Source organism: Pseudomonas sp. Pseusp49, assembly GCF_059491875.1.
Genome location: NZ_CP168514.1, coordinates 4,768,226 through 4,883,568, shown reverse-complemented (window position 1 = coordinate 4,883,568; position 115,343 = coordinate 4,768,226). Strand labels below are relative to the sequence as shown.

Below are 115,343 nucleotides of genomic sequence, written 5' to 3'. Positions count from 1 at the left end.
GCTCGCCGCGCATTTCCCAGATGCCGACGTCCTTTTGCTCCCAGGTTTCGCAGACCTGGTCGATGACTTCCACCGTGTGTTTCCAGCCTTCATGGGAGATGGCTTCGCCGTACTTGTTGACCAGGTAAATCGCGTCCATCAGCTCGCCAAAGATGTCGAGCTGGACCTGTTGGTACGCCTGGTTGCCGATGCGCACCGGTTGTGCGCCACCGTGACCGGACAGGTGCGTCAGCTCGATTTCCGGCAACTCCTGGCGACCGTCGATGGCATACAGGATGTTGAGTTTCATCGGCTTGCCCCGGCAGTCGCTGACCCGCCCGCGCAACCAGCGCATGTAGGCGTTGGCTTCTTCGACGAAGCCCAGGCGCATGAACGCATAGACCGTGAACGAAGCGTCGCGGATCCAGGTGAAGCGATAGTCCCAGTTGCGCTCGCCACCGGGGCTTTCCGGCAGGCCGAAAGTAGCCGCGGCGAGAATGGCGCCGTGCTTGCGCGAGGTCAGCAGCTTCATGGCCAGGGCCGAGCGGTTGACCATTTCACGCCAGCGCCCGCGGTAGTTGGACTGGCCGATCCAGTCGCGCCAGAACTTCAGGGTGCGTTCCAGGCACAGATCGGCGGCACCCTCCTTGAAGCGTGGGTCGCCAGGCGCACCGAGCAGGAACTGGGCGGTCTGGTCTTGCTCAAGGGTGAACCGCGCGACCGCCCCATTGGCATCAATGTGCATGGCTTGATCGGCGCACAGTCGCAGGGACGGCTGGTCGGCAGCCTCGAAGATCACGTCATCCTTATCCATACTCGCGCGGGTGCTGGCGCGGGCGTAGTCATGGCGCACCGCGCAACGCATGTGAAAGGTGGCGCGGCCGCTGACCACGCGGATCCGCCGCATCAGCAGTGGCAGGTCGTCTTCGGTGTCGCCGACGGGCAGCAGGTCGGTGACCTCGACCACCGCCCGGTCACTGAGCCAGCGGGTTTGCAGCACGTTGGTGTCGGGCAGGTAAATCTGTTCGCGGCGGGCGTCGGGCAAATCCGGCGACAATTGGAAAATCCCCGCCTCGGGGGTGTCCAGCAGCGAGCAGAAGATCGACGGACTGTCGAACTCCGGCCAGCAGAAAAAATCCACGCTGCCCTTGTCGTTGACCAGCGCCGCGCTGCGCATGTCGCCGATGATGCCGTGGGCGTCGATGGGGCTTTGGCGTTCGGGGTGATCAGCCATTGTCGCGCAACTCCGGGGAATCTGGGGCCTATTTAGCTGACTGGTCCGGTTGGTCGAGAGTTCATTTGGCGGGGAATGTGAGTTGTCTGTGAGGGCCTCTTCGCGGGCAAGCCCGCTCCCACATTGGACGGCGTACACAAATCAACTGTGGGAGCGGGCTTGCTCGCGAAGGGGCCTTCACATTCAACCAACAATTCCACGCTTCCCCCGCAATCAGCCGTTATGGCAACGTGCAGTCCCCTGATGAGACCCGACCCATGGCAAACCCCTATCGCGAGTTATTCAAAGCCCCTGGCAGCGGCGCATTCGTGCTGGCCGGCATGGTCGCGCGCATGCCGATTTCCATGACCGGCATCGGCCTGATTACCATGCTCTCGCAGTTGCAGGGTGGCTACGGTCTGGCGGGCGCGGTGGCGGCGACGTTCGCCCTGGCCACGGCCTTTTGTGCGCCGCAGGTCTCGCGGCTGGTGGATCGGTATGGCCAGGGGCGGATTCTGCCGGTGGCGGCGCTGCTCGGCGGTGGGGCGCTGCTGCTGTTGTTGCTGTGCACGCGGTTGCGGGCGCCGCACTGGACACTGTTTGTCTTCGCCGCGCTGGCCGGTTGCATGCCGAGCATGTCGGCGATGGTGCGGGCTCGCTGGACCGAGGTGTATCGCGGGCGCCCCGAGCTGCAGACTGCCTACGCCCTGGAATCGGTACTGGATGAAGTCTGCTTCATCGTCGGGCCGCCGCTTTCCGTTGGCCTGTGTGTGGTGGCGTTTCCCGAGGCCGGGCCATTGGCAGCCTTGCTGGCACTGGCCGTCGGCGTCACCGCGTTCGTGTTGCAGCGCAGCACGGAGCCGCCGGTACATCCCCACGAAGATCACCATCAAGGCTCGATCATTCGCTCGCGCGACATTCAATTGCTGATGCTGTTGATGGTCGCCATGGGCACCATCGTCGGCGTGGTGGACGTGGTCAGCGTCGCCTTCGCCCAGCAGCAGGGCCAACCGGCGGCGGCGAGCATCGTGCTGTCGGTGTACGCCATCGGCTCGTGCCTGGCCGGGCTGGCCTTCGGTGCGCTGCGTTCGAAAGTACCGCTGGCGCGCCTGTTCCTGTACGGCGGCGTGGCAACGGCGGTGACCACCTTGCCGTTGTTGCTGGCGGCGAACATTCTCGGCTTGTCGCTGGCGGTGTTTGTCGCGGGGCTGTTTTTTGCTCCGACGCTGATCGTCGCCATGGCCCTGGTGGAGCAGATCGTGCCGCCGGCCAAACTCACCGAAGGCCTGACCTGGCTAGTCACCGGGCTGAGCATCGGCGTCGCGATCGGCGCCGCCGGCTCCGGCTGGCTGGTGGACGCCTTCGGCGCGCGCAGCGGGTTCTGGCTGGCGATTGCGGCGGGGGCGCTGGTGCTCGGCTCCGCGATCCCGAGCTATCGCCATCTGAAATGAAGATCGACCTGTGGGAGCAACTGTCTTCCCCCTGCCACTCGTCACCGCCATTCGGTGCCGTCCCGCAACATGGCATTCAGCCTAATCAGTAAGACCCGCATGCAGGCGATGAGCGCGACTTTCGCGCTCTTGCCTCGCTCCCGAAGAGCGTCATAACGTGCCTTGAAGTCTGGCTGATGACGGATCACGACCCAGCAAGACATGTAAAGCGCACGTCTGACACGGGCTCTGCCTCCATAGATTTGACGTTTTCCGCTGTGATTGCCGCTGTCGTCGTTGTACGGCGCAATTCCCGCCAAGGCCGCCACTTCACGACGATCAAGCTCTCCCAATTCAGGCAGGTAAACCAGCAAGCTGGCTGTGGCCACCGTACCGATACCTTTAACGGAAATGAGTCGCTCGGCTTTTTCGGCATCCAGTTCATGCATGCTCTGATGGATGGTTTTATCGAGCTGCTTGATCTGCACTTGCAGGTAGTGAACAAGACCTTTGATCGCCTCGATAACAACGGGTAGCTGGACTTGCTGAAGCCGGCGCTTGTTGTCGTCTCGTTGCTGAACAAACTGCTCGCGCAACTGGATCAGCTCGCGCAGCGCTTCACGTTCCGGCGAAATGATCTTGTCGCGGGATGCATGCAGCACTTCAGCGAAGTCCGCCAGCACGGCCGCGTCGATGGGGTCGGTCTTGGCATTCTTGCCCATCGCCACGGCGAAGGCTCTGGCCCGGCGGGGATTGATTCTGAGCACGTTGAAGTCGGCGCCCTGCAGTGCCGCCATGACCTTGCTCTCGTAACCACCGGTGGCCTCCAGCAGAACCCGGCCAACCTCGTACCGGCTCAGGCGCTCAATCAGCTCAACAAAGCCTTCTGACGTATTGGGAAGGTCAAAACCTTCACCCTGAGGTTGAACCCATACAACCAGGTTTGATTTGGAGATATCGATGCCGACCCAGGAAATCATGGCAAAACCCTCTTACACTCAGGAGTGAGAGTGCTCTGGCTTTGCCCACGCTTGTGATTCGAGTGGCGCTCGTCCAACTGTTCGGGCTTATGGGCCAGAGTGGAAAGGTGGATGGCAGCTTGGCTCCCACACGTGCTTTTAGCACCGCGGACTCACAGCTTGCCATCCACCCCTCTCACCTCGAAGTCTATTCCTGGATCTAGACACAAGCGGGCTTGCTCGCGAAGGCGGTGTGTCAGTCGACATCAATGTTACATGACACACCGCCTTCGCGAGCAAGCCCGCTCCCACATTTGGATCTGCGACTAATTCCGGCTACACCTCATCCGTTCTCCAAGCAGACAACCTTCGAGGAAATCCCGGTGACCCCGCTGACATTGCTGTGCCTGCCCTATTCGGGCGCGAGTGCCATGGTCTATAGCCGCTGGCGGCGCAAACTGCCGGAATGGCTCAAGCTGCAACCGGTGGAACTGCCGGGGCGGGGCGCGCGCTATGGCGAGCCCCTGCACACCGACATGCGCCGCCTGGCGCTGCAACTGGCCCACGAACAGAAGGCCACGCTCAAGGCACCGTATGCGTTGTTCGGCCACAGCATGGGGGCGTTGCTGGCCTGCGAGATGGCCCACGCGTTCCGCTCGCTGGGTTGCCCGGAACCGGTCGCGCTGTTCGCCTCGGGCACTGCCGCGCCGACCTTGCGCGCCGACTACGACCGCGGCTTTGCCCAGCCGAAAACCGATGCCGAACTGATCGAGCAATTGCGCACCCTCAACGGCACCAGCGAAGAGATCCTGGCCAATGAAGAGTTGATGAGCCTGACCCTGCCGGTGTTGCGCGCGGACTTCCTGTTGTGCGGGCGATTCACACCGATCCAGCGCCCCTTGCTCAAGTGCCCGGTGCACGTGCTCGGCGGCAAGGCCGACCGCGCCACCACCGAGCAATTGATCGGCTGGAGCCAGGAAACCCGCGGCAGTTTCTCGGTGGACATGCTGGCCGGCGGGCACTTCTTCATCCATGAGCAGGAGGCCAAGGTGCTGCGGGTGATCAAGGACCAGCTTGAGGGGCATCATCGGCGGCATGGGTTGATGGCTGTGGGCTGATCCTATTCTGAATTCACCACAAAACCTGTGGGAGCGGGCTTGCTCGCGAAAGCGGTGTATCAGACGTTATGCATGTGACTGACACACCGCCTTCGCGAGCAAGCCCGCTCCCACATTTTGAACTGCAGCAACCACGGTTTTTCGTGTTTTACCCTTCCTCCTGATACTTGTTCCCCTGCGCTAATTTTTCCCGCCTGCATTCGTTTTATAGGGACGACGCGCCCTTGCGCCTGCTGCCTACTGATGCGGATGCCGATAGATGAATGCTGAAGACTCCTTGAAACTTGCTCGCCGGTTTATCGGGTTGCCCCTGGAAAAGCGTCAGATGTTCCTGGCGGCCTTGCACAAGGAGGGCGTGGATTTCGCTCGTTTCCCGATCCCGGCCGGCATCGAGGCCGAGGATCGCCAGGCGTTGTCGTACGCCCAGCAACGCATGTGGTTCCTCTGGCAACTGGACCCGCACAGCGGCGCCTACAACCTGCCGGGCGCGGTGCGGTTGACCGGGCACTTGAATCTGTCGGCGTTGGAGCAGGCGTTCGCCAGCCTGGTGGCGCGGCATGAAACCCTGCGTACGGTGTTCCAGCGTCAGGTCGACGACAGCTTGCAGCAAGTGCCGGCCACGGCGCCGCTGCTGATCGAACAGGTGGATTTCAGCGCACTGCCCGCCGAGGAACGCGAACGGGCCGTGGCGCAAACCGCCGAGCAGCAATCGATGCTGCCGTTCGATCTGGCGACCGGTCCGCTGCTGCGGGTCACCTTGCTCAAGCTCGCAGAACTTGAGCACGTGCTGTTGCTGACCCTGCACCACATCGTCTCCGACGGCTGGTCGATGAACGTGCTGATCGACGAATTCATCCGCTGCTACGACGCCTTTGATGCGGGCACGCAGCCGCACCTGGCAGCGTTGCCGATCCAGTACAGCGACTACGCCCTGTGGCAGCGCCGCTGGCTGGAGGCGGGCGAGCAGGCGCGGCAACTGGCGTACTGGCAGGCGCAACTGGGCAATGAGCATCCGGTGCTGGAATTGCCCCTGGATCATTCGCGCCCGGCGATGCCGAGCTATCGCGGCACCCGCTACGAATTCGCGGTCGAAGTGCAACTGGCCGAACAACTGCGCAGCACCGCGCAGAAGCACAACATCACCCTGTTCATGCTGTTGCTCGGCGCCTTCAACGCGCTGCTGCATCGCTACACCGGGCAAACCGACATCCGCGTCGGCGTGCCGATCGCCAACCGCAACCGCGCGGAAATCGAAGGCCTGATCGGTTTCTTCGTCAACACACAGGTGCTGCGTACCCAACTGGACGGCCAGACCCGGGTCGACGACCTGCTGCGCGCCGTCAAGGAAACCGCCCTCGGCGCCCAGGCCCATCAGGACCTGCCGTTCGAGCGCCTGGTCGAAGCGTTGAAACTGGAGCGCAGCCTCAGTCACACGCCGTTGTTCCAGGTGATGTACAACCACCAGCCGCACGTGGCCGACATGGCCTCGGTCAGCACCGCCTCCGGCCTGGTGCTGGGCAGCCTCGACTGGCAAAGCCGCACCACCCAGTTCGACCTCACCCTCGACACATGGGAGAGGGGCGGCAAGCTGCACGCCGCGCTGACCTACGCCAACGACCTGTTCGAAGCCGACACCATCGCGCGCATGGCCCGGCACTGGACGCGCCTGTTGCAGGCGTTAGTCGACGACTCGACGCAAAAAATCGGTGAGTTGCCGATGCTGAGCGCCGATGAGCAACAGGTGCTGGTGCAGGACTGGAACCGCACCGCCGAGGTCTATCCCGTCGAGCAGTGCATGCATCAGCTGATTCAGGCCCAGGCCCGACGCACGCCCGAGGCAACGGCACTGGTGTTTGGCGAGCGCCAGTTGAGCTACGCGCAACTCGATGCCCGCACCAATCGCCTGGCCAATTACCTGCGCGGGCAGGGCGTTGGCCCGGATGTACTGGTGGGGATCTGCGTCGAGCGTTCGCTGGAAATGGTCATAGGCCTGTTGGCCATTCACAAGGCCGGGGGTGCCTACGTACCGCTGGACCCGGAGTACCCGGCCGAACGTCTGGCCTACATGATCGACGACAGCGCGATTGGTCTACTGCTCACGCAAGGCAACCTGCTCGGCGCGCTGCCCACCGACGGCGTCAAGGTCATCGCCCTGGATCAGCCGCGAGACTGGCTCGACGGCTACAGCGATGCCTGCCCGCAGGTCGAGGTGCATCCGTTGAACCTGGCCTATGTGATCTACACCTCCGGCTCCACCGGTAAGCCCAAAGGCGCCGGCAACAGTCACGCGGCGCTGGTCAACCGCTTGTGCTGGATGCAGCAGGCCTACGGGCTCGATGGCAGCGATTCGGTACTGCAGAAAACCCCGTTCAGTTTCGACGTGTCGGTCTGGGAGTTCTTCTGGCCGCTGATGACCGGCGCGCGTCTGGTGGTGGCGCCACCGGGCGCACATCGGGAACCGGCGCAGTTGATCCGCCTCATCGCTGACCACGGCATCAGCACGCTGCACTTTGTGCCGTCGATGCTCCAGGCGTTCATCCACGAACCGGGTGTCGAGGCCTGCACCGGCCTCAAGCGCATTGCTTGCAGTGGCGAAGCCTTGCCGCTGGATGCGCAATTGCAGGTGTTCAAAAAGCTCCCGGGCGCCGGGTTGTACAACCTGTACGGCCCGACGGAGGCGGCCATCGACGTGACCCACTGGACCTGCGTCGACGAAGGTGCCGACAGCGTGCCCATCGGCCGGCCCATCGCCAACCTGCGCACCCATGTGCTGGATGCGCAATTGCTCCCGGTTCCGGCTGGCGTGGCGGGGGAGCTGTACCTCGGCGGCGCCGGGCTGGCGCGCAGTTATCACCGGCGTCCGGCGCTCACCGCCGAGCGCTTCGTGCCGTGTCCGTTCCACGACGGCGCGCGCTTGTACCGCACCGGTGACCGTGTGCGGCAGCGTGCCGATGGCGTGATCGAATACCTCGGGCGCCTCGACCATCAAGTCAAATTGCGCGGCCTGCGCATCGAACTGGGGGAGATCGAAACCCGCCTGATGCAGCACGACTTGGTGCGCGAGGCCGTGGTGCTGGTGCAGGGCGGCAAGCATCTGGTGGCATACCTGGTGCTGGAAAACGCCGACGCCGATGCGCAGTGGCCGCAAACCCTCAAGGCCTGGCTGCTCGGCAGCCTGCCGGAATACATGGTGCCCACCTACCTGATGCCGCTGGATGCCTTGCCGGTGACCGCCAACGGCAAGCTCGACCGCAAGGCCTTGCCGCCACCGGACGCCGCGCCGCAACAGGCGTTCGTCGCACCGCAGGATGCCATGCAGACCATGCTGGCGCAGATCTGGCAGGACGTATTGGGCACGCACCCTGTGGGTCTCGAAGACAATTTCTTCGAACTCGGCGGCGATTCGATCATTTCCATCCAGGTGGTCAGCCGCGCCCGTCAGGCCGGGATTCGCCTCAGTCCGCGGGATCTGTTCCAGTACCAGACCGTGCGCAGCCTGGCATTGGTCGCGACGTTCGATAGCCGCAGCAACATCGATCAAGGCCCGGTCAGCGGCGAGGTGATCCTGACCCCGGCGCAGCATTACTTCTTCGAACAGGCCATCGCCCAGCGTCAGCACTGGAACCAGTCGCTGCTGCTGACGCCCCGGGAAGCGCTGGATCCGAAAGCGTTGGAGCGGGCCTTGGTGGCCGTCGTCAATCATCACGACGCCTTGCGCCTGCGCTTCATCGACGGTGCCCAAGGCTGGCAGCAACACCATGGGCCGCAGGTCGAATCCGCTGGGTTGTGGCTGCGGCGGGCGTCTTCGGCCGAAGCCCTGACTGTGCTGTGCGATGAAGCGCAACGCAGCCTCGATCTGGCCAACGGGCCGCTGCTGCGCGCCTTGCTGGTCAACCTCGACGATGGCAGCCAGCGCCTGTTGCTGGTGGTCCATCACCTGGCGGTGGACGGCGTGTCGTGGCGGGTGTTGCTCGAAGACTTGCAACAGGCTTACCGGCAAGTGGCGCTGCCCGAGAAAACCAGCGCCTATCAAGCCTGGGCCGCGCACCTGCAACAGCATGCCGGCACCTTGTCTGGGCAACTGCCGTACTGGCAGGCGCAACTGGCGGATGCCCGGGACCTGCCGTGTGAGCAGCCGCAGGGCAGCTTGCAGCAGCGCCACGGGCACAAGATCGAATCGAAACTGGATGCCGAGCTGACCCGTCAATTGCTGCAACAGGCACCGGCGGCCTATCGCACCCAGGTCAACGACCTGTTGCTCACGGCGTTGGCGCGGGTCATCTGCCGCTGGAGCGGGCAGGGCTCGACGCTGATCCAGCTTGAAGGCCACGGCCGCGAAGACCTGTCCGACGACCTCGACCTGAGCCGCACCGTCGGCTGGTTCACCAGCCTGTTTCCCGTGCGCCTGCAACCCGAGGCCGGGGTGGCAAATTCGATCAAGTCGATCAAGGAACAACTGCGCGCCATTCCGGGCAAAGGCCTGGGCTATGGGCTGCTGCGCTATCTCGGCGAACCGGCGCAGCGCCAGCTTCTGCAAGACCTGCCGGCGCCTCGCATCACCTTCAACTACCTGGGGCAGTTCGACCGTCAGTTCGATGAGGCTGCGCTGTTCGTCCCGGCCCCGGAAAGCGCTGGTCAGGCCCAGGGCGATGATGCGCCGCTGGCCAACTGGCTGACCGTGGAAGGCCAGGTGTATGGCGGGCAGCTCTCGCTGCAATGGGGTTTCAGCCGCGACATGTTCGCCGAATCCACGGTGCAACAACTGGCCGATGCCTACACCGAAGAACTCAAGGCACTGATCGAACATTGCTGCGCGACAACGCCAGGCCAGGTCACACCGTCGGACTTCCCGCTGGCGCGCATCACCCGGGCACAACTCGATGCCTTGCCTGTCCCGGCACCGGCCATCGAGGACGTTTACCCACTGACGCCGATGCAGCAGGGCATGCTGTTCCACACCTTGTACGAACCCCAGGCCGAGGCCTACATCAATCAATTGCGCCTGGACATCCAGGGGTTGGAGCTGGCGGCATTCGGCCGGGCCTGGCAGGCGGCGATCAACCGACACGACATCTTGCGCAGCAGCTTCCACTGGTTGGGGCTTGAGTGCGCGCATCAGGTGATTCATCGCCAGATCGACCTGCAACTGCAAGTGATCGAAGCGGCCGATGTCGACCTCGAGGCACTGGCCGCCGAGGAGCGCAGTCGCGGCTTCGAACTCGGCGCCGCGCCGTTGTTCCGCCTGGTGCTGGTGCGCCGAAGCCCTGAAGACTGGCACCTGATCTACACCAGCCATCACATCCTCATGGACGGCTGGAGCAACGCGCAGTTGCTCGGCGAAGTGATCCAGCAGTATGCCGGCCAGACGCTGGCCAGGCCGTTGGGGCAATACCGCGATTATCTGGGCTGGATTCAACAGCAGCCTCTGCTGGCTGCCGAGCAGTTCTGGAAGCAAGCGCTGGCGCCACTGGAAACGCCGACGCTGCTGGCGCAAGCCTTGCCGACACCGGTCGAAGGGCGCGGCATGAGTGAGCATCAATTGACCCTTGAAAGCGCCGCGCTACAGCGCCTGGGCGATTTCGCCCGCCAGCAGAAAATCACCCTCAACACCTTGCTGCAAGGAGCCTGGGGCCTGCTGTTGCAGCGCTACACCGGCCAATCCTGCGTGGCGTTCGGCGCCACCATGGCCGGACGCTCCGCGCCGCTGCCGGGCATCGAACAGCAATTGGGGCTGTTCATCAACACCTTGCCGATCATTGCCGCACCGCCGGCAGGGCAGTCGGTGGCCCAGTGGCTCGACCACCTGCAAGCACTGAACCTGAGCCTGCGCGAGTTCGAACACGTGCCGCTGTACGACATCCAGGGCTGGGCCGGGCAACAGGGGGCGCTGTTCGACAGCCTGCTGGTGTTCGAGAACTTCCCGGTGGCCGAAGCCCTCAAGCAAGGGGCGCCGGCGGGCCTGACCTTCGGTGCGCTGCGCAATCACGAAATCACCAGCTACCCGCTGACCCTCGGCATCGAAGTCGGCGCCACCCTGCGTCTGGATTTCAGCTTCGACCGCAGCCGGTTCAGCGCGGCGCAGATCAGCCAGTTGGGCGCCAGCCTGTTGCAGGTGCTGGAGCAGTTCGTCGCACAGCCACAACAGGCATTGGGCGCGATCAGCTTGCTCGATGCACAGGCTCAAGCAAAGGTGTTGGCCGGTTCGCGTCCACCCGCGCCGCCATTCGACAGCCCGTTGCTGGCCCATCAGCGTTTCGAGCAACAGGCGGCACGCACGCCCGATGCACTGGCGGTGATGGTCGGCGACGAGTGCCTGACCTACGCCCAGCTCAATGCGCAAGCCAACCAGCTCGCCCATCGCCTGCGCGCCCTGGGTGTGGCACCGGGGCAGCGGGTCGGCCTGTCGGTGCGGCGCAATGCGCAGATGATCGTCAGCCTGATGGCCATCCTCAAGTCCGGCGCCGGTTATGTACCGCTCGATCCGGATTACCCGGCCGAGCGACTGGCCTACATGATCGAAGACAGCGGCAGTGACCTGCTGCTGGCGCAACCGGGCTTGCTCGCCGATGTAGCGCTGCCGCAAGGTTTGCCGCGCCTGGCGCTGGAGGCGAGCGTTGACGGTTACTCCACCGAAAACCCGGAAAACCTCGCCAGCGCCGAAGACCTCGCCTACCTGATCTACACCTCCGGCTCCACCGGACGCCCGAAAGGCGTGTGCCTGGCCCACGCCGCGCTGCGCGAGTTTTGCGTGATCGCGGCGGACTATTCACAACTCACAGCGCAAGACCGTGTGCTGCAATTCGCCACCTTCAGCTTCGACGGCTTTGTCGAGCAGTGCTACCCGCCGCTGTGCGTGGGCGCGGCGCTGGTGATGCGCGGCGATGAGTTGTGGGACACCGACACGCTTTATCGGCAGATCATCGCGCACGGCGTGACCCTGGCCGACCTGCCGGCCGCCTACTGGTTCTTGCTGGCTCAAGAGTGGGCTGCGCAACCGCAGCGCGAGAAAGGGCGCTTGCGTCAGGTCCACGTCGGGGGCGAGGCCATGTCGCTGGAAGGCCTGAAGTTGTGGCATGCCGCCGGTCTGGGCGATGTGCGCCTGCTCAATACCTATGGGCCGACCGAAGCCACGGTCGTTTCCAGTACCCACGAATGCACCCTGGCCGATACCCGCAATCCCCTTGGCGTGCCGATTGGCCGCGCGCTGCCGGGGCGTGCGTTGTATGTGCTGGACAGCGAAGGCCACCTGCTGCCGACCGGTTGCGTCGGCGAGTTGTGCATCGGCGGTGACGCCGGCCTCGCCCAGCGCTATCACCAGCGTCCGGGTTTGAGCGCCGAGCGTTTCATTGCCGATCCATTCTCCGCCACGCCCGGGGCGCGGCTGTACCGCAGCGGCGACCTGGCGCGCTATCGCGAGGACGGCGCACTGGAATACCTGGGGCGTATCGATCACCAGGTGAAAATTCGCGGATTCCGCGTCGAACTGGGTGAGCTGGAGGCGCACCTGCAAGGCCTGCCGATGATCAGCGAAGCCGCAGTGCTGGTGCACGAAGGCGTCGGCGGCAAGCAGTTGATCGGCTACGTGGTGCCGGCCCTGGATGAACAGCTGGACGCGGATGCGCGACAACTCACCGACACCGTACGCCGCGCCTTGGGCGAGCGCCTGCCGGACTACATGCTGCCGACGCAACTGGTGGTGCTGGCCGCGTTGCCCCTCAACCGCAACGGCAAGCTCGACCGCGCCGCGTTGCCGGCCCCGCCAGTCTGGGAGGTTGCAACCGGTAGCGCACCGCAGGGGGCACTGGAAATCCAGCTGGCGCAGATCTGGCAGCAGGTGTTGCAGGTCAGTCGCGTCGACCGCGAGAACAGCTTCTTCGAATTGGGCGGGCACTCGTTGCTGGCGACGCAAATCGTCTCGCAGATCCGCCAGCGCATGGGCCTGTCGGTGAGCCTGCGCAGCCTGTTCGAACACCCGCGCCTTGAGGATTTCGCCGCTCAGGTACAGACGCTGCAACACCGCTGTGAACGCCCGGCGCTGGTGGCGGACACCTCTGGCGAACGCCAGCCGCTGTCCTTTGCCCAGCAGCGCTTGTGGTTCCTGTGGAACCTGGAGCCGGACAGCTCGATGTACAACATGCCGGGTGCCTTGCGCCTGCGCGGCGAGCTGAACCTCGACGCCTTGCGCCAGACCTTCGAAACCCTGGTGCAGCGCCACGCGGTGTTGCGCACCACCTTCTACGAGGAAGACGGCCAGACCTGGCAACGGGTACACCGGCAATTGCCGTTGAGCTTCGAGGCCGGCGACCTGCGGCATCTGCCGGCGCCGGACGTCGAGGCGCAACACCTGGCCCGCGAGGAAGTCGCGCGGCCATTCGACCTGCGCCACGGCCCGTTGCTGCGGGTGCGGGTGCTGCGGGTCGCGGATGACCAGCATGTGCTGTTGCTGACGGTGCATCACATCGTCGCCGATGACTGGTCGTTCCGCGTGCTGATCAATGAATTCGTCACGCTCTATCCAACCCTCAACCGTGGCCAGACCCCGCAACTGCCGGCGCACAGCGTGCAGTACGCCGACTTCGCCAAATGGCAGCGCCAGTGGCTGGAGCAGGGCGGCGAGTTGCAACGCCAGCTCGACTACTGGCAGCAGCGCCTTGCCGAGCCGCAAGCGGTGCTGGAGTTGCCCGCCGATGGCGACCGGCGCACGGCGCAAGAGGGTGCCAGCGCGCATTTCACCTTCAGCGCCGAACTCAGCCAGCAGTTGCGCGACTTTGCCCAACAGCGCGACCTGTCGTTGTTCATGCTGCTGCTGGCCGGTTTCACCCTGGTGTTGCGCCAGCGTACCGAGGTCGCTCGGGTGCGCATCGGCACCGATATCGCCAACCGAAATCAAGCCGAGCTTGAAGAAATGGTCGGCTTCTTCGTTAACCAACTAGTACTGCAAGTGGAAGTCGATGCCGGGCAGCCGGCCGCGCAATTGCTGGAGGCCTGTCGCCGGGCGGTGCTGGAGGCTTCGGACCATCAGGATCTGCCGTTCGAGCGCCTGGTGGAGGCCTTGCGCTTGCCGCGCCGGGCCGGCCGTTCGCCGCTGTTCGACATCAAGTTGATTTACCAGGAAGGCGTCGGTCGCTTGCCCTCGATGGATGGGTTGCACGTGGAGGATTTCCCGTCCGGGCGTCAGGCCGCCGAGATCGGCATTGTCGCTGCGTTCTACAACGACGCGCAGCACATCCACCTGAGCTTCGAGACACCGGCCGGCCAGTACCTGCCGAGCACGCTGGAATGTCTGTTCGAACAGATCCGCGCGGTGCTCGAGGCGTTGGTAGGCGCTGAGCCATTGCAGGTCAGTGAGTTGCTGAACCTGGCCAGCGAGGTCCAGCGCCGTGCCGAGGCGCGCTTGAACGAGCAACGCAAGGCCTTGCTCGGTGGCGCCATGGCGATCAAGCGCCGCTCGGCGAACCGGGGTGCGTCGACAGCGCATACCGCAGCGGACTGATACAGGCGACGGCGTCCTTTTAGCGCCGCCGTCAACATTTTCTGGAGGGGTTTATGACCGTTTCAACGACCAAGTCCATTCCCAAGATGGGTCGTGGTGCCCGCAAAAGCCTGTCCACCGATCCGACGCGGCTGGTGATTTTTGCGCCGATGTTCGAAGGCCACAGCATGCCGCTGGTGTGCCGTCCGGCCGTGTCCGGCGTGAACCTGGTGGAATGGGCGAGCCAGAATCGCGCGCTGATCGAAAGCAAGCTGCTGGAGCACGCGGTGATCCTGTTCCGTGGCTTCCAGGTGGCCGATATCGGCGAGTTCAACCGCTGCGTCGATGCGATTTCCGGCGGCGCCCTGGAGTACCTGTTCCGCGCCTCGCCACGCACCCAGATCACCGGTCAGTTCAAGATCTACAGCTCCACCGATTACCCGGCGCCGGAGAAAATCTTCCCGCACAACGAACACTCGTATTCGCCGGTGTTCCCGCGTCACCTGTATTTCTACTGCGACACCCCGTCGGCCACCGGCGGCGAAACGCCGTTCGGCGATACCCGCCAGATCCTCGCGCGGATCGACCCGGCGGTGCGCGAAGAATTCGCCCGTAAACGCATCATGTACGTGCGCAACTACGGTGACGGCATGGGGCTGCCGTGGCAGACCGTGTTCCAGAGCGAGGACCGCGCCGAGGTCGAAGCCTACTGCGCCAAGATCGGTATCCAGGCCGAGTGGAAGTCCGGCAACCGCCTGCGCACCCGGCAGAACGGTCCGGCCATCGTGCGCCACCCGCTGACCGGCGAGCGCATCTGGTTCAACCACGGCACCTTCTTCAACGCGCTGACCCTGCCTGACAGCATCCGCGACAACCTGCTGCGTGAATTCGGCCCGCAAGACCTGCCGCAGAACACCTTCTTCGGCGACGGCTCGCCGATTCCCGACGACGTGATTCGCCACCTGCAAGGCATCTACCGCGAGGTGATGGTCGAGTTCGCCTGGGAGAAGGGCGACGTGGTCCTGCTCGACAACATCCTCAGCGTGCATGCGCGCAACGAATTCACCGGCTACAGAAAAATCCTCACGGCCATGGCCATCGCGCAGAAAAGCGCCGACCTGGATCAGGAATAAGGACACCCGACATGAACACCACCGCCCTCGAACCTTCGGTAGACGTCTTCCAGACTTCGGCCCAGCAGGCCTTTTATTTGCGCGTCCAGGAACTGGGCGCCCAGCCGCTGTTCGCCGCCCTGACATTGCCGGTCGCCAGGCCGGTGGATGCCCGGGCGTTGCGGGCGGCGCTGGAGACACTGGGCCGGCGTCACGAAACCCTGCGCACGGTGTACCGCCGCTTGCCGGGCATGAAGTGGCCGGTGCAGAGCCTGTGCGAAGCGCTGCCACTGACAGTGCTGGGCGACCAGTCTTCGGTGGCCGAGGCCTTGAGCCGCAGCCGTGAAGTCCTGGTTGAAGATTCGAATCAAGTGCTGGTGGTGGCACAGGTCGAGGGCGAAACAGGGCAATCCATCGTCACTCTGCTGACCCCGGCGTGCAGCTTCGACCAGGCCTCGCTGCGGGTGCTGTCGGCTGAAATCGCCAGTCTGTTGCGCGGCGAAACCCTGGTCGAAGACGAGGACGCGCTGCAATACCTGGACTACAGCGCGTGGCAGCAAGCGCTGCGCGAAGAAGACATCGGCCACCAGGGCGCTGCGTTCTGGCACAACCTGCAACAGCAGTTCGCCTTGGCCCATCGCTTGCCCTTCGAAAAAGCGCTCGATGTCACCTTGGTTCGTCGTCAGGCCACCTTGATTGACGGCCCATGGTTGGCTGGGGTGCAACGGGCCGCTGTCGAAGCGGGCGTTGAGCCGGAGCAATTGGCGCTGTTGCTGTGGACCGCGTTCGTTGCACGCATCGGCCAACAGGAAAAACTGCTGATGGGCTGGCAGGTGGACGGTCGCAACGAGCAGACCGCCGCCACCCTCGGCCGATTCGCCCGGCGTCTGCCGGTGGCCTTCGAGCACCGTAGCCAGCAGACACTGACGCAAGCCTTGGCCACCTTTGCGGCCAGCGTTGAGCAGTCGCTGTCCTGGCTCGACTGCCTCAACGAGTTCGAACTGAGCGCCGAAGGCACCGCGCCGCTGCGTTACGGCTTCGTCTATCAAGCCGCCATTGATGCCGACATCGAGGTGGACGACGCCAACCCCGAAGTCCTGCGCCTGCTTATCCAGGGCGAGCAGTTGCAGCTGTCATGTCTCGACGGTGCGCTGCCGGAGTCGATGCTGGCCGAATGGCTGGAGCAGTTTGTCGAGTTCAGTCGTCAATTGCTGGCATCGCCCGAGCTGACCCTGGCTCAGGCGAGTCTGGTCAATGCGGCACAACTGACCCGCCTGATCGAGGGCTTCAACCCGAACGCCACCGGCCAGGCATTGCCGTGCCGCTTCCTGCAGGAGTTGTTCGGCGAACAGGCGCGCCTGCATCCACAACGCATCGCCCTGAGCATCAACGGTCAGCGCCTGACCTATGCCGAGCTGGATGCGCGCGCCAACCAGGTGGCCAATACCTTGCGCGCCCAAGGCGTGGCGGCGGATGAAATCGTGGCGGTCTACGGCCAGCGCTCGCTGGAAATCGTCATCGCCTTGTTGGGTACGCTCAAGGCCGGCGCTGCGTACTTGCCGCTGGACCCGAACTACCCGATCGAGCGCCTGGCGTTCATGCTCGCCGATACCGGCGCGCGCCAGGTGCTGGCCTGCCAACCGCTGCCGGACGCATTGGGTCATGAGCGGATAATTTCCCTGATGCCGGGGGCCGAGGTCTGGGCCGCTGCGCAAACCGAACCTGCGCCTCAGGGCGACAGCGCCAACCTGGCCTACGTCATCTACACCTCCGGCTCCACCGGCAAACCCAAGGGCGTGATGATCAGCCATGCCAACGCCGTGGCCTCGACCCTGGCGCGCACTGGGTTCTATCGCCAGCCGCTGCGCGCGTTCCTGATGCTCTCGTCGTTCTCCTTCGACAGCTCGGTGGCTGGGGTGTTCTGGGCGCTGGGGCAGGGCGCGACCCTGTGCCTGCCGGACGAGGACAGCTACAAGGATCCGGCGCAACTCGCGGCGCTGATCCAACGCGAAGAGATTTCCCACTACCTGACCTTGCCGTCGTACCACGCACAGATTCTCGAACACCTCGATCAGCAGGCCCTGGCCTGCGTCATCGTTGCCGGCGAAGCCTGCAGCAACGCCCTGGTGCAGCGACATCGCGAAGCATTGCCGGGGGTGGCACTGGTCAACGAATACGGCCCGACCGAAGGCACCGTGTGGTGCTCGGCCTGGGAATTGCCGCTCGGCCAGGACGCCGATAGCATTCCGATCGGCCAGCCGATAGCCGGCATGCGCATTCACGTGCTCGGCCCGGACCTGCAACCGGTGGCCGTGGGCGCCGAGGGTGAACTCTACGTCGGCGGTGCCGGTATTGCCCGGGGTTACCTGCAGCGTGCCACGCTGACGGCCGAACGTTTTGTCCCCGACCTGTTCGCGAACGCGGAGGGCCAACGCCTGTACCGCACCGGTGACCTGGCGCGCTATCGCGCCGATGGCGTGCTGGAGTATCTGGGCCGGGTCGATCACCAGGTGAAAATCCGCGGCTTCCGCATTGAGCTGGGCGAAATCGCAGCGGCCATGCGCAGCGCACCGGGCATCGAGGACGCCGCCGTCATCGCCCGGGAAACCCCGACCGGTCCGCAACTGCTGGGCTTCGTGGTGTCCCCGGCGGACACCGCCGACATCCGCCTCAACGAATTGCGCAGCCATCTGGCCGAGGCGCTGCCCGAGCACATGCAGCCGGCGCGCTTGCAGGTGCTGGAAGGTTTCCCGCTGATGCCCAACGGCAAGCTCAATCGCCAGGCCTTGCTTGATCTCGATGTGCGCCGCAGCGCCTTCGTCGCGCCGCGCAACGACCTGGAAAAAACCCTGGCGGCGATCTGGGCCGAAGCGCTGCATGTCGAGCGCGTCGGCGTGCACGACAGCTTCTTCGAACTGGGCGGGCACTCGCTGCTGGCCACGCGCATTCGCGCGCGGATTCAGGACGAACTGAACCTGGCGATCCCGCTCAAGCTGTTTTTCGACGGTGACACCCTGGAACGCCTGGCGGCGCAGATCGAGCAGTTCCGCCAGCAAAGTGAACACCAGGAAAACGATGTAGACGCCCTCGAAGCGTTGTTCGACGAAGTGGATGAGGAACACGCGCAATGAGTGCTGCACCGGACAGAATGATGACCCTGGCCCAGCGTTTCTGCGGCTTGAGCGCGGACGCCCGGCGTGCGTTGCAACAAAAGATGCACGCTCAGGGGCTGACCCTGGAATTACTGCCGATCCCGCCACGGGACCGCGCCGTCGACACGCTGCCGGCGTCCTACGCGCAGCAGCGCTTGTGGTTCCTCTGGCAGATGCAGCCCCAGGCCACGGCCTACAACCTGACCGGTGCCTTCCGCCTCAATGGCGAGCTGAACCGCGATGCATTGGCGCAGACCCTGGTAACACTGGTGCAACGTCATGAGGTGTTGCGTACCACGTTCGTCTTCGACGAACAGCAAGTGCTGCAGCGCATCCACCCGCAGATGGACACCCCGCTGGTCGAGGTCACTGCCGCCGACGACATCGAACTGCAACGCCAGATCGCCCTCAACGCCGAGCAGCCGTTCGACCTGCAGCACGGCCCGTTGATGCGCTGCCGCTTGATCCGCCTCGATGCCCGGCAACATGTGCTGGTGCTGACCTTGCACCACATCGTCACCGATGGCGGCTCGCTGCCGATCCTGTTGCAGGAATTCACCCAACTCTATGGACAACTCAGTGCAGGGCAGGCCGCGCAGCTAGCGGAGCCGGGCATTCAATACGCCGACTTCGCCCGCTGGCAGCGCCTGTGGCTGGAGGCCGGCGAGGCCGAGCGCCAGCTCGATTACTGGCGCGAACAGCTGGGCAATGAACACCCGCCACTGAACCTGCCGACCGACCGTCGTCGCCCGGCGATCCCGAGCCAGCAGGGCGCCAGCGTCGAGCTGAAAATTCCCGCTGCGTTGACCGCTCAACTGCGCGAGCTGGCCCGCCGCGAAGGCTGCACCCTGTTCATGCTGCTGATGGCTGCGTTGCAGACGCTGTTGCATCGCTACAGCGGCGAGCAGGACATTCGCGTCGGTGTGCCAATTGCCAACCGTACCCGACAGGACGTGGAAAACCTGCTGGGCTTTTTCGTCAACACCCAGGTGCTGCGCAGCCAGCCCCGGGCCGACCAGCCGTTCGTGCAATTGCTGGCCGAGGTCAAGGCCGCAGCGCTCGGCGCACAGGCCCATCAGGACCTGCCGTTCGAGCAACTGGTCGATGGCCTGGGCGTGGAGCGCAGCCTGAGCCACACGCCGCTGTTCCAGGTGATGTTCAACCACCAGCGCGACAGTGGCGACCCGCAACGCTGGGACTTGCCGGGCTTGAGCGTCGAACCGCTGATCTGGGACGAAAAGACCACCAAGTTCGACCTGATGCTCGACACCGTCGAAAGCGACGAGGGCATCCACGCGTCGTTCGTCTACGCCACCGAACTGTTCGACGCCGCGGCCATCGAGCGTCTCGGCCGCCACTGGGTGAACCTGTTGCAGGCCATCTGCAGCGACCCAGGTGTGGCCTTGGCCGACCTGTGCATGCTCGACGCCTCCGAGAAGCAAGCCACGTTGCTGGACTGGAATCGCAGCGCCGAAATCAACGCGCCAGAAGCTGCGAATGCCCTGTGTGCCCATCAACTGATCGAAGCCCAGGCCGCCGCGCACCCGCACAACATTGCCGTGACCTGCGAAGGCATCACCCTCACTTACGCCGAACTGAACAGTCGCGCCAACCGCATCGCCCATCGTCTGCGCGAACGCGGTGTGGGCCCGGACGTGTTGGTGGGCATCGCCCTGGAGCGTTCGCTGGAGATGATCGTCAGCCTGCTGGCGATCCTCAAGGCCGGTGGCGCCTATGTGCCGCTGGACCCGGATTACCCGCAGGATCGCCTGGCCTACATGCTCGCCGACAGCGGCACACGCCTGTTGTTGACTGACTCGGCCCTGATGCCGCGCCTGCCATTGAACGAAGGCATTGAAGTGATCTGCCTCGATCACGCCAGCGACTGGCTCGATGAGGCCAGCGCCGACAACCTGCCGAACCTGACTGCTGCAGCGAACCTGGCCTACGTCATCTACACCTCCGGTTCCACCGGCAAACCCAAGGGCACGCTGCTGCCCCACAGCAACCTGACCCGCCTGTTCAGCGCCACCGGGCACTGGTTCGGTTTCAATGCGGACGACGTCTGGAGCCTGTTCCATTCCTACGCCTTCGACTTTTCCGTATGGGAAATCTTTGGCGCGCTGTTCTACGGCGGCAAGCTGGTGGTCGTGCCGCACGCGGTCAGCCGCTCCCCGGAAGACTTCGCCCGCTTGCTCAGTGATGAAGGTGTCACGGTACTCAACCAGACCCCCTCGGCCTTCCGCCAGCTGATGCCGTTCGCTTGCGCCAACGCGCCAGGCATGGCCCTGCGTTATGTGGTGTTCGGTGGCGAGGCGCTGGACGTGGCCAGCCTGCGGCCCTGGTACGACGCTTTCGACGACCGGCAGCCATTGCTGATCAACATGTACGGCATCACCGAAACCACGGTGCACGTGACCTACCGCCCGCTGTCCCACGCCGACCTCGATGGCGCCAACAGCTCGCCGCTGGGCGAGCCGATTGCCGACCTGCGCTGGTACGTGCTCGACCCGCGCCTGAACCCGGTGGCCAAGGGTTGCGTTGGTGAGCTGTACGTCGGCGGTGCCGGTCTGGCCCGGGGTTATCACCAGCGTGCCGACCTGACCGCCACGCGCTTTGTGCCGGACCTGTTCGCCACTGAGCCGGGCGCACGCCTGTATCGCACCGGCGACCTGGCGCGTTATTGCGCCGATGGCAGCATCGAGTACGCCGGGCGTATCGACCATCAGGTGAAGATCCGTGGCTTTCGCATCGAACTGGGGGAAATCCAGGACCGCCTGCAAAGCCACCCGGCCATCGAGCAAGCGCTGGTCCTGGCACCGCAGGTCAACGGCAGCCAGCAACTGGTGGCGTGGTTCACCGCGACCCACGACGACAAGGATTTGCGCCAGTCCCTGCGCGAACATTTGCAGGGCGGTCTGCCGGACTACATGGTGCCGGCGCACCTGATCAGACTCGAGCACTGGCCGCTGACCAGCAACGGCAAGCTGGATCGCAACGCATTGCCCAAGCCTGACGCAGCCTTGGCGCAACTGGCGTACACCGCGCCAATGGATGACATGCAAACCGAGCTGGCGGCGATCTGGCAAGACGTGCTCAAGCTTGAGCGCGTAGGCATCGACGACAACTTCTTCGAGCTGGGCGGTGACTCGATCATCTCCATCCAGGTGGTCAGCCGCGCGCGTCAGGCCGGGATTCGCATCACCCCGCGCGACCTGTTCCAGCACCAGACCGTGCAGAGCCTGGCGAAGGTCGCTGTGCGCAGCGCCGGGCTGGTCATCGATCAGGGGCCGGTGCGCGGTGACGTGTTGCTGACGCCGATCCAGCACTGGTTCTTCGAACAAACCATCGAAGCCCGTCATCACTGGAACCAGTCGGTATTGTTGGAACTGCGCGAGCCGCTGGACAGCGGCTGCCTGCAACAGGCGCTGGCGGCGTTGCTGGAACATCACGACGCATTGCGCCTGCGTTTGCATCGGGTCGATGGTGTCTGGCAACAGGCACAAGCCGAGCAATGGAGCAGCGCCGATGTACTGTGGCAGCGCCAAGCCGCCGATGCCGATGAACTGCTTGAACTGTGCAACGTTTCACAGGCGAGCTTGAATTTGCAGGACGGCCCGTTGTTGCGTGCCTTGCTGGTGGACATGGGCGCGGCAGGCCAGCGCCTGTTGCTGGTGGTGCATCACCTGGCGGTGGACGGCGTTTCCTGGCGCCTGCTGCTCGAAGACCTGCAAGCCGCCTACGCTCAGGCACGTCGGGCCGAGCCGCTGCGCCTGCCGGCCAAGACCAGCGCCTATCAGGCCTGGGCCGCACGTTTGCAAGGCCATGCGCAAAGCCCGGCGCTGGCGCAGCAAGCCGCTTACTGGCAAGCCCAATATCACGATGTCGCGGTGCAACTGCCGGCGGACAACCCGCAAGGCAGCCTGGCCAGCCGGCACGCCGTCAGCGTGGAAACCGTGCTCGACAGCACCTTGACCCGCCAACTGCTGCAAGACGCCCCGGCGGCTTACCGCACCCAGGTCAACGACCTGTTGCTGACGGCACTGGTGCGGGTGCTGGGCCAGTGGACCGGTCAATCGTCGACCCTGGTCAAACTGGAAGGCCACGGCCGTGAGGACCTGTTCGACGACATCGACCTGACCCGCACCCTGGGCTGGTTCACCTCGATTTTCCCGGTCAAGCTCACCCCAGCCGACGACCTGGCCGCGAGCATCAAGGCGGTCAAGGAACAGCTGCGTGCCGTGCCCGACAAAGGCATCGGCTTCGGCATCCTGCGCTATCTGGCCGAGGCTGGCCTTGAGGCGCTGCCGTCACCCCAGGTCACCTTCAACTACATGGGCCAGTTCGACGCCAGCTTCGACGAGCAGGCGCCGTGGCGTCCGGCGAAGGAAAGCGGCGGTGCCGAGCAGGGCGCCTCGGCCGAGCTGGACCGGGGCCTGAGCATCAACGGCCAGGTCTACGCTGGCCAACTGCGCCTGAGCTGGACCTTCAGTAGCGACCTGTTCAAAGCGCAAACCGTACAGCACCTGGCGGATGCCTATGCCATGGAGTTGCAACGGCTGATCGAGCATTGCCTGAGCGGTGCCGGTGGCCTGACCCCGAGCGACGTACCGCTGGTGCGCGTCGATCAGGCGCAGCTCGATGCCTTGCCGCTGGCGGCCAGCCGCATCGAAGACATCCTGCCGCTGTCGCCGATGCAGCAAGGCATGTTGTTCCACAGCCTGTTCGCCCCGGATGCCGGTGCCTACGTGCCGCAGATGCGCGTGGATGTGCAGGGGCTGGACGTCGAGGCGTTCGGCAATGCCTGGCAGCAGACGCTGGCGCGCCATGAAGTGCTGCGCGCGGCGTTCTTCAGCGAAAGCAACGGCTCGCGGCCGCTGCAAGTGATCCTCGCCGACGCCACGTTGCCGATGAGCCTGCTCGACTGGCGCGACCGGCCTGATCTGCCGCACGCGCTGGAGCGACTGGCCGAGGACGATCGCCTGCGCGGTTTCGACCTGACGGCGGCACCGCTGCTGCGCCTGACCCTGGTGCAGACCGCCGATGACAGCCATCACTTGATCTTCACCAACCACCACATCCTGCTGGACGGCTGGAGCACCTCGCAGTTGTTCGGCGAAGTGCTGCAACGGTATTGCGGAATCATGCCCGCGCCGAGCGCCGGTCGTTATCGCGATTACATGGGCTGGCTGGGCACCCGTGACCGCGCTGCGTGCGAAGCGTTCTGGCTGGAGCAATTGCAGGCGTTCACCGAGCCGACCCGTCTGGCCGGCGCCTTGCCGGGGCCGGTCGCAGGACAGTGCAGCGGACATCGCACCCTGCACCTCAGCCTGGACCGCGCCGCCACCGAACGTCTCAGCGGGTTCGCCCGCCAGGCCCGCGTCACGCCCAACACCCTGCTGCAAGCCGCATGGCTGTTGATATTGCAGCGTTACACCGGCCAGTCGACGGTGGCGTTCGGCGCCACGGTGTCGGGGCGTCCGAGTGAACTGCAAGGCATCGAGCAGCAGATCGGGTTGTTCATCAACACCTTGCCAGTGATCGCCACGCCGCACCCCGAGCGTACGGTCAGCCAATGGATCGATGAAGTCCAGGCGCTCAACCTCAGGTTGCGCGAAGTCGAGTACACGCCGCTGGCGGACGTGCAGCGCTGGGCCGGTCATTCCGGCGAGACGCTGTTCGACACCCTGCTGGTGTTCGAAAACTACCCGGTGGCGCAAGCGTTGGAGGAGGGCAACAGCAGCGTGCTGAAATTCTCCGGCCTCGGTCACCACGACCAGACCAGTTTCCCGCTGGCCATTGCCGCCGAGCTGGGCGAATGCCTGGACCTGCGTTTCAACTACGACGTGGCACTGTTCAGTGCCGAAGCCATCGAAGGTTTGAGCACTCGGCTGGTGGCGTTGCTCGATGCCATGGTCTGCGCGCCGCAACAGCCCTTGGGGCGCTTGAGCCTGCTCGATGCCGTGCAAACGGCGCAGCAGGTCGAAGGCTTCAACCGCACGGTGCAGGACTGGGCGGATGTGCGCCCGGTCTACCAGTGCTTCGAAGCCCAGGTGCTGCAAACCCCGGAGGCCCCGGCCCTGGTGTTTGCCGGCCGGACCCTGAGTTATCGCGAGCTCAATCAACAGGCCAACCGCCTGGCGCACCTGTTGCGCCGTCAGGGTGTGGGCGCCGAAGTGTTGGTGGGCATCGCTGCCGAGCGCTCGCTGGAACTGGTGATCGGCTTGCTGGCGATCATGAAGGCCGGCGGCGCCTACGTGCCGCTGGACCCGGACTACCCGCGCGAACGCCTGGAGCACATGTTCGACGACAGTGGCGTGCACCTGCTGCTGACCCAGCGTCATCTGCTTGAGCAGTTGCCGATCCCGGCCGCCATCACGGCGATCTGCCTGGACGACATGGCGCCGTTGCTCGAAGGGCTGAGCGAGGAAAACCTGCCCTGCGTGGTCGAGCTGCAATCGCTGGCCTACATGATCTACACCTCCGGCTCCACCGGCAAACCCAAGGGCGCGGCCAACCGTCACGATGCCTTGTACAACCGCCTGGCGTGGATGCAGGGCGCCTATCCGCTGGACGGGCGCGACACCGTCTTGCAGAAAACCCCGTTCAGTTTCGACGTGTCGGTCTGGGAGTTCTTCTGGCCACTGATGACCGGCGCACGGCTGGCCGTGGCCGAACCGGGGGCCCATCGCGATCCGGCGCAACTGGTCAGCCTGATCGAGCAGTACCGGGTCAGCACCCTGCATTTCGTACCGTCGATGTTGCAGGCGTTTGTCCAGGGCGAAGGCTTCGAGCGTTGCGCCAGCCTGCGGCAGATCATGTGCAGCGGCGAAGCCTTGTCGGCAGACTTGCAGCACAGCCTGTTCCGCGTCCTGCCGGACGTCGCCCTGTACAACCTGTACGGCCCCACCGAAGCAGCGATCGACGTGACCCACTGGACCTGTGTCGATGACGGCGGGTTCAGCGTGCCGATCGGTTATCCGATTGCCAACCTGGTGACCTACATCCTCGACGACAGCCTGCAACCGCAGGTGCAGGGGTGTGTGGGCGAGCTGTACCTGGGCGGCATCGGCCTGGCCCGTGGTTACCACAACCGTCCGGACCTGACCGCCGAGCGTTTCGTCGCCAGCCCGTTCGGTGAGCAGGGCGAGCGCCTGTACCGCACCGGCGATCTGGCGCGTTACCGCGAAGACGGCGTGATCGAATACGTCGGCCGCATCGACCATCAAGTGAAGATCCGCGGCTTGCGCATAGAGCTGGGGGAAATCGAAGCCTGCCTGCTTGAGCATCCACAGGTGCGCGAAGCCGTGGTGATCGCCCTGGACGTTGGCAAGTCCAAGCAATTGGTGGCTTACGTCGTAGGTGATGCCGCTGTTGATCGTCTCAAGCAACACCTGCGCAACGCGCTGCCAGAGCACATGCAGCCGAGCCACGTGTTGTTGCTCGATCAGTTGCCGGTGACACCCAACGGTAAGCTCGACCGTCGCGCATTGCCACAGCCGGACCAGCAAGTACGCGAATACGTTGCGCCGCGCACTGCCGTGGAAGCGACGCTGCAAGCCGTATGGCAGGCGTTGTTCGAAGTGCCGCAAGTGGGCATGCACGACAACTTCTTCGAACTGGGCGGCGATTCCATCGTCTCGATCCAGGCCGTCAGCCGCGCACGCAAGGCCGGCTTGAGCATTTCGCCCAAGCATGTGTTCAGCCATCCGACCCTCGCCGAACTGGCCACGGTCGCCCAACCGGTCGCGGCGGATCAAGCCGTGCCGACTGTGGTTGCACCGGCAGCAAAAATCGAACTGAGTGAAGCGCAATATCAGGCGCTGGAACTGACAGCGGACGACGTCGAGGACGTTTATCCGCTGTCGCCGATGCAGCAAGGCATGCTCTTCCACTCGGTGCAGGACGGCGATTCGGGGCTGTACGTTAACCAGATCGAAGTGGGCGTGCGCGGCGTGGATGGCGCGCGTTTCCGTGAAGCCTGGGCCGATGCCGCCCAACGTCACGGGATTCTTCGCACTGCCTTCCTCTGGGAAGGCGACAAGGAGCCGCTGCAAGTGGTGCGGCGCCATGCACCTGCGCTGCTGACCGAGCTGGACTGGCGCGGGCTGGATGATCAGCCTGAACGCGTCCGCCAACTGGCCCTGGAGGAGCGCGAACGCGGCTTCTCGCTCAATCGCGCGCCCTTGTTGCGCCTGTTGCTGGTGCGTCTGGAAGACGACCGCTATCGCCTGATCTGGACGTACCACCACATCCTCATGGACGGCTGGAGCGTGTCGCGCCTGATCGGTGAAGTGCTGCGCCATTACAGCGGCGATGAACACGAGCCGGTGGCCGCCTACCGCGACTACATCGACTGGCTCGGCCAGCAAGTCGCCGAGGCCAGCGAGGCGTTCTGGAAAGGCAAACTCGCCAACCTCGAAGGCGCCACGCACCTGGCCCGCGCCTTGCCGGTCAAGGCGCCGCAAGCGGGTTACCACGCGATCTATACGCACCTGAGCGCCGGGCAGACCGCGCGTTTGCAGGCCTTTGCCCAGCAACAGCAGGTGACGCTCAACACCCTGGTGCAAGCCGCGTGGTTGCTGCTGTTGCAGCGCTACACCGTCCAGCGCACGGTGACGTTCGGCGCCACCGTGTCTGGGCGCCCGGAAACCCTCAACGGCTCGGAGAACATGCTCGGGCTGTTCATCAACACCTTGCCGGTGGTCAACAGCGTGCCGACCGAGGCCCGCGTCGGTGACTGGCTGCGCGAGATCCAGGCCTGCAACCTCGACATCCGCGACTTCCAGCAAACCCCGCTGAGCGATATCCAGCGCTGGGCCGGGCAGGGCGGGCAGTCGTTGTTCGACAGCATCATCGTCTTCGAAAACCAGCCGGTGGACCGCACCCTGCGCGAATGGAACGGCGACTCGCTGCGCTTCGAAGACGTGTCCGACTTCGGCCTGACCAGCTTCGCCATGGACCTGATGGTCAGCCTCGACGAGGGGCTGCGCATCGAGTACATGCACCAGCGCGACCAGTTCGATCTGGCGACCGTCGAAACCCTGCGCGGCCACATGGAAAGCCTGATGCAGCGCCTGTGCGACGACGCCGGGCGTGCTGTCGGTGAGCTGGGCCTGCTGACCCTGGACGAAGGCCGGGCGCTGGACGGCGAACGGCCGGTGGTGGCGGGCGGTGACGAGACACCGGTGCACGAGCTGATCCGTCAGCGTGCGCGACTGCAACCGGATCACAGGGCGTTGGTGCTCAGCTATGCCGAGCGCGATGCCGAGCACCTGAGCTACGCCGAGCTAGACCGACGCTCCGATGCGTTGGCGGTGCATCTGCTGGAACAGGGCGTGCAGGCCGAAGACGTGATCGGCGTGTTCATGGAGCGTTCGCTGGAGCTGGTGGTGTCGCTGCTGGCAGTGATGAAGTGTGGCGCCGCCTACGTGCCGCTGGACCCGCAATACCCCCAGGAACGCCTGCGCTACATGATGGCCGACAGCGACATGCGCCTGCTGCTGACCCAGGAACGGCTGCGCGACACAGCGCAGTTGAATCCGGGCACGGCGATGGTCGCGGTGGACCGATTGAACCTCGACGTCGAGGTGCCGGCACCGCAACGTGCTGTGCACGCCGAGCAACTGGCCTACCTGATCTACACTTCCGGCTCGACTGGCAAACCGAAGAGCGTCGCCGTCGCCCACGGCCCCCTGAGCATGCATGTACAGGCCATCGCCGAGCTGTACGAAATGGACCCGGGCAATCGCGAACTGCACTTCATGTCGTTCGCCTTCGATGGCGCCCATGAACGCTGGATCACCGCGCTGATCAGCGGCTCGACCCTGGTCATTCGTGACAATACGTTGTGGACCGCCGAGCAGACCCTGGCTGTGCTGCACCGCCAGCGCATCAGCGTCGCCTGCTTCCCGCCGGCGTACCTGCTGCAACTGGCCGAGCACGCCGAACTGCAGGGCGGTGATCCGCCGCCGGTGCGCATCTACTGCTTCGGTGGCGATGCGGTGCCGGACGCCACGTTCGAGCGGGTCAAACACACACTCAAGCCGCAATACCTGGTCAACGGCTACGGCCCGACGGAAACCGTGGTCACGCCGCTGCTGTGGAAGATCGCCGCCGACGGCCATTGCCAGGCAATGTACGCGCCGATTGGCCAACGCGTCGGCAGCCGCAGCCTGCACGTGCTGGACATGGACCTCAACCCGCTGCCGATAGGCATGGTCGGTGAGCTGTACATCGGCGGACGGGGTGTCGCGCGCGGTTACCATCGTCATCCGTGGCAGAGCGCCGAGCGCTTCGTCGCCGATCCGTTCAGTACTGAAGGCGGGCGCCTGTATCGCACCGGTGACCTTGTGCGCCGTCGCGAGGATGGTGTGTTCGACTACGTCGGGCGCATCGACCATCAGGTCAAGGTGCGCGGCTTCCGCATCGAACTGGGCGAAATCGAAGCCCGCTTGCGCGAGCAGGTCGGGGTCAACGATGCGCTGGTGGTCGTGCGGGACAACGGCCAGGGGCCGCAACTGGTGGGCTATGTGGTGGCGGCACAAGACGATGGCCTCGGCCCGCGTTGCCAGGCGGCATTGCGCGAAAGCCTGCCCGACTACATGGTGCCGACGCAGGTCGTGGTGCTGCCGCGCTTCCCGCTGACACCCAACGGCAAGCTCGACCGCAAGGCTCTGCCGGATCCGGCCTTCACCGGCCGCGACTACGTGGCCCCGCGCACGCCGCTGGAATGGGCGCTGGCGGACATCTGGCAACAGGTGCTGGGCATCGAGAAGGTCGGCATCACCGACAATTTTTTCGAACTGGGCGGTGATTCGCTGCGCACCCTCAAGGTGATCTCGAAAGTGCGTGCGCTGAACGCGCCGGATTTCCAGATCAAGCTGCGCGACATGATGGCCAAGCCGACGATTGCCGGGTTGTCCGGTGTCGATGAGCAGCCCGTGCGCCAGAGTCCGCAACCGCTGTTGCTGCTCAATCAGCTGGTGGCGGATCAGCCGGCATTGTTCTGCCTGCACGCCGGTTTCGGCACGGTGTTCGATTACGAGCCGTTGGCCCGGCGCCTGGACGGTGAGCGCACGGTGTACGGCGTGCAATGCCGAATGCTGCTCGACCGGCAGTGGCAGGACATTTCGCTTTCACAGATGGCCGCCGACTACGTCGAGGCGATCCGCGCCAGACAACCCCAGGGACCGTACCACGTGCTGGGCTGGTCGCTGGGCGGGGCGTTGGCGTTGCTGGTGAGTGAGCTGTTCGAACAGCAGGGCCAGCGTGTGGCGTTCGTCGGTCTGGTGGACAGCTTTGTACCGACCCAGGCCAATGCCGTTGCCAGTGCAGATGAGTGGCGAGTGGATCTGGCCGAGTTCCTCGGTGCAACCCTGGGCATGGATGGCGAGGTGATCGCCCGGGCGTTGAGTACCGAGTCGGCGGGGGACCACGATGCTGTGGCGCGGATCATTCGCGCGGTGATCGACAGCCAAAGCGATCAGGCCAGCGGTTATGCGCTGCTCGGTGCCGATGAGCTGGCCCAGACGTTCATGGTCAGCACGCGCTTGAAGGCGCTGTCGCGGCAGGTTGAAACCCTGCCGATTCCGCAAGCCGGGCTGCATTGCTGGTGGGCCGATGGCAACCCGACGGCCGAACGCGCCACGCTCGAACGCCAGCAACCGCGGCTGCGCGAGGTGCAAACGGTGACGGCCGGGCACTTCGATATCCTGCAGCAGGATGAGTGTCTGGATGCCGTGGTGGCGCTGCTTGGCCGGGAGGTGGTGCCGCAGATCTAAGCTGTTCATTCTTGGTCAGGACCACAGGCAAGTGGTCCTGGCCACAGATTGTCATTTGGTTTGAGCAGTTCTTGAGCTCGCCCTAATGAACGACCCTCACCGTTCGTTTATTGGGCGAGCTTTTTTTATTTTTGGAGACTACCGCCCATGGCACTGCACCCGGACATCGAAGGTTTTCTGGAACTGGCCGAGTTCGGCCGCCTCAGCGGCAAAAGCCAACCCATGCATGAGCTGTCGCCTGGCGAAGCCCGGCAGCAATTCGAACAGACATCGCAGTTGCTCGATGCCACCCCGATGGGCGCATTGACGGTGACGGCGGTCAGCCTTCCAGCGCGGGACGGGCATGTGCTCAATGCGCGGCTGTACGCCAAACCGCAACCGCACAACGAGCCGCGCCCGGTGTTGTTGTACTTCCATGGCGGCGGCTACGTGGTGGGCAGCCTCGATTCCCACGACACCCTGTGCCGGCGTCTGGCGCTGGCGGGGGAATTTGCCGTGTTGTCGGCGGATTATCGACTGGCGCCGGAACACCGTTTCCCCACCGCTTACAACGATGCCGAAGACGTGACGCGCTGGCTGGCTATTACCGGCGCTCAAGCCTTGGGACTGGACGCGAGGCGCATAGCGCTGGCAGGGGACAGCGTCGGCGGCAGCCTGGTGGCATCGCTGTGCATCGCCATGGCCCAGGACCCGCTGGGATGGCCGCTGGTGCCGCGCCTGCAAGTGTTGCTGTACCCGGTGATCGACGCGGTAAAAAAACGCCCGTCCCTGGAGCGATTCGCCGAAGGCTATCTGCTGGAAGCCACCACGCTGGAATGGTTCTACCAGCAATACCAACGCAGCGAAGCGGATCGTGCCGACTGGCGTTTTTCACCGCTGTACGCCGAAGGCCTGGAACGCCTGACGCTGACGGTGCTGTGGCTGGCCGAGTACGATCCATTGCTCGATGAAGGCCTGGCCTGGGCCGAAAAACTGCGGGCCGCGGGGCAACCCCTGGTGCTGGAGGTGAAGGCCGGCATGACCCACGACTTTGCGCGCATGGGCGAGATGGTCCAGGAAGTGCCGGGGATGCTGGTGCAACTGGCGGCGCAGATCAGCGAGAGCCTAGGCTGACTTGCGACGACGGGGCTTACCCTGATGAAACCTATGGCGAGAGGGCTTTTGTGGCGAGGGGGCTTGCCCCCGTTCGGCTGCGCAGCAGCCGTAAACCCGAACAACGCGGTATGCCTGAAGAACCGCGATCGCTGGTTTTGGGGCCGCTACGCGACCCAACGGGGGCAAGCCCCCTCGCCACAGAAAGCCCAGTCACTGCAACGACGGCGGCGACTAAGGCGGATCCAGCCGATCCAGCGCCCGATTCACCGCCAGTTCCCCCAGCATGATCACCTGCGCAATCCCCAACAGCGCATGGCGACTCGTCCCCTGCAAATGATCCACCAGATCGTTGGCCATGACATTGGCCGACGCCAGCGACTCACAGGCGTGCACCAGCAGGGTTTCGGTACTGAGTTCGGGATTGACGATGAACAAGGTGCTGGGTGCGCGCGGGGTGGCCATGATGCCGGGGCCTGGATCGAAGGCGCGCTCGGCGGCTTCATGGGATTGTTTTGATTCGGGACTTTCGTGTGGGGAGGTCGGGTCGGTGTCCGGCGGATTCGGAGTAACTTTGAACATAGATACTTACCTTCAAAGAGGGCCGCACCAGTTCGCTACTAAACGAAGGGGTGGCAGCTGTGCGCAAGTTAGTAGACCGGTGAGGTAAGCAAAAACCGGCGCGCCCGAGGACGCCATGCGCACAGCCACCATCAAGCACAGGCGAATACCTGACTGATGATACTCATGCGACCGCTCTTACCTTGGCCGGGCTACTAAACCCGATCACTGGAAATCAGTGACCCGAATCAAGTTACCGACGACTCCCAAGGCGCACAAGCCGGCGGATTCTGGCGTACATGTAGGCAACGACGCAAGGCGTTGTGGCTTTCATGAAGTAACCTGTAGGCCGCTTAAACAGGCGCTATCGAGTGGGTCTTAATCTGCTGTTATGCCTTATCAAAGAGCGTTGAATTCCCCGGAGTCGGCAGGAAGCGTCCTACGAAAGTTTGCGGTTGGCCGTGGGAAGTACAGCCCTTACGATCTGAAAAAAACTGCTAAATTCACCGCCCGATTTGCACGACAAGGATTGTTCTTACATGAAACCTGTTGCCCGGTTGATGGCTGCATCCAGCCCATCAGCGTGCTGAAAAAAACCAAGGACGATTCAATGTCGGATCTTAGAAAAAACCTCATCAGTTGCCTGATATTCCCCATCGCCCCAGTCGCTGTCATTTATCTCACCGCAGCCCTGTGCAAGGACATCTGGATGGAAGGTTTCTACACGCCCGGCGAGGATGGCGGAGAAGTCGAACTCACGTTGACGCTCTACATCTTTCCGCTGCTGCTGATTATTTTTGCCCCTTTGCTGGCGGGGCTGACCGTGTTGACTCGTTGGGGGGCGCGGCGCTTTGTACCCGGAGCCTGGTGGCGGTGGGTAATGGCGATTCCACGCGTCATCCTGGCGGCCATTTCATTGTTTATGTTTTTGCTTTCGACCGGTTTCCTGATGGGGGATGTAATCGGCCCTTTCAGGCATTGGCAGGTGGCGTGTGCGTGGGTAGCCTGCGCGGTCACCGTGGGGGCGTTTGTGGTTCAGCAATTTTCACGCTTGAGGGAGTAGTTCTCAAGCCACGGACGGGGTTGCCGAGCTATCTTCCGCATCGTGTATCGGCTATGTAATATCGACATCGGCCCGATGCTACCCGCCGTTCACGCCCGCCGGGAAAGAGAAAAACGGCTCCTCCTTATTGATCAGCCGTTGCGATCCGCTGCGACCTGACCCGCTTTGAACCATCTGCTACTTAGGATGAACACGCCATGACCACGCAGGACATTTCGCTTCAAGACATCGCCGCGCCTGAAGGCGTTTGTTATGGCTGCGGCAGCCAGAACCCGCACGGGCTGCACATCAAGAGCTTCTGGCATGAAGACGGGGTGCATGTCATGGCCGAGCATATGCCCGATGACAAGTATTGCGGCTGGCCGGGTCTGGTTTACGGCGGTTTGATCGCGATGCTGGTCGATTGCCACTCCAACTGGGCCGCGATGGCTTATCACTACCGCGCCGAACAGCGCGAAGTGGGCAGTTTGCCCCACGTCACCTGCGTCACCGGTAACCTGGGCATCAAGTACAGCAAGCCTACCCCCATGGGCGTACGTCTGACATTGCGGGCAAGAGTCGAGGGTGAGGTCGGGCGCAAAAGTCGCGTCATCTGTGAGGTGTTCGCCGGGGACGTGCTGACCGCTGTCGGGGACTCCACGTTTGTCCGCGTCGATACCGAGCAACTCCGGACCGCCGCGCACGACAACAAGGTCGGCTCCTGACCCCGGCGCCTCACCGTTCGTCAGCGAGCCAGCACCTTTCCCGATATCGGGTCTTCCAAGGTTTATACCTCACCGGGGAGACCCAAATAATGAACAGGAAAATGCTCGCACTCATGGCTGCGGGTCTGCTGTCGACGGGCTCTTTTTTTGCGCTGGTCGCCGAGAACGCGACGGCGGGTTCCGCTGTTCCGCCTGCTGCCGTGCCTGGCATCAACCAGCCGCAGGTTGCTGAAGCCAAAGACGAGAAGGCCGACAAGAAGGGCGAGGAGGCTGCGGGCTCAAACTCCGGCGCCGATTCGCAAGCGACGGAAAAGGATGCCGCGACCTCAAGTGGTTCGACGGACGAAGAAAACGAACCCACGCGGTGACGGCCTGAATCGACCGGTTTGTCCCGGCCATTACGCGACGTCTACGCCATCACCCGGTTGCGCCCGCTCTGCTTGGCCAGATAGAGACGTTCATCGGCCAGTTTCAGTACGCTTTCGGGCATTGGGGTGTCCGCACTCCGGCAAGCCACGCCGATGGACATCGTCAGCTTTCCAACCTGCGGCACCTCGGTCTGTGCGATGTGCTCGCGTATCCGCTCGGCAATGACCCTGGCGGTATCCAGCGGCGTATCCGGAAGGATCAGCGCGAACTCTTCACCACCGGCGCGGCAGGCGAGGTCGCCGGTCCGGGAGTTCTGCTTGAGTATGCCGGCGACCTCTTTCAGGGCCACGTCACCGGCGTCATGCCCGAAGGTGTCGTTGACCTTTTTGAAGTGATCGATATCCAGCGCCAGCACCGAATAGGCTTGCCCGGTTTTTGCCAGCAGATCCAGTACGCCGCCCATGGCCCTTCGATTGGCCAGGCCGGTCAGGGGATCGCTTTGCGCTTCGTGGCTGAGCTGGCCAAGCTTTTGCTGGAGCAACTGCACACCGGTCAGCATGGCCTGGCGAATGGCCGATGCGTCGCGGTACCAGGCATGGACTTGCCGCAGTTGCTCGGTCGTTTGCGGGGCGGCCAACTGGTCGGCGGCGGCCGATAACTGGCGCAACGGGCGGGCGATCAGGGTGGTCCCGAGCAAAATCAGCCCCAGCCCCAACAGCCCGGCAGGGATCATGTCCAGGACCATGTCGCGCATGAGTTGTCCCAGCGGCGCCAGGCTGAGGTCCCGGGGTTGTTGCGCGACAACCGCCCAGTTGGCGTCCGGCACCTGGGCAAAACCGGCGAGCATGGGCACACCTTTGTAGTTCGGGCCTTCCAGGGAGCCACGTTCGCCGCGCAAGGCCGCATCGACCGTCAGGCTCCAGCCCAGGACCTCACCGATGCGCTTCTGGTCCGGGTGATACAGCAGCCGCCGATTGCCATCGGCGATGAACGCAAAGGTCCCTTCGTGATGGAAGTGACGGCTGATGATCGTATGAAAGGTGCTTTGCTTGAGCAGGTAGACCGAGCCGCCGACGACGCCGAGGAACGCCCCTGAGGGGTTGAAAACCGGTTGTGAAATGAACACCACCAGGTTGCCCGCCGCGGAAACGTAAGCGGCGCTGACCGCTGGACGACGTTCCTTGAGCGCCTGCTGGATGCCCTCCGACGTCAATGTGGCGCCGACAATCTGCGAGGTATCCGGATAGGCCTGCAGGACTTTGCCTGCCGCATCCACAATGGCAATGGAGTTGAAGTCGGCATCCTGGGCTTGCAGGCGGATGGCTTCTTTGCGCAGCACTTCGGGGTCGTTCCAGTGCTGGCCGAGGGCCGTGGCGCTGTAGTTCAAGCGACTGTGCGCCGAATTCAGGAACTCACCGATGCTGGAAGCGACTTTTGCGGCATAGGCTGCGTTGGCCTCAAGCGTCGTATGGATCAGGGACTGACGCTGCACCCGGTAAGCGACGTAGAGGCTGTTGCACAATGTCGCGAGGACTGACAGCAGGACGAAGAAAAGAATCAGCCCTCGCAGGTCGATGGGCAGGGGCCTGGACAGCCTCGCGCGGCTACCTTGCTGGTTGATGGCGCTGTTGGGGTCATCCGCTGGCGTCGTCATTTTCGATCCGTGAATGGTGTGCTGTGAGGGGGGGCAAAGACTGCCTTGCAGGATAGGCAGAGAGCGCCGAGTTGTCACATGCACGCCACAGAAAACAGAATCGGGTCCTTGCGGCTGATGCCGATCAGTCGAGTCCAGACCCTGATCTTGACCCTGATCCTGTGGCGAGGGAGCTTGCTTGTGGCGAGGGAGCTTGCTCCCGCTGGACTGCGCAGCAGGCCCATTTTTTGGGGCCGCTTCGCGACCCAGCGGGAGCAAGCTCCCTCGCCACAGGTGATCGGCGCTGGTCAATCCCTTAAGGGACCCGGCAATCAGTACTGCGCGCGCAGGCTCAGGGTCACGGTGCGCGGGTCGCCGTAGAAGTTGGTGCCCCAGGACGCATCGACGCGGTCGTAGTACTTGCGGTCGAACAGGTTGTTGGCGGTGAGTGTCGACGACAGGTTTTCGTTGAACTTGTAGCCGACCTGCGCCGTGGTGATCGCAAAGCCGCCTTGCTGGAACTTCACGTCTCGCTGGTAGTAGGTGTCGCTGACCGCCCGCACGCCACCGCCGACGCTGAAGTCCTTGAGCGGACCGTCGGTGAACTCGTACTTGGTCCACAGGTTGAAGTTGTGCTTGGGCGTGATGGTGCTGAATGTCTTGCCTTTGTTGGCCGCGTCGCCGTCCAGGAACTTGGTGGAGGTGTAGGCGTAACCGGTGACGATGCTCCAGTTTTCGGTCAGGTTGCCGCTCAGTTCGGTTTCCCAACCCTCGCTGCGTGCCTTGCCTTCGGTCATGTAGGCACCGGAGTTGTTGTCGTATTCGGCGCGGTTTTCATCGTAGATGCGAAAGGCCGCGAGGCTGGCGTTCAGGCGACCGTCGTAGAACTCGCGCTTGAGGCCGATCTCGTACTGCTTGCCTTCGCGCGGGCCGACCGGCTCGCCGTCCGTACCGATTTCGCTCTGCGGTTTGAACACGCCGGTGTAGCTGAAGTAGGTCGACAGTTCCGGGGTAATCTTGCCGATGATGGCACCGTACGGCACGACCTTGCGGTTGATGCTGGTGTGGGCTTCGCCGAAGTTGTTGAAGAAGGCGTTGGCGTTCTTCGCGTCGGCTTCGTACCAGGTCACACGGCTGCCGCCGATGACATCGAGCCAGTCGGTGACGTTGAACTTGGCACGGGTATAGACCCCGTACTGGTCGGACTTGGACCAGTTGCCGTTGACGTGCGCATAGTCGTTGCGGGGAATGTCGATGCTGCCCGGATCCCACACGTTGATCGGGAAGTACTCGCCGCCGCCGTAGGTGAAGTCCTTGTCCAGGTGCTGGTACTCGGCGCCCAGGGTGAACTCGTGGCGGCGATCGGCGAACTCGAAGGGCGTGGTGACGAAGCTGTCGACACCGATGGTCTTGATGTGGGTGTAGTAGTCGTAGGCCACGGCCCAGCTGTCACCGGTGGCCGGGTCGACCGCGCCGTCGGCCCAGGTGAAGTTACGCTCCGGGGTTTCGGCATCGCGGTAGGTCAGGGTGGTCTTGAATTGACCGCCGTTGTCCAGTTCGTGATCAACTTCGGCAAAGGATTCCCAGACCTTCTCGTTCAGGGTGTTCCACTTGGCGTCGACGAAGGTCGAGCGCGGAACGTCCAGCAACGAGCCATCGGCGTAGGCCGGCAAGCCGAACGCCGGGGTGGAGTTGTTCTTCTGGTAAGCGCCGCCGACCGACAGGGTGGTGGCCGGGTCGAGGTCGAATTCCAGGCGACCGTAGACCATCGGGCGTTCGTTCTGCGCGTAGTCGACGAAGGACTGGTTGTTCTCGTAGGCGGTGATGAAGCGGCCGCGCACGGTGCCCTGGTCGTTCAGTGGGCCGGTGACGTCGACCATGGAGCGGTAGTGATCGTAGGAGCCAGCGGCCAGTTCGCCACCGAGGGCGAATTTGCCCAGGGCGCGCTTGCGCACCACGTTGATCGTACCGCCGGGTTCACCCGCGCCCTGGTACAGGCCCGACGGACCGCGCAGCACTTCGATGCGGTCGTACATCGCCAGGTCGAAACTGGTGGCCATGTCGCCCTGGCCGGTGGGTTGCGAGACGCCGTCGACCTGCACCTGGTCGACGAGGAAGCCGCGCATGTAGACGTCGTTGAGGCTGGAACCGGAGTTGTAGGTCTTGATGGTCACGCCGGTGACCTGGCGCATGGCGTCCTGCAGGCTGTTCATGTTCTGGTCGTCCATGCGCTGGCGCGTGACGACGGACACCGACTGCGGGATGTCCTTGACCTTGATATTGCCTTTGCCGATGGTCACTTCATCGCTGGTGTAGGAGTGCGTGCCTTCGGTGGTCGGCCCCAACGCCACGCCGGTGATGGACGTCGCACCCAGCTGCAATGCACTGGAGTCACCGACCGCCGGCACCAGCGACACGGTGTTGCCATTCAACTGAAAATTGATGCCGCTCCCCAGCAGCAAGGTTTTCAGTGCCTGTTCCGGTTCCATGTTGCCGGACACCGCCGTGGACTTGATGCCGTTGACCATGTCCTGGCTGTAGAGAATCTGCAGGTTGGTCTGCTGGCCCAGTTCGCGCAATGCACTGGCCAGCGACTGGGCCGGCACGTTGACGTTTACCGGGGCCGCTTCGACCTGGGAAGTACCCAGCAGCAACAGGGTCAACAGCGCGCCCGGTACGACAGTTCGGAATTTCTTTTGCCGATCGATGGCTAATGCCAAGGGTGCGCGGGACAGAGTAAGGCTTTGCATTGCTCGAATCGCTCCAGAAGGGGGTGTGCAGTTTTTTTTAGTTAATGATAATTATTATTAGACGTACCGCTTTGCCTAAACCGGAAAACAAACTTCAAAAAAACAACAACCTGCGTGCAACCACCGCTGTCAGGCGGTCGCGCGCTCGGTGACGACCCGGCCCGATTCCATGCGCACCAGTTGATCGGCCATGTCGAAATAACGGTCGTCGTGGGAGATGACGATGATGGTCTTGCCCAGGCGTTTGAGGTCCGGTAGCAGCTCGGTGTAGAAGATGCGGCGGAAGGTCGGGTCCTGGTCGGCGGCCCATTCGTCGAACACCAGCACCGGGCGTTCTTCCAGCCAGGCATTGACCAGGGCCAGGCGCTTGCGCTGGCCGGTGGACAGGTCGGTGGTGGTGAAACTGCCGTCCCTGACGCTGACCTTGTGCGCAATTTCCAGGCGTTGCAGGTAGGCATTGGCATCTTCGGGGATGTGCTGGTCACCCTGCACCACGTCATCGAACAGGTAGTAGTCGGCAAAGATCGTGGTGAACAACTGGCGGTAGTCGTCTCGATTGTGCGCATCGATGCCTTGGCCGTTGAGCAGGATTTCGCCGTGTTGCGGGGCGTAGAGGCCCAGCAGCAACTTGATCAGCGTGGTCTTGCCGCAGCCGTTTTCGCCGACGATGAAAATGATGTCGCCTTGCGCGATGCTCAGGTTCACCGGGCCGAGGCGAAACGCGTCGCTGCCCGGCGCGGCGGGGAAGGCGTAGCTGACGTTGTTCAGTTGCAGGCTGTCGACCACGGCCGGCGGGGTGCCTGGGTCGTTGAGCAGCAGGTGCGGTTCCGGCGAGGAAAACCGGCTCGACAGTTCGGCGATGCGGCGAAAGGCGATGCGCGCCCGACTCACGATCGGCAAGGTGCTGACCAGGTGCTCGATCGGGCCTTTCATGTACAGCAGCACCAGCACGAATCCGCTCATCACCGCTTGGTCGGCGCTGGGCCAGAAGGATTGCAGGGCCAGCGCCAGGCCGATGACCACGAAGAACAGCATCGAGCCGAGGGTCTTGGCGATCACGAAGGTGTTGATCGAACGTACCTGGGTGTCGCAGATGAAATCGGCGGTGCCCTGGATGCCCTTGACGAACATGCGCTGGCGGCGCGGACGGTGGATGCGCAATTCCTTGGCGCCGCCGGCAATGGCGTTGTAGTGCTTCTGCAATTCGTCTTCGGCGTCGCGGGCGGCCATGAACCCCTGGATACCCTTGCCTTGCGCGTAGAACTGGATACCGGTGCCGATGGCAATCGCCAGCACCATCATCAGGAACATCGGCCACGACAGCATCGCCAGGTAACCCATGCAGCCGAGGGTCACGGTCAGGGAAATGGCGAGCGGCGCGAAGGCGAAGGCGAAGTCGCTGATGGTATCGACGTCGTGGGTCAGCACCGGGATCAGTCGGTGGCTGCGGTAGCGCTCGATCTGCTCGATGGGCGCCGACAGCACTTTTTCCCCCAGCTCTTTGCGCAGTTTGGCAATGATGTGCTGGCCGACGTAGTTGGTGCCGATGTCCGAGCAGATCGAACTGCCCAGGGCCAGCAGGCACAGGCCGCCGAACAGCGCGACCACGCCCTGGGTCAGGCCGTCCGGCGAATGCAGTGCGTTGTTGATGGTGGCCAGCAGCACCGTCACGCTCAGGCCGCCGACCATGCCCAGGAGGATCGACAGACTGACGACGAGCCGGAACGGTTTCAGGAGGCTGAACAATTCATGAATTGCACCGCGCGTTGGCTGGGTCATGAGCAGAGGGTTCCTTGGGTCTTGAGGCAGATACCCAGTAGAACGTCTGATGGGGGGCTTAATTTATATGGTGGGCGACACAAAACCTGTGGGAGCGGGCTTGCTCGCGAAGGCGGTGGCTCAGAAAAGTTGATGTTGGCTGACACGACGCCTTCGCGAGCAAGCCCGCTCCCACAAGGTGTGGGGGGAGGTTAGAGACTGCGTACTACACGGAATCCGATCCAGTCACCACGGGTCTGCGGGTCGATGTCGTTGCGGTTGCCCGAACGGGAAAACACCGGTGCTTCGCCCCAGTCGTTGCCACGGATGCGCAGGGTGTCGCAGTCGGGCTCGGTCCAGGCGCTGCCGTCGGTGGGCGCGCCGACGTAGTCCGGGTGATAGCAGTCGGCGATCCACTCGTAGACGTTGCCGTGCATGTCGTACAGGCCAAAGGCATTCGCTGGGTAGCTGCCGACCGGCGAACTGTAGCTGTAGCCGTCGGTCGGGCCGTAGGTGTTGGCGTGGGTGGCGATGCTGTACTCGGTGCCGGGGTCGAACGGGAAGGGGAACGAGCCCGTCGATCCGCCACGGGCTGCGTACTCGCGCTGGGCTTCGCTGACGATGTGGTAGTGCTGGCCGGTTTTCATCGACAACCAGGCGACGTAGGCGCTGACCTCGGCGAAGTTCATGCACACCGCCGGCTGGCGCGGGCCCTGGGGGTAGCTCGGCTTGCCGTTGCTGCACGCGCGGCCGGGGCGGGTGTCGCCGTCGGGCAGGGTGATGCCGGTTTCCTTCATGTATTGGTTCCATTCGCCGGCGGTGATCTGGTAACGGCTCATGGCGAACGGTTTGTCGAACGTCACCTCATGCATCGGGCCTTCATCAGGCTCGCGGCCGACTTCGTCGTCCGGGGTGCCCATGGTGAAGGTGCCGGCGGGCAGCACCACCATTTCCGGGCAGTCACGACAATCCTTGAAGACTTTACCCGGTAATGGCGCCGTATACGCCTGGGCCAGGCCTGGCACGGTACTGCCGAGCAATCCCAGCAGCATCAGGGCGCCGAGGTTTTTGAGGGGGCTTTTCATAGAGGTTCTCGCTGCTTGAAATCGGTGGGTCAGAGCCGGCTGGCCAGCAGTTCCATCAATCTGTCGATGTGCGCCTGGGTATTGAGCAACCCCGGCGACACTCGAATGATCGGCCCGACATCACGGTCCACGGCATCGCACACCACGCGCTGATCCATCAGGTAATTGGCGACTTCTTCGCAGTCGCGGTTCTTGATGCGGAAGAAGGTGAAACCGGCGGAATATTCCGGTGACAGGGGCGTGACCAGTTCCACCGACGGGTGCTGCTGCAAGCGTTTTTTCAGGTAGCTGTTGATGTCATGGATGCGTGCCGCGACCTCGGCCTTGCCCAGGTCCAGGTGCAACTTGAAGGCTTCGGTCAATGCCCAGCGGTGTTCGAACGAGTGATAGCCGCCGTAGGTCATCACCGTGGAAAACTGCGTGGCTTCGGAGAAGGTCGGGATGGTCGGGGTCACGTCCTTGAGCTCGTCGGAACGGGCGCAGATGATCCCGGTGCCCCGTGGGCCGAACATCCATTTGTGGGTGCCGGCGATGAAGAAATCGCAGTGCATGTCCGGGAAGTCGAGGTTCTCCACGCCGAAGCCGTGGACGCCATCGATTACGTAGAGAATGCGGTCCTTGTCCTCGCGGCCACGGTTTTTCTCTTCCACCAGTTTGCCGATCTCGCCGATGGGCAGCTTCACGCCGCTGCCGGAGTGCACCCAGGTCATGCCCAGTACGCGGGTCTCGGGGCGAATGTTGCGCTCAATCGCGGCCAGCACTTCGGCGGTCGAGACCTTGTACGGATCTTCGAACAATTTGATCTTGCGAACCTGGGTGCCGTCCTTCTGGGTACGGTATTCGAACACGCTGTTGGCGGCGTAGTGCTCGTGTTCGCTGGTGAGGATTTCCTGGTCCGGGCGCACGTGGATGCCGGCGTAGATCATCGCCAGGCCTTCGGTGGTGCTGCCGGTCAGGGCGATCTGCGACGGTTTGGCTTTCAAATAGCGCCCGGCCCAGACGCGCACCTCTTCTTCGCGGCGTTCGGTTTCACCGCGATGCCAGTCCATGGCCAGGCCTGGGTTGCGATCGAGGTTGGCGCGGTGCATCTCGATGGCTTCACGCACCGGACGCGGGTGCGAGGTCACCAGGAAGTTGGCGAAGTGCAGGTAGTTCGGGTCCTGCGTGAACAGTTGACGCAACTGGTCCCATTTGTCCTTGGGCAAGGGTGCCGGGGCAGCGGCCAGTGCCGGCAGGTTCACGGCCGAGGCCAGGGGAATGCCGGCCGCCAGAATGCCGGCCTGCTTGAGGAATGAACGACGGTTGGTCATGGATTCGGTTCGCTTTGGCAAAAGGAAATAATCAGTTCTGGACCACGGGCCGGGAGGACTTTTGCACCTGGTCCCAGACCCGCAGGAAATTGCCGCCCCAGAGCTTGGCGATGTCGGCCTCGCTGTAGCCGCGGCTGATCAGTTCGGCGGTCACGTTGCGGGCTTCGCTGACGTCTTTCCAGCCGTCGAGGCCGCCGCCATCGTTGAAGTCGGAACTGATGCCGACGTGGTCGATGCCGATTTTTTTCACGGCGTAATCGATCGCGTCGCCGTAATCCTTGAGGCTGGCCTTGGGTTCTTCGTCAAGGATCGAATAGAGCTGGCTGGCGTACTCGCCGAAACGCTGCTCGGGCCAGACGGTGATCACCGGGTCACCCGGCATCAGCGCCATCTCCAGGCCTTGCAGCGGTTGCAGGTCGAAGCGCGCGCGCAGGTCGTTGAGCTTGTCCTGGGTGGCCTGGCTCAACGGGCGGATGTAGGTCGGGAAACCGACAATCTGCACCACGCCGCCGCTGTTCTTGATCAACTGCATTTCCCCATCGCTGAGGTTGCGCGGGATGTCCACCAGGGCGCGCGGCGCCGAGTGCGAGGCGACCATCGGCGTGCGGCTCAGGTGCGCGACCTGCTCCAGGGCCTTGGTCGACATCTGCGACACATCGATGATCACGCCCAGGTCGTTGAGACGCTGCACCGCTAGCTTGCCGATGTCCGACAGCCCGCCGAGGGCGTCCCGCGAGTCATTGAAGAACGGCAGCGGCCGCGACGAGTCGGCCCAGGCGTTGTTGCCCACGTAGCTGAAGCCGAACATGCGCATGCCGCGCGCCGCCCACTTGTCCAGGGCGTTGAGGTCATTGCCCAGCGGGTAGGCGTTGAGCATGCTGATGAAGATCGCGAACTTGCCTTCGCCGTGCAGGCGACGGAAGTCGTCGGGGGTGTAGGCGATGGCGACTTGATGGGGGAAGTCACGCACCATCGCGCTGATGATCTTGTAGCGGGTTTCCTGTTCGTGTCGGGCCTCGTCGACGAAGCCGGCGGTCGGGCGATGGGGCGCGTTGGGGCCGTTCCAGATTTCCGGCCAGCCGAAAATCGTCAGCGCCGCCCCGGACAGGCGCCCGCGTCCGGTCTTGACCAGGTCGAACTGGCCTTCGCCGTCCTTGTCGACTTCGTTGCCGGCGGTGCCGAAGTCCATCGGTACGGTGATGTGGCTGTCGAACGAGAGGATACGCTCCTGCAGTTGATCGGCCTGTTTCATCACCTTCACCGGGTAGCCGGGATTGTCCCTGAACCAGTAGTCCCAAGCCCCGAAGCCTGCCCCCGCGCTGATCGCCAGGGCCAGCGGCAAGCCGATGAAAAGAGCCTTTTTCGAACGTGGTTTTGTCATTGCCGTCTCAGTCAGGTTCGCCGTCGGGGGGCAGGCGCGGGGGCCTTTGCTATCTGGGGGGAACGAGTGGCTGGCCATGGAATTTAGGTTGCTCCCAAAAGATCGCAGCCTTCGGCAGCTCCTACAGGTGGGTCCCATGTAGGAGCTGCCGAAGGCTGCGATCTTTTGGGCGCGCCATAAATTTCCGGATGCAACAATCGTTCTAGCTTGGATAAAGCCTGCTCCATGGCTGACACAGGTAGGGCAATGACGATTTCTCGACGATGGTTCCTCGCGGGTCTGGCGCTGACCGGTGCCGCCGTGCCTGCGGTCTACTACGGGCATCGCGAACTGACCAAACCGGACCCGACGATTACCCCGGACGAAGCCTCGTTCGACGTGGCGGACGTGGCCGGCCAACGGTTGGCGGACGCCTTGCGCGGGGTCTGGCAGATTCGGTTCGAAGGTCGTGACGCCGGTCTCGAAGGCTTGCCCCTGGAGGGACTGGAGGTCTTTCTCGACATCGCTCACAAAGGTCGTGGCGTCGTCGGTTTCCTCGACACCGCCGAGCGTTTGCGCTCTGCCGAGGAGCCCCGTTACCGGGTGCTCGGCGATCTGTCCGGGGCCAACCCGAAGCAGCTCGGTTGGCGGCTGCTGGGTGCCAGCGGCTGTTGCGAGTACGAATTCGACATGACCCTGGATGAGGTCTGGGCCGGTTTCGCTAACGCCGGCAGCGGCAGTCTCAGCGGGCGTGTGCTGGACCTCAAGCGCCCGCTGATGCTGACGGCCCAGGACAATCGCTTCATTGCCGTCAAGCGGGTGTTCCCTGAAGCGCGCGAACGCAGCGGCCTCAATCCGACCCTGCTGGCCTGGCTGGTATCGCCGCAGCACCGTTTGTTCCACCAGCTCTGGCATGCCTCCCGGGACAAATGGCACAAGCTGTCCGAAGACCAGCGCGGCGCCCTGCGCGGGCTCGGCTGGCAACCCGGTCCGCGAGACAGGGAGCGCGATGGCCGAGGTGTGCGCAAGGATCGCAACGGTTCGGGGGTGGACTTTTTCTTCATGCACCGGCACATGCTCGGCACGGCGCGTTCGATGCAGGACTTGCCGTCCTGGACGCACTTCCCGTTGCCGCAGCCGGAGCTGGCGCGGGACCGGCCCGGCTTCGCCCGGTACTTCGACAACCACGATGGCACCGCGTTGCCGCCGACCTGGCTGGCCGAGGACGATGACGAGTACACGCAATGGGTCAGTGACATCAAGACCGGCGAGACGTACCACAGCAATTTCCAGGTCTGGGAATCGCGCTACCGTGATCCGCGTTACCTGTCGACGCTGACCCTCGGCCAGTTCGGCTCGGAGGTTGAACTGGGCCTGCACGACTGGCTGCACATGCGCTGGGCTTCGGTGCCGCGCGATCCGTCCAACGGTCAGCCGGTTCCGTTTGCCCGTGATCCGGCAGACTTTTCCGCGCGCTGGTTCGCCGCGGAAAACGACTTCCTCGGCGACCCGTTTTCCTCCCATGTGAACCCGGTGTTCTGGCATTTCCACGGCTGGATCGACGATCGTCTGGAGGACTGGTTCCGCGCCCATGAGCGCTTCCACCCGGGACAGATCAGTCGGCTGCAGGTCAATGGCGTGCCCTGGTTTGCACCGGGACGTTGGGTCGAAATCGATGACCCGTGGCTCGGCCCGGTCACCCATGGCTGCAGCACCACGCCGGGGTTGCAGGCGGGCAAGTCAGTGGAAATGGACCCGGAAACCATGAAGCTGGCGTTGCGCATTACCTTTGGCGAGGACGAGAAGAAGCTGAAGGATTTGTTCCGCAAGGTGCCGCAGCGGCCGTGGTATGCGCGCAATCTGAAGGCTAAGCAATCTCAGGCTTGATACCGCGTTATCGTTCAATCGCTGGCAAGCCAGCTCCCACAAGGTTTTGTGTTTGCCGCATGATCCGGGCACGACGCATAACCTGTGGGAGCTGGCTTGCCAGCGATGGCGTACGCAGCGGCCGTGAAAGCAGAAGATCGCAGCCTTCGGCAGCTCCTACATGGGAATGCGTACCCTGTAGGAGCTGCCGAAGGCTGCGATCTTTTGATCCTTAGAGCGCCTGCCACCCCCCACCCAACGCCTTGTACAACGCAATACTCGCCTGCATCCGCGACAAGCGCAGTTGCACATTCAAATCCTGCGCCGCATACAGCGTGCGTTGGGTTTCCAGGACCGTCAGCAAATCCTCGGCCCCGGCCTGGTAACGGCTTTGCGCGATGTTGAACGCGGTCTGCGCCTGGCTCAGTTCTTCACTCTGCCAGCCGCGCTGTTCATCCAGCCCGCGAATGCTGTTGAGGGCTTTTTCGACGTCGGCGAAGCCGTTGATGATCGCGCCGCGATAGGTTTCCAGCAGTTCTTGCTGGCGCGCCGTGGCCTTGTCGCGCTGGGCGCCGAGGCGGCCGTTGTTGAATACCGGCGCAAGCAGCCCGGCGCTGAGGTTGTAGAAGGGGCTGCGCAGAATATCGTCGGCCCGGTCGGCCCCGGAGCCGATTTCGGCGGTGAGGGTCACGGTCGGTAGCATCGCAGCCCGGGCGACGGTGACGTCGGCCTGGGCGGCGGCCAGTTGCGCCTCGGCCTGGGCAATGTCGGGACGGCGGCTGAGCAACTGGCTGGGCACCCCGGCATCGATGGCGGGCCAGGTCAGTTGATCGAAGCGTTCCTGACCCAGCGACAGTGCCTGCACCGGGCGGCCGAGCAGGGCGGCGAGGCTGATTCGTGCCTCTTCGGCCTGTTGCCGCACCAGCGGCAGCTGGCGTTGCTGCGCCGCCACCAGGCTTTTTTGCTGCGCCAGTTCCAGGGCCGTGGCCGAGCCCGAATCGAAGCGGGTCTGCACCAGCTTCAGCACGCTTTGCGCGTTGGCCAGGTTCAACTCGGCGATGCGGCTCTGCTCCTGCAACGACAAGGCTTGCGCGTAACTGTTGGCCACGCTGCTGAGCAAGGTCAATTCCACGGTGGCCTGATCGAACTCGCTGGCGTCCAGACTGAATTGCGCACTGTCGCGGCTGGCGCGCTGGCCGCCCCAGAAATCGATTTCGTAGCTGGCCACCAGGTTCGCATTGAAGTAGTCGACGGCGTCGTTATCGCTGTCGGCATCGAGCTGACTGTAGCCGTTGCCCCGCATCAGCTTCTGGCGATTGGCATTGGCCGCGGCCTTGACCTCCGGCAGTTGCGAGCCGCCGGCGATGACCGTGTCGGCCTGGGCCTGGCGCACTCTGGCGATGGCGGCGGCCAAATCGTAACTGCCGAGCCGCGCCTGTTCGATCAGGCGACCCAGCTGCGGACTGCCGAAGCGGTTCCACCATTGCCGGTTGTCATGGACAGCGCCTGCGGTGTGCGGCGATTGCCAGGCGGCCGGCGGCTGGATGCCGCTGTCGGGGCGCTGGGCGGGGGTGCCGCAGGCACTGAGCAACAGGCACAGGGTTAACACACTGAGTGGCGGCTTCATCAATCGATCATTCACTGGTAAGGGCCGTGACCGGGTCGAGTCGGGCAGCTTTGCGGGCCGGCATAAAGCCGAAAACAACACCGGTGACCAGGGCGCAGCCGAAGGCGCCCAGCACCGCTATCAGGGAGAATGCGACAGCCACTTCGCTGAAAATCAGCACGCCACCGACGATCAGCGCCAGGGCGATGCCGGTGAGGCCGCCCACCACCGAGAGCATCACCGCCTCGGTGAGGAACTGGCGCAGGATGTCGCGCTGGCGTGCGCCGGTAGCCATGCGGATGCCGATTTCGCGGGTACGTTCGCGCACGGTCATGAGCATGATGTTCATCACGCCGATCCCGCCCACCAGCAGCGAAATGGCGGCGATCGAACCGAGCATCAGCGACAGGGTGTTTTGCGTGCGTGCCTCGGCCTGGATCATCGCGGCGTTGTTGGTCAGTTCGAAATCGTGCTTGCCGTCGTGCAGGCGCAGCATCAATTGCTCGATGGCTTTTTCGGTTTCCTTGACCTTGCGCGCGTCGGCGGCGGCGATGGCGATGTACTCGGGATTGTGCGTGCCGAACAGGCGCACACTGGCGGCGGAGTAGGGGATGGCAATGCGGTCGTCGCTGTCGGAGTCGCCGGAGCTGGCGCCTTTTTCGGCGAGCACGCCGACCACCTGGAAGGGTACGTTTTCGATCAGGATGTACTGGCCGATCGGGTTGGCCACGTCCTTGAGCAACTTGGTCCGCACCTTGTGCCCGATCACCGCGACCGCCGCAGCGTTCTGTTCATCGGCGTGGGTGAAGTAGCTGCCTTCGACCACCGGCCAGTTGAAGATCGCCGGGAAATTGGTGTCGTTGCCACCGACATAGCTCATGTGATCAAGGTTGCCGAAACGCACCCCGGCCTCCTGGCCGTTGACCGGCATGATCCGCGTGACCTGGGGCAAGCTGGCGATCGCCGCGACCTCGTCGAGGGTGATGATGCCCATCGGCGTGCGCGGATTGGGCGCCGAGCCGCTGAGGTAAATGATGTTGGAACCGAACGCGCCCATCTGCGCCATCACCTGGCGCTTGCTGCCTTCACCCACGGCTAGCATGACCACCACCGAGGCGACGCCGATGATGATCCCGAGCAAGGTCAGCGCGGTGCGGAACTTGTTGATCCACATCACTCGCCACGCCGCGTGCACGGCATCGACCAATTCGCCCTTCCAGGCGCCGGTGGCTTCGGCGCCTTCACTCAAGCGCTTGCGCAGGTCGACGGCTTGTAGCGCAGCGGGGTTGGCCGAGTTTTGCGCGGTCGGGTTTTCACTGGCGCTGTCACTGATGATCAGGCCGTCGCGGATCTCGATGATGCGTTTGGCCCGGGCCGCCACTTCGCGGTCGTGGGTGATGAGGATCACCACGTGGCCCTGGCTCGCCAGCTCGTCAAGCAGAGCCATGACCTCGGCGCCGCTGTGGCTGTCGAGGGCGCCGGTGGGTTCGTCGGCGAGAATGATGTGGCCGCCGTTCATCAGCGCACGGGCGATCGACACCCGTTGCTGCTGGCCGCCGGAGAGCTGATGGGGGCGGTTGCCGGTGCGCGAAGCCAGGCCGAGGCGGTCGAGCAGGGCGGCGGCGCGGGCGTGGCGTTCGGCGGCCGGGGTACCGGCATAGATCGCCGGCATCTCGACGTTCTCCTGGGCCGAACCGGATGGAATCAGGTGGTAGCCCTGGAACACAAACCCGAAGGCTTCGCGCCGCAGCCAGGCCAGTTCGTCGCTGTCGAGGGCGGCGACGTTTTCCCCGGCGAAGCGGTATTCGCCCGAGGTCGGGCGGTCGAGACAGCCGAGGATGTTCATCAGCGTCGACTTGCCGGAACCGGAGGCGCCGACAATCGCCACGAACTCCCCGGCATGGATCGACAGGTCGATGCCGCGCAATACGTGAACTTCAGGCGCGTCGCCACCGCCGTAGGCTTTGCGGATGTCCGAAAGGTCGATCAGGGGCGTCTGCATTCAGCCGCCACTCCCGTCGACCGGGCCGATCAACAGGTGATCGCCTTCTTGCAGGCCGTCGAGGATCTGCACCCGCAGGCGATCACTGATGCCGGTGCGCACGTTGCGCTGTTCGATGCTGCCGTTTTTGGCGACCACTTGTGCGGTCTGCAGGTCTGGCTGTGCGCCGGTTTGCAGGGCGGCGATGGGCGCGGTGAGGACGTTCTGCGCCTGGCTGGCGACGAAGAACACCTGGGTGGTCATTTCCGCCATCAGCGCGTTGTCGGCATTGTCGACGTCCAGCAGCACGGTGTACAGCACCACGCGGGCACTCCCGCTTTTGCTGGTGCTGGCGGGGCTGCCGCCGCCCTGGCTGGTCTGGTCCAGGGGCTTGGGCGGCACGGGGAGGATTTGCCGCACGGTGCTGGTCCAGCGCCGGGTGCCGCCGCTCAGGGTGGTGAACCAGGCGTGCATGCCGGGTTTGACGTGGCCGATGTCGGCCTCCGAGACCTCGGCCCACACGGTCATTGGCGACAGTTTGGCGATGCGCAGGATCAGCGGTGTCTGCTGTTGGGCGTTGAGGGTCTGGCCCTCGCGGGCATCCAGCGCCACCACTGTGCCGGCCATCGGTGCATAAATCCGCGTGTAGCCGAGCTCCGCCTGATCGCTGCGCAGGCTGGCTTCGGCCTGGCGGATCTGCGCCTGGAACATGTCGATGCGCGCCTGGGTCACGCGCAGTTCGGCCTGGGCGGTCTGCACGTCTTCTTCACGGGTGGCGCCGCCGGCGGCGAGGTTCTGCTGGCGCTGGTATTTCTGCCGGGCCAGTTCGTGTTGCGCCCGCTGTTCCTGCAGCTGCGCCTTGAGGTTTTCGATGGAGAAGCGTCCGGCATCGAGTTTGGCCTGTTGCGTGGACGGGTCGATCTCCACCAGCAACTGGCCTTCCTTGACCCGGTCGCCGACTTCCACGTGGATCTTGTGGATTTGCCCGGAGGCCTGGGCACCGACGTCAACATAGCGCCGCGGTTGCAGGGTGCCCAGGGCGGTGACGCTGCTTTCAATGTCGGCGCGGCTGACCTGGACGGTGGTGAACTGGTCGCGGCCCGGCGGGATGAACTGCCAGGCGGCGACGGCCACCACGGGGATCAGGCAAAGTGCTGCAAGCAGGGCGCGTCGGGTCTGTCGGGGGCGTTTCATGCAGGGTTCCGGCCTTGGGAAATCGGCCCGTCCGGGCAGAGACGGGGAGCTGTCCTAAGGACGATGAAAGCCCCCGGGAATTTAGCCCCGGACACACGACGTAACACCTGTAGGAGCTGCCGCAGGCTGCGATCTTTTGATCTTCGAGGTGGCTGATCATGCTGAAGATCAAAGGATCGCAGCCTGCGGCAGCTCCTACAGGGAGGTGACTATTTACCGCGCATGGTGAAGCAGTACTTTAAATCTATATGAGAATTACTATAAATTACACTTCTCAAATTGCCACTATCGTGCCACTGCGTGTTCCAGCGGTCGCCGAGACGGCTCAAGGACAGCAACCGCACCCCCGTGCGGACGGGAGTCATGTTGGAGAACTACTATCGCGAGCTGGTGTGTTTCCTGAACGCCAGGCTGGGCAACCGTCAGGTGGCCGAAGATGTGGTGCATGACGCTTACCTGCGGGTCCTGGAGCGTTCCAGCGATACACCGATCGAGCAGCCCCGGGCATTCCTTTATCGCACCGCCCTCAACCTGGTCGTCGATGGCCATCGGCGCAACGCCTTGCGGCGCACCGAGCCGCTGGACGTACTCGACAGCGAAGAAAGCTGCTTCATACCTTCACCGCACAAGGTCCTCGATCACGGCGAGCGGCTGGACATGCTCCAGCGTGCCCTGGCGGAACTGCCACGGCTGTGCCGCGAGAGTTTTCTGCTGCGCAAGATCGAGGGCCTGTCCCATCTGGAAATCGCCGGGCAACTGGGCATTTCCCGTGCGCTGGTGGAAAAGCACATCGTCAACGCCATGAAGCATTGCCGTGCGCGGATGCGTCAGTGGGAAGGCCACTGATCCTCCGGGATTCATCAAGCCCCGTTAAATTTAGTTCCATTGTCCTCGTTCCTACTCAACAGACGACCTGTTGTGCGGCCCAAGGCCTGTCAGGTCACTTAGGTTCAATGTCCCGCTGTTGCGGGGAACATCCAGAGGACACTGGAAATGACACAGGCTATTGCATCGCCCCTCGTTCACGACCTGATCGGCGTCGGTTTCGGCCCGTCGAACCTGGCACTGGCCATCGCGCTGCAAGAGCGCGGGGCGAGCCAGGGCAACCTGGATGTGCTGTTTCTCGACAAGCAGGCCGACTACCGCTGGCACGGCAACACCCTGGTGACCCAGAGCGAGTTGCAGATTTCCTTCCTCAAGGACCTGGTGACCCTGCGCAATCCGACCAGCCCTTATTCGTTCGTCAATTACCTCAAGGCTCACGGGCGCCTGGTGGACTTCATCAACCTGGGCACCTTCTATCCGTGCCGCATGGAGTACAACGACTACCTGCGCTGGGTGGCCGGGCAGTTCACGGCGCAAAGCCGCTACGGTGAAGAAGTGCTGACCATCGAGCCGGTGCTGCACAACCATCAGGTCGAGGCATTGCGGGTGATTTCCCGCGATGCGAGCGGCCATCAACAGGTACGCACCACCCGTTCGGTGGTGGTCAGCGCCGGTGGCACGCCGCGTATTCCCGAAGTGTTCAAGGCGCTCAAGGATGATGGCCGGGTGTTCCACCATTCCCAGTACCTGGCGCAGATGGCCAAGCAGCCGTGCGTGAACAACCAGCCGATGAGCATTGCAATCATCGGTGGCGGGCAGAGCGCCGCCGAGGCCTTCATCGATTTGAACGACAGCTTCCCGTCGGTGCAGGTGGACATGATCCTGCGCGGCTCGGCACTCAAGCCGGCCGACGACAGCCCCTTCGTCAACGAAGTGTTCTCGCCGGAGTTCACCGACCTGGTGTTCCAGCAGCCCGACAGCGAGCGCGAGCGACTGGTCAACGAGTACCACAACACCAACTATTCAGTGGTGGACATCGATCTGATCGAGCGTATCTACGGCATCTTCTACCGGCAGAAGGTCTCGGGCATCGCCCGCCATGCGTTCCATACCCTGACCACGATCGAAAAGGCCACCGCCAACGAACGCGGCGTCGAACTGGTGCTGCGCAACAACGCCACCGGTGAAGTCTCGGTGCGTCACTACGATGCCGTGGTCCTGGCCACCGGTTACGAGCGGCAGATGCACCGCAAGCTGCTGGCGCCGCTGGAGGAGTACCTCGGTGACTTTGAAGTCGACCGCAACTACAAACTGATCACCGACGAGCGCTGCAAGGCCGGCCTCTATATGCAGGGCTTTTGCCAGGCCAGCCACGGGCTGAGCGACACCTTGCTGTCGATCCTGCCGATCCGTGCCGATGAGATTGCCGGGTCGTTGTATGAGCATGGCAAGCATCGCGGGCATGGGCGGTCGGTGGTGGATCTGTTGTTGGCCACGGCCAGCTGATTGTCGAAAAGATCGCAGCCTGCGGCAGCTCCTACAGGGGCATGGCGTACGCCTGTAGGAGCTGCCGAAGGCTGCGATCTTTTGCTCTTCCTGAACCCTTCCTGAAGAACCCCGCGTTTCCCCCTGCAAGACTTTGTAACGGGTTTACTCTCCAAACATCGGGGCGTAAGCTTCGCGCGTTTTCATCCATTACGGAGACCCACAGTGGGTACTAGTTCGAGTGACAGTTGTCGGCCGGTCTCGGTAACCGGCATTTTCTCGGCCAGATAACGCGCAGTCTCCTGTGCCGTTGTCTCGCCGACAAGCGAGCAGCGGCATCCTGATCATGGCCAGTCCCGGCCGTGTCCCGACGTCCCTCTCATCGACACTGAACAGTGCGTGGTTCGACTTTTTGTCGTGGCCGCCGCTCTATCGACACGCCTGTCATTCGTGACCGGCGCGCCAGGCCTTGCCTTGCCGGTTGTTCCGGCGGCAAAGGCGTGGACCTGCCTGCTCGACGGTTTCCCGGCTGACCAAAGGGGCACCAGCCATGAAACTTACCCTCAAGGAATTCTTCGCAGGCTTCCTGCGTAACCGCCACATCGCCCGGCACTTCCGTCGCCTGGCGTTGCTGGAAACCTTCACCGACACCACGGTCAGCCGTGAAGTCCCGCCCACCCTGGCGCAAACCCTGGTAACCGCTGCCGGCAGCGACACCGGCCAGTTGCTCAACACACTCGGCTCCCACACCGATGGCTTGAGCGAACCTGAAGCCGATGCCCTGCGCGAGCAATTCGGCCTCAACGAAGTCGAGCACGAACAGCCGCTGCCCTGGTGGACGCACCTGTGGCACTGCTACAAGAATCCGTTCAACCTGCTGCTGACGCTGCTGGCGGTCATCTCCTGGCTGACCGAAGACATGAAAGCCGCCATCGTGATTTTCTCCATGGTGGTGCTCTCGACCTTGCTGCGTTTCTGGCAGGAAACCAAATCCAACCAGGCTGCCGATGCCCTCAAGGCCATGGTCAGCAACACGGCCACCGTGATGCGCCGGGACCTTGAGGCGCGCCGCGCGCCGCGCATCGAACTGCCGATCAAACAACTGGTGCCGGGCGATCTGATCGTGCTGTCGGCCGGGGACATGATTCCCGCCGATTGCCGGGTGCTCAGCGCCAAGGACCTGTTCGTCAGTCAGGCGGCCATGACCGGTGAATCTATGCCGGTGGAAAAATTCCCTCGGCAGCAGGACCGCGACACGCTCAACCCGCTGGACCTGGACAACATCCTGTTCATGGGCACCAACGTGGTGTCCGGCACGGCCATGGCGGTGATCCTCACCACCGGCAACAGCACCTATTTCGGTGCCCTGGCCCAGCGGGTCGGTGCGACGGATCGCGCGCCGACTTCGTTCCAGACCGGCGTCAACAAAGTCAGCTGGCTGTTGATCCGCTTCATGTTCGTGATGGCGCCGCTGGTGTTGTTCATCAACGGTTTCACCAAGGGCGACTGGACCGAAGCGCTGCTGTTCGCGCTGTCGATTGCAGTGGGCCTGACCCCGGAAATGCTGCCGATGATCGTCACCTCGACCCTGGCCAAGGGTGCGGTGTTCCTGTCGCGCAAGAAAGTCATCGTCAAACGCCTCGACGCGATCCAGAACTTTGGCGCCATGGACGTGCTGTGCACCGACAAGACCGGCACCCTGACCCAGGACAAGATCTTCCTGGCGCGCAACGTCGACGTCTGGGGCAACGACTCGGATGACGTGCTGGAAATGGCCTACCTCAACAGCTACTACCAGACCGGCCTGAAAAACCTGCTGGATGTGGCGGTGCTCGAACACGTCGAAATCCACCGTGAACTGAAAGTCGGCACGGCGTTTCGCAAGGTCGATGAGATTCCGTTCGACTTCACTCGCCGGCGCATGTCGGTGGTGGTCGCCGAGCGCGATCAATCGCACCTGCTGATCTGCAAGGGGGCGGTGGAAGAGGTGCTGGCGGTGTGCTCGCGGGTGCGTCACGGCGAAGTCGATGAAGCTTTGAGCGAAGAACTGCTGGCACGCATCCGTCAGGTCACGGCCAACTTCAACGCCGAGGGCCTGCGGGTGGTGGCGGTTGCCGCGCGGCCGATGATCGAAGGCCGCGACACCTACAGCCTGGCCGATGAACAGGCCCTGACGCTGATCGGTTATGTGGCCTTTCTCGATCCGCCGAAAGAAAGCACCGCGCCGGCCCTCAAGGCGCTGGCGGCCCACGGCGTGGCAGTGAAAGTGCTGACCGGCGACAACGAACTGGTGACGGCGAAGATCTGCCGCGAAGTCGGCCTGGAGCAGCAGGGCCTGCTGATGGGCAACGACATCGAGCGCATGAGCGACACCGAGCTGGCGAAAGCCGTGGAGACCACCAACGTCTTCGCCAAACTGACGCCGTCGCACAAGGAGCGCATCGTCCGTCTGCTCAAGGGCAACGGCCATGTGGTCGGTTTCATGGGGGACGGCATCAACGACGCCCCGGCCTTGCGCACTGCCGACATCGGTATTTCCGTGGACAGCGCCGTGGACATCGCCAAGGAGGCGGCCGACATCATCCTGCTGGAAAAGAGCCTGATGGTGCTGGAGGAGGGCGTGCTGGAAGGGCGCCGCACCTTCGCCAACATGCTCAAGTACATCAAGATGACCGCCAGTTCGAACTTCGGCAACGTGTTCTCGGTGCTGGTGGCCAGTGCGTTCATCCCCTTCCTGCCGATGCTGCCGATGCACCTGCTGGTGCAGAACCTGCTCTATGACATTTCGCAGATCGCCATTCCGTTCGATAACGTCGACGACGAGATGCTCAAGCAACCGCAGCGCTGGCAGCCGGCGGATGTCGGGCGCTTCATGCTGTTTTTCGGGCCGATCAGCTCGATCTTCGACATCACCACGTTCGCCTTGATGTGGTACGTGTTCGATGCCAATACCCCGGATCACCAGACCCTGTTCCAGTCCGGCTGGTTCGTGGTCGGGCTGCTGACCCAGACCCTGATCGTGCACATGATCCGCACGCCGAAGATCCCGTTCCTGCAAAGCCGCGCGGCCATGCCGTTGCTGGTGATGACCGGGCTGATCATGGCCGTGGGGATTTTCCTGCCGATGGGCCCGCTGGCGCACTACTTCAAGCTGCAGGCATTGCCATCGCTGTACTTCGTGTTCCTGCCGGTGATCCTGCTGGCGTACATGGCGCTGACCCAGGCGGTGAAGGGGTTCTACATTCGCCGGTTTGGCTGGCAATAAGGCGTGTCCGCATAACCTTTGTGGCGAGGGGGCTTGCCCCCGTTCGGTTGCGCAGCAACCGCAAAAACTGAGAGCACGGTTTACTGGAAGCACCGCGTTTTTCGGTCTTGGGGTCGCTTCGCAACCCAACGGGGGCAAGCCCCCTCGCCACAGGAGATCGTGGGTTTCTTAAGGAATATTTATGCAAGCCATCAACAACCTCAACCTGACCTCCCTGCTCGACACCCTGGTCAGCCTCAGCGCGGCCTTCATCCTCGGTGGCCTGATCGGTTTCGAGCGCCAGTACCGGCAGCGCACCGCCGGCCTGCGCACCAACGTGCTGGTGGCGGTGGGCGCGGCGATTTTCGTCGACATGGCCAACCGGCTCGCCGGTGCCGAAGGCGCCGTGCGGGTCGTGGCGTATGTGGTTTCCGGCATCGGATTTCTCGGTGCCGGGGTGATCATGCGCGAAGAGGGCAATGTGCGCGGCCTCAATACGGCCGCCACCCTCTGGACCTCGGCGGCGGTCGGTGCCTGTGCCGGTGCCGACCTGCTGGCCGAGGCCTTGCTCGGCACGCTGTTCGTGCTCGCGGCCAACACCTTGCTGCGGCCGATCGTCAACAACATCAACCGTCAGCCGCTGGACGTGATTTCGGCGGAAGTCACCAACATCGTCTATGTCATCGCCCGGCGTACGCAGCAGAAAACCGTGCTGGCCTTGCTCGAAGCCGAACTGGAGCGCAGCAACTACCCGGCCAGCGATGTCGATGTGCATGCTTTCGGCACGGATGAAATCGAAATCGAAGCCACCCTGGCGACCACCTCGGTCGACGGTGATGAACTGGATGCCCTGGTGGCACGGATATCGACCTCGACCCTAGTGGTGCAGGCGTTCTGGAGTCCGAGTACTACGGAATGAAGACCAAGGTTTCCCTGGCAAGCGTCAGACTAACCGGCATTTATTTAGGAATATTCCTACATAAACCTAGGAGTGTCTTCCGTAGGCTTTGCGACCTCTTGAAACCGACATCCTTTTGGAGGTCACCTTGCCGGATAAATCCTTGCGCATCCTGATCGCCGATGCGCAGCACTTCAACTGCCTGCGGATCGAGCGGCTGTTCAACCAGCTCGGCTACTTTCGGGTGGCGCCGGTGCACAGCCTCGACGAGCTCCTTCCACTGGTGGAGTACGCTGGCGAACCTCTGGATCTGGTGCTCGTCAATGGGGCGATGGCCAGCGAAGGGCTGGACCTGCTCAGTTTCCTGGTCGACAACCCGCAGGTTCATCACGGGTTTATCTTCAATGAACAGCAAGCGCCGCTGCCGCCCGTCGCGGGCAAGGTCCAGGTCAGCCAGGCCGCTCTGCCTGACCTGGCGTCGATTAAGCAGTTGATGAGCGCCATTGATTGTGGGTTACCGTTCGTCGGAACTGTCATTTCTGTCAGGTAGTACTTTCCAGCCTTCCATGCAAAAGTCTATGCGCAGCGTTGTGCCCAGCTGCTGCGATGCCTGGAGGGCATTTTTTGCCCGATCGTGTTGTTTTGCACGGGAGTTGTCATGAAGTCAGCACTGATTGTGGAAGATCATCCGGTGGTTCGCTCCATGATCAAACTCGTACTCAAGGGCGAAGGATTCAAGCAGATTTACGAGGCCTCCCGTGGCGACGAGGTCCTGTCGTTGATCCGGGAGCATCAACCGGATGTCGTGCTGCTTGATCTGGGCCTTCCCGGGGTGGCGGGGCTTGAGGTGATGGATCGCATCAAGGCCGAAAACACCCGATGTCGCGTGGTGGTGTTCACCTCGCTGGAGGCGCAGTTTTATCAGGACCGCTGCATGCGTGCCGGGGCTGTGGCCTATGTTTCCAAGAGCAAGGACCTGGATGACCTGAAGGCGGCGGTGAATTCGGTGATGGCCGGCTACACCTATTTCGCCCAGCTCCCTTCGAGTTCCGTGGCGATGGGGGAGTTGCAACGCAGTGAAAAGCAACTGATCGACAAGCTCTCCAATCGTGAACTGACCATTCTGCAGTACCTGGCCCGGGGTTCGAAAAACCTGGAAATCGCCGAGATCATGCACCTGAGCTACAAGACCGTCAGTACCTACAAGACCCGACTGACCCTCAAGCTCAACATGAGCTCGTCGGTGCACCTGAGGGATTTCGCCCTGCGCAATCATCTGATCTGAATGAACCTTCTCCGACGGCTGGCGGGTTGGGTGCTGACGGGCCTTCTTCTCTGGGCGCCGACTGTCGGTGCGCAACAGTCGTTGACCCTGTTGGGGCGCTCGAGTGCCGAAGGCCTGAGCGCCGGCTTGTCGGACACCGAGTTGCGCTGGCTGCAGCAAAAGGGCCGATTGGTGCTGGCTGTCTCGGCGCCGGACTATCCCCCCTTCGAGTTCAATACGGCGGGCAAGGTGTTCGAAGGCCTGACAGCCGATTACGCCGGGTTGCTCGAACAATTGTTGAACGTCATCGTAGAGGTGCACTGTTATCCGTCGCGAGCCGACGCGGTGCAGGCCATCAAGGAGGGGCGGGCGGACCTGCTGGGAACGGCCAATCGATTTGAGGCCGAAGATCCGCAGCTGCAAATGTCCAGCGCCTACGCGGTCGATCAGCCGGTGCTGGTCACGCGTACCGATTTCCCTCCGGTGCTCGACCCGACACTGGCCGGCAAGCGGCTAGTGATGCTGTATCACTACTTGCCCGAATACAGCGTGCAACAGTTCTATTCCAGGGCGCAGGTCCAGTTGTTTCCCTCGACGCTGGCGGCGATGGGGGCCGTGGCTTTCGGCCAGGCCGATGTCTACCTGGGCGATGCGATCAATGCCCACTATCTGATCAGCAAGAACTACCTGAACAACGTGCAACTGACTGACTTCTCGCCCATGGAGTCCGGGCGTTTTGCCTTTGCGATGGCCCGCGACAACGATTCGCTGTTGCACATCGTCAACAAGGCGCTGGCGGCCATCACCACCAATAAACAAATGAATATCCTGCGTCGTTGGGGGGCAAACGGGGTGTCGATCCCCGGCACCCAGTCATTGCAATTGAGCGTGGCCGAACAGCTCTGGCTCGAGCGCCACCCGCGGGTGAGGGTCGCGATCAACGAAAACATCCCGCCGATTTCATTTATCGACAGCGAAGGCAAGTTTCGCGGCATCGGTGTCGATGTGCTGGCGAAAATCAGTGTGCGCACCGGGCTGCAATTTGACATCCGCGGCATGAAGTCGGTGGCCGAGATGATGACCGGCATCAGGAATGGACAGATCGATGTGCTGGCCGGTATCGGCCTCAGTTCCCAGCGTGAAGATGAACTGCTGTTCACCCGGGCGTTTCTGAGCAGCCCTTCGGTACTGGTGACTCGCGTAGCCGCGGACAGCCCCAGGACCCTGGATGACATGGCGGGAAGGACGCTGGCGCTGACCCAGGGCAACATTGCCGGTGAGTACCTTCGCAAGCATTACCCGCAGATCCAGATGGTGGATGCGCCACTGTCGACGGACGCCATGGAAATGGTCGCCCAGGGCAAGGCCCACGGCGGCATCAACTCGTTGATCAGCGCCCGTTACCTGATTTCCCGTCAGTATCGCGATCGCCTGCAAGTGACCAGCACCGTGGGCACCGACCCCGCCCGCAGCACCCTGGCGACCAGTCGCGAGGCCACTGAGTTGCATTCGATCCTGGACAAGGCGCTGCTCAGCATCCCGCCCGAAGAAATCGACGAGCTGACCCAGCCCTGGCGCTATGACTCGATGGTCGAGCAGAGTTACTGGCTGCGACACCGACAGGCGATCGTTCAGGCGTTTGCGCTGGCGGGGGTCTTGCTGTTGCTCGCGTTGGCCGGGATCGTCTGGCAACGGCGGCAGATTCGCCAGCGTCAGCAATTGCTCGGGCAATTGCAGGAAGCCAAGGACGCGGCGGACGACGCCAACCGGGCCAAGACCACGTTCCTGGCCACCATGAGCCATGAGATTCGCACGCCGATGAACGCCTTGATCGGCATGCTCGAACTGGCGCTCAAGCGGGCCGATGAAGGGGTGACCGACCGTGCCGCCATCGAGGTGGCGTCCAACGCCGGGCAGCAGTTGCTGGATTTGATCGGCGACATTCTGGACGTCGCCCGGATCGAGTCGGGGCATTTGTCGCTGGCGCCGGAGCGGGTCAACCTGCATGCGCTGGTGGCATCGGTCTGCCGGGTGTTCGAAGGGCTGGCGATTCAGAAGAATCTGCAATGGCGGGTCGAGCTCGCCGAGCACAGTGACCGCGATGTGATGCTCGATCCCGTGCGCTTCAAACAAGTGCTGTCCAATCTGCTGAGCAACGCCATCAAGTTCACCCGTGAAGGCCAGGTGAGCCTGACACTGCGAGTGCGGCCGCAAGCTCCGGCGCATCTCGCCGTCAGCGTGCGGATCGAGGACAGCGGCATCGGCATCAGTGCTTTTGACCAGCAACGCCTGTTCAGCCCGTTCGTGCAGGCCGATAACAATCAGCAGACTGCCCGGCAAGGGTCCGGCCTGGGCCTGGTGATCAGTCGCACCCTGTGCGAAATGATGGGCGGGCAGTTGCATCTCGACAGTGAGCTTGGGCGCGGCACCCGGGTGGACATCAGCCTGGTGCTGCCCGCCCTGCAAGCGTTGCCCGCGGAGGAGATGCCCCAGGACTCGGCGCAGCTCACGACCCGGGCGTTGTCGATCCTGGTGGTCGACGATTACCCGGCCAATCGCCTGCTGCTCTCGCGGCAGTTGAGCTATCTGGGCCACCGTGTGGTGCTGGCGGAGGACGGGGCGCAGGGGCTTGAACAGTGGCGCGGACAGGGTTTTGAACAGAGTTTCGAACTGGTCATTACCGACTGCAACATGCCGGTGCTCAGTGGTTATGATTTGGCCGGCGCGATACGTGAGCAAGAGCGGTTGCAGGGGCTGTCGCCGACGCTGATCCTGGGCTTTACCGCCAATGCGCAGGCCGAGGAGAAAGCCCGGTGTCAGGCGGCGGGCATGGACGATTGTCTGTTCAAACCCATTCGCCTGGTGGATCTGCAGGCGTGGCTGGCCCAGCGGTTTTCCAGCGCTTCCCCGGCGGCAAATGACGATCCAGGCTTGGCCGGGTTCGACTTGAGCGGGCTGGAGCGCTATGCGGAATCGGATCGTGAGCTGATCGATCAACTGTTGCACGATCTGGCGTTGACCAACCGCGAGGACCGCGTGCATTTGCTGGCCTTGCACACCAGCGGCAATCGCCCGGGTTTGCAGACGCTGGCACACCGGATCAAGGGCGGGGCGCTGATGGTGCGAGCGCTTGCCCTGGTCGAGTGTTGCGAACAACTGGAGCGGGCGTGCAATGACGGCCGCGCGGCACTGATCGACGCCGCCGTCGACCAGTTGCAGCAAGCCATGGCCCGCCTGGACCAGCGTCTCGAGCAGGACTGAGGATCAATCCCAATCCGGTGCGATGCCTTTGGGGCTGGTCAAACGGTGGCCGCGGTCCAGTGTTGCGATCAAGGCCATGTCGGCCTCGCTCAAGGTCAGTTCGCGAGCCTTCAGGTTGCTTTCCAGGTTGGTCCGGCGAGTGGACGACGGGATCACCGAGTAACCCGATTGCATGGCCCACGCCAGGGTGACCTGAGCCGGCGTCGCTTGCAGGCGTTCGGCGATCTGCTGGATGAGCGGGTCCTTGAGGACTTCACCGTACGCCAGGGTCATGTAGGACGTGATGCCAATGCCCTGGCTCTGCGCGAACGCGACGACCTTGCGGTTTTGCAGGTAGGGGTGCAGTTCGATCTGGTTCGCGGCGATGTGCTCGGCGCCGATGGCCGCAATCGCCTGTTTCATCAGGTCGAGGGTGAAGTTGGACACGCCGATCTGTCGGGTCAGGCCCATGCGTTTGGCTTCAAGCAGGGCGCCCATGAACGCTGCGACAGGCACTTGATCGTCCGGCGACGGCCAGTGGATCAGGGTCAGGTCCAGGTAATCGGTCTGCAGTTTGCCCAGGCTTTCCTTCAGGCTGTCGATCAGTCGATCACCGGCCAGGTTGGCGACCCAGATCTTGCTGGTGATGAACAGGTCTTCCCGGGCGATGCCGCTGGCGGCGATAGCCTCGCCGACCTCGGCTTCGTTCTCGTAGATTTGTGCGGTATCGATCACCCGGTAACCGAGCGCCAGGGCGGTGCTCACCGAATCGATGACCACCTGGCCTTGCAAGCGAAACGTACCCAGGCCGAAGGCGGGAATGGACATTGATGACTCCAGAGGTTGCAGTGGGAATGGGCGGCAGTATCCGCGCTGGCATCCGTGAGAAAAACCGCTGGATTGGCAAAGCAATGTTTACCGTAAATCAAGAATCATCGGCAGTCTGGTTGGGTTAGGGTGTCTGATCCGACGCCTTCGCGAGCAAGCCCGCTCCCACATTTGGAATGCATTTCCCTGTGGGAGCGGGCTTGCTCGCGAAGGGGGCGACTCGGTTTCAGAATCTTTCCCCCCCGCACTTCAAAGCTTGCCGCTGCCTTCAAGCAATATCACTGCGACTGAATTCCTCCCCGAGAAAATCGATCAACGTGCGCACCGACGGCAGCAACCCCCGACGCGAGGGGAAGATCGCATGGATCACACCGCTCTTCGGTGCCCAGCCCGGCACCAGTTCCACCAGTTGTCCGGCAGCGATTTCATCGCGCACCACCACGCTGGGCAGGTGCACGATGCCGATCCCGGCGACCGCCGCATGGCGCAAAGCCAACAGGTCATCGGTGACCATGCGCGGGGCATGCCGGATCATCGCCGTGCTGCCATCGGCGCCGAACAGTTCCCACTGATATTCGCGCTGCGCCGCGCCCCAGTGCAGGCTTGGCAAGCCGCTGAGGTCGGCCGGGGAGGCCGGTGTCGACAGGCGCGATAAAAAGGCCGGGCTGCCAACCACGCTCTGGGTGCTGTTGCCCAGCACCTTCATCACCATGTCAGTGTTTTCCAGCGGTGGAAAGCGTACCCGCAGGGCAATGTCGATGCCTTCGTGAATCAGATCTACCCGGCGGTTGGTGCTCTCGATGAACACTTCCACCAACGGGTACTTGAGCATGTAGCGGGTCAGCATCGGCCCGACCCAGGTGTTGAGCAGCGCCGTCGGGCAACTGATACGCACTATGCCCTGAGGCTCGGAGCGGTTGCGTTCGATCAGTTCGGCGGCGCTTTCCGCCTCCACCCGCATGGCCAGGCAGCGCTGGTAATACGCCTGGCCGATTTCCGTCAATGAGCAATGCCGGCTGGTGCGGTGCAGCAGGCGCACGCCGAGGCGTTCTTCAAGCTCGGCAATGCGTCGGCTGAGCTTCGACTTGGGCATGTCCAGTGCCCGGCCGGCCGCAGCGAAACCGTGATGCTCCACCACTTGGGTGAAGTAGTAGAGGGTGTTGAGGTCTTCCACCATCGTTCTCCAAATAGAACGCTAAAGCTGATTTTTGCAGTCTAGCGCAGCAAAGGTCACGGTTTTAAGCTTTGTCCATGGCTTCACACCCCTCATCAGGAGACACCATGAAAAACATCATCGGTATCTACACCAGTCCACGGACCCATTGGGTTGGCGACGGTTTTCCGGTTCGCACGCTGTTTTCCTACGACAACCTGGGCAAACACATCAGTCCGTTCCTGTTGCTCGATCACGCCGGCCCCGCTGAATTCACCCCGACCACCGAGCGACGTGGCGTTGGTCAGCATCCTCATCGTGGCTTTGAAACCGTGACTATCGTTTACAAGGGCGAACTGGAGCACCGGGATTCCACCGGCAGCGGCGGCAAGATCGGCCCCGGCGATGTGCAATGGATGACCGCGGCCTCGGGGATCCTGCACGAAGAGTTTCACTCCGACGGTTTCGCCAAAAGCGGCGGCACCCTGGAGATGGTGCAACTGTGGGTCAACCTGCCGGCCAGGGACAAAATGGCCGATCCCGGCTACCAGACGATTCTCGATGCTGACATCCCGAGCATCGCCTTGAAAAACAACGCCGGCAGCCTGCGCCTGATCGCCGGTGAGTTCGACGGCCACAAGGGCCCGGCACGCACCTTTACCCCGGTCGACCTGTGGGACATCCGTTTGAATGCCGGCAAATTGCTCACCCTTGACCTGCATGAAGGGCGCAACACCGCACTGGTGGTCTTGCGTGGCACGGTTCAGGTCAACGGTCTGGAACCGGTGCGCCAGGGGCAACTGGCCCTGTTCGATCGCAAGGGCGATCAGATGACCCTCGATGCCAGCGAAGACGCGGTGGTGTTGTTGCTCAGCGGCGAGCCGATCGACGAGCCGATCGTCGGTCACGGGCCGTTCGTGATGAACACCGAGCAAGAAATCCACCAGGCCTTCGCCGACTTCCAATCCGGCCGCTTCGGCCGGATGCACGCTTAATTCACAGCGCTTCAACACCCGACTCTACACAGGATGAGTAGGCCGGTTTTCAGGCCAGGGATGGCTGTTGCCCAAAAGAAAGAGGAAACGCACATGAGTACTGTCTACGCGGCCAACTTCAACGGCCAGAAACCGACCATCGATCCTAACGACAGCGCGATGCTGTTGATCGATCACCAGAGCGGACTGTTCCAGATCGTCAAGGACATGGATGTGCCGCAACTGCGCGCTAACGCCATAGCCCTGGCCAAGGCTGCAACCTTGCTGAAAATGCCGGTGATTACCACGGCTTCCGTTCCCCAGGGGCCGAACGGGCCGCTGATTCCGGAAATCCACGAGGCCGCACCCCATGCGCAGTACGTGGCGCGCAAAGGCGAAATCAACGCCTGGGACAACCCGGAGTTTCACGCGGCGGTCAAAGCCACCGGCAAGAAAACCCTGGTGATCGCCGGCACCCTGACCAGCGTGTGCCTGGCGTTCCCGTCCATCGCCGCCGTGCATGAAGGCTACAAGGTGTTTGCGGTGGTCGACGCCTCCGGCAACCACTCGAAACTGGCCACCGACCTGACCGTTGCCCGCCTGGCCCAGGCCGGGGTGGTGCCGATCGACATCATGGCGACGCTCTCTGAGCTGCAAGGCTCGTGGAACCGCCCCGATGCCGAACAGTGGGCCGCTGTCTACGCCCAGGCCATGCCGCATTATCAACTGCTGATCGAGAGCTACCTCAAGGCCCAGCAAGTGGCGAACGAACACGAGGCGCTGGATTCCCAGCGCTAACCGGCTGACCCACGCCGATCTCCAATCGGCATCGATAACCTGCGAGGATTACTGCAATGACCACTTCCTACAAGCGTCTGGACAAGGACAACGCCGCCGTTCTGCTGGTGGATCATCAGACCGGCCTGCTGTCACTGGTCCGTGACATCGATCCTGATCGCTTCAAGAACAATGTGCTGGCCCTGGCCGACCTGGCCAAGTACTTCAAGCTGCCGACCATCCTTACCACCAGTTTCGAAACCGGCCCCAACGGCCCGCTGGTGCCCGAGCTCAAGGCGCAGTTCCCCGACGCGCCGTACATCGCTCGCCCTGGCCAGATCAACGCCTGGGACAACGAAGACTTCGTCAAGGCGATCAAGGCCACCGGCAAGAAGCAACTGATCATCGCCGGCGTAGTGACCGAAGTCTGCGTGGCGTTCCCGGCACTGTCGGCGCTGGCCGAAGGCTTCGATGTGTTCGTGGTTACCGACGCGTCCGGCACCTTCAACGAACTGACCCGCGAATCGGCATGGAGCCGCATGACCGCCCAGGGCGCGCAATTGATGACCTGGTTCGGCCTGGCCTGTGAACTGCACCGCGACTGGCGCAACGATATCGAAGGGTTGGGCACACTGTTCTCCAACCATATTCCGGACTACCGCAACCTGATGACCAGCTACAGCACGCTGACCAACAGCAAATAACTTCGGCATCACGCATCCCCCTGTGGGAGCGGGCTTGCTCGCGAACGCGGTGTGTCAAACAACATAAACGTTGCCTGACACACCGCCTTCGCGAGCAAGCCCGCTCCCACAGTTTTTTTGGTGTCCATCGAGACGTGTTCATCCAGCGAAATCAATTGCTCCTACACTAGTGCCAATCCACGCTATCTTCGCGTCATTGGCCCTGGATGGAGTTGCTTGATGCTGTCATTGCTCACTGAACACCCATTGATCTGCGCCATGGCGCTGATCCTGATCGATCTCGGGTTGTGGTATTTGCTCAGCGCCGCGGGCAGTGCCTGGCGGCTGCTGGTGCGGGTGGTGATTTTCTCGTTGTTCAGCCTCCTGTTGTTCAACGAAGGCCTGAACCCGATGGAGCCGCCGCCCTGGGCCGATAACGTGCCATTGCACCTGGCCGCCACCGGCTTGCAGATCGGCTGGTGGTTGTTCGGCGCGCGGACCCTGACCGTGTTGATCGGCGCGGTGATGATGCAACGGGTCGGGCATACCGGGCGCTTGCTCCAGGATTTGCTTGGCGCGGTGATTTTCCTGATCGCGGTGATTGCGGCCCTGGCCTATGTGCTGGAACTGCCGGTCAAGGGCGTGCTGGCCACCTCCGGCGCGTTGGCGATCATCGTCGGCCTGGCGTTGCAAAGTACCCTCAGCGACGTGTTCTCCGGGATCGTCCTCAACACCACCAAGCCCTATCAACTGGATGACTACATCTCCATCGACGGCATGGAGGGCAAGGTGACCGACATCGACTGGCGCGCCACCCGCCTGCAGACCTCCCAGGGCTGCATGGCGGTGATTCCCAATTCGTTGGCAGCCAAGGCCAAGATCATCAATTTCAGCAGGCCGAACGACATGTTCGGTATCTCCGTATCCCTGGAAGTGAGCCCTCATGCTAGGCCGAACACGGTGATCGACGCGTTGGAGCGGGCCATGCAAGGTTGCCGTGCGCTGCTGGATAAACCGTCACCCAGCGTTGGCCTGAAAACGTCCAGCAACACCGGAGCGATCTACGAAATCAGCGGGTTTGTCGCGTCGATGGATGAGAAACGCTCGGTGCGCAATCAGCTGTACGACTTGGCCTACCGGCATTTGCAGGCGTCCGGGGTCAATTTGTTGTCGAGCGTGGAGCCCAGCCCGCCGATCAACTCGACACGCAAACGGGCCTTGCTGGACAGCTCGCCGATTTTCTCCACCCTGCGTCAGGAAGAGAAAGACACGTTCAGCCAGAACATGACCCTGCAAACCTTTCGCGCCGGGGAGGTGATCCTGGAAGCGGAGGAGGTCAGCGATCACTTGTTCATTATCGAGTCCGGCGTGATCTCGGTGACCGTGATGCGCCACGGAACGCCCTACGAATCCGGGCGCATGGGGCCGGGGGAGGTGATCGGCGAGGCGGGTATTCTCACCGACAGCGCGCTGCCTGCGCAGTTTACCGCCAAGACATTCTGTGGCCTGTACCGCATCGAAAAGTCCTACCTCAAGCCGTGCCTGGATGCCCGTCACGACATCAACAATGCAATGAAAGCCTTGCTCGATTACCGGCTGCAAAAAGCGAAAACCCTGACTCAGGAGCTGCCGGTGGCGGTGGAGAAAAAGGGCTTTCTGCGGTGGTTGCGCAGACACACCGAGGTTTAATTTCACCCAAGGGTTAAGTTTTCAAGGTTGTAAGTGTTCATTTTTTGCTATAGCCAAGGGCTATATATTTAATTCGGTAGTGTTCTATAAAGCTGTCATTTATGACAGCAGTAGTTATTTTCTGCTGAGAGTAGCTTTACCCTCTCTTAACTCATTATTTATGAGGGCATGGAAATGGCTGGCGAAGAGATTCAAATGCAGACCTTTAAATTCCAGAGCCTGGAGCGTCCGGACTGGATGATCAAGGCAGGTCTGGACAAGGGGACGTTTCATGATCGACATGACTTGGGAGTTGTACTTCCCTATGGTACCGAGATTTACTTTCGCCTGAAAACACCGGCATCAAACATCGGTGTGCAATTACGTTTGCTGAATGATGACGGAAAGACGGAAAAACAATCTGAAGTAAAAACGGAATGGCGTTCACTGTTTGCTACCGTGGCTTCGGTGCCTTTTGTCGATACTCGATACACAGAAAAAGCTGGCGAGTTGATTGAAATTGAAGTGACGTTTGTGGGTGATGTAACCAGGTTGTCGAAATATTATTCTGGTACGCAGGGGGAGGCTTTTTTTACAAGCTGGAATGCGACGGGTGCTGCATTTGCTCTGTTGTGCACGAAGTATGCACAAATTTTAGTGCCTGTAAAAGACAAGGTTTTTTTATCGAGTCTAGGCGGGTTGCAAAAACTATCTGATTACTATGATCAATTGTTCGAGTACTTTAATTACTTGACGGGCCTGTCATTTGATACGACGGTGCCCACTGACAGGAATATTCCCAATCGTTATTTTATGAAGGCTGACAAGTCGGGAGGAGGAGCCGCTTATTATGGCGGGGGGTGGACCGCAGAAGTGGGTGGTTCAGTTGCTGGTTTCTGGTTGGATGTCGAGGCGACAAATTGGGGCTGTCTACACGAAGTGAGTCATGGTTATCAAGGGATTTTTTTTAGTGATGAAGTTATCCAGATGGGCGAAATTTGGAATAATGTCCTGTCTCAACTCTATCAGGATAAGTGGTTGGGGGCTGATGTTTACAGTAAGGGATGGCTTTACACTTCGGGGGAAGAAAGATTCTACGCTGACGCCAGGAAAGTATTTGATCTAGGTATGAGTAGTGCAGGTCCTGCCGGTCACGTTGTACTGTTTTTTTACATGCTGATTATTTGGAAGGCGGGCGAGAAAGGTTTGGCGGAGTTTTATCAGCGTTACCGTCGCATAAGCAATATTTCAACGGTTGACGCCGTGAATTACCCGGCGATGGATATGCTGAGCAGCGTCTCTATTGATGTCGGGAACGCTGATGTGTCCGGGTTCATGGAATATGTAAAGGTTAAACTGACCAGGCGTCAGATCATAGAAAATTCCTACAGCGGTGCGACACCCGTTTGTCCGCTTTATGTACCCCTGGCGCCATCTGATCCAGAAGCGTTTCGGAAAATGGTAGGTGTGAGAAGTTTCTTGCATCTTGTGAGCACTGCCCAGTTGGCCGTCACCGGCTTGAAAGGTGGGGTGATTTTTAAATTTAAACCTGATGTTTACAATCAAGTTGTTGGCAAGTCCTTGGTTTTAAAGAGTGGAAGCGGGAAGTCCAGGGTGATAAGCGTCAGGGGTCAAAGCAATTTGGTGGCAGATTTGCCTGTGGGAATATATTCCTTGCAGTTGCCTTCTGCTCGTGTTGGTGGTTTTGAAGCTGACAGATTCTATGTGGTGGTTCGAGAAGGTATAAACGAGTTTGATTGTGTTTATGTTGATAAGCGGGCAAGTGTTTTTGCAGATCAAACAATCTATTTAGGAGGACTCTACGGCGACTTTGGTACGATTAGGGTGAATATTTCGCAAGGCGCGTTGGTATTTGATATATCGTCGGAAAATCCTCACGAATATTTTAAAGATGAATTATATACAAAGGTGACTATAAAAAACTCTGAGGGCAGGCTGGTTTTTGAGCGCGAAATTTTGGGGGAGACTACTTTATTTCATCTGGAGCTTTCAATTTCCCTTGGTTTTACGATTGAAGTCATTCATGTGGAGCCTGATCGCTTGAGAGTGTCGAATGTCGTGAGCGGGTCACCTGTCATCGATGAAACTAATAAAGTAAATATTTTGACGGTTACGGAGCTTGGTCTTGTCAATCAAGATCTGGGAACCGATGCTGGTGAAAACTTGAAGGTTGCCATGGAACGAGTCGCTGAAGTTTACGAGCGATTGCCTCATCTGGTTCTGCATGATGACTTTCCGATGAAAGGTGATTTTGTACGTGCCATTAATTTGTTTGCCGAACCTGAGCGAAGTGAGTTGTTTTCACGTTATAAAAAAATTGAGTTTTCTACTCCTGGCACGAATGGTAATGCGGGTGGTAATGTCGTATGGTATCTAAAGGGGTTTGATGATGGTTTGATAGGGCTTGTAAGTTTTAAACTTTCAGAAAACCTGGTTGAGTTAAAAATCTTTCCCGTGATGCCGCATAGTTATTTTGCCTTCCCGTATGTTGCCGTTGTTCTCAAATCAAGCAATGGCGAAATTCGATATTTGCGTGAGCTGCGAGGAGATGCCCTCGCCGAGGAAGAGTCGGTGGTGCTTTCATTTACAACAGGTGACACCGTCAGTGTCATGCACAAAGAGCCTAGCCGTAATTATCTGGAGGATGAAGATGGTTTCCGGTATGCGACGGGGCTCGTTCAACATGCTACCTACAGCGCTCTACGGCGATTGGAGCTGTCCAGCTACTGGTCGACAACTTTGGACAATCCCGACTCTGAAAATGCCTCGAAGGAATGCAAAGTTGATGGCTAGATCGGTTTTGAAACGATGATCGAAGAGTTGACGTTATTGCGTTAATCAGAGACTCGTTCACCCTACGTTATCTTGCGGCGGACCCTTGCATTTAGCCCCGGCGCGTGAGTGTCCGGCGACTGATGCCTTCGTAGCGCAAGGCTCGTTGCCTGGCTTGGGCATGCTCGGCACTTCGGCTTCCGGCAGGGGAGCGCAGACCAAGTGATGGCAATTCTGAAATAGCCCTTCCTTCAGGAAGCCACCGCCAATGGCCTCCTCGACTTCTGGAATATTGGCTATTTGTGCAGACCAACCGAGGGACTAACGTAGCGACACACCCACTTGCCCTGGAGCACGTCATGCAACCCCGTATCGATTTCTACACTGCCAGCCCCGACGCCCTCAAGGCGATGATCGCCCTGGAAACCGCAGTGTCGAAGCTGCCGCTGGAAAAAAACCTGATTGAACTGGTCAAGCTGCGCGCTTCGCAGATCAACGGCTGTGCCTTCTGCATCGACATGCACACCGCCGATGCGATCAAGGGTGGCGAAACCCCGCGTCGTCTGTTCGCCGTGACGGCCTGGCGCGAGGCGCCGTTTTTCACCGAGCGTGAACGCGCTGCGCTGCTGTGGACCGAATCCCTGACCCAGCTCAGCCTGACCCACGCTCCGGACGAAGACTACGAAGTGGTCAGCGCACAGTTCACGCCCAAGGAAATGGTCGACCTGACCGTCGCCATCAGCACCATCAACAGCTGGAACCGCCTGGCAGTCGGCTTCCGTAAAACGCCTCAGGCCTGATGTTCAACCAACCGCCGATGCCTCAATGGGCATCGGCACTCGGCGCGGCCGGTGGTTGCACCTTGCGCATCAGGGGCACCATCGCCGTGGCAATGACAAAGCACACCCCGATCATCAGAAACGCGTCGCCATAGGTTTGTGTCTGGGCTTCGCGGTAGGTCAGCAACCATAGCTGATGCAGGCTGGCGGTGACCCCGGCATCACCGCTCTGGCCGAGGGCGGCGAAGTTGTTGCCGACCTGGGACAGCCATTGGTTGAGGGCCTCGTTGGTGCTGTTGAGGTTTTCCGCCAGCCGGGTGAAATGCAGGTTGGTGCGGTCGTTGAGAATGGTCGCACAGGCGGCGATACCGATAGCCCCGCCCAGGTTACGCATCAGGTTGAACAGCCCCGATGCATGTTTGAGCCGTGCCGGTGCCAGGCCGCCGAGGGTCAGCGTCACCGCGGGCGGCACCGCCAGTTGCTGGGCAATCCCGCGAAAGGCTTGCGGCAACATCAACTCCCTGGCCCCCCAGTCATGGGTGATCGGGCTGAAATCCCACATCGATAACGCGAACAGCCCGAGGCCGGTCATCATGATCCAGCGCAGGTCGACGCGGTTGGCCAGAAAGGCGTACAGCGGAATCGCCATGATCTGGAACACCCCGGTGGAGAAAACCGCCAGACCAATGTCCAGCGCACCGTATCCACGCACCCGGCCGAGGAACAGCGGCGTCAGGTAAATGGTGGCGAACAGGCCGATGCCGGTGACGAACGAGAAGAAGCAGCCCAGGGCAAAGTTGCGATCCTTCAGGGCGCGCAGGTCGACAATCGGATTGGCCACATGCAGGGTCCGGCCGATGAACGCCAGCCCGGCCAGGCCGCTGATCCACGCGGTGGTCAGGATCGTGCGGTCGCTGAACCAGTTCCAGCGCGGGCCTTCTTCGAGGGTATATTCCAGGCAGCCGAGGAACAGCGCCAGAAACACCATGCTCAAGTAATCCGCGCCTTTGAGCAGCGACAGTTCCGGCTGGTCGATTTTCACCAGCATCGGCACGGCCACCGCGACGAAAATCCCCGGCACCAGGTTGATGTAGAACAGCCAGTGCCAGGACGAGATGTCGGTGATCCATCCACCGATGACCGGCCCCAGTGTCGGCGCAAGGGACGCCACTGCGCCTATGGTCGCGGCGGCGATCACCCGTTGCTTGCCGGTGAAGAACACGAAGGCCGTGGTGAACACCATCGGGATCATCGAACCGCCGAGAAAGCCTTGCAGGGCGCGGAAGGCGATCATGCTCTGGATGTTCCAGGCCACGCCGCACAGCAGGCTGGTCAGGGTAAAACCCACCGCCGATGCGCAGAACAGCCAGCGTGTGGAAAACACCCGGGACAACCAGCCCGACAGCGGAATCACGATGATCTCGGCGATCAGGTAACTGGTTTGCACCCACGCGGTTTCGTCGGTGCCGGCGGAAAGTCCGCCGCCGATGTCACGCAACGAGGCCGAGACAATCTGGATATCCAGCAGCGCAATGAACATGCCGATGCACATGCTGGCAAAGGCGAAGACCTTGGTGGCCGTCGCCATGTCCGCGGCATTGAACGGTTGCGCCGGGGCGGCGAGGGCGCGGTTCATGGCGCGCTGGCCACGGCGGGCGCATCAGGCACCTTGCGCGTGTCCACTTCAGCGGTCACCGACAACCCCGGACGCAGGTGGCCGAGCACACTGTCGGCCGGGTCGAGGTGAATCCGCACCGGTACCCGCTGCACGATCTTGGTGAAGTTGCCGGTGGCGTTTTCCGGTGGCAATACGCTGAATTGCGAACCGCTGGCGGGGGCGAGGCTGTCCAGGTGACCGTGGAACTCCTGCCCCGACAGCACGTCGGCACGGATCACCACCCGTTGCCCCGGCACCATGTGCGCCAGTTGGTCTTCCTTGAAGTTGGCGTCGACCCACAGGCCGCTGGCCGGTACCACCGAGAGCAATTGCGAGCCGGCCTGGGCATAGGCGCCGACCCGTGCCCGACGGTTGCCGATCACGCCGTCAACCGGTGCCTTCAGTTCGGTGTAGCCGACATTCAATTGCGCCAGATCACGCTCGGCCCTGGCCTGGATCAAGGCGGCACGGGCCTGTTGTTTCTGGGTGTCGATCACATTCAACTGGCGTTGCGCGGCCAGCAATTCCGCCTGGGCGCGGTTGCTTTGCGCCTGGGCGGTCTTGAACGTGGTGTTGGCTCGCTGGGCGCTTTCCACCGAGACGGCGTTGGTGATCACCAGTTTTTTGTAGCGGGCATCGTCATCCCGCGAACGGGCGGTTTCGGCACCGGCGGCGTCGATGCCGGCGCGGGCCTGGCCGATGACCGCCTGTTGCAGTTGTTCGGTGGCGTCGAGGTTGGCCAGCAAGGCTTCCTGGGCGGCCACTGCGCCTTCGGCCTTGGCCAGATTGGCGCGGTAGTCGCGCGAATCGAGACGGATCAGCACATCGCCGGCCTTGACCTTCTGGTTGTCAGTCACCAGCACTTCGTCGATATAACCCGCCACCTTTGGCCCGATCACCGTTACGTCACCGCCGATGTAGGCGTCGTCGGTTTCTTCGATGAAACGCCCAGCCGTCCACCAATGCGCGCCATATACACCGGCCAATACCAACGCTGCGATGCCCACTGTTGGCAGCAGCAGGCGTTTGAGCAGGGGAGGTTTGGCGGCAGTCACCGGGGCAGCCAGGTCGGGTTCAACGGTGGACATGCTGGTCATGGAGGATTACCTGTTGGAGCGCTGGTTAATTATGATGGCTGTAATATGACGTGTGTAATATTTTGTGGCAAGTGGTTTTTGCTGCCGGTCGTCAGGTAGTTTTCCGGGAAGATGAGCTTCTGTGTGCGCTGGAGAACCCCTGTGGGAGCGGGCTTGCTCGCGAATGCGGTGTGTCAGCCAACATCGTCGCGGCCTGACACTCCCTCTTCGCGAGCAAGCCCGCTCCCACAGAGGATCCCGGCGCCGCCACCAACCCATCCTTGCCTTCCCGGTTGCAGCTGGCGGATAACGGCAATCCGTGTCGTTTCCCGTCAAGTACGTGCAAGGCGTCGCTCTACACTGCCAGGCAAACGATCAGAATCCGGGAGCCGGGGATGAATCTATCTGTCGAACAATTGCGAATCCGACTGGCCTGTGCGTTCCGCTGGGCGGCGCGGTTGAACCTGCACGAATCCATCGCCAATCACTTCAGCGTCGCGGTGTCCGGGGACGGCCGGGAGTTTTTGATCAACCCTTACGGCAGGCACTTCTCGCGGATCAAGGCCAGCGACCTGCTGCTGGTCAACGCCGACGACCCCGCCAGCCTCGACCGCCCGGACGCGCCGGACATCACCGCTTGGGCCTTGCACAGTGCCTTGCACCGCAATCAGCCCCACGCCCGATGCATCCTGCATACCCACTCGAAATACGCGACGGCCCTGGCCTGTCTGGCGGATTCACGGTTGCCGCCGATCGAGCAGAACTGCATGCGTTTTTTCGAGCGGGTGGTGATCGACGAAGGCTTCGACGGCATGGGCCTGGGAGACGAGGCGGAGCGGGTCAGCCGTCTGCTGGGGGATAAGCCGATTCTGCTGATGGGCAACCATGGCGTGCTGGTGGCGGCGCCGAGCATTGCCCAGGCGTTTGACGATCTGTATTACTTCGAGCGTGCCTGCGAGACCTACATCACCTCGCTTTCGACCGGCCGTGAACTGCGCATCGCCAGCGACGAAATCGCCCGCAAGACCTGCCGGCAATGGCTCGACTATCCGGGCTTTGCCGACAAGCATTTCAATGCGTTGATGGGCATTCTCGATGAGGAAGAACCGGGTTATCGCCTGTGAGTCAGTCTGCCTCGAGCGGTCGGTGTTCCTTGCGCAACGGCTGGCGCATCACCGGGGCGGTCCAGACCTGGCTGCGGTCTTCGCTGGGCGGGCAGCCGAAGCGGGCGCGATAGGTGCGGGAGAAATGCTCCAGTGAACCGAACCCGGAACAGGCCGCCACTTGCGCGACGCTCAGGCGCGTCTGTTGCAGCAGGCTGTGGGCCTTGGCCAGGCGCAGGGTGATGTAGTACTTGAGCGGCGACAGGCCGGTCTGATGCTTGAATTGGCGCTCCAGTTGTCGCCGTGACAGGCCGACCTGAACGGCAATCGCTTCGCAATCCAGCGGTTCTTCCAGCGCCTGTTCCATCAACCCGATGGCACGGCGAATCTTGCCGCCGTACAGCCCGGTGTTGGTCAGGCCGCCGTCCAGTTGATTGTCGGCCGGTGCGCGTACCTGGCCCATCAACAGGTGCATGCCGATTTCCCGCGCCAGTTCGCTGTCGAGGCTCTGGCCGATCCAGCCCAGCAGCATGTCCAGGGTCGTGGTGGCGCCGGCGCAGGTCATGCGCTGGCGTTCCAGAGTGTAGAGCTGTGGCCGGGCATGGACCCGTGGATAGCTCTCCTGAAACCCTTGCAGATTGTCCCAGTGCACGGCGGCTTCGTAGCCGTCGAGCACCCCGGCGGCGGCGAGCAGTTCGGTACCGGTTTCCACGCCCATCAACACCGCGCCGAACAGCGCCTGCTTGCGCAACCAGCTTTTGAGCGCGAGGTTGCGGCTGTGTTTGTGCACATCGAAACTGGCGAGCACCACGCACACATCGAAACCCTGATCGGCCTTCAAACCGTCATTGGCGACCGTGGTCAGGCCATTGCTGGCCTGTACCGGCTGGCCGTCCAGGGACAGCAGCGACCACTCGAACAAGGGCCGTTGAGTCAGCCAGTTGGCAATGGCCAGCGGCTCCAGCACGGCCGCCAGACCGAAGTTGGAAAACGACGGCAGCATCAGCACCGCGACCCGCAGTGGCGCGACCTCGCCGCGCCGCCAGGTGAAACGTGCATCGGTGCTGATGGACGACTGATTACTCATGAGTGATCTCTATCGTTGCTGCGTTTGCCATTGTGGGTGAATCCACACCGGGGCGTCGACGGCCGGCAGTGGCGGCAAGCCGCGAATCAGGTCGCTGGCCTTTTCCGCGATCATCACCGTCGGTGCATTGGTGTTGCCACTGACGATCACCGGCATGATCGAGGCGTCCACCACCCGTAATCCGTCGAGGCCATGCACCCGCAATTGCGCATCGACCACTGCTTCGGCATCGCCCGCCGGGCCCATCTTGCAGGTGCCGCTGGCATGGTAGCCGGTTTCCGTGACCTGCCTGGCCCAGGCGTCCAGTGCTGCATCACTTTGCGCTTGCGGGCCGGGCACCAGTTCTTCGCCCCGGAAAGCGGCCATGGCCGGTTGTGCGATGATCTCGCGCACCAGCCGCGCACCGGCACGCATGTCGGCTCGATCCTGCTCGGTTTTCAGGTAATTGAACAGGATGCGCGGCGGTTGCCTGGGGTCGGCGCTGTTGAGTGTGACGCTACCCAGGCTGGAGGGGCGCATCAGGTCGATATGGATCTGGAACGCATGGCCCGGCACCAGATCGACGCTGCCGGGTTTGACCGCCAAGGGCATGAAGGTCAGTTGCAGATCGGGATGTTCAATCCCGGCCCGGGAGCGGATGAACGCCCCGGCTTCAAAGTGGTTGCTCGCCGCCAGGCCGTCGTGAGTGGCGAACCAGCGTGCGCCGATCCACCACTTGCCCGGCGCGGTGGTCCACGGGTAGAGCGACACCGGCTGCTTGCAGCGGTATTGCACCACGGTGTCCGGGTGATCGTTGAGGCGGCGGCCAACACCGGGTAAATCATGCTTGACCGTGATCCCCAGATCCCGCAGCTCCGCCGCCGGGCCGACTCCAGATAGCAGCAACAGTTGCGGCGAGTTGATCGCCCCGGCGGTCAGTAATACTTCGCGCCGGGCAAAGGCCTGGCGGATCTCGCCGTTGTGTTCGTACTCAATGCCAACGGCGCGTTTGCCGTCGAACAGAACGCGCAAAGCCAGGGCATCAGTGCGCACCTGCACATTGCCGCGGGCCAATGCTTCACGCAGATAGCCACGGGCAGTGCTCCAGCGTCGTCCGTCGCGGGTGGTGCGGTCCACAGGGCCAAAGGCTTCCTGACGATACCCGTTCAGATCATCGCTCAGGCCATACCCGGCTTCGGCACCGGCCGCCAGAAACGCCGCGCACAACGGCGTCGTTGTATCGCCCGGGGTGACGTGCAGATGGCCTGCCGCGCCGCGGTAATCGTCCGCGCCATCTGCATGGGTTTGCGCACGCTTGAAATACGGCAGCACATCCTGATAACGCCAGCCGTCGCAGCCCTGTTCGGCCCAGCCGTCGTAGTCCCGGGCATGGCCACGGATGTAGACCATGCCATTGATCGACGACGAACCGCCCAGCGTGCGGCCTCGCGGTGTGCCGATCCGGCGACCGTCCAGATACGGCTCCGGTTCGGAGCTGTAGCTCCAGTTGTAGCGCGTGCCGCCAACCACCAGGCCTACGGCGGACGGCATGTCGATCGTCCAGCTCTGGTCCGCCGGGCCGGCCTCCAGCAGCAGAATCCGCACCCTCAGGTCTTCGCCCAGACGATTGGCCAACACGCAGCCAGCGGACCCTGCGCCCACTATCAGGTAATCAAATTCATGATCGGACATGGTTTAGGGTGCTCCCTAAATGAAAGGTCAGGACACATAACCCTGTGGGAGCGGGCTTGCTCGCGAATGCGGAGTATCAGGCAATGAAAATGTCGACTGACACTCCGCTTTCGCGAGCAAGCTCGCTCCCACAGGGACGGCATTCGTCCGGTCAATTCGCGGTCGACCCATGAATCCCGTTGAATACCAACCGATGGAAGTGATGCACCAGATGCTCGCTTTCATTGCTGCGCTGGGCATCGATCATGTAGCGGCCCTGGTCGTAACCGAGCGAATGCAGGCCCTTCTGCACTGAGATGTTCAGGGCGATGTCCTCCGGCCCCAGATCCTCGTTCATCCACTTCATGCACGACGTACTCACCGCCGCAGTCTCGGCATTGCTGGAGTAGTAACCGAAGCGCAGCAGCGAGCGCTCGGCGTCCAGCGGAATCATGATGAATGAGCCCAGGAACTCCGAGAACGGGAAGGTGTAGAAGGTATTGTTCGGCCACATGCCGATGTTGAAGAAGCACTCGTCCGGGTTGAGATCCTTGCGCAGCGGCACGCCGTAGGCTTCGGTCACTGAGAGGTTGGCCGGGGCGATGTAGGTCCACCAGTTGTCGCGTTTGCTCAATTGGTAGCCCTTGAAGTCAATCAGCCGGGCCAGGTCGATGTGGCAAGGCCCCGACAGTTTGAAGTGATAACCCTCGATGGAGTTATCCATGATCACTTTCCAGTTGGCCGGTACGATCACGTCTTGCTCTTCGATCAGGCGCATGTCGGCCAGGTCCGGAAACACCCGGCGCATTTCCTCGTCCGCCCCGGGGAACAAATCTCGCAGGGACGGCGCAGCCGGGTCGAGGTTGAAGTAAATGAAGCCGCCCAATTCTTCGGTGCGGATCTGCGGGATGTTGAACTGCTGCAACTCGAAGTTCTTCATCTTCTCGCAGCGGGGTGCGCTGCGCAGGCTGCCGTCCATTTCGTAGCACCACGAGTGATAGGCGCAACGCACCACGCCACCGGTGGTGCCGCGCCGTTCTTCGAGCAGGCGATTGCCGCGATGCTGGCAAACGTTATGGAAGGCGTGGATCTGGCCCTGACGGTTTTTCGCCACCACTACGCTCTGGTCGAACAGATCCGTGACCACGTACTGTCCCGGCTCGGCGAACTCACTGACGTGCCCGGCCACGTGCCAGGCGTGCATGAAAATGTTGTCGCGCTCGGCCTTGAACAGTGTTTCGTCATAGAAGTAACGCGAGGGCAGGGTGAAGGCTTCTTCCGGGTCCTGATGGTCCCAGCCGTCGATCGGGCTCTGCTGCTTACGGTTCTGGAAACTGTGCATGGGGCGATCTCCTCAGTGACTGGCCGCGCGGTACGGCTTCGTGTTCTGAGGGGTAATCTAGGGTGCGGGGCGGGGGCGGTATTGATCGATTGCGACCAGTTGCGCGGAGAAAACATCAAGTACACCCCCTGTAGGAGCTGCCGCAGGCTGCGATCTTTTGATCTTGAACAATCAAAGTCAAAAGATCGCAGCCTGCGGCAGCTCCTACAGGAGGGCGTGTGAAGGGCGTGGGTTGCTTAGGTGCGTTCGAAAATCGCCGCAATCCCCTGGCCGCCGCCGATGCACATGGTCACCAGCGCGTAACGGCCGCCGGTGCGGTGCAGTTCGTGGATGGCCTTGGTGGCGATGATCGCGCCGGTCGCGCCCACCGGGTGGCCCAGGGCGATGCCCGAACCGTTCGGGTTGACCTTGGCCGGGTCGAGGTCCAGTTCCTGGCTGACGGCGCAGGCCTGGGCGGCGAAGGCGATGTTGGCTTCGATCACGTCGAGGTCGGCGACGGTCAGGCCGGCGCGTTTGAGTGCCAGGCGGGTGGCCGGGATCGGGCCCAGGCCCATGAATTCCGGTTCGACGCCGGCGTGGGCGTAGCTGACCAGGCGGGCCAGTGGCTTCAGGTTGTTGGCCTGGACCGCGTTGCCGCTGGCCATGACCAGTGCGGCGGCGCCGTCGTTCAGGCCCGAGGCGTTGCCGGCGGTGACCGAACCGTCCTTCTTGAACGCCGGCTTCATGGCTGCCAGTTGTTCCAGGGACGTGGCGCGCGGGTGTTCGTCGACGCTGAACAGTTTGACGCCTTTGCGATCCTGGATTTCCACGGTCGCGATCTGCTCGCTGAAGAAGCCGTTGGCAATCGCGTGTGCCGCGCGTTTCTGGTCTTCCAGGGCCAGGGCGTCCTGCATTTCGCGGGTGATGCCGTTGCGCGCGGCGACGTTTTCGGCGGTGATGCCCATGTGGATGCCATGGAAGGGGTCATGCAGGATGCCGAGCATGTAGTCGATGACCTGGGCGTTGCCCATGCGCGAACCCCAACGGGCGGACGGCATCAGGTACGGGCCACGGCTCATGGATTCGGCACCGGCGCCGACGACGATGTCGGCATCGCCGAGCATCAGGGTCTGGGCGGCGTTGATGATCGCTTGCAGGCCGGAACCGCACAGGCGGTTGACGTTGTAGGCCGGGGTTTCCTTCGGGATGCCGGCGTTCATCGCGGCGACGCGGGAGATGTAGGCGTCGCGGGTTTCGGTCGGGATCACGTTGCCCATCACCAGATGGCCAACGAGCGCCGGGTCCACGGCGGCTCGCTCCAGGGCTGCTTTAACGGCCGTGGTCGCGAGGTCGGCCAGGGGCACGTCCTTGAGCGAACCGCCGAAGGTACCGATGGCGGTACGGGCGGCGCTGACGACGTAGATTTCCGGAGTGTTCATGGCTGGTTTCCTTTCGGTGGATTCTTGTCTGTACTGCGATTGAGCAGGGCGTTCAAGGCGGTTTTCGCCTCGTCGGTATTCAGGCGCTGGATGAACAGCGTGTTTTCTTCGCGCAGGGTGGCTTCCAGTTCCGGCAACGTCGCCTGCTTCATCAACTGCCGGGACTGGCGCAAGGCCTCCTGGGGCAGGGCCAAAAAGCGCTGGGCGATTTTTCTGGCCGCTGCCAGGCATTGCTCGCCATCGTCGAAGGCTTCGTTGGCGATGCCCCAGTTCACCGCGTCGTTGCCGTCCAGGCCGTTGCCCAGCAGGAGCAGGCTCGCGGCGCGGGCGTGGCCGAGTCGACGGGGCAGCAACAGGCTGGCACCGAACTCGGGGCACAGACCGATGTTGACGAACGGCATGCGCAGCTTGGCGTTGCGGGTGACCAGCACCTGATCGCAATGCAGCAGCAACGTAGTACCAATGCCGATGGCCGCCCCGCAGACTGCCGCGATCAGCGGCTTTTGCAGGCGCGTGACGACCTTCATCAAGTAGAACGCCGGGGCGTCCAGATGCGTCGGCGGATGCTGGAGGAAATCCACCAGGTCATTGCCACTGGTGAAGCAGGCCGGGCCGCCGGTAAGGATGATCACGCCGGTCTGCGGGTCTTCGTCGGCGGCCAGCAACAGGTCGGCCAGTTGCGTGTACATGGCGTTGTTCAGCGCGTTGAGCTTGTCCGGGCGGTCGATGGTCAGCGTCAACACGCCGTCGCGTTGCTCGTGTTTGATCAAATCTGTCATCGCAGGCTCCGCAGGGTCGGTTCAGGCTGCCACTTTAAGCGCCGGACAAATCCCGATCTATGGCAAAACGGGTCAACTGCGCTGCCGCTTTTTGCCATGCCGGTGTGCCAAAAACGACACACACCCATTCGGGGTATGGTTCCGCCCGGCCAATCGACCAATAGTGGAGGCACCCGCTCATCCAGAGCCGAACTCGCTATAAGGTGCATTTGCTATGGGCAAGACACTGCTTAAGGTGATTTCCAGTCTGTTTGTTGTACCGCTGACCTTTCATGCCTACGCCGCACAAGTGGACGAGAGCAATACGCTGCGGCTCTATAACTGGGCGGATTACATCGGTGAAAAAACCATCGCCGACTTCGAAAAGGCCACCGGTATCAAGGTGGTCTACGACACCTTCGACTCTTATGAAACGGTGCAGGCCAAGTTGCTCACCGGCCATTCCGGTTATGACCTGATCGTGTTGAACGCCTCGCTCGCGCCACCCCTGATCAAGGCCAAGGTGTTCCAGCCGCTGGACAAAAAACAGCTGCCGGGCTGGACCAACCTCGACCCGCAAGTTCTCGAGGATCTGCAGGGCTATGACCCCGGCACCCAGTACTCGGCGCCCTACACCTGGGGCAGCAACGGCGTGACTTACAACGTCGACAAGATCAAGGAGCGCATGCCGGACGCGCCGATCGGTTCGCTGGCGATGATCTTCGATCCGAAGATCGTCTCGCGCTTCGCCGACTGTGGCGTGACCCTGCTCGATGCGCCGACCGAAGTCATCCCCATGGCCTTGACGTACCTGGGACGCGATCCGAGAAGCGCCGCGCCGGAGGATCTGAAAGCCGCCCAGGACTTGCTGTTGTCGGTGCGGCCCTACATCCGCAAATTCGACTCGGTCAACTACCTGACCAGCCTGCCCAACGGCGATGTGTGCATGGCCATGACCTGGTCCGGCGACTACGCCACGGCCATGGCCCGCGCTGCAGAAGCCAAGAAGCAGATCAACCTGGCGTACTTCATCCCCAAGGAAGGCTCGCTGATCTGGTTCGACAACCTGTACATCCCGGCCGATGCAACGCACGTCGCCAATGCGCACAAATTCCTGGAATACCTGATGCAGCCGCAGGTGATGGCGGATGTGAGTGACTACATCAATTACGCCAACAGTAACGCAGCGGCCACGCCCCTGTTGAACGCCGAAGTGCGCGACAACCCGGCGATCTACCCCGATGCACAGACCCGCAAGCGCCTGTTCCCGCAGAAGACCCAGGACGCCAAGGACATGCGGGCGATTACCCGGGTCTGGAGCACCGTGAAAAGCGGCATCTGATTTGTTCGATCGTGAGTCATTTCGGTTAGAGGTTTATTTATGGCGACGCCAACACGCAGCGTTTTTTCCCCAGCGGACGAGTCCCGGCTGGTCAAGGCCGACAAGGCCCATCACATGCACGGCTACCACATGTTCGACGAACATGCCGAACAAGGCTCGTTGAACATCGTTGCCGGCGATGGCGCCTACATCTACGACACCCAGGGCAACCGCTTTCTCGATGCGGTGGGCGGCATGTGGTGCACCAACATCGGCCTGGGCCGCGAGGAAATGGCCGAGGCCATCGCCGACCAGGTGCGCCAGCTGGCCTATTCGAACCCGTTTTCCGACATGTCGAACAACGTCGCCATCCAGCTGTGCGAAAAACTCGCCAGCCTGGCTCCCGGCGATCTCGACCATGTGTTCCTGACCACCGGCGGCTCCACCGCGGTGGACACTGCTTACCGGCTGATCCAGTACTACCAGAACTGCCGTGGCAAGCCGGAAAAGAAACACGTCATCGCCCGGTTCAACGCCTATCACGGCTCCACCACCCTGACCATGTCGATCGGCAACAAGGCTGCCGACCGGGTGCCGGAGTTCGATTACGCCAACCCGCTGATCCACCACGTCTCCAACCCCAACCCGTACCGCGCGCCGGACGGCATGGACGAGGCGCAGTTCCTCGACTTCCTGGTCAAGGAGTTCGAAGACAAGATCCTGGCCATCGGCGCGGACAAGGTCGCCGCTTTCTTTGCCGAGCCGATCATGGGCTCGGGCGGAGTGATCATTCCGCCCCGGGGCTACCTCAAGCGCATGTGGGACGTCTGCCAGCGCTACGACATCCTGTTCGTCGCCGACGAAGTGGTGACCTCGTTCGGGCGCCTCGGCAAGTTCTTCGCTTCCCGGGATGTGTTCGACGTGCAGCCCGACATCATCACCACCGCCAAGGGCCTGACCTCGGCCTACCTGCCGCTGGGCGCGTGCATTTTTTCCGAGCGCATCTGGAAAGTCATCGCCGAGCCGGGCAAGGGCCGCTGCTTCACCCACGGCTTCACCTACAGCGGCCACCCGGTGTGCTGCACGGCGGCGCTGAAGAACATCGAAATCATCGAGCGGGAAAACCTGCTGGCCCATGTCGACACGGTGGGGGCTTATCTGGAAGAACGCCTGGCAACCTTGCGCGACTTGCCGCTGGTGGGGGATGTGCGCTGCCAGAAACTCATGGCCTGCGTGGAGTTCGTGGCGGATAAACGCACCAAGGCGCTGTTCCCCGACGAGATCAACATCGGCGAGAAGATCCACGTGCGGGCCCAGGCCCGGGGCTTGCTGGTGCGGCCGATCATGCACCTCAACGTGATGTCGCCACCGTTGATCCTGACGTTTGCCCAGGTCGATGAAATCGTCGAGACCTTGCGCGACTGCATTGTCGAAGTGGCCGCTGAGCTTCAGGCCAGCGGTCAGTATGGCGGCCAATGAACTCGCTAAACAGGCTTTTACCAAGGGCCTGCGCACCCGCTAGACTGCGGGGCATGAGCAAACCAGACGACGATACGCTGATCGCGATGCCCTTCGGGGCGTTGCACAAATGGCATGGGGGAATGCGCGAGGCATTCGCCCATGTCGATGAGCCTGACGCCCTGCAGTACCTGGCGTCAGCGTTGGCGCAGCTGGTGTCCGTCGAGTCGATGATGATCAGCCTGGAGCGCAAGGACCGCGCGCCACAGCTGCTGCATCAGCGCGGGATTGCCCAGGAGTATCAGGTCTCGATTCTTGAGCGCTATTTTTCCGGGGGCTATTTGCTCGACCCGTTCTGCCTGGCGGTGGAGCAGGGGTTGGCGCAAGGCTTCTATCACCTGGAGGAAATCGCCCCGGACAACTTCTTCGACAGTGACTACTACAAATCCTATTACCTGAAGGCGGGCTGTTCGGAAGACAGCTACTACATCGTCGATACCGGCAATGACACGAAGATTTCCGTCAGCCTCTATCAGGGTTTCGGCGGTGAATGCCTGAGCGACGAACAGTTGAACCTGCTGCGCGCCGTCGAACCGCTGGTGCGTGAATTCATCAGCGAATTCAGCCAGCGTGGACTGCTGCGCAGTGCCGGGATCGAGCGTGATGACGAGCAAGGCCTGCGCGATGATCTCAAGCATCGCGTGCAGGCGGCGTTCGAAAATTTCGGTTGTGAATTGCTCACCGAACGCGAGCGGGAAGTGGCGCACATGGTATTGCGCGGGCACTCGGTGAAGTCCACGGCCAGCCAGATGAACATCTCGCCAGAAACCGTGCGCATGCACCGCAAGAACCTGTACCTGAAGCTGGAGGTGGGTTCGCAGTCGGAGTTGTTTGCGCTGTTTATCGAGTGGTTGCGCAAGCACTGACAAGCAAAAGATCGCAGCCTGCGGCAGCTCCTACAGGGGTGGCGTACACCCGGATGCACCCAATCCCTGTAGGAGCTGCCGCAGGCTGCGATCTTTTGATCTTCTACTCAGACGGATCGACCCGGTCCAGAGCCCGATTGACCGCCAACTCCCCCAGCATGATGACTTGCGCAATACCCAGCAGCGTATTGCGACTCGACCCCTCCGTCCGGTCCGCCAGATCCATGGTCATGACATTGGCCGAAGCCAGTGACTCGCAGGCATGAGCCAGAAGGCTTTCGGTATCGAGTTCAGGGTTAACGAAAAACATCGTGCACAGTTTGCGTGGAGTGGTCTGTATGTCGGCGAATGAGGGGATGCGCTCGGAAGGTGTTTCCGAATAGTTGTTCGGCGGATTCGGTGTGGGTTTGATCATAAATGCTTCCCTTTAATAGTAGGGCCGCACCATTTCGCGACTAAACGTAGGGGTGGCGGCTGTGCGCAAGTTAGTCGACCGGCAAGGAAAGCAAAAACCGGCGCGTCCGAAGACGCCAAGCGCACAGCCACCATCGAGCGCAGGCTGATACCTGACTGATGATACTCATGCGACCGCTTTAACCTTGCCCGGGCGACTAAACCCGATCACTGACAATCAGTGACGCGAATCAAGTTACCGAGCGGCCCCAAGGCGCACAAGCCGGCGGATTCTGGGGTAACTGTAGGCAACGACGCAAGGCGCTGTGGCTTTCGGGAAGTAACCTCGCGGCCTTTTAAACAAGCAGTAACTTGCCCATAAAAGCGCCGCGAATAAAGGCCCGCAAACCCAATTTGCCGCAGCCGCAGTCATGCGCAAATTGATCTCATCAACCATCGAGAGGTGAAGTGAAGAGGCCGGTGGTACGTCAGGGAGACACGCATCAAAAGTCAAAAGATCGCAGCCTGCGGCAGCTCCTACAAGGGTGGCGTACACCCGGATGTACCCGATCCCTGTAGGAGCTGCCGCAGGCTGCGATCTTTTGCGCTTGACCTTTACTCTTCGCGCTTGACCACCAGGGTCAAAATGTCATAACTCGCCACCAACTCACCCAACTGATTGGTGACCTCCACATCCCACGCCACCACCCCCTGCGGAATCCCCTGCGGGCTCTTCTTGCCCTGGTCGATCTTGCGTTTGCAGGTCAGGCGCGCCTGGATGGTGTCGCCGATGCCCACCGGGTTGATGAAGCGCAGGGTGTCCAGGCCGTAGTTGGCCAGCACCGGGCCGACGCCGGGGGAGACGAACAACCCGGCCGCTGCCGACAGCACGAAGTAACCGTGGGCGATGCGCTTGCCGAATTGCGATTCCTTGGCCGCGATGTCGTCGAAGTGCATGTAGAAGTGGTCGCCCGACAGGCAGCCGAAGTTCACCAGGTCCGCTTCGGTGACGGTGCGGCGGTGAGTCAGCAGCGACTCGCCGATTTGCAGGTCCTGGAAATGGCGACGGAACGGATGCACGTCGGTTTCGATGACCTTGGCGCCGCGCACGTATTCGCCGGTGACCGCTGCCAGCATGGTTGGCGAACCTTGCACCGCCGCGCGTTGCAGGTAGTGTTTCACCGCGCGCAGGCCGCCGAGTTCTTCACCGCCGCCGGCTCGGCCCGGGCCGCCGTGCTTGAGTTGTGGCAGCGGCGAACCGTGACCGGTGGATTCGCCGGCGCAGTGGCGATCCAGCACCAGCAGGCGCCCGTGCCAGGCTGCCGCCACCGGAATCGCCTTGGCAGCGATCTGCGGATCCTTGGTCACCAGGCTGGCCACCAGGCTGCCTTTGCCGCGCGCGGCCAGGGCCAGGGCTTCGTCGAGATCGTCGTAGGCCATCAGGGTGCTGACCGGGCCGAACGCTTCGATGTCATGGGCACCGCCCTCGGCATGCGGGTCACGGGCCTGCAACAGGGTCGGGGCGAAGAACGCGCCTTTGTCGACATGTTCACCGCGCGGTTCAAAACCGTCGCGGGCGCCGAACAGCATGTCGCTGCTCTGCAACAGGGCTTCCAGGCGTTCGGCCACGTCTTTCTGCTGGTCGTGGGAAGCCAGTGCGCCCATGCGCACGCCTTCCACCGACGGGTCGCCGACCACCACTTTGGCCAGGCGATCACGCAGACGGGTAGCGACGGCGTCGATGTGTTTGGCCGGCACGATGGCGCGGCGGATGGCGGTGCATTTCTGCCCGGCCTTGGTGGTCATTTCCCGGGCGACTTCCTTGATGAACAGCTCGAACTCTTCGTCGTCCGGGGTCACGTCCGGGGCGAGGATCGCGCAGTTCAGCGAGTCGGCTTCGGCGGTGAACGGTACCGAGTTGCGGATCAGGTTCGGGTTGACCCGCAGCTTGGCCGCCGTGTCGGCGGAACCGGTGAAGGTCACCACGTCCTGGCCCTGCAGGCGGTCGAGCAGGTCGCCGGTGCCACCGATGATCAGTTGCAGGCTGCCCGCCGGAAGCAGGCCGGACTCATCCATCAGGCGCACCACGGCTTCGGTCAGGTAGCTGGTGGCGCTGGCCGGTTTGACGATGCACGGCATGCCGGCGAGGAAGCTCGGCGCGAACTTCTCCAGCATGCCCCAGATCGGGAAGTTGAAGGCATTGATGTGCACGGCCACGCCACCGCGCGGCACGAGGATGTGGGTACCGGCGAAGGTGCCCATTTTGCTCAGTTGCAGCGCCGGGCCTTCGTGGACGACGTTGCCCGACGGCAGTTCCCGCGAACCGAGGCTGGCGTAGGTGAACAGCGTGCTGTTGCCGCCCTCGATGTCGATCCAACTGTCGGCACGGGTCGCGCCGCTGTGGTGGGAGATCGCGTAGAGCTGTTCCTTGCGCTCGCTCAGGTACAGGGCCAGGGCCTTGAGACGCTGGGCGCGTTGCTGGAAGTCCAGCGCCATCAAGCCGCTGATGCCCTGGCGACGGCCGTGCTCGATGGCTTCGGCGAAGTCCGGGCGCTCTTCATGGGTACGGAAGATCTCATGGCCGTCGATGGCGCTGCGCAGGATTTGTGCGCCGTGTTGGCCGATCCAGCGGCCGGCGATGAAGCTTTGCAGGGTAGGGGCTTGGGACATGCTGACTCCTGGAATCAATATATTGGGTTGCTGCAAATCCCTGTGGGAGCGGGCTTGCCCGCAATCGGGCCATCAAATTCAACATTGATGCTGCCTGGCATTCAGTCTTCGCGGGCAAGCTCGCTCCCGCAGGGGAGATGTGGCAGCAGTGAGAACGGGGTATCAAAGCTGATCGAAATCCAGCACCACCTTGTCGCTGATCGGGAACGCCTGGCACGACAGCACATAGCCGGCGGCCACTTCGTAGTCTTCCAGGGCGTGGTTGCTGTCCATTTCCACTTCGCCTTCGATGACCTTGCACTTGCAGGTCGAGCACACGCCGGCCTTGCACGAGTAGGGCAGTTCCGCACCTTGCTCGTTACCGGCGTCGAGGATGCTCTGGCTGTTGCGCGGCAAGTCGAAGGCCAGGGCGCGGCCATCGCTGATCACGGTGATCTGGCTGACCGCCGCATCGACCTGGCGGGCGGCTTCGCGGGCCGCACGTTTTTGCTCGCTGCCGGCGGCGGCGAACAGTTCGAAATGGATGCGCTCAGGTGGCATGCCCTTGGCCTTGAGGCTGTCGCGCACGGTCTCGGTCATTTCCTGCGGGCCGCAGATAAACGCCGCATCGAGCGCCTTGACGTCGAGCCAGCGGGTGAACAGCTGCTCGCACTTCTCGGCGTTGATCCGGCCGTTGTACAGGTCGACGTCCTGCTGCTCGCGGCTGAACACGAAGATCAGGTTCAGGCGTTGCAGGTAGCGGTTCTTCAGGTCTTCCAGCTGCTCACGAAACAGCGCGCCGGAGCTGGAGCGGTTGCCGTACAGCAGGGTGACGCGGCTGTGGGGTTCGGTTTCCAGGGTGGTCTTGATGATCGACAGGATTGGCGTGATCCCGCTGCCCGCGGCTACGGCCAGGTAGTTGCCGTGGCGAGCCGGGTCGAGCTCGACGCAGAAATGCCCGGCCGGCGGCATCACTTCCAGGATGTGCCCGGCCTTGAGCTGTTCGTTGGCAAACGCCGAAAAGCGTCCACCGGCCACACGCTTGACCGCAATACGCAATTCACCGTCGTTGACCCCGGTGCAGATCGAATAGGAGCGGCGTACTTCTTCGCCGTCCAGTTGGGTGCGCATCACCAGGTGCTGGCCCTGGGTGAAGTGGAAGCTGTCTTGCAGGTGCTGCGGAATCTCGAAGGCGATGGACACCGCGTCACGGGTCTCGGCGCGCACGTCCTTGATGGTCAGGCTGTGAAATTTGCTCATTGTTGTTCTCCAGCTGGGACGGCCGATTCGCCGCTCAGATGCACTTGAAATAGTCGAACGGTTCTCGGCAATCGACGCAGCGGTACAGCGCCTTGCAGGCGGTGGAGCCGAACTCGCTGAGGACCTCGGTGTGGGCGCTGCCGCATTGCGGGCACACAACCTGCGGGCTTTCACCGAGCAGGCTGCGCTTGCTGGTGCTGCCCTCCGGCGGCGCAATGCCGTAGGCGCGCAGGCGTTCACGGCCGCTGTCGCTGATCCAGTCGGTGGTCCAGGCCGGGGTCAACTTGCGCTCCAATTGCGGCGCCTTGAACCCGGCGAGTTCCAGGGCTTCGCGGATATCGCTCTCGATCACTTCGGTGGCCGGGCAGCCGGAGTAGGTCGGCGTGACCACCACGTGAAGGTGGCCGGCCTGCCAGTCCAGGTCGCGGACGATGCCCAGGTCAACCACGCTGACCACCGGCACTTCCGGGTCCATGACCTCAGCCAGAATCGCCCATGCGGCGGCCAGGTCGGTCGGCCCCGCCGGCCGGGCACCGAGGTCGCTGGCGATCAGCTCACCAGGTTGCATCGGGGTACGCTCGTGGCAGGCATTGCATCTCGGCCAGCAGGATGCCCAGGTGTTCGCTGTGCAGGCCCTTGCGGGCATTCAGGTAGAAATAGCTCGGCGCGGCGGGCACGGGCAGGGTGGCGCTGGCGAAGATCTGCTCGACCTTGGCCTGCCACTGGGCGGCCACGCTGGCGATGTCCGGGGTGATGCCGGCTTCGCACAGGCGCTGTTCGCTGTCGTCGGCGGCGATCAGTTCGACGGTGAAGCGCCAGACTTCAGGGATGGCCGCGAGCATGCGCTTGTGGCTTTCCTCGGTGCCGTCGCCCAGACGTTCGATCCACTCGCCGGAGCGGCGCAGGTGATAGGTCACTTCCTTTACCGCCTTGGCGGCGATCCCGGCGATGCGTTCGTCGCTGGACTGGCTCAGGCCCTGCAGCACCGGCAAATGCCAGGCGTCGTAGAGGAACTGCTTGAGCATGGTCACCGCGAAGTCGCCGTTGGGTTGTTCCACCAGCAGCAGGTTGCGGTAAGCGCGCTCGTCGCGGCGAAACGCCAGGTGATCGGCGTCGCGGCCGTCGTCCAGCAGTTCGGCAGCGTATTCCAGCCAGTTGCGCGCCTGGCCCACCAGGTCGAGGCCGACGTTCATCAGCGCCAGCTCTTCTTCCAGTGCCGGGGCCTTGCCGCACCACTGGCACAGGCGCTGGCCCTGGATCAGGGCGCTGTCGCCGAGGCGCAGCAGGTATTCGATCAGATCAGTCTTGTTGTCCATGGTCGACCTCACATGTGCCCGACTTCGGCCGGCAGCTCGTAGAAGCTGGCGTGGCGGTAGACCTTGTCGTCCGACGGATCGAACAGCGGGTCTTTTTCATCCGGCGACGAGGCGGTGATCAATGCCGAAGGCACCACCCACAGGCTCACGCCTTCGCTGCGACGGGTGTAGAGCTCGCGCGCGTTTTCGATGGCCATGGTGGTGTCGGCGGCATGCACGCTGCCGACGTGCTTGTGGTTCAGGCCGTGCTTGCTGCGCACGAAGACTTCGAAGAGGGTCCACTCGGACATTTCAGTTACTCCACATCTGTTCGGTTTTTGCTGGCGGGGCGGAAGATCAAAAGATCGCAGCCTTCGGCAGCTCCTGCATGGAATCACCGGCTTCTGTAGGAGCTGCCGCAGGCTGCGATCTTTTAGCGGCTCTGGAGCCGCTGAAGATCAAGATCAAAAGATCGCAGCCTGCGGCAGCTCCTACAGGGGGGGCGGTTTGACTTACGCGGCGTTCTTGTTTTGTTTTTTGCGGGCATGGGCGACGGCGGCTTCGCGAACCCAGGCGCCGTCTTCGATCGCCTTGCGGCGGGCGGCGACGCGTTCCTGGTTGCACGGGCCGTTGCCCTTGAGCACTTCGTAGAATTCGTTCCACTGGATCTGGCCGAAGTCGTAGTGGCCGCGCTCGGCGTTCCACTTCAAGTCCGGGTCGGGGCAGGTGCAGCCCAGCAGCTCCAGCTGCGGGATGGTCTGGTCGATGAAGCGCTGGCGCAGTTCGTCGTTGCTCTGGCGCTTGATTTTCCAGGCCATGGACTGGGCGCTGTTCGGCGAGTGTTCGTCGCTTGGGCCAAACATCATCAGCGACGGCCACCACAGGCGGTTGATCGCGTCCTGGACCATGTCTTTTTGCGCCTGGTTACCGTGGCGCATCATGGTCAGGAGGATTTCGTAGCCCTGGCGCTGGTGGAAGCTCTCTTCCTTGCAGATGCGGATCATCGCCCGGGAATACGGGCCGTAGGAGGTGCGTTGCAGCACCACCTGGTTGACGATCGCCGCACCATCCACCAGCCAGCCCACCGCGCCCATGTCGGCCCAGTTCAGCGTCGGGTAATTGAAGATGCTCGAGTACTTGGCCTTGCCGCTGTGCAGTTTGGCGATCTCTTCATCACGGTCGGCGCCGAGGGTTTCCATGGCGCTGTACAGGTACAGGCCGTGGCCGGCTTCGTCCTGGATCTTGGCCATCAGTTGCAGTTTGCGTTTGAGCGACGGCGCGCGGGTGACCCAGTTGCCTTCGGGCAGCATGCCGACGATTTCGGAGTGGGCGTGCTGGGAGATCTGCCGGATCAGGGTCTGGCGGTAGGCATCTGGCATCCAGTTCTTGGCTTCGATCTTGATTTCTGAATCGATTTTTTCCTGGAAGGCGCGTTCCTGGTCGGACATTTCCGAGAGGTCCTTGATGCGCTTTACGCCTGTTTCTACGAGCTGTGCGTACATTTTTGAGTTCCCGCCTTGAATCTGTTCTGGGGCATGTGGACTTTATAAGCGATACAGAATTTAATATCAAACACAAAATGACGTGTCGTATTTGTTTTTTGTATCGCTTTGGGGGTTGGGGGGCTTTGGGTGGGGGTGCATATCCGTTTCTTCGGTTGCGGCGGCTGGCGGTTTCGCCCTTACGGCGACTCACTTTTTTTACAAGCGCCTAAAAAAAGTAAGCAAAAAAACGCTCGCCCCGAACGTACGGCCCCTCGCTGAGGCTCGGGGTACCTTCGCTCCGGTATTCATCCGGGGGCATTGCCCTCCGGTCGGCTTCGCTTCGACCTACATGCAATGAGTTCGACTGCGTCGAACGGCGCTGTGCGCCAGTCCCCGGATGAACACCTCCACTCAGCCTGCCGAGGGGGCGGGTGGATCAAGATCAAGAGCTGCAGGCGAGCTAACGCTCGGCCTGTAGGAGCTGCCGCAGGCTGCGATCTTTTGATCTTGATCTTCCGCCTCTCCGACATTGTCAAAAACCAGAATCAAAAGATCGCAGCCTGCGGCAGCTCCTACACGGAAAAACGCACGCATCAGAATCAGGCCGGCCGGTAGGCCGCCTCGCTTTGCTTTTGCGGTGTACGCCCCCTCGTGAGGCCGAGCGCAGGTTCTGCGCAGTGGGCAACCCGGCATGGATGCCGGGTTAGCCGCCCCCGGCCATGGATGGCCGATGGCGGCGGGCCCACGGAGCAGGACCGGAGCGAGGGCATGCCGAGCCACGGCGAGGCACCGAATGTCAGGGGCAAGAGCGTTTGGTTACTTTGCGCTTTTCAAAGTGACCCGCTGTAAGAGCGGAACCATAGGAGGCCGTTACCGAAGAAACGGATATGTACGCAATCAACAAAAGACAGGCCGGCAGTCAGGCCGCCTTCGCGAGCAAGCTCGCTCCCACAGGGATTGTGCTCGGCTCCAGAGTCAGCGAAGCCCCGGCAAAAAAAAGCCCCGCAATAAGCGGGGCCATAAAGGGTGCAGCAGTCATGCTTTAGGACGTTTATCCAACACGTGGCAAGCCTTGCCCTCGGATCGCTTGATCGAGTGGAAAGGCTGCAAAACAACCCGCGAACTGATCCCGATATACGTCTTGATGTGTTTGCTCAATTCCCCGCAAACAGCCTTCTGCTGTTCATCGCTCAGGTGCTGGTGCTCGGCCTTCAACTCGACATGCACATCGACACTGTCCAGGTTGCCATTGCGATACAGATGGATCTCATAGCACTCGGCGAGTTGTTTGACTTTGAGTACCTGTTCCTCGATCTGTGTCGGAAACACGTTGACCCCGCGGATGATCAGCATGTCGTCGCTGCGTCCGGTGATCTTGTCGATGCGGCGCATCGGTCGCGCCGTACCCGGCAGCAGGCGCGTCAGGTCGCGGGTGCGGTAGCGGATCATCGGCAAAGCTTCTTTGCTCAGGGAGGTGAACACCAGTTCGCCCATCTGCCCGTCCGGCAGTACTTCGCCAGTGACCGGGTCGATGATTTCCGGGTAGAAGTGGTCTTCCCAGATGGTCGGGCCGTCCTTGGTTTCGGCGCATTCCATGGCGACACCTGGCCCCATGATTTCCGACAGGCCGTAGATGTCCAGGGCGGTGATGCCCAGGCGCGCCTCGATGGCGCTGCGCAGTTCGGCGGTCCAGGGTTCGGCGCCGAAGATGCCCAGGCGCAGGGCGAGTTTGTGCGGGTCGATGCCCTGGCGCTCGATTTCGTCGGCGATGTTGAGCATGTACGACGGCGTGACCATGATGATGTCCGGCTGGAAATCCTTGATCAGTTGCACTTGTTTTTCGGTCTGGCCGCCGGACATCGGGATCACCGTGCAACCCAGGCGTTCGGCACCGTAGTGCGCGCCGAGTCCGCCGGTAAACAGGCCGTAGCCATAGGAGATGTGCACCTTGTCGCCACGGCGGCCACCGGCGGCGCGGATCGAGCGGGCCACCACGTTGGCCCAGGTGTCGATGTCGTTCTGGGTGTAGCCGACCACGGTCGGTTTGCCGGTGGTGCCGCTGGACGCGTGCAGGCGCACGATGTCGTTCATCGGCACGGCAAACATGCCGTAGGGGTAGTTGTCACGCAGGTCGGATTTGGTGGTGAAAGGGAATTTCGCCAGGTCGTCGAGGGACTTGATGTCGTCCGGGTGCACGCCCAGCGCATCGAAACGCTGACGGTACAGCGGCACGTTGTTGTAGGCGTGGTTCAGGCTCCAGCGCAGGCGCTCGAGCTGATGTTGGCGCAGCTCGTCGATGCTGGCGGTTTCCAGCGGGTCCAGCACAGGGTTCAGCACGGCTTGGGCAATTGGCATGTTCATGTGTTCACTCGAATTGTTTTTGTGTTCCAGCCCTTTTGCACAAGGGCTTTGAGTGCATGCCCCAAGGATACCTCTCGGCTCCTTGGGAATCGCGATTCTTTAGTGGGATAGACGCTCGATGATCAGCGCGATCCCCTGGCCGACGCCGATGCACATGGTGCACAGGGCGTAGCGGCCGTTACGTTCCTCAAGCTCATGCAGGGCGGTGGTCACCAGTCGCGCGCCGCTCATGCCCAACGGGTGGCCGAGGGCGATGGCGCCGCCGTTGGGGTTGACCCGCGGATCGGTGTCGCTCAGGCCAAGCTCGCGCAGCACCGCCAGACCCTGTGCCGCAAACGCTTCGTTGAGCTCGATCACGTCCATGTCGGCCAGGCTCAGGTTGGCCACTTCCAGCACCTTGCGCGTGGCCGGCACCGGGCCGATGCCCATGATTCGTGGTTCGACGCCGGCGGTGGCCATGGCCACGACTCGGCCACGGGCGGTCAGGCCGTGGCGCTTGGCGACTTCCGGGCTGGCCAGCAGCAGCGCGCAGGCGCCGTCGTTGACCCCGGAGGCGTTGCCGGCGGTGATGCTGCCGCCTTCACGGAACGGCGTGCCGAGTTTGGCAAGCTGTTCGAGCGTGGTGTCGCCGCGTGGATGTTCGTCGTGCTCGACCACTTTGGCCGGGCCTTTGCGCTGCGGGATTTCCACGGCGACGATTTCTTTCGCCAGGCGCCCGTTGGCCTGGGCGGCCGCTGCACGCTGCTGGCTGCGCAGGGCGAAGGCGTCCTGGTCGGCCCGGGAGATGTTGAACTGTTCGGCGACGTTCTCCGCGGTTTCCGGCATGGAGTCGATGCCGTAGGCCTTTTTCATCAGCGGATTGACGAAGCGCCAGCCGATGGTGGTGTCGAAGATCTCGGCCGCACGGGAAAACGCCTGCTCGGCCTTGCCCATCACCAGCGGAGCGCGGGACATCGACTCAACACCGCCAACCAGCATCAACCCGGTTTCGCCGCTGCGAATCGCCCGGGCAGCCGTGCCCACCGCGTCCAGCCCGGAGCCGCACAGGCGATTGAGGGTGGTGCCGGGCACGCTGACCGGCAATCCGGCCAGCAGGGCCGACATGCGCGCGACGTTGCGGTTGTCTTCGCCGGCCTGGTTGGCGCAGCCGTAGATCACGTCGTCGACGGTGCTCCAGTCGACTTGCGGGTGGCGGCGCAGCAGTTCGCGCAGCGGCACCGCGCCGAGGTCGTCGGCGCGCACGCTGCTCAGGACCCCGGCGTAGCGGCCTATCGGGGTGCGGACGGCGTCGATGATCAGGGCGTCATTCATTCGGGGTCTCCTGCGTCAGCACCGGGCCGCGCACTTTGTAGGATTTGCCATGGAACAGGGCGATCAACTGGCCCTGCTGGTTTTCGATACGCACGTCGTAGTTGCCGGTGCGCCCGGAACGGCTCTGCTCGATGCAGTCGGCATTGAGCGTGTCACCCAAGCGGGCCGGGGCGATGTAGTCGATGCTGCAACCGATGGCCACGGTGGCTTCGTTGTAGCTGTTGCAGGCAAAGGCGAACGCCGAATCGGCGAGGGCGAACAGGTAGCCGCCGTGGCAGGTGCCGTGGCCCTGGACCATGTCGGCGCGCACGGTCATGCCGACCCGGGCGCAACCGGGGCCGGCCGAGAGCAGGCGCATGCCCATGGCCTGGCTGGCGGCGTCGCGCTGGAACAGCGATTGCGCGCATTCACTGGCCAGGGTCATGGCTTCATGGTTAGTCATGGAAGGTTCTCCCTTCGGCGACGCGACGGCGCAGCAGCAGCGACGGCCGGTAGCGTTCTTCGCCGTAACTGGCTTGCAGGTTTTCCAGCGTTTGAAGAATGTGCGACAGGCCAATGACATCGGCCCAGGCCAGCGGCCCTTGCGGATAATTGACCCCGGCGCGCATCGCCAAATCGATGTCGGCGGCCGACGCCACGCCCTGCAGCAGGGCATCGGCGGCTTCGTTGGCGAGCATCGCCACGGTGCGCAGGACGGCGAGGGCCGGGCTGTCGCTGAGCAGGCTGACCTTGAGGCCGGCCCGTTGCAGCAGGGCCACGCCTTGTTCGAGGGCCTGCGGATCGATGCCTGCCGCATGGCTGATGGCGATGCGTTTGGCATTGGCGTAATCGAACGCCAGATCCAGCAGGATCAGGTTACGCAGGCCATCATCGCGAGCCCGCTGACAGGCCATGCGTCCATCGCTCAAGGCCAGCACGGCATCACCGACTCGCAGCAAGCCCAGACCATCGCGCTGGACGATCTCGACGCCTTGTTCATGCAAGCGTGCGAGCAAACCTTGAGCAATACCGAGGTTGCCCTCCACGGCACAGACCTCGACCTTCGCATCGCTGCTGATTTCAGCGGCTTGCGGGCGTTCCGCGCCTTGGGCGTAGCAGTAGAAACCCTGGCCGCTCTTGCGTCCCAGGCGTCCGCCGTCCACCAGTTCTTTCTGGATCAGCGACGGCAGGAAACGCGTGTCCTGGTAATAGGCGTCGAACACCGAGCAGGTCACGGCGTAGTTGACGTCGTGGCCGATCAAATCGGTCAGCTCGAACGCGCCCATGGCAAAGCCGCCGGCTTCGCGCATCAACGCATCCAGGGTCGGGCAGTCGGCCGCGCCTTCCTGCAGCATCCGCAGGCTTTCGGCATAGAACGGCCGGGCCACGCGGTTGACGATGAAGCCCGGCGTGGAGCGGGTGTGCACCGGTTTTTTGCCCCAGGCCTTGGCGGTGTCGTACAGGCACTCAGCCAGGATGGGATCGCTGGCCAGGCCGGAAACGATTTCCACGAGTGCCATGACCGGCGCCGGGTTGAAGAAGTGCAGGCCGAGCAGGCGCTCCGGATGTGCAAGCTGCGCGGCGATGCTGGTGATCGACAGCGACGAGGTGTTGCTGGCCAGAATGCAGTGTTCGCTACAGATGCCTTCGAGCTGGCGGAACAGTGCACGCTTGACCTCGAGGTTCTCGACGATGGCTTCGATGATCAGCTCGCAATCGGCCAGGGCTTCGATAGCTTCCACCGCTTGCAGGCGGGCAATGGTTGCGCTGCGTGACTCGGCGGACAGCTTGCCGCTTTCGACTCGTTTGCCCAGCTGCCGATCGATGCCTTCGATGGCCTGGGCAGCGGCACCGGGGCGGTTGTCCAGCAGCAACACCGGATGGCCGGCTTGCGCCGCGACCTGGGCGATGCCGGCGCCCATGGCCCCGGCGCCGATCACGGCAATGCGTGCAGAGGTGTTCAATGCGGTCATGACTCAGCGCCCCTTGAAGCTTGGGGTGCGTTTTTCCATGAAGGCGCCGACGCCTTCGCGATAGTCCTCGCTGCGCCCGGCCAGGCGTTGCAGGTCGCGCTCCAGTTCCAACTGTTCGTCGAAGCTGTTGCTCAGACTGGCGTTGAGGCTGCGTTTGATCAGCGCCAGACCGTAGGTGGGCTGAGTGGCGAGGTGGCGCGCCAGTTTCAGCGCTTCGTCGCGCAGGGCGGCGTCGTCCACACACTGGTAGATCAGGCCCCATTGTTCGGCCTGTTCGGCGCTCAGGCGATTGCCAAGCAAGGCCAGGGCTTTGGCTCGGGCCATGCCGACCAGCCGTGGCAAGGTCCAGGTGCCACCGGAATCGGGAATCAGGCCGATCTTGCAGAACGCCTGGATGAAACTGGCCGAACGCGCCGCCAGCACCAGGTCGCAGGCCAGCGGAATGTTGGCGCCGGCACCGGCGGCGACGCCGTTGACCGCGCAGATCACCGGCAGCGGCAGGTCGCGCAACTGGCGGATCAGCGGGTTGTAGAACTTCTCGATGGATTCGCCCAGGTCCGGCACGGCACTGCCCGGCGCGACATTGCGGTCGCTCAGGTCCTGCCCGGCGCAGAAGCCGCGACCTTCACCGGTCAGCAGTAGAACGCGCACGTCCGGGTTCTGCCGCACTTGCTTGAGTGCTTCTTTCACTTCGCCGTGCATCTGGGTGTTGAAGCTGTTGAGCTGGTCTGGCCGGTTGAGGCTGAGCAGGGCGACGCCGGCGTCGATGGAAAACAGGATGTGTTCGAAGTTCATGGTCTGGGCGTTCTCTTGGCAGTCGTTCGAATTCGTTTAATTACTGGCCGGTGAAGGTCGGCGCGCGTTTTTCCTGGAAGGCCGCAATGCCTTCGTCGCGGTCGCGGGTGCCGGCCAGCACGGTGAAGGCGTGGCGCTCGAAGCGCAGGCCGCTGGCCAGGTCGGTGTCCATGGCCTTGAGCAGCGCTTCCTTGGCCAGGCGTACGGCCAGTGGCGCCTTGGCGGCAATGCCCCGGGCGATGTGCAGGGCGCGATCGACGGTGAACTCCGGCTGAGTCACTTCGCTGACCAGGCCGGCGCGCTGGGCCTGGCGGGCGTCGATCGGCTCACCCGTGAGGACCATCTGCATGGCCATGGATTTACCGACGGCGCGCAGCAGACGCTGGGTGCCACCTGCACCGGGCATGATCCCGAGGTTGATTTCCGGCTGGCCGAAGCGCGCGTCTTCCCCGGCAATGATGATGTCGGCGTGCATCGCCAGTTCGCAGCCACCGCCGAGGGCGAAGCCGTTGACCGCGGCGATCAGCGGTTTGCTGAAGCGGGTGATGGTTTGCCACGAGGCCTGGCGCGGGTCGTCGAGGATGCCGACCAGGTTGCGTTCGGCCATTTCCTTGATGTCGGCACCAGCGGCGAAGGCCTTGCGGCTGCCGGTGAGGACCACGGCACGGGTGTCGGGGTCGACTTGTGCGGCGTTCAGTTCGGCGGCCAGCTCGCCCAGCAATTCAGTGGTCAAGGCGTTCAGGGCTTGCGGGCGCTGCAGGGTAATCAGGCGGACGCCAGGCTCGATCAATTCGACGGCAAGGGTCAGAGGCATGGCGGATGCTCTCGCGGTGCACGCTCGGCGTGGTGCCGGCTCGTTATTGGATCGGCCGCAGGGGCCGGTTTTGCCCAAGTATAGCTACAACGTGATACGCAAATGCAATACGAAAATAGATTTAATGTGTCTTAATTGTGTGGCTTTCGATTGTTCGTCTTCCTGGTAGAAGGGCGCTTGTAACGGGTTTTTCCTTGAATTCATTGGGTTTTATAGCGTTTTTATGGACGCATTGGTTTTCGTCGGAAAGGGGCCTTTCAAGTGATACGGTTTTTAGTCTTTGTACTGGTAAAAATGATGTGATACAAAATAGACCATTATTTGCATCGCTTTGCGAAGGAACCTGCCATGACCTGCTACAGCCTTGATGGCCTGACTCCGGTGGTTGACCCGAGCGCTTATGTGCACCCGTCGGCCGTATTGATCGGCGATGTAATCATCGGCCCGCATTGCTATGTCGGTCCGCTGGCCAGCCTGCGCGGGGACTTCGGGCGGATCGTGCTGGAGGAGGGCGCCAACCTGCAGGACACCTGCGTGATGCACGGTTTCCCCGACAGCGACACAGTGGTGGAGCGCAACGGCCACATCGGCCACGGCGCGGTGCTGCACGGATGCCGGATCGGCGCCGATGCGCTGGTGGGCATGAATGCGGTGGTGATGGACAACGCCCGGATCGGTCCGCGTTCATTCGTGTCGGCGGCGGCGTTCGTCAAGGCCGGTTTCGAATGCCCGGAACAGTCGCTGGTCATGGGCGCACCGGCCAGCATCAAGCGCAGCCTCAGCGATCAGGAAGTGGCGTGGAAACAGGCCGGCACCCGGGAGTATCAGCAACTGGCCCAGCGTTGCCTCGAGCAGATGCAGGTGTGCGAGCCGCTGAGCGAACCGGAACCGGATCGCCCGCGTATCAGCGACAGTGGGTTGCGGCCAAAAGGCAGTGTTTCGTGAACACAGGTCCCCTGTGGGAGCGGGCTTGCTCGCGAAAGCGGAGTGTCAGACGACAAATTTATCGACTGACATACCGCCTTCGCGAGCAAGCCCGCTCCCACAAGGGATCGGGATTAACCCATTAGCTTTCGGTATATTCCTTTTCTTTTTTTGCACGGAACGCCCATGTCGTCCCTGACTCCCTTGAACCACCTGATTACCCGCTTCCAGGAGCAGACGCCGATCCGCGCCAGTTCCTTGATCATCACGTTGTACGGGGATGCCATCGAACCCCATGGCGGCACCGTGTGGCTGGGCAGCCTGATTCAGTTGCTCGAACCCATCGGCATCAACGAACGGCTGATCCGCACCTCGATTTTTCGCCTGACCAAGGAAGGCTGGCTGACCGCCGAGAAAGTCGGTCGCCGCAGTTACTACAGCCTGACCGGCACCGGCCGTCGCCGTTTCGACAAGGCCTTCAAGCGGGTCTACAGCACCACGATGCCGGCCTGGGATGGTTCCTGGTGCCTGGTGATGCTTTCGCAACTGACCCAGGACAAACGCAAACAGGTGCGCGAGGAACTGGAATGGCAAGGCTTCGGCGCGATTTCGCCGGTGGTGCTGGCCTGTCCGCGCAGCGACCGTTCCGACGTCAACGCGACCCTGCTCGACCTCGGCGCCCAGGAGGACACCATCGTCTTCGAAACCACCGCCCAGGATGTACTGGCCTCCAAGGCCCTGCGCCTGCAGGTACGCGAGAGCTGGAACATCGAGGAGTTGGCCGCGCATTACAGCGAGTTCATCCAGTTGTTCCGGCCGCTGTGGCAAGCCCTGCGCGAGCAGGAAAACCTGCAACCGGCCGACTGCTTCCTGGCGCGGGTGCTGTTGATTCACGAGTACCGCAAGCTGCTGCTGCGCGACCCGCAATTACCGGACGAGTTGCTGCCCGGCGACTGGGAAGGCCGCGCCGCCCGCCAGTTGTGCCGCAACATTTACCGTTTGATCTACGCCAAGGCCGAAGAATGGCTGAACGCTGCACTGGAAACGGCAGACGGCCCGTTGCCGGATGTCGGTGAAAGCTTCTATCGGCGTTTTGGCGGACTGAAGTAGCACGTCACTGTTCAGGGAGTGGTGCGGTTCAGGAGACTCGAAGCATCCGGTGTCGTGTGGAATGACGTAGACAATAAAAATAAGCCTGCGTGAGGCCTGACATGATTTCTACAACAGCACAGCGCCATGAAGGGTTCGACCAGTGGATCCATCAGATCAACCAGATCTGTGGCGCCTTCAACGCACAACCCCTGGGCAGCGAATTTGCCGGGCGCATCCGCGAATACCAGAGCGATGCGCTCAAACTCAGTTTCGTCGACGTGTGCCAGGCGCGTTTGTACCGTACGCCCCAGGAAGTCGCGGCGGGCGAGGGCGGCAAGTATTTCGCGGTGTTCCAGCTCGACGGCACGGCGGGCATGGCCCAGGGCGACGACAAGGTCTTGCTGTCCCCCGGCGACATCACGCTGATCGATGCCTCGCGCCCCAGCGATTTCACCTACGGCGAAAACTCCCGGCAGTTGTCGCTGATCCTGCCGTATCAACTGGTCGAGCAAACCCTGCGCTTCAACCCGGTCAAGTGCGGCCACCGGATTGCCGCGTCCTCGCCCATCGCCATGCTCTCGCACCGGTTGATCCTCGACGCCACCCGCCAGCAGCACCTGACCCGCCAGGAAAGCGAAGCGACCCTGGAGGCGATCGTCAGCCTGCTGCGCCCGGCGATCAGCCAGGCCGACGACTGCACCGATGTCCATGAGCGGATCTTCCGCAAGACGCTCACCTGTATCGACGAAAACATTCGCTCCGAAGACCTGTGCCCGGAATGGCTGGCGCGGGAAGTCGGCATGTCCACTCGCGGCCTGTACCGGATGTTTGCCAAGAAGGGGTTGGTGGTGGCGCGCTACATCAAGAACCGCCGCCTGGACCTGTGCGCCGAATCCCTGCGCCAATCGGGCAAGGAGCAGAAGTTGTCGGTGCTGGGGTATTCGTGGGGGTTTTCCGATTCGAGCTACTTCTCCACCGCGTTCAAATCGCGCTTCGGCATTGCGCCGGGGGAGTATCGCAAGCGGTATGCCTGATATCTCAATGGCAATGCATCGCCCATGTGGGAGTGGGCTTGCCCGCGAAGACTGAGTGTCAGTCGATATCAATGCTATCTGACACACCGCTATCGCGGGCAAGCCCGCTCCCACAGGGTTTTGTTTGTAGCCTATTCGCGGCGTTCATCAAAAAGCTCTACGGTTTGAGCATTTGGCTGAACGCCTCCAGCTCACTTCTCTCCAGATCGGAAACCAGCACGAAGCGCATGTGGTTTTCTTGCCAGGACACGACATTGAAACCTCGGATCGTCTGGCTCTGTCGCGGCTTGTCGGCCGCCTGCACGGGCAAGATGAACACATTGATTATGTGCTTGGCCCGGCCATAACTCAGGGCCGCCGTGGTCTGATGCTGCAGATAATCCAGCCGTCCGCCCAGCAGGGGAAAACCTTGTGCGGAGTAATCGAATACCGGCGGCGAGAAGTCGAGTTTGCCGGTGAACCAGGGCTTCACGGTATGGTGGTCGGACGACACCACATCGTTCAAATGCTCGCCCATCAACGAACGCACATGGCTGGAGACCGCCTCGTCCATCAAAGGCTGTTCGCTGCCCGGCGTCGCTACATATAACACCACCGCGAAGGCCAGAGCCGCCGCTGAAAAAGCGGGTGCGAACCATTGGCGCCAACGCTCGACGAAGCTGGCTGCCGGGGGAGCAGGGGGGAACACCAGCGCAGTCAATGATGCCGGCGCTGCGTAATACGGCGCCCGTTGCTTCACACCGGCCTTCAGCAGCTTCGTTTGATCATGCAACCGCGAACACTCGGCGCACTCGGTCAGATGCCCGGCCACGTTCGCAGCCGCCGCCGAATCAAGTTCCTGGTCCATATAGCCATGCATCAGCGTCTGGCAAACCGTGCAGTCGAGTTCATTCATGATCGTGCAACTTCAGTAGTTCGAGCTTGAGCATCGCCCGCGCCCTGGCCAGCCTCGACATGACGGTGCCGATGGGAATGTCGACCACCAGGGCGATGTCCTTGTAGGGCATGTCTTCGAGTTCCTTGAGCACGATCACCTCGCGAAACGCCGGCGGCAGGGCGCACAGGGCTTGCTGGATCAGCGCCGCATTTTCGTTGTGGATGGCCAGCAGTTCCGGGGTCTGGCTGTGGCTGAGTGCCTTGTCGTCTTCGGGGAGTTCATCGCCGATGGCGACCCAATTGTGGCCGGCCGAAGTTTTGAGCCAGGTGTAGCTTTCATTGCGCACGATGGTCAGGAACCAGGCCTTGGCGTTGCCATTGGCGAAGCGGTGCAAAAACCTGAAGGCGCGCAAGGCACTTTCCTGCACGACATCGGATGCGGCGCTGTCGTTGCCGGTGAGCCAGCGCGCGAGGTTGTAAGCGGCGTCCAGGTGGGGTGCAAACAGTTCCTCAAATCGCTTCATAGTGGTTTCCGCACTGTCCCACCTCTATAACCGTGAAGCGGCGCATTTTATTCCCGGAAAAAAACATGTTTTTTCATCTGGAATAAAGTCCTGTCCCGCTCGGTTTACCTCGTGTCAGCTACATCACCCGCTTCACCACTGTAGTACGCCACCGAGGGCATACCGATGGACATTCATGCAAAAAACCAACGACGCACCGACGGCCCGCTCAACCCCGATCGCCGTACGCTGCTCAAGTGCTCGGCATGGGCCGGGGCAGGCGTGATCTGGGCCATGAGCGGCGGCATTCCCCGGGCCTTCGCCCTGGATGAGGCGGGCAATGTTTCCAACCCCAAGGCGCTCGCCAGCACCTTCCACTTCGTGCAGATCAGCGACTCGCACATCGGTTTCAACAAGGAGGCCAACCCGGAACCGCTCAAGACCTTGCAAGTGGCGATCGACAAGGTCATTGCGCTGCCAAAACGACCCTCGCTGATCCTGCACACCGGTGATATCACCCACCTGTCCAAAGCCGACGAGTTCGACACCGCCGCACAATTGCTTAACGGCCTGCCGTCCACCGTGCACTACGTGCCGGGTGAGCACGACACCCTCGACGAGGGCGGCGGCAAGCTTTATCTGGAGCGTTACGGCAAGGGCACCAAAGGCAATGGCTGGTACAGTTTCGATGACCACGGCGTGCACTTCATTGCGCTGGTGAACGTCTTCAACTTCCAGGCGGGCCGTGAAGCGACTCTGGGCGCCGAACAACTGGCCTGGCTGGCCGACGACTTGCGCGCGGTGACCAGCAGCACGCCAATCGTGGTGTTTACCCATATTCCGTTGTGGACGATTTATCAGCCGTGGGGCTGGGGTACCGAGGATGGCGATCAGGCGATCGCCATGCTGCGCAAGTACGGTTCGGTGACGGTGTTGAATGGGCATATCCACCAGGTCATCCAGAAGGTCGAAGGCAATATCACTTTCCATACCGCTCGCGGCACGGCTTATCCACAACCCGCGCCGGGCACTGCGCCGACACCGGGACCGATGACGGTAGCGGCTGATCAGTTGCGCAATTATCTGGGAGTCACCGATGTGCGAGCGACCCAGGGGGAGCACCCGCTGGCGCTGATCGATTCGACACTGGTTTAGGGAGGCGGTGCAATGAAAACGCGATTGTTGGCCGTTGCCTGCCTGATGGTATCGATGCCGGTGTGGGCTCAGGAGGTGAAAATCGACATCAAGGAATTCATGTTCGGCCCCAAGGATCTGAACGTGGCTGTGGGCACAAAAGTGACGTGGGTTAACGACGACGAGATCCCGCACACGGTGGCGGAATCCCACAAGGTGTTTCGCTCCGGGGCGCTGGATACCGGTGACAGCTATTCCTGGGTGTTCGACACGCCGGGGGAGTATGAGTATTTTTGCGCGCTGCATCCGCAGATGCTCGGCAAGATTGTGGTGAGCCAGTAAACATGTCCCCTGTAGGAGCGAGCTTGCTCGCGAAAAACTCGAAGGCGCCGCTGGGCATCTGGTTTTACGCGTAATCGTTCACGCTCATCGCGAGCAAGCTCGCTCCTACAGGGGGCACGTATTTTTTATTCCGGGGTGCTGAGGTTCAACGTCGGCGTTTCATCGAAGAAGTTCCACGGCTTGAGCAGCACGTGCACCCATTCGGTCGGCATGATCGGCCATTCCTCGGCGCGGGCGATGTGGGTGGTGCCGGTGGTCAGCCAGACCACATCGTCGGTGTTCTCGATGGAGTGGTTGTCCTGGGTGAATTGCCCCAGGCCCGAGTCCTTGTCCGAGCGGTTCGGGTACTTGCCTTCCGGGTATTTTTCCTCGGGGTTGTATTGGGTCACCCACAGTTGCTTGTCCATGAAGCTCAGGCGGTGATAGAGCCATTCGTCCTTGCCGAAGTTGGCGCCCTTGGCCACCGGGTGGGTGCCGCCGGCGTATGGAATCAGTTGATAGGAAACCGGGTTGCCGACCTTGTTCTCCTTGCTGAAGTTGGTCAGCAGGCGCACGGTCGACGGGTCGAATTTCTGCGCCGCTTGCTGCTCGGTACCGACCACTTTGGTTTCGGTCTGCATGGTGCTGGTGCGCGGGCCGCCACGGTCGTTGGGCAGCACCACCGGGTTCACTTCCACCAGTGAGTTCTGCTCGCCGTCCACGTCCATGTCGAGGCGGAAGTTGTAGATGTGCTGGTGCGTGGTGCCGACGATGTTGTGATCGAGCAGGGTGCCGTAGCGGGTGTCTTCCCTGGCGGTGTCTTCGTGCATGGTTTTGGACTTCACGCCCTTGACCGCTTCGATGCCGGTGGCGCCGGCGTCGATGCCGATGGTGCCGTTCTGCTGGAAGACCCAGTCGAAGATGTAGTCGTAGTTGCCGACGGTGCTGATCCAGCGCACCACCAGTTCACGGCGCTCGGTGCTGAGGTTGGGCTGGCCCATTTCCTGGTGTTTGTATTCAGGCCCGGCGTAGCGTTCGAACACCGCCATGGCGCGGGGGATCGCGGTCGGTGCGCCGGTGTAGTCGGCGATGGTGGCGTCCAGCAGCACGGCGTTTTGCGGGGCGTCTTTGCCACGGGCAATCGGCGAGGTCAGGGTGCCCATGCCGTAGTCGCCGGAGTCGAGGTAGGCCTTGAAGTACCAGCCGACATCCGGGTCGCCGTAAGGCACGATCATGCCGCCCAGCGAGCCTTCGTACATGATCTTGCGTTTCTTGCCCTTGTCGTCGTAGGTGACGGTGGACAGGATCGGCCCGACCCGCGAATCGAGGCGAACGTGGAAGTCCCAGTTCTGCCAGTGAATGCTGTTGCCGCTGATGGTGTAGTTCTTGCCCTCGGGTTCGATGATTTCCAGCGGCTTGACTGCGACGCCCTGGCGTCCGCGTCCGTCATACGGCGTCGGTTTCATCGGCACCGGGATCAGCGCGTCGTCTTCGATCTTGATCAGTTTCTTCTGTTCCAGATCGACAATCGCCACCAGGCCCTCGATCGGGTGCGCCCAGTAGTTGCCGTCACCGGTGTTGAGGTAGCTGACGATTTTCAGCAGGCGCTTGTCCTGCGCCAGGCCGTCCTTGCCGTCGAAGTAACCGACGGTCAGTGGCGTGGCCACGACCTTCTTCACGTCGTTGATGCCGCGCTTGGCCAGGGCCTGGGCGTATTCCGGGCTGGTCTCGACGGCCGACTGTACCGTTGCGAAGTCGTCCAGCAAGACCATGCCGTGGGCGCCTTCGATCGGCTTCCAGGACTTGAGTGTCTTGGTGTCGAGATCCACCAGCGCTTCGATCACGTGTTTGCCGTCGAGCACCACGATCGAGGCCTCGCGCGGCTGGGCGACGTTCTGCCCGGTGAGGGCGAAGTTCCACACCTGATCCTTGGGCGGCGCCTTGACCGAGACTTCGGTGAAACGGAAACCGGGCTTGTAGTTGTCCGATTTCTTGACGATGTCCACGGCCGTGGTGATTTCGGCGGCGCTCAGGGGGTTGAGCGGGTTGGGGCGGGTCTCGACGACGAAGGTCTTGTCCAGCCCGGACTGGAACACCTGGTTGATGAAGTCGGTGGACATGAACGCCTTATGGTCCTTGAACACCACCGGCACCGTCAGCTCGATGCGCTTGCCGTTGAGCATCGCCACTTTGCTCTCGGGCTTGACCTTGAGATAGACCCCGTCCTTGGCAATGGTGAACAGGTTGGCGTAGTCGTCCCATTTCACCGTGGCACCAAAGGCCTCCAGACCCTCTTGCAGCGGCACCATGTCGGCATGACCGCCGTGGGCCTGGGCATTGTCCGCCCAGTAAGGCAGGCCAAGCGTGCCCAGCGTGATAGCCAGGGCGAGGCGGGCCAGCGGTTTTCTGTTTCGCAGTGCAAGGGAGGTGAACATTCTGGGTTCCTTCGGAAAAGCCGATAACAGCCATGCCCGCACTTTGCTACAGCCAGTGAATGGCTGCATTGGGAATCCTGCCAAAAACCTTTGGATCTGTGCCTGATAGAGCGTAGTAGGGCGGATTCTGATCGCTTTGCTATCAGTTGTCGTACAACGATGAATGGTCGATGATCCCTTTCAAAACTGACAAGGGAGTGAGCGGTGAGTCGCGCTACCTGCGTCCAAGAGCCCGTTTAACGGGGTTATTCGATTATATATCGCATTTTCAAGACGGTCAGGCCGTTCAGATCTAAGGAGTTTTCTTGTTGACAGTGGCCCATGGGACTGGCTATAAATCTCCCAAGTCATACGACGACATATGACATGAACGTCCAAATTAAAATAAAAAGAGTGTCGACCTCAACATGAATCCAATCGCCTCCCTCTCGCCCCTGAAGCTCCCGTGTTCAGCCATCGGCTTCCATGTGCACGCACCCTTGCGCCCGTTACCCGTGACAACCCGTCACTGACTCGCCTGAGAAACGCAGGCTGAGCAATCAGTCCCTGCTTCCCAGTGGGTTGTCTGATGAGTTGTCCGAAACCAGTTGGCCCGATCCCTCGGCGGAATATGGCCCGTTTCGTCGTGGACCGATGCATTGAAGTGAAGCCCGGTGGCCCAATTGATCTCGTTTTACACCGAGAGATCATCACCCAAAATCTACAATAAAGTGATGCCATGAACTTGAACGAGCCCATTACTGCGCAACGCGTCAGCCAGTCTGTCGGTAAATACCGATGGACCATTTGTGCATTGTTGTTTTTTGCAACCACCGTCAATTACCTCGACCGCCAGGTGCTGAGCCTGCTGGCGCCGGATCTGTCGAGGCAGTTTGGCTGGAGCAACACCGATTACGCCAACATTGCCGCCGTCTTCCAGTTCACCTACGCGATTTCCATGCTGTTCGCGGGCCGTGTAGTGGACAAGATCGGCACCAAGGCCGCTTTTGTGGTGGCGATTTGCATTTGGTCGACCGGCGCCGTCATGCACGCCTTTGCAGAACCCATGGGCGAGGGTATTGCCGCCATCTGTAGCGCGCTCGGTATTGCGGTCATCCCGGTCTCGATCGCCGGCTTCATGCTGTCGCGCGCCGTGCTGGCGGTCGGTGAATCGGCCAACTTCCCGACCGCAATCAAGGTCACCGCTGAGTATTTCCCGAAGAAGGAACGCTCCTTCGCCACCGGCATCTTCAACTCCGGGGCCAACGTCGGCGCGATCCTGGCACCCATTTCGGTGCCGCTGATCGCTGGCCTGTGGGGCTGGCAGACCGCGTTCATCGTGATCGGCATGCTGGGCTTTATCTGGATGGGCGTATGGCTGGTGTTGTACGACAAGCCGGAGCAGCAGAAGCGCCTGTCGGCGCAGGAACTGGCGCACATCCACAGTGATTCCCCCGCCAGCGCCGCTGTGCAGACGGGCGTCGGCAAAAAGGTTTCGTGGTTCCAATTGCTGAAATACCGTCAGACCTGGGCGTTCGCCTTCGGCAAGTTCATGACCGATGGTGTGTGGTGGTTCTTTCTGTTCTGGCTTCCGACCTACCTGTCGGAGCAGTACGGCCTGAAAGGCGCAGCCATCGTGGTGCCACTGGCGGTGTTGTACAGCATGACCATGGTCGGCAGTATCGGCGGCGGCTGGTTCCCCAGCTATTTCATGGCACGTGGCGACAAGCCGTATGACGGCCGCATGAAAGCCATGCTGGTGATTGCCGTTTTCCCGCTGGTCGTGCTGTTGGCGCAGCCATTGGGGCACATCAGCGTCTGGGTGCCGGTGTTGCTGATTGGTGTGGGCGCGTCGGCGCATCAGGCCTGGTCGGCCAACATCTTCACCACAGTGTCCGACATGTTCCCGCAAAAGACCGTCGCGTCCGTGGTCGGCATTGGTGGTATGGCGGGTGGGTTGGGCGGAGTCTTGCTGACCAAGGTCGGTGGCTGGGTGTTCGACTACTACAAATCGGTGGGTGAAATCCGTACCGGCTACATGATCATGTTCGCCGTCTGCGCGCTGGCCTATCTGGTGGCGTGGAGTGTGATGAAGATGCTGGTGCCTCGCCACAAGGAAATTACCGACCTCTGAGTGACGGCTTCGAGGGTACCTGCAAGACGGACTAACCCGTCGGATTGAACAAGGCCGCTGAGCAATCAGCGGCCTTTTTTCGTTACCTGTAGGAGCTGCCGAAGGCTGCGATCTTTTGATCTTTCTTGCAAAAATCAAAGTCAAAAGATCGCAGCCTTCGGCAGCTCCTACAGGGGGCGTGTTTGAGGTCGGAAGCGATTGCTTTGGTTTAATAAGAAGCATTACTATTCACGCCCCGTTTCCACAGCACAGCGCAATGACCCTCAAGCTGCCCCGCAGACACGGCTTTTTCGAGCATTACGAAGAGTTGGTTGGTACCTGGACCCGTCGCCTGAGGAATCGTCAGCAGGCCGAGGACCTGGCCCACGACACCTTCGTGCGGGTGCTTGAGTCCGATTCGGCGCGGGTGGAACAGCCCCGGGCGTATTTGCACCAGACCGCGCGCAACATTGCCGTGGATGGTTACCGGCGTGAGGACCGGCGGGGCGCCATGGAGTCAGAGGCGATCGATCTCAGTGAGTCGCCGACCGGCGACCCGGAGCATTTCATGCACGCGATCCAGCTGGCCGATTCCATCGAACGTGCGCTCACCGAGTTGCCGGTCAACTGCCGCAAGGTGTTTGTCTGGCAGAAAATCGAGGGCCTGACCCAGGCCGAAATCGCCGAACGCCTGGGGCTGTCCAAGAACATGGTGGAAAAGTATATGATCCGCACGCTTCGGCACCTGCGCGATCGCCTGGACGGGTTGCAGTCATGATGCGCTGCGGCCATGAACCTACCCGTAGGAGCTGCCGAAGGCTGCGATCTTTTGGCGGCCTTGGCGTTGCCGAAGATCAAAAGATCGCAGCCTTCGGCAGCTCCTACGCCAAGCCGATGCGGTGTGATGATTTTTCCCCGGCCCAACAGGAACTTCCATGATGGATACTCGTGATTGTGCGTGCGGGCAAACAAGGGTTCGCGATGACGCGGCGCTATGGTTTGTACGTTTGCAGGAACCTGTCGTCAATGTCGAAGTGCGTCGCCGGTTCCAGGCCTGGCTGGACCAACACCCCCAACACCGAAACGAATTCGACGTGCTCCAGAGTTTGTGGAGCGCCGCCGATTTGCTACCGGCGGCGCGTTTGCGTGCCTTGTGTGAAACTCCGCCAGCCCTGAAAAAACCTCGCCCGGTGCTGCGTTACGCGGTAGCCGCCAGCGTGCTCGCGGTGGCGCTTGGCCTGGGTCTGTTCAGCAGCCTGGATCATCCGGCGCCTTACACCGCCGAGTTTTCAACGGCCCTGAATGAGCGGCGCCATGTGGCGTTGCCGGACGGTTCGGCGGTGGATCTGGACAGCCGCAGCCGGATTCAGGTGCGTTTTGAAAAGGGTCAACGCCACGTTGAGCTGAGCGAAGGTGAAGCGATGTTCAGCGTCGCGCACGACACCCGCCGACCCTTTGTGGTCGAGTCGGGCAGCGGCAAGGTCACGGTCACCGGCACCCGGTTCGACGTACGCCGTGGCGCCAGCGAGACCCGGGTGGTGGTGGAGCAGGGCACGGTCAAGGTCCAGGGGCGCGAGGCTGCCGATCACGATTTCATCAATCTGACAGCAGGCCTGGGCACCCACGTCGATGCCCAGGGCAAGGTCGCGGCCGCCTACGCCGTCAACCCGGCGGAAATGACTGCCTGGCGCAGCGGCAAACTGGTGTTCAACAACGCCAGCCTGGCCGACGTCGCCGAGCAGGTCTCACGTTATCGGGAGAAACCGCTCAAGGTCGCCAGCGCAGCGGTCGGCGATCTGCGCCTGACCAGCGTGTTCAAGTCCGACAACACCGATGCACTGCTCAAGGCCTTGCCGAGCATTCTGCCGGTGGCCGTGCGCACCCTTGGCGATGGCAGCCAGGAAATAATTTCAAAATAAAATTCAGGTTTTTTTCGAGTTCATCGTCTTCCTGTTCAACTGCAACTGGTTTGCATTAACAAGCGCACACTTTTGCGATCCACAGGATTACGTTCGACGTGAAAAACTCCACCGCTAAAAACAACAAATTCCCCTGGTTGCCGCTGGCGCTCGCCATCGCGGTCAACGTTGCGCTGCCCCAGGCCTTTGCCGCCGACGGCATCCGCATCCCGGCGCAACCCTTGGGACAAGCCTTGAGCCAGTTGGGCCAGCAAACCTCGCTTCAGGTGTTCTTCAGCCCTGAGCTGGTCGCCGGCAAACAGGCTCCGGCGGTGGACGGCAATATGTCCCCGGAAGACGCACTGCGCCAGTTGCTGCAAGGCAGCGGCCTGCAATACCAGATCGATGAAGGATCGGTGACTCTGATGCCGGCGCCGACTTCGGCGGCCAACGGCCCGCTGGAGCTGGGTGTGACCGACATCAAGGTGGTGGGCGACTGGCTCGATGACGCCGATGCCGCCTTGGTGCAGAACCACCCTGGCGCACGAACGGTGGTCCGCCGCGAAGCCATGGTCGAACAGGGCGCGATGAACGTCGGCGAGGTGTTGAAACGGGTTCCCGGCGTGCAAGTGCAGGACGCCAACGGCACCGGTGGCAGCGACATTTCCCTCAACGTCGGCGTGCGTGGCCTGACTTCGCGCCTGTCGCCTCGCTCCACCGTGCTGATCGACGGCATCCCGGCGGCGTTCGCGCCCTACGGGCAGCCACAACTGTCCATGGCACCGATTTCCTCCGGCAACCTCGACAGCATCGACGTGGTACGCGGTGCCGGCTCCGTGCGCTACGGACCGCAAAACGTCGGCGGTGTGATCAACTTCGTGACCCGCGCGATCCCGGAACAGGCCTCCGCGGAAATCGGCACCACCCTGGAAACGTCGCAGCACGGTGGCTGGAAACACATCGACACGGCGTTCATGGGCGGCACCGCGGACAACGGCATGGGCGTGGCGCTGTTGTACTCCGGCGTGAATGGCAACGGTTACCGTGAAAGCAACAACGGCAACGACATCGACGACGTGATCCTCAAGACCCATTGGGCGCCGACCGATGTCGACGATTTCAGCCTCAACTTCCACTACTACGACGCCAAGGCCGACATGCCCGGCGGCCTGACCCAGGCGCAGTACGACGCCGACCCGTTCCAGTCGGTGCGCGACTACGACAGCTTCAGCGGCCGTCGCAAGGATGTGTCGTTCAAGTGGGCGCGGCAGATCGACGATCGCACCCAGGCCGAAGTGCTGACTTACTACACCGACAGTTTTCGTGGCAGCACCATCGCCTCGCGTGACCTGAAGACACTCAATTCCTATCCGCGCAGCTACTACACCTTCGGTATCGAACCACGGGTGTCCCATGTGTTCGATGTGGGCCCGACCATCCAGGAAGTCAGCGTCGGTTATCGCTACCTGAAAGAAGCCATGCACGAAGAGGCCAGCCGAGTGGCGCTGGTCAACAACGAGCCCGTCGTGCGTCCGGGGGCGGACGGCCATGTCTATCAAGACCGCACCGGTGGAACCGAGGCCAATTCGGTCTACGTCGACAACAAGATCGACGTGGGCAACTGGACCGTCACCCCGGGTATTCGCTTCGAACACATCAACACCGATTGGCATGACCGCCCGGTACTCGATACGGCCGGTAAACCGGTGGCGGAGAAAAAACGCAGCATCGAAAGCAACGAGCCGCTGCCGGCCCTGAGCGTGATGTACCACATGTCCGAGGCCTGGAAGCTGTTCGCCAACTACGAAACCTCGTTCGGCGCGCTGCAGTATTTCCAGCTGGGGCAGGGCGGTATCGGTAATGAGCCTGCCAACGGCCTGCAGCCGGAAAAGGCCAAGACCTACGAAATCGGTACGCGCTACAACGATGACGTGTGGGGCGGCGAGGTGACGCTGTTCTACATCGACTTCGACGACGAACTGCAATACATCAGCAACGATGTGGGCTGGACCAACCTCGGCGCGACCAAGCACCAGGGCATCGAAACCTCGGTGCACTACGATATGGCGGCGCTGGACCCACGCCTCGACGGCCTGAGCGCCAACGCCGGTTTCACCTACACCCGCGCCACTTATGAAGGTGAAATCCCGGGCTTCAAGGGCCGTGACCTGCCGTTCTACTCCCGTCAGGTGGCCACCGCCGGCCTGCGTTACGACATCAACCGCTGGACCTGGAATCTCGATGCGTTCGCCCAGTCGAAACAGCGCTCGCCGGGCACCGGGGTGAACGCCGACGGCAGTTTCAACGGCAACTACATTACCGAAGGCTCCGCCGACGGTCAGTTCGGTGATATTCCGGGTTACGTGACCTGGAACGTGCGTAGCGGCTATGACTTTGGCCCGCAGGTGTCGAACCTGAAACTGGGTGCCGGGGTGAAAAACATCTTCGACAAGCAGTACTTCACCCGCTCCAGCGACAACAACTCGGGCATGTACGTCGGCGCGCCGCGTACGTTCTTTGTGCAGGCCAGTGTCGGATTTTAACGCCTGAAGTGCAAAAGATCGCAGCCTGCGGCAGCTCCTACAGGGGGATACGATTCATGTAGGAGCTGCCGCAGGCTGCGATCTTTTCGCTGTTCAAACCCTCAACACCCTCCCGCCAATGGCCACCGCCACCAGCAGCACCGCCATCAACCCGAAGGCAAAACTCAAGCTGGCGCCATGGGCGACAAAGCCGATCAGCGCAGGCCCTGCGAGAATGCCCGCATAACCCAGGGTGGTAATGGCCGGCACGGCGATGCTCTCGGGCATGACCGTCTGCTTGCCTACAGCGGTGTACAGCACCGGCACGATGTTCGAGCAACCGGCGCCCAGCAGCGCGTAACCCACCAGCGCCGCCTCCCAACTCGAGGCGAACGTCGCCAGAAACAAGCCCGCGGCAGCCGTCAGCCCGCCGAACACAATCACCCGTGTCGCGCCCAACCGCCGTACGATTTTGTCGCCGGTCAAACGCCCGGCCGTCATGGTCAAGGCAAACGCCGCATAGCCGAGGCCCGCGTACGCCGTGTCGATGCCACGTTCCTGTGCCAGGAAGACCGCGCTCCAGTCCAGCGCTGCGCCTTCGGCGAGGAACACAATGAAGCACATGCCACCGATAAACAGGACGATGCCATGGGGCACCGCGAACGCCGGCCCTGAACTTTCACTGCCGTAGGGCAACAGGTGCGGCACGGCCCTGGCCAAGGCGATCAGCAGCATCACGATCACCACCAGCGTGGCTCCCAGTGGTGAAATCCCCAGGCCCAGCAAGCCGCTGACGCCTGCCGCACCGACGATCCCGCCCAGGCTGAACAGGCCATGGAAACCCGACATCATGTTTTTGCCGCTGGCGCGCTCGACGATCACCGCTTGCAGGTTGACCGTCGAATCCACCGTGCCGAGGCCCGCGCCGAACATGAACAGCGCCGCGATCAAGGCCGGAATCGATGACACCGTGGCCAGCAGCGGCAGGGCGGCACAGATCAGCAAGGTCCCGCCGGTCGTCACCCGCCGACAGCCGAAACGCGTGGCCAGAATCCCGGCCATCGGCATCGCCAGGATCGAACCTACCCCCAGACACAGCAGCAACAGACCCAGGGCGCCTTCATCCAGCCCGGCCCGGGCCTTGGCATAGGGCACCAGCGGCGCCCACGCGGCGATGCCGAAGCCGGCGATGAAAAAGGCGATGCGCGTCGACATCTGTTCCAGGCGGCCGGGAACGAAGG

At 62.3% G+C, this 115,343-nt stretch carries 75 protein-coding genes (2 of these 75 running past the window's edge); 37 read left to right on the top strand and 38 right to left on the bottom strand.

What is annotated here, in order from left to right:
• Positions 1-1,213, bottom strand: the 5' portion of a protein-coding gene (locus ACEN83_RS21660) for a glycoside hydrolase family 15 protein (protein WP_495578388.1). 611 nt of this gene lie to the left of the window's left edge; only the first 1,213 of its 1,824 coding nucleotides appear in the window; its start codon is at positions 1,211-1,213; the stop codon falls past the left edge of the window.
• A gap of 257 nt (positions 1,214-1,470) precedes the next feature.
• On the opposite strand from ACEN83_RS21660, the gene ACEN83_RS21655 reads away from it, so the two are divergent.
• The gene (locus tag ACEN83_RS21655) at positions 1,471-2,643 is read left to right on the top strand and encodes an MFS transporter (RefSeq protein WP_495578387.1); all 1,173 of its coding nucleotides are present in this window, start codon (positions 1,471-1,473) and stop codon (positions 2,641-2,643) included.
• A gap of 41 nt (positions 2,644-2,684) precedes the next feature.
• On the opposite strand, the gene ACEN83_RS21650 is transcribed toward ACEN83_RS21655, so the two are convergent.
• Positions 2,685-3,602: an IS110 family transposase gene (locus ACEN83_RS21650; RefSeq protein WP_495578386.1), complete on the bottom strand. Its 918-nt coding sequence runs from the start codon at positions 3,600-3,602 to the stop codon at positions 2,685-2,687.
• A gap of 362 nt (positions 3,603-3,964) precedes the next feature.
• On the opposite strand from ACEN83_RS21650, the gene ACEN83_RS21645 reads away from it, so the two are divergent.
• The 6 genes from ACEN83_RS21645 to ACEN83_RS21620 all read left to right on the top strand — a co-directional run bounded on the left by ACEN83_RS21645 (position 3,965) and on the right by ACEN83_RS21620 (position 31,331).
• Entirely contained in the window at positions 3,965-4,699 is a 735-nt protein-coding gene (locus tag ACEN83_RS21645) for a thioesterase II family protein (protein WP_495578385.1), read from the top strand.
• Positions 4,700-4,958: 259 nt separating this feature from the next.
• Positions 4,959-14,192 carry an amino acid adenylation domain-containing protein gene (locus tag ACEN83_RS21640; RefSeq protein ID WP_495578384.1) on the top strand — a complete coding sequence of 3,078 codons (9,234 nt, stop codon included), beginning with the start codon at positions 4,959-4,961 and terminating at the stop codon, positions 14,190-14,192.
• Between the two features lie 53 nt (positions 14,193-14,245).
• Entirely contained in the window at positions 14,246-15,304 is a 1,059-nt protein-coding gene (locus tag ACEN83_RS21635) for a TauD/TfdA family dioxygenase (protein ID WP_495578383.1), read from the top strand.
• Between the two features lie 11 nt (positions 15,305-15,315).
• Positions 15,316-18,414: a non-ribosomal peptide synthetase gene (locus ACEN83_RS21630; protein WP_495578382.1), complete on the top strand. Its 3,099-nt coding sequence runs from the start codon at positions 15,316-15,318 to the stop codon at positions 18,412-18,414.
• Positions 18,411-30,218: an amino acid adenylation domain-containing protein gene (locus ACEN83_RS21625; RefSeq protein WP_495578381.1), complete on the top strand. Its 11,808-nt coding sequence runs from the start codon at positions 18,411-18,413 to the stop codon at positions 30,216-30,218. The genes ACEN83_RS21630 and ACEN83_RS21625 overlap by 4 nt, the downstream gene beginning before the upstream one ends.
• Before the next feature lie 147 nt (positions 30,219-30,365).
• Positions 30,366-31,331 (top strand): alpha/beta hydrolase, encoded by a 966-nt coding sequence (locus ACEN83_RS21620; RefSeq protein WP_495578380.1) that lies wholly within the window; start codon positions 30,366-30,368, stop codon positions 31,329-31,331.
• 213 nt (positions 31,332-31,544) lie between these two features.
• Here the strand turns inward: ACEN83_RS21620 and ACEN83_RS21615 are convergent, their stop codons facing one another.
• The gene (locus ACEN83_RS21615) at positions 31,545-31,892 is read right to left on the bottom strand and encodes a DUF6124 family protein (RefSeq protein WP_495578379.1); all 348 of its coding nucleotides are present in this window, start codon (positions 31,890-31,892) and stop codon (positions 31,545-31,547) included.
• Between the two features lie 508 nt (positions 31,893-32,400).
• Between ACEN83_RS21615 and ACEN83_RS21610 the strand changes: the two genes are divergently transcribed.
• The 3 genes from ACEN83_RS21610 (at position 32,401) to ACEN83_RS21600 (ending at position 34,006) form a co-directional block, all read left to right on the top strand.
• Positions 32,401-32,934: a hypothetical protein gene (locus tag ACEN83_RS21610; RefSeq protein ID WP_495578378.1), complete on the top strand. Its 534-nt coding sequence runs from the start codon at positions 32,401-32,403 to the stop codon at positions 32,932-32,934.
• A 197-nt stretch (positions 32,935-33,131) separates the two neighbouring features.
• Positions 33,132-33,638, top strand: coding sequence for a PaaI family thioesterase (locus tag ACEN83_RS21605; RefSeq protein WP_495578377.1), 507 nt, complete (start codon positions 33,132-33,134; stop codon positions 33,636-33,638).
• Between the two features lie 89 nt (positions 33,639-33,727).
• The gene (locus ACEN83_RS21600; protein ID WP_495578376.1) at positions 33,728-34,006 is read left to right on the top strand and encodes a hypothetical protein; all 279 of its coding nucleotides are present in this window, start codon (positions 33,728-33,730) and stop codon (positions 34,004-34,006) included.
• 41 nt (positions 34,007-34,047) lie between these two features.
• Here the strand turns inward: ACEN83_RS21600 and ACEN83_RS21595 are convergent, their stop codons facing one another.
• From ACEN83_RS21595 to pvdM, 6 genes are all read right to left on the bottom strand, one after another.
• Positions 34,048-35,661, bottom strand: coding sequence for a diguanylate cyclase (locus ACEN83_RS21595; protein ID WP_495578375.1), 1,614 nt, complete (start codon positions 35,659-35,661; stop codon positions 34,048-34,050).
• 311 nt (positions 35,662-35,972) lie between these two features.
• Positions 35,973-38,390, bottom strand: a complete 2,418-nt coding sequence (locus tag ACEN83_RS21590; RefSeq protein ID WP_495578374.1) for a TonB-dependent siderophore receptor — start codon at positions 38,388-38,390, stop codon at positions 35,973-35,975.
• Positions 38,391-38,519: 129 nt separating this feature from the next.
• Positions 38,520-40,169, bottom strand: coding sequence for a cyclic peptide export ABC transporter (locus tag ACEN83_RS21585; RefSeq protein ID WP_495578373.1), 1,650 nt, complete (start codon positions 40,167-40,169; stop codon positions 38,520-38,522).
• Between the two features lie 191 nt (positions 40,170-40,360).
• Positions 40,361-41,233 carry a dihydropyoverdine dehydrogenase gene (pvdO, locus tag ACEN83_RS21580; protein ID WP_495578372.1) on the bottom strand — a complete coding sequence of 291 codons (873 nt, stop codon included), beginning with the start codon at positions 41,231-41,233 and terminating at the stop codon, positions 40,361-40,363.
• Between the two features lie 29 nt (positions 41,234-41,262).
• Positions 41,263-42,543: a pyoverdine-tailoring periplasmic protein PvdN gene (gene pvdN, locus ACEN83_RS21575; protein ID WP_495578371.1), complete on the bottom strand. Its 1,281-nt coding sequence runs from the start codon at positions 42,541-42,543 to the stop codon at positions 41,263-41,265.
• Positions 42,544-42,574: 31 nt separating this feature from the next.
• Complete coding sequence (pvdM, locus tag ACEN83_RS21570) at positions 42,575-43,924, bottom strand: pyoverdine-tailoring dipeptidase-like protein PvdM (protein ID WP_495578370.1); 1,350 nt, start codon at positions 43,922-43,924, stop codon at positions 42,575-42,577.
• Between the two features lie 246 nt (positions 43,925-44,170).
• Here pvdM and pvdP point away from each other — a divergent pair, with 246 nt between their 5' ends.
• Positions 44,171-45,790, top strand: coding sequence for a pyoverdine maturation tyrosinase PvdP (gene pvdP / locus ACEN83_RS21565; RefSeq protein ID WP_495578369.1), 1,620 nt, complete (start codon positions 44,171-44,173; stop codon positions 45,788-45,790).
• A gap of 211 nt (positions 45,791-46,001) precedes the next feature.
• On the opposite strand, the gene ACEN83_RS21560 is transcribed toward pvdP, so the two are convergent.
• Genes ACEN83_RS21560 through ACEN83_RS21550 form a run of 3 tightly spaced genes read right to left on the bottom strand, consistent with a single transcriptional unit; the run spans position 46,002 to position 50,550 of the window.
• Positions 46,002-47,396, bottom strand: coding sequence for an efflux transporter outer membrane subunit (locus ACEN83_RS21560; RefSeq protein ID WP_495578368.1), 1,395 nt, complete (start codon positions 47,394-47,396; stop codon positions 46,002-46,004).
• Between the two features lie 7 nt (positions 47,397-47,403).
• Entirely contained in the window at positions 47,404-49,377 is a 1,974-nt protein-coding gene (locus tag ACEN83_RS21555; RefSeq protein WP_495578367.1) for a MacB family efflux pump subunit, read from the bottom strand.
• On the bottom strand, positions 49,378-50,550 hold the full coding sequence (locus tag ACEN83_RS21550) for an efflux RND transporter periplasmic adaptor subunit (RefSeq protein WP_495578366.1): 1,173 nt from the start codon (positions 50,548-50,550) through the stop codon (positions 49,378-49,380).
• A gap of 363 nt (positions 50,551-50,913) precedes the next feature.
• Between ACEN83_RS21550 and ACEN83_RS21545 the strand changes: the two genes are divergently transcribed.
• The 7 genes from ACEN83_RS21545 to ACEN83_RS21515 all read left to right on the top strand — a co-directional run bounded on the left by ACEN83_RS21545 (position 50,914) and on the right by ACEN83_RS21515 (position 61,527).
• Positions 50,914-51,396, top strand: coding sequence for a sigma-70 family RNA polymerase sigma factor (locus ACEN83_RS21545; RefSeq protein WP_495578365.1), 483 nt, complete (start codon positions 50,914-50,916; stop codon positions 51,394-51,396).
• A 147-nt stretch (positions 51,397-51,543) separates the two neighbouring features.
• Positions 51,544-52,881: a lysine N(6)-hydroxylase/L-ornithine N(5)-oxygenase family protein gene (locus ACEN83_RS21540; protein WP_258681976.1), complete on the top strand. Its 1,338-nt coding sequence runs from the start codon at positions 51,544-51,546 to the stop codon at positions 52,879-52,881.
• A gap of 529 nt (positions 52,882-53,410) precedes the next feature.
• Positions 53,411-56,125: a magnesium-translocating P-type ATPase gene (gene mgtA, locus ACEN83_RS21535; RefSeq protein ID WP_495578364.1), complete on the top strand. Its 2,715-nt coding sequence runs from the start codon at positions 53,411-53,413 to the stop codon at positions 56,123-56,125.
• A gap of 181 nt (positions 56,126-56,306) precedes the next feature.
• The gene (locus tag ACEN83_RS21530) at positions 56,307-57,023 is read left to right on the top strand and encodes an MgtC/SapB family protein (RefSeq protein ID WP_007999644.1); all 717 of its coding nucleotides are present in this window, start codon (positions 56,307-56,309) and stop codon (positions 57,021-57,023) included.
• A gap of 127 nt (positions 57,024-57,150) precedes the next feature.
• Positions 57,151-57,552 (top strand): ANTAR domain-containing protein, encoded by a 402-nt coding sequence (locus tag ACEN83_RS21525; RefSeq protein ID WP_495578363.1) that lies wholly within the window; start codon positions 57,151-57,153, stop codon positions 57,550-57,552.
• A gap of 108 nt (positions 57,553-57,660) precedes the next feature.
• Complete coding sequence (locus ACEN83_RS21520; RefSeq protein WP_218479359.1) at positions 57,661-58,287, top strand: response regulator transcription factor; 627 nt, start codon at positions 57,661-57,663, stop codon at positions 58,285-58,287.
• On the top strand, positions 58,288-61,527 hold the full coding sequence (locus ACEN83_RS21515) for a transporter substrate-binding domain-containing protein (protein ID WP_495578362.1): 3,240 nt from the start codon (positions 58,288-58,290) through the stop codon (positions 61,525-61,527).
• Positions 61,528-61,530: 3 nt separating this feature from the next.
• On the opposite strand, the gene dkgB is transcribed toward ACEN83_RS21515, so the two are convergent.
• Together dkgB and ACEN83_RS21505 are read right to left on the bottom strand one after the other, a co-directional pair.
• A complete protein-coding gene (gene dkgB, locus ACEN83_RS21510) occupies positions 61,531-62,334 on the bottom strand; it encodes a 2,5-didehydrogluconate reductase DkgB (protein WP_495578361.1) in 804 nt (267 codons plus the stop codon).
• 268 nt (positions 62,335-62,602) lie between these two features.
• Positions 62,603-63,511 carry a LysR family transcriptional regulator gene (locus ACEN83_RS21505; protein ID WP_007977979.1) on the bottom strand — a complete coding sequence of 303 codons (909 nt, stop codon included), beginning with the start codon at positions 63,509-63,511 and terminating at the stop codon, positions 62,603-62,605.
• A gap of 104 nt (positions 63,512-63,615) precedes the next feature.
• Here ACEN83_RS21505 and ACEN83_RS21500 point away from each other — a divergent pair, with 104 nt between their 5' ends.
• From ACEN83_RS21500 to ACEN83_RS21475, 6 genes are all read left to right on the top strand, one after another.
• The gene (locus tag ACEN83_RS21500; protein ID WP_495578360.1) at positions 63,616-64,482 is read left to right on the top strand and encodes a pirin family protein; all 867 of its coding nucleotides are present in this window, start codon (positions 63,616-63,618) and stop codon (positions 64,480-64,482) included.
• A 93-nt stretch (positions 64,483-64,575) separates the two neighbouring features.
• Complete coding sequence (locus tag ACEN83_RS21495; RefSeq protein ID WP_007977982.1) at positions 64,576-65,259, top strand: isochorismatase family protein; 684 nt, start codon at positions 64,576-64,578, stop codon at positions 65,257-65,259.
• Positions 65,260-65,315: 56 nt separating this feature from the next.
• Positions 65,316-65,942, top strand: coding sequence for an isochorismate family cysteine hydrolase YcaC (ycaC, locus tag ACEN83_RS21490; RefSeq protein ID WP_007977984.1), 627 nt, complete (start codon positions 65,316-65,318; stop codon positions 65,940-65,942).
• Between the two features lie 219 nt (positions 65,943-66,161).
• Entirely contained in the window at positions 66,162-67,610 is a 1,449-nt protein-coding gene (locus ACEN83_RS21485) for a mechanosensitive ion channel domain-containing protein (RefSeq protein ID WP_495578359.1), read from the top strand.
• 174 nt (positions 67,611-67,784) lie between these two features.
• Positions 67,785-70,403 carry a putative mucin/carbohydrate-binding domain-containing protein gene (locus ACEN83_RS21480; protein ID WP_495578358.1) on the top strand — a complete coding sequence of 873 codons (2,619 nt, stop codon included), beginning with the start codon at positions 67,785-67,787 and terminating at the stop codon, positions 70,401-70,403.
• 338 nt (positions 70,404-70,741) lie between these two features.
• Positions 70,742-71,182 carry a carboxymuconolactone decarboxylase family protein gene (locus tag ACEN83_RS21475; protein WP_095968033.1) on the top strand — a complete coding sequence of 147 codons (441 nt, stop codon included), beginning with the start codon at positions 70,742-70,744 and terminating at the stop codon, positions 71,180-71,182.
• A 22-nt stretch (positions 71,183-71,204) separates the two neighbouring features.
• On the opposite strand, the gene ACEN83_RS21470 is transcribed toward ACEN83_RS21475, so the two are convergent.
• The gene (locus tag ACEN83_RS21470; RefSeq protein WP_495578357.1) at positions 71,205-72,797 is read right to left on the bottom strand and encodes a DHA2 family efflux MFS transporter permease subunit; all 1,593 of its coding nucleotides are present in this window, start codon (positions 72,795-72,797) and stop codon (positions 71,205-71,207) included.
• Positions 72,794-73,915 carry an HlyD family secretion protein gene (locus ACEN83_RS21465; protein ID WP_495578356.1) on the bottom strand — a complete coding sequence of 374 codons (1,122 nt, stop codon included), beginning with the start codon at positions 73,913-73,915 and terminating at the stop codon, positions 72,794-72,796. Before ACEN83_RS21465 ends, ACEN83_RS21470 begins: the two co-directional genes overlap by 4 nt.
• A 374-nt stretch (positions 73,916-74,289) precedes the next feature.
• Between ACEN83_RS21465 and ACEN83_RS21460 the strand changes: the two genes are divergently transcribed.
• A complete protein-coding gene (locus ACEN83_RS21460) occupies positions 74,290-75,018 on the top strand; it encodes a class II aldolase and adducin N-terminal domain-containing protein (protein ID WP_495578355.1) in 729 nt (242 codons plus the stop codon).
• Position 75,019: 1 nt separating this feature from the next.
• Here the strand turns inward: ACEN83_RS21460 and ACEN83_RS21455 are convergent, their stop codons facing one another.
• The 5 genes from ACEN83_RS21455 to ACEN83_RS21435 form a co-directional block, all read right to left on the bottom strand.
• The gene (locus ACEN83_RS21455; RefSeq protein WP_495578354.1) at positions 75,020-76,084 is read right to left on the bottom strand and encodes a GlxA family transcriptional regulator; all 1,065 of its coding nucleotides are present in this window, start codon (positions 76,082-76,084) and stop codon (positions 75,020-75,022) included.
• A gap of 9 nt (positions 76,085-76,093) precedes the next feature.
• A complete protein-coding gene (locus ACEN83_RS21450) occupies positions 76,094-77,755 on the bottom strand; it encodes a choline dehydrogenase (protein ID WP_495578353.1) in 1,662 nt (553 codons plus the stop codon).
• Positions 77,756-77,906: 151 nt separating this feature from the next.
• Positions 77,907-79,076: an aromatic ring-hydroxylating oxygenase subunit alpha gene (locus tag ACEN83_RS21445; protein ID WP_116581518.1), complete on the bottom strand. Its 1,170-nt coding sequence runs from the start codon at positions 79,074-79,076 to the stop codon at positions 77,907-77,909.
• Positions 79,077-79,312: 236 nt separating this feature from the next.
• The gene (locus tag ACEN83_RS21440; RefSeq protein WP_495578352.1) at positions 79,313-80,494 is read right to left on the bottom strand and encodes an acetyl-CoA C-acyltransferase family protein; all 1,182 of its coding nucleotides are present in this window, start codon (positions 80,492-80,494) and stop codon (positions 79,313-79,315) included.
• The gene (locus ACEN83_RS21435; RefSeq protein WP_495578351.1) at positions 80,491-81,273 is read right to left on the bottom strand and encodes an enoyl-CoA hydratase-related protein; all 783 of its coding nucleotides are present in this window, start codon (positions 81,271-81,273) and stop codon (positions 80,491-80,493) included. The genes ACEN83_RS21440 and ACEN83_RS21435 overlap by 4 nt, the downstream gene beginning before the upstream one ends.
• A 214-nt stretch (positions 81,274-81,487) precedes the next feature.
• On the opposite strand from ACEN83_RS21435, the gene ACEN83_RS21430 reads away from it, so the two are divergent.
• From ACEN83_RS21430 to ACEN83_RS21420, 3 genes are read left to right on the top strand one after another with little or no spacing between them, the layout of a single operon-like run.
• The gene (locus ACEN83_RS21430) at positions 81,488-82,594 is read left to right on the top strand and encodes a polyamine ABC transporter substrate-binding protein (RefSeq protein WP_495578350.1); all 1,107 of its coding nucleotides are present in this window, start codon (positions 81,488-81,490) and stop codon (positions 82,592-82,594) included.
• 39 nt (positions 82,595-82,633) lie between these two features.
• Positions 82,634-84,052: an aminotransferase gene (locus ACEN83_RS21425; protein WP_495578349.1), complete on the top strand. Its 1,419-nt coding sequence runs from the start codon at positions 82,634-82,636 to the stop codon at positions 84,050-84,052.
• Positions 84,049-84,957: a helix-turn-helix transcriptional regulator gene (locus ACEN83_RS21420; RefSeq protein WP_008049805.1), complete on the top strand. Its 909-nt coding sequence runs from the start codon at positions 84,049-84,051 to the stop codon at positions 84,955-84,957. The genes ACEN83_RS21425 and ACEN83_RS21420 overlap by 4 nt, the downstream gene beginning before the upstream one ends.
• Positions 84,958-85,060: 103 nt before the next feature.
• Here the strand turns inward: ACEN83_RS21420 and ACEN83_RS21415 are convergent, their stop codons facing one another.
• The 13 genes from ACEN83_RS21415 to paaF all read right to left on the bottom strand — a co-directional run bounded on the left by ACEN83_RS21415 (position 85,061) and on the right by paaF (position 99,271).
• Entirely contained in the window at positions 85,061-85,372 is a 312-nt protein-coding gene (locus ACEN83_RS21415) for a DUF6124 family protein (RefSeq protein WP_218503901.1), read from the bottom strand.
• 593 nt (positions 85,373-85,965) lie between these two features.
• Positions 85,966-88,020: a phenylacetic acid degradation bifunctional protein PaaZ gene (paaZ, locus tag ACEN83_RS21410; protein WP_495578348.1), complete on the bottom strand. Its 2,055-nt coding sequence runs from the start codon at positions 88,018-88,020 to the stop codon at positions 85,966-85,968.
• A gap of 162 nt (positions 88,021-88,182) precedes the next feature.
• On the bottom strand, positions 88,183-89,259 hold the full coding sequence (paaE, locus tag ACEN83_RS21405; protein WP_495578347.1) for a 1,2-phenylacetyl-CoA epoxidase subunit PaaE: 1,077 nt from the start codon (positions 89,257-89,259) through the stop codon (positions 88,183-88,185).
• 34 nt (positions 89,260-89,293) lie between these two features.
• Positions 89,294-89,827: a 1,2-phenylacetyl-CoA epoxidase subunit PaaD gene (gene paaD / locus ACEN83_RS21400; RefSeq protein ID WP_495578346.1), complete on the bottom strand. Its 534-nt coding sequence runs from the start codon at positions 89,825-89,827 to the stop codon at positions 89,294-89,296.
• Positions 89,814-90,575 carry a 1,2-phenylacetyl-CoA epoxidase subunit PaaC gene (paaC, locus tag ACEN83_RS21395; protein ID WP_495578345.1) on the bottom strand — a complete coding sequence of 254 codons (762 nt, stop codon included), beginning with the start codon at positions 90,573-90,575 and terminating at the stop codon, positions 89,814-89,816. The genes paaD and paaC overlap by 14 nt, the downstream gene beginning before the upstream one ends.
• A gap of 8 nt (positions 90,576-90,583) precedes the next feature.
• The gene (gene paaB / locus ACEN83_RS21390) at positions 90,584-90,865 is read right to left on the bottom strand and encodes a 1,2-phenylacetyl-CoA epoxidase subunit PaaB (RefSeq protein ID WP_007943393.1); all 282 of its coding nucleotides are present in this window, start codon (positions 90,863-90,865) and stop codon (positions 90,584-90,586) included.
• A gap of 201 nt (positions 90,866-91,066) precedes the next feature.
• Complete coding sequence (gene paaA, locus ACEN83_RS21385) at positions 91,067-92,056, bottom strand: 1,2-phenylacetyl-CoA epoxidase subunit PaaA (protein WP_495578344.1); 990 nt, start codon at positions 92,054-92,056, stop codon at positions 91,067-91,069.
• A gap of 1,017 nt (positions 92,057-93,073) precedes the next feature.
• The gene (paaK, locus tag ACEN83_RS21380) at positions 93,074-94,399 is read right to left on the bottom strand and encodes a phenylacetate--CoA ligase PaaK (protein WP_495578343.1); all 1,326 of its coding nucleotides are present in this window, start codon (positions 94,397-94,399) and stop codon (positions 93,074-93,076) included.
• Between the two features lie 99 nt (positions 94,400-94,498).
• Positions 94,499-95,710 (bottom strand): 3-oxoadipyl-CoA thiolase, encoded by a 1,212-nt coding sequence (gene pcaF / locus ACEN83_RS21375; RefSeq protein WP_429392348.1) that lies wholly within the window; start codon positions 95,708-95,710, stop codon positions 94,499-94,501.
• Complete coding sequence (gene paaI, locus ACEN83_RS21370; protein ID WP_007972024.1) at positions 95,703-96,152, bottom strand: hydroxyphenylacetyl-CoA thioesterase PaaI; 450 nt, start codon at positions 96,150-96,152, stop codon at positions 95,703-95,705. Before paaI ends, pcaF begins: the two co-directional genes overlap by 8 nt.
• Positions 96,145-97,662, bottom strand: a complete 1,518-nt coding sequence (gene paaH, locus ACEN83_RS21365; protein WP_495578342.1) for a 3-hydroxyacyl-CoA dehydrogenase PaaH — start codon at positions 97,660-97,662, stop codon at positions 96,145-96,147. The genes paaI and paaH overlap by 8 nt, the downstream gene beginning before the upstream one ends.
• 3 nt (positions 97,663-97,665) lie before the next feature.
• Entirely contained in the window at positions 97,666-98,457 is a 792-nt protein-coding gene (gene paaG / locus ACEN83_RS21360; RefSeq protein ID WP_258681950.1) for a 2-(1,2-epoxy-1,2-dihydrophenyl)acetyl-CoA isomerase PaaG, read from the bottom strand.
• A 40-nt stretch (positions 98,458-98,497) separates the two neighbouring features.
• Positions 98,498-99,271, bottom strand: a complete 774-nt coding sequence (gene paaF, locus ACEN83_RS21355; protein WP_495578341.1) for a 2,3-dehydroadipyl-CoA hydratase PaaF — start codon at positions 99,269-99,271, stop codon at positions 98,498-98,500.
• 348 nt (positions 99,272-99,619) lie between these two features.
• Between paaF and paaY the strand changes: the two genes are divergently transcribed.
• The 3 genes from paaY (at position 99,620) to feaR (ending at position 102,321) form a co-directional block, all read left to right on the top strand.
• Complete coding sequence (gene paaY, locus ACEN83_RS21350; RefSeq protein WP_218485379.1) at positions 99,620-100,216, top strand: phenylacetic acid degradation protein PaaY; 597 nt, start codon at positions 99,620-99,622, stop codon at positions 100,214-100,216.
• A gap of 165 nt (positions 100,217-100,381) precedes the next feature.
• Positions 100,382-101,305, top strand: a complete 924-nt coding sequence (gene paaX / locus ACEN83_RS21345; protein WP_007972019.1) for a phenylacetic acid degradation operon negative regulatory protein PaaX — start codon at positions 100,382-100,384, stop codon at positions 101,303-101,305.
• 101 nt (positions 101,306-101,406) lie between these two features.
• Entirely contained in the window at positions 101,407-102,321 is a 915-nt protein-coding gene (gene feaR, locus ACEN83_RS21340; RefSeq protein WP_007972018.1) for a transcriptional regulator FeaR, read from the top strand.
• Between the two features lie 157 nt (positions 102,322-102,478).
• On the opposite strand, the gene ACEN83_RS21335 is transcribed toward feaR, so the two are convergent.
• Positions 102,479-103,216 carry an anti-sigma factor family protein gene (locus tag ACEN83_RS21335; RefSeq protein WP_495578340.1) on the bottom strand — a complete coding sequence of 246 codons (738 nt, stop codon included), beginning with the start codon at positions 103,214-103,216 and terminating at the stop codon, positions 102,479-102,481.
• Positions 103,209-103,721, bottom strand: a complete 513-nt coding sequence (locus tag ACEN83_RS21330) for a sigma-70 family RNA polymerase sigma factor (RefSeq protein ID WP_495578339.1) — start codon at positions 103,719-103,721, stop codon at positions 103,209-103,211. The genes ACEN83_RS21335 and ACEN83_RS21330 overlap by 8 nt, the downstream gene beginning before the upstream one ends.
• 165 nt (positions 103,722-103,886) lie before the next feature.
• On the opposite strand from ACEN83_RS21330, the gene ACEN83_RS21325 reads away from it, so the two are divergent.
• Together ACEN83_RS21325 and ACEN83_RS21320 are read left to right on the top strand one after the other, a co-directional pair.
• Positions 103,887-104,855, top strand: coding sequence for a metallophosphoesterase family protein (locus ACEN83_RS21325; protein WP_116581537.1), 969 nt, complete (start codon positions 103,887-103,889; stop codon positions 104,853-104,855).
• 12 nt (positions 104,856-104,867) lie between these two features.
• The gene (locus tag ACEN83_RS21320; protein WP_116581538.1) at positions 104,868-105,176 is read left to right on the top strand and encodes a cupredoxin domain-containing protein; all 309 of its coding nucleotides are present in this window, start codon (positions 104,868-104,870) and stop codon (positions 105,174-105,176) included.
• Between the two features lie 125 nt (positions 105,177-105,301).
• Here ACEN83_RS21320 and tynA read toward each other — a convergent pair whose 3' ends face one another.
• The gene (gene tynA / locus ACEN83_RS21315; RefSeq protein WP_495578338.1) at positions 105,302-107,590 is read right to left on the bottom strand and encodes a primary-amine oxidase; all 2,289 of its coding nucleotides are present in this window, start codon (positions 107,588-107,590) and stop codon (positions 105,302-105,304) included.
• Positions 107,591-108,308: 718 nt separating this feature from the next.
• Between tynA and ACEN83_RS21310 the strand changes: the two genes are divergently transcribed.
• The 4 genes from ACEN83_RS21310 to ACEN83_RS21295 all read left to right on the top strand — a co-directional run bounded on the left by ACEN83_RS21310 (position 108,309) and on the right by ACEN83_RS21295 (position 114,123).
• Entirely contained in the window at positions 108,309-109,703 is a 1,395-nt protein-coding gene (locus ACEN83_RS21310) for an MFS transporter (protein ID WP_495578337.1), read from the top strand.
• A gap of 256 nt (positions 109,704-109,959) precedes the next feature.
• Positions 109,960-110,460 (top strand): sigma-70 family RNA polymerase sigma factor, encoded by a 501-nt coding sequence (locus ACEN83_RS21305; protein ID WP_008021652.1) that lies wholly within the window; start codon positions 109,960-109,962, stop codon positions 110,458-110,460.
• Positions 110,461-110,617: 157 nt separating this feature from the next.
• Positions 110,618-111,601 (top strand): FecR family protein, encoded by a 984-nt coding sequence (locus ACEN83_RS21300; protein WP_495578336.1) that lies wholly within the window; start codon positions 110,618-110,620, stop codon positions 111,599-111,601.
• Between the two features lie 98 nt (positions 111,602-111,699).
• Positions 111,700-114,123 carry a TonB-dependent siderophore receptor gene (locus ACEN83_RS21295; protein ID WP_495578335.1) on the top strand — a complete coding sequence of 808 codons (2,424 nt, stop codon included), beginning with the start codon at positions 111,700-111,702 and terminating at the stop codon, positions 114,121-114,123.
• Positions 114,124-114,216: 93 nt separating this feature from the next.
• Here the strand turns inward: ACEN83_RS21295 and ACEN83_RS21290 are convergent, their stop codons facing one another.
• A protein-coding gene (locus ACEN83_RS21290; protein WP_495578334.1) for an MFS transporter crosses the window boundary here: on the bottom strand, positions 114,217-115,343 show its 3' portion. Its footprint extends 25 nt past the window's final position; the window shows 1,127 of its 1,152 coding nt (coding positions 26-1,152); its start codon lies beyond the right edge, outside the window; the stop codon is at positions 114,217-114,219.

Excerpts from the sequence above, each read along its gene's own strand:
- ACEN83_RS21655 (WP_495578387.1), top strand. The coding sequence starts at position 1,471 with ATGGCAAACCCCTATCGCGAGTTATTCAAAGCCCCTGGCAGCGGCGCA.
- ACEN83_RS21650 (WP_495578386.1), bottom strand. The coding sequence starts at position 3,602 with ATGATTTCCTGGGTCGGCATCGATATCTCCAAATCAAACCTGGTTGTA.
- ACEN83_RS21640 (WP_495578384.1), top strand. The coding sequence starts at position 4,959 with ATGAATGCTGAAGACTCCTTGAAACTTGCTCGCCGGTTTATCGGGTTG.
- ACEN83_RS21635 (WP_495578383.1), top strand. The coding sequence starts at position 14,246 with ATGACCGTTTCAACGACCAAGTCCATTCCCAAGATGGGTCGTGGTGCC.
- ACEN83_RS21630 (WP_495578382.1), top strand. The coding sequence starts at position 15,316 with ATGAACACCACCGCCCTCGAACCTTCGGTAGACGTCTTCCAGACTTCG.
- ACEN83_RS21625 (WP_495578381.1), top strand. The coding sequence starts at position 18,411 with ATGAGTGCTGCACCGGACAGAATGATGACCCTGGCCCAGCGTTTCTGC.
- ACEN83_RS21620 (WP_495578380.1), top strand. The coding sequence starts at position 30,366 with ATGGCACTGCACCCGGACATCGAAGGTTTTCTGGAACTGGCCGAGTTC.
- ACEN83_RS21615 (WP_495578379.1), bottom strand. The coding sequence starts at position 31,892 with ATGTTCAAAGTTACTCCGAATCCGCCGGACACCGACCCGACCTCCCCA.
- ACEN83_RS21605 (WP_495578377.1), top strand. The coding sequence starts at position 33,132 with ATGACCACGCAGGACATTTCGCTTCAAGACATCGCCGCGCCTGAAGGC.
- ACEN83_RS21600 (WP_495578376.1), top strand. The coding sequence starts at position 33,728 with ATGAACAGGAAAATGCTCGCACTCATGGCTGCGGGTCTGCTGTCGACG.
- ACEN83_RS21595 (WP_495578375.1), bottom strand. The coding sequence starts at position 35,661 with ATGACGACGCCAGCGGATGACCCCAACAGCGCCATCAACCAGCAAGGT.
- ACEN83_RS21590 (WP_495578374.1), bottom strand. The coding sequence starts at position 38,390 with ATGCAAAGCCTTACTCTGTCCCGCGCACCCTTGGCATTAGCCATCGAT.
- ACEN83_RS21585 (WP_495578373.1), bottom strand. The coding sequence starts at position 40,169 with ATGACCCAGCCAACGCGCGGTGCAATTCATGAATTGTTCAGCCTCCTG.
- pvdO (WP_495578372.1), bottom strand. The coding sequence starts at position 41,233 with ATGAAAAGCCCCCTCAAAAACCTCGGCGCCCTGATGCTGCTGGGATTG.
- pvdN (WP_495578371.1), bottom strand. The coding sequence starts at position 42,543 with ATGACCAACCGTCGTTCATTCCTCAAGCAGGCCGGCATTCTGGCGGCC.
- pvdM (WP_495578370.1), bottom strand. The coding sequence starts at position 43,924 with ATGACAAAACCACGTTCGAAAAAGGCTCTTTTCATCGGCTTGCCGCTG.
- pvdP (WP_495578369.1), top strand. The coding sequence starts at position 44,171 with ATGACGATTTCTCGACGATGGTTCCTCGCGGGTCTGGCGCTGACCGGT.
- ACEN83_RS21560 (WP_495578368.1), bottom strand. The coding sequence starts at position 47,396 with ATGAAGCCGCCACTCAGTGTGTTAACCCTGTGCCTGTTGCTCAGTGCC.
- ACEN83_RS21555 (WP_495578367.1), bottom strand. The coding sequence starts at position 49,377 with ATGCAGACGCCCCTGATCGACCTTTCGGACATCCGCAAAGCCTACGGC.
- ACEN83_RS21550 (WP_495578366.1), bottom strand. The coding sequence starts at position 50,550 with ATGAAACGCCCCCGACAGACCCGACGCGCCCTGCTTGCAGCACTTTGC.
- ACEN83_RS21545 (WP_495578365.1), top strand. The coding sequence starts at position 50,914 with ATGTTGGAGAACTACTATCGCGAGCTGGTGTGTTTCCTGAACGCCAGG.
- ACEN83_RS21540 (WP_258681976.1), top strand. The coding sequence starts at position 51,544 with ATGACACAGGCTATTGCATCGCCCCTCGTTCACGACCTGATCGGCGTC.
- mgtA (WP_495578364.1), top strand. The coding sequence starts at position 53,411 with ATGAAACTTACCCTCAAGGAATTCTTCGCAGGCTTCCTGCGTAACCGC.
- ACEN83_RS21530 (WP_007999644.1), top strand. The coding sequence starts at position 56,307 with ATGCAAGCCATCAACAACCTCAACCTGACCTCCCTGCTCGACACCCTG.
- ACEN83_RS21520 (WP_218479359.1), top strand. The coding sequence starts at position 57,661 with ATGAAGTCAGCACTGATTGTGGAAGATCATCCGGTGGTTCGCTCCATG.
- ACEN83_RS21515 (WP_495578362.1), top strand. The coding sequence starts at position 58,288 with ATGAACCTTCTCCGACGGCTGGCGGGTTGGGTGCTGACGGGCCTTCTT.
- dkgB (WP_495578361.1), bottom strand. The coding sequence starts at position 62,334 with ATGTCCATTCCCGCCTTCGGCCTGGGTACGTTTCGCTTGCAAGGCCAG.
- ACEN83_RS21505 (WP_007977979.1), bottom strand. The coding sequence starts at position 63,511 with ATGGTGGAAGACCTCAACACCCTCTACTACTTCACCCAAGTGGTGGAG.
- ACEN83_RS21500 (WP_495578360.1), top strand. The coding sequence starts at position 63,616 with ATGAAAAACATCATCGGTATCTACACCAGTCCACGGACCCATTGGGTT.
- ACEN83_RS21495 (WP_007977982.1), top strand. The coding sequence starts at position 64,576 with ATGAGTACTGTCTACGCGGCCAACTTCAACGGCCAGAAACCGACCATC.
- ycaC (WP_007977984.1), top strand. The coding sequence starts at position 65,316 with ATGACCACTTCCTACAAGCGTCTGGACAAGGACAACGCCGCCGTTCTG.
- ACEN83_RS21485 (WP_495578359.1), top strand. The coding sequence starts at position 66,162 with ATGCTGTCATTGCTCACTGAACACCCATTGATCTGCGCCATGGCGCTG.
- ACEN83_RS21480 (WP_495578358.1), top strand. The coding sequence starts at position 67,785 with ATGGCTGGCGAAGAGATTCAAATGCAGACCTTTAAATTCCAGAGCCTG.
- ACEN83_RS21475 (WP_095968033.1), top strand. The coding sequence starts at position 70,742 with ATGCAACCCCGTATCGATTTCTACACTGCCAGCCCCGACGCCCTCAAG.
- ACEN83_RS21470 (WP_495578357.1), bottom strand. The coding sequence starts at position 72,797 with ATGAACCGCGCCCTCGCCGCCCCGGCGCAACCGTTCAATGCCGCGGAC.
- ACEN83_RS21465 (WP_495578356.1), bottom strand. The coding sequence starts at position 73,915 with ATGACCAGCATGTCCACCGTTGAACCCGACCTGGCTGCCCCGGTGACT.
- ACEN83_RS21460 (WP_495578355.1), top strand. The coding sequence starts at position 74,290 with ATGAATCTATCTGTCGAACAATTGCGAATCCGACTGGCCTGTGCGTTC.
- ACEN83_RS21455 (WP_495578354.1), bottom strand. The coding sequence starts at position 76,084 with ATGAGTAATCAGTCGTCCATCAGCACCGATGCACGTTTCACCTGGCGG.
- ACEN83_RS21450 (WP_495578353.1), bottom strand. The coding sequence starts at position 77,755 with ATGTCCGATCATGAATTTGATTACCTGATAGTGGGCGCAGGGTCCGCT.
- ACEN83_RS21445 (WP_116581518.1), bottom strand. The coding sequence starts at position 79,076 with ATGCACAGTTTCCAGAACCGTAAGCAGCAGAGCCCGATCGACGGCTGG.
- ACEN83_RS21440 (WP_495578352.1), bottom strand. The coding sequence starts at position 80,494 with ATGAACACTCCGGAAATCTACGTCGTCAGCGCCGCCCGTACCGCCATC.
- ACEN83_RS21435 (WP_495578351.1), bottom strand. The coding sequence starts at position 81,273 with ATGACAGATTTGATCAAACACGAGCAACGCGACGGCGTGTTGACGCTG.
- ACEN83_RS21430 (WP_495578350.1), top strand. The coding sequence starts at position 81,488 with ATGGGCAAGACACTGCTTAAGGTGATTTCCAGTCTGTTTGTTGTACCG.
- ACEN83_RS21425 (WP_495578349.1), top strand. The coding sequence starts at position 82,634 with ATGGCGACGCCAACACGCAGCGTTTTTTCCCCAGCGGACGAGTCCCGG.
- ACEN83_RS21420 (WP_008049805.1), top strand. The coding sequence starts at position 84,049 with ATGAACTCGCTAAACAGGCTTTTACCAAGGGCCTGCGCACCCGCTAGA.
- ACEN83_RS21415 (WP_218503901.1), bottom strand. The coding sequence starts at position 85,372 with ATGATCAAACCCACACCGAATCCGCCGAACAACTATTCGGAAACACCT.
- paaZ (WP_495578348.1), bottom strand. The coding sequence starts at position 88,020 with ATGTCCCAAGCCCCTACCCTGCAAAGCTTCATCGCCGGCCGCTGGATC.
- paaE (WP_495578347.1), bottom strand. The coding sequence starts at position 89,259 with ATGAGCAAATTTCACAGCCTGACCATCAAGGACGTGCGCGCCGAGACC.
- paaD (WP_495578346.1), bottom strand. The coding sequence starts at position 89,827 with ATGCAACCTGGTGAGCTGATCGCCAGCGACCTCGGTGCCCGGCCGGCG.
- paaC (WP_495578345.1), bottom strand. The coding sequence starts at position 90,575 with ATGGACAACAAGACTGATCTGATCGAATACCTGCTGCGCCTCGGCGAC.
- paaB (WP_007943393.1), bottom strand. The coding sequence starts at position 90,865 with ATGTCCGAGTGGACCCTCTTCGAAGTCTTCGTGCGCAGCAAGCACGGC.
- paaA (WP_495578344.1), bottom strand. The coding sequence starts at position 92,056 with ATGTACGCACAGCTCGTAGAAACAGGCGTAAAGCGCATCAAGGACCTC.
- paaK (WP_495578343.1), bottom strand. The coding sequence starts at position 94,399 with ATGAACATGCCAATTGCCCAAGCCGTGCTGAACCCTGTGCTGGACCCG.
- pcaF (WP_429392348.1), bottom strand. The coding sequence starts at position 95,710 with ATGAATGACGCCCTGATCATCGACGCCGTCCGCACCCCGATAGGCCGC.
- paaI (WP_007972024.1), bottom strand. The coding sequence starts at position 96,152 with ATGACTAACCATGAAGCCATGACCCTGGCCAGTGAATGCGCGCAATCG.
- paaH (WP_495578342.1), bottom strand. The coding sequence starts at position 97,662 with ATGACCGCATTGAACACCTCTGCACGCATTGCCGTGATCGGCGCCGGG.
- paaG (WP_258681950.1), bottom strand. The coding sequence starts at position 98,457 with ATGAACTTCGAACACATCCTGTTTTCCATCGACGCCGGCGTCGCCCTG.
- paaF (WP_495578341.1), bottom strand. The coding sequence starts at position 99,271 with ATGCCTCTGACCCTTGCCGTCGAATTGATCGAGCCTGGCGTCCGCCTG.
- paaY (WP_218485379.1), top strand. The coding sequence starts at position 99,620 with ATGACCTGCTACAGCCTTGATGGCCTGACTCCGGTGGTTGACCCGAGC.
- paaX (WP_007972019.1), top strand. The coding sequence starts at position 100,382 with ATGTCGTCCCTGACTCCCTTGAACCACCTGATTACCCGCTTCCAGGAG.
- feaR (WP_007972018.1), top strand. The coding sequence starts at position 101,407 with ATGATTTCTACAACAGCACAGCGCCATGAAGGGTTCGACCAGTGGATC.
- ACEN83_RS21335 (WP_495578340.1), bottom strand. The coding sequence starts at position 103,216 with ATGAATGAACTCGACTGCACGGTTTGCCAGACGCTGATGCATGGCTAT.
- ACEN83_RS21330 (WP_495578339.1), bottom strand. The coding sequence starts at position 103,721 with ATGAAGCGATTTGAGGAACTGTTTGCACCCCACCTGGACGCCGCTTAC.
- ACEN83_RS21325 (WP_116581537.1), top strand. The coding sequence starts at position 103,887 with ATGGACATTCATGCAAAAAACCAACGACGCACCGACGGCCCGCTCAAC.
- ACEN83_RS21320 (WP_116581538.1), top strand. The coding sequence starts at position 104,868 with ATGAAAACGCGATTGTTGGCCGTTGCCTGCCTGATGGTATCGATGCCG.
- tynA (WP_495578338.1), bottom strand. The coding sequence starts at position 107,590 with ATGTTCACCTCCCTTGCACTGCGAAACAGAAAACCGCTGGCCCGCCTC.
- ACEN83_RS21310 (WP_495578337.1), top strand. The coding sequence starts at position 108,309 with ATGAACTTGAACGAGCCCATTACTGCGCAACGCGTCAGCCAGTCTGTC.
- ACEN83_RS21305 (WP_008021652.1), top strand. The coding sequence starts at position 109,960 with ATGACCCTCAAGCTGCCCCGCAGACACGGCTTTTTCGAGCATTACGAA.
- ACEN83_RS21300 (WP_495578336.1), top strand. The coding sequence starts at position 110,618 with ATGATGGATACTCGTGATTGTGCGTGCGGGCAAACAAGGGTTCGCGAT.